Source organism: Cryobacterium sp. 10I5 (genome assembly GCF_035019865.1).
Lineage (GTDB): Bacteria > Actinomycetota > Actinomycetes > Actinomycetales > Microbacteriaceae > Cryobacterium > Cryobacterium breve_A.
In genome coordinates, this window is sequence record NZ_JASJVI010000002.1 from 1 (window position 1) to 115,343 (window position 115,343).

General features: G+C 67.3%; 101 protein-coding genes, 1 tRNA gene and 1 pseudogene (1 of these 103 running past the window's edge). 49 read left to right on the plus strand and 54 right to left on the minus strand.

All coding sequences use genetic code 11. The features are described from left to right. The first annotated feature begins 73 nt into the window (after positions 1-73). Positions 74-262, plus strand: coding sequence for an SPOR domain-containing protein (locus tag QN350_RS00965; protein WP_281534935.1), 189 nt, complete (start codon positions 74-76; stop codon positions 260-262). A 3-nt stretch (positions 263-265) separates the two neighbouring features. On the opposite strand, the gene panB is transcribed toward QN350_RS00965, so the two are convergent. Beyond that, complete coding sequence (panB, locus tag QN350_RS00970) at positions 266-1,138, minus strand: 3-methyl-2-oxobutanoate hydroxymethyltransferase (RefSeq protein WP_322139834.1); 873 nt, start codon at positions 1,136-1,138, stop codon at positions 266-268. A gap of 100 nt (positions 1,139-1,238) precedes the next feature. Here panB and QN350_RS00975 point away from each other — a divergent pair, with 100 nt between their 5' ends. The 5 genes from QN350_RS00975 (at position 1,239) to QN350_RS00995 (ending at position 10,682) form a co-directional block, all read left to right on the plus strand. Continuing rightward, on the plus strand, positions 1,239-2,576 hold the full coding sequence (locus QN350_RS00975) for a glutamine synthetase family protein (protein WP_322139835.1): 1,338 nt from the start codon (positions 1,239-1,241) through the stop codon (positions 2,574-2,576). A gap of 6 nt (positions 2,577-2,582) precedes the next feature. Further along, positions 2,583-5,615: a bifunctional [glutamine synthetase] adenylyltransferase/[glutamine synthetase]-adenylyl-L-tyrosine phosphorylase gene (locus tag QN350_RS00980; protein ID WP_322139836.1), complete on the plus strand. Its 3,033-nt coding sequence runs from the start codon at positions 2,583-2,585 to the stop codon at positions 5,613-5,615. 490 nt (positions 5,616-6,105) lie between these two features. After that, complete coding sequence (locus QN350_RS00985; protein ID WP_322139837.1) at positions 6,106-7,692, plus strand: glycosyltransferase; 1,587 nt, start codon at positions 6,106-6,108, stop codon at positions 7,690-7,692. After that, a complete protein-coding gene (locus QN350_RS00990) occupies positions 7,685-9,163 on the plus strand; it encodes a glycoside hydrolase family 26 protein (RefSeq protein WP_322139838.1) in 1,479 nt (492 codons plus the stop codon). Before QN350_RS00985 ends, QN350_RS00990 begins: the two co-directional genes overlap by 8 nt. Before the next feature lie 52 nt (positions 9,164-9,215). Continuing rightward, positions 9,216-10,682 (plus strand): UDP-glucose/GDP-mannose dehydrogenase family protein, encoded by a 1,467-nt coding sequence (locus QN350_RS00995; RefSeq protein WP_322139839.1) that lies wholly within the window; start codon positions 9,216-9,218, stop codon positions 10,680-10,682. A 91-nt stretch (positions 10,683-10,773) separates the two neighbouring features. On the opposite strand, the gene glnA is transcribed toward QN350_RS00995, so the two are convergent. After that, positions 10,774-12,198 (minus strand): type I glutamate--ammonia ligase, encoded by a 1,425-nt coding sequence (glnA, locus tag QN350_RS01000; protein WP_134531790.1) that lies wholly within the window; start codon positions 12,196-12,198, stop codon positions 10,774-10,776. Between the two features lie 144 nt (positions 12,199-12,342). Here glnA and QN350_RS01005 point away from each other — a divergent pair, with 144 nt between their 5' ends. Next, entirely contained in the window at positions 12,343-12,786 is a 444-nt protein-coding gene (locus QN350_RS01005; RefSeq protein WP_322139840.1) for an RDD family protein, read from the plus strand. Between the two features lie 113 nt (positions 12,787-12,899). On the opposite strand, the gene QN350_RS01010 is transcribed toward QN350_RS01005, so the two are convergent. From QN350_RS01010 to lipB, 3 genes and pseudogenes are all read right to left on the minus strand, one after another. Continuing rightward, positions 12,900-13,610 carry a DUF4191 domain-containing protein gene (locus QN350_RS01010; protein WP_281534943.1) on the minus strand — a complete coding sequence of 237 codons (711 nt, stop codon included), beginning with the start codon at positions 13,608-13,610 and terminating at the stop codon, positions 12,900-12,902. A 79-nt stretch (positions 13,611-13,689) separates the two neighbouring features. Next, positions 13,690-14,673, minus strand: a pseudogene (lipA, locus tag QN350_RS01015) (lipoyl synthase); the annotation flags it as partial. After that, positions 14,670-15,305 (minus strand): lipoyl(octanoyl) transferase LipB, encoded by a 636-nt coding sequence (gene lipB, locus QN350_RS01020; protein WP_322139841.1) that lies wholly within the window; start codon positions 15,303-15,305, stop codon positions 14,670-14,672. The pseudogene lipA and the gene lipB, both read right to left, overlap by 4 nt. A 183-nt stretch (positions 15,306-15,488) precedes the next feature. Between lipB and QN350_RS01025 the strand changes: the two genes are divergently transcribed. Beyond that, on the plus strand, positions 15,489-17,102 hold the full coding sequence (locus QN350_RS01025) for a hypothetical protein (protein ID WP_322139842.1): 1,614 nt from the start codon (positions 15,489-15,491) through the stop codon (positions 17,100-17,102). Between the two features lie 22 nt (positions 17,103-17,124). Here QN350_RS01025 and QN350_RS01030 read toward each other — a convergent pair whose 3' ends face one another. From QN350_RS01030 to QN350_RS01040, 3 genes are all read right to left on the minus strand, one after another. Continuing rightward, positions 17,125-18,525 carry a 2-oxo acid dehydrogenase subunit E2 gene (locus QN350_RS01030; protein ID WP_322139843.1) on the minus strand — a complete coding sequence of 467 codons (1,401 nt, stop codon included), beginning with the start codon at positions 18,523-18,525 and terminating at the stop codon, positions 17,125-17,127. Positions 18,526-18,595: 70 nt separating this feature from the next. Next, positions 18,596-19,969, minus strand: coding sequence for a dihydrolipoyl dehydrogenase (lpdA, locus tag QN350_RS01035; protein WP_322139844.1), 1,374 nt, complete (start codon positions 19,967-19,969; stop codon positions 18,596-18,598). Positions 19,970-20,109: 140 nt separating this feature from the next. Then, positions 20,110-21,597, minus strand: a complete 1,488-nt coding sequence (locus QN350_RS01040) for a leucyl aminopeptidase (protein ID WP_323502697.1) — start codon at positions 21,595-21,597, stop codon at positions 20,110-20,112. 159 nt (positions 21,598-21,756) lie between these two features. Here QN350_RS01040 and QN350_RS01045 point away from each other — a divergent pair, with 159 nt between their 5' ends. The 5 genes from QN350_RS01045 (at position 21,757) to QN350_RS01065 (ending at position 27,663) form a co-directional block, all read left to right on the plus strand. Continuing rightward, on the plus strand, positions 21,757-22,680 hold the full coding sequence (locus QN350_RS01045; RefSeq protein ID WP_322139846.1) for a PAC2 family protein: 924 nt from the start codon (positions 21,757-21,759) through the stop codon (positions 22,678-22,680). Between the two features lie 36 nt (positions 22,681-22,716). Beyond that, positions 22,717-24,048, plus strand: coding sequence for an MFS transporter (locus QN350_RS01050; protein ID WP_322139847.1), 1,332 nt, complete (start codon positions 22,717-22,719; stop codon positions 24,046-24,048). Positions 24,049-24,294: 246 nt separating this feature from the next. Next, on the plus strand, positions 24,295-25,662 hold the full coding sequence (locus tag QN350_RS01055; RefSeq protein WP_281534951.1) for an RNA polymerase sigma factor: 1,368 nt from the start codon (positions 24,295-24,297) through the stop codon (positions 25,660-25,662). Between the two features lie 6 nt (positions 25,663-25,668). Beyond that, positions 25,669-26,931, plus strand: coding sequence for a MurT ligase domain-containing protein (locus QN350_RS01060; protein WP_322139848.1), 1,263 nt, complete (start codon positions 25,669-25,671; stop codon positions 26,929-26,931). 3 nt (positions 26,932-26,934) lie between these two features. Beyond that, the gene (locus tag QN350_RS01065) at positions 26,935-27,663 is read left to right on the plus strand and encodes a hypothetical protein (protein WP_322139849.1); all 729 of its coding nucleotides are present in this window, start codon (positions 26,935-26,937) and stop codon (positions 27,661-27,663) included. Between the two features lie 79 nt (positions 27,664-27,742). Here QN350_RS01065 and QN350_RS01070 read toward each other — a convergent pair whose 3' ends face one another. The 7 genes from QN350_RS01070 to QN350_RS01100 form a co-directional block, all read right to left on the minus strand. Next, positions 27,743-27,976: a hypothetical protein gene (locus QN350_RS01070; protein ID WP_134531803.1), complete on the minus strand. Its 234-nt coding sequence runs from the start codon at positions 27,974-27,976 to the stop codon at positions 27,743-27,745. 120 nt (positions 27,977-28,096) lie between these two features. Continuing rightward, positions 28,097-29,551, minus strand: coding sequence for a cardiolipin synthase (cls, locus tag QN350_RS01075; protein ID WP_322139850.1), 1,455 nt, complete (start codon positions 29,549-29,551; stop codon positions 28,097-28,099). A gap of 10 nt (positions 29,552-29,561) precedes the next feature. After that, positions 29,562-30,617, minus strand: coding sequence for an AI-2E family transporter (locus QN350_RS01080; protein WP_322139851.1), 1,056 nt, complete (start codon positions 30,615-30,617; stop codon positions 29,562-29,564). Beyond that, positions 30,614-32,209, minus strand: a complete 1,596-nt coding sequence (locus tag QN350_RS01085) for a leucyl aminopeptidase (RefSeq protein ID WP_322139852.1) — start codon at positions 32,207-32,209, stop codon at positions 30,614-30,616. Before QN350_RS01085 ends, QN350_RS01080 begins: the two co-directional genes overlap by 4 nt. A 7-nt stretch (positions 32,210-32,216) precedes the next feature. Then, positions 32,217-32,519, minus strand: coding sequence for an SHOCT domain-containing protein (locus QN350_RS01090; protein ID WP_322139853.1), 303 nt, complete (start codon positions 32,517-32,519; stop codon positions 32,217-32,219). A 54-nt stretch (positions 32,520-32,573) separates the two neighbouring features. Continuing rightward, a complete protein-coding gene (locus QN350_RS01095; protein ID WP_322139854.1) occupies positions 32,574-34,136 on the minus strand; it encodes an SLC13 family permease in 1,563 nt (520 codons plus the stop codon). A 51-nt stretch (positions 34,137-34,187) separates the two neighbouring features. Beyond that, positions 34,188-35,861 carry an MFS transporter gene (locus QN350_RS01100; RefSeq protein ID WP_322139855.1) on the minus strand — a complete coding sequence of 558 codons (1,674 nt, stop codon included), beginning with the start codon at positions 35,859-35,861 and terminating at the stop codon, positions 34,188-34,190. Between the two features lie 230 nt (positions 35,862-36,091). Here QN350_RS01100 and QN350_RS01105 point away from each other — a divergent pair, with 230 nt between their 5' ends. The 3 genes from QN350_RS01105 (at position 36,092) to QN350_RS01115 (ending at position 40,024) form a co-directional block, all read left to right on the plus strand. Then, a complete protein-coding gene (locus QN350_RS01105; RefSeq protein ID WP_323502699.1) occupies positions 36,092-37,063 on the plus strand; it encodes a helix-turn-helix transcriptional regulator in 972 nt (323 codons plus the stop codon). Positions 37,064-37,094: 31 nt separating this feature from the next. After that, entirely contained in the window at positions 37,095-39,176 is a 2,082-nt protein-coding gene (locus QN350_RS01110; RefSeq protein ID WP_322140423.1) for a DNA topoisomerase IV subunit B, read from the plus strand. A gap of 71 nt (positions 39,177-39,247) precedes the next feature. Beyond that, positions 39,248-40,024 carry an SDR family oxidoreductase gene (locus QN350_RS01115; protein WP_322139857.1) on the plus strand — a complete coding sequence of 259 codons (777 nt, stop codon included), beginning with the start codon at positions 39,248-39,250 and terminating at the stop codon, positions 40,022-40,024. A gap of 20 nt (positions 40,025-40,044) precedes the next feature. Here QN350_RS01115 and QN350_RS01120 read toward each other — a convergent pair whose 3' ends face one another. Then, a complete protein-coding gene (locus tag QN350_RS01120) occupies positions 40,045-40,749 on the minus strand; it encodes an SDR family NAD(P)-dependent oxidoreductase (RefSeq protein ID WP_281534961.1) in 705 nt (234 codons plus the stop codon). A 75-nt stretch (positions 40,750-40,824) separates the two neighbouring features. Beyond that, complete coding sequence (locus QN350_RS01125; RefSeq protein WP_322139858.1) at positions 40,825-43,374, minus strand: DNA topoisomerase IV subunit A; 2,550 nt, start codon at positions 43,372-43,374, stop codon at positions 40,825-40,827. 107 nt (positions 43,375-43,481) lie between these two features. Between QN350_RS01125 and QN350_RS01130 the strand changes: the two genes are divergently transcribed. Beyond that, positions 43,482-44,645 carry an alkaline phosphatase family protein gene (locus QN350_RS01130; protein ID WP_322139859.1) on the plus strand — a complete coding sequence of 388 codons (1,164 nt, stop codon included), beginning with the start codon at positions 43,482-43,484 and terminating at the stop codon, positions 44,643-44,645. Positions 44,646-44,719: 74 nt separating this feature from the next. Here QN350_RS01130 and QN350_RS01135 read toward each other — a convergent pair whose 3' ends face one another. Beyond that, complete coding sequence (locus tag QN350_RS01135) at positions 44,720-45,328, minus strand: DUF3043 domain-containing protein (RefSeq protein WP_322139860.1); 609 nt, start codon at positions 45,326-45,328, stop codon at positions 44,720-44,722. A gap of 37 nt (positions 45,329-45,365) precedes the next feature. Between QN350_RS01135 and QN350_RS01140 the strand changes: the two genes are divergently transcribed. From QN350_RS01140 to QN350_RS01160, 5 genes are all read left to right on the plus strand, one after another. Then, on the plus strand, positions 45,366-46,796 hold the full coding sequence (locus QN350_RS01140) for a dipeptidase (protein ID WP_322139861.1): 1,431 nt from the start codon (positions 45,366-45,368) through the stop codon (positions 46,794-46,796). 112 nt (positions 46,797-46,908) lie between these two features. Beyond that, complete coding sequence (erpA, locus tag QN350_RS01145) at positions 46,909-47,265, plus strand: iron-sulfur cluster insertion protein ErpA (protein WP_134446531.1); 357 nt, start codon at positions 46,909-46,911, stop codon at positions 47,263-47,265. 162 nt (positions 47,266-47,427) lie between these two features. Continuing rightward, positions 47,428-48,315 carry a cytochrome c oxidase subunit II gene (coxB, locus tag QN350_RS01150; protein ID WP_322139862.1) on the plus strand — a complete coding sequence of 296 codons (888 nt, stop codon included), beginning with the start codon at positions 47,428-47,430 and terminating at the stop codon, positions 48,313-48,315. Between the two features lie 3 nt (positions 48,316-48,318). Next, complete coding sequence (gene ctaD / locus QN350_RS01155) at positions 48,319-50,061, plus strand: cytochrome c oxidase subunit I (RefSeq protein WP_281534965.1); 1,743 nt, start codon at positions 48,319-48,321, stop codon at positions 50,059-50,061. Continuing rightward, positions 50,062-50,484, plus strand: coding sequence for a cytochrome c oxidase subunit 4 (locus tag QN350_RS01160; protein WP_281534966.1), 423 nt, complete (start codon positions 50,062-50,064; stop codon positions 50,482-50,484). 72 nt (positions 50,485-50,556) lie between these two features. Here QN350_RS01160 and QN350_RS01165 read toward each other — a convergent pair whose 3' ends face one another. From QN350_RS01165 to QN350_RS01185, 5 genes are all read right to left on the minus strand, one after another. Further along, positions 50,557-51,459, minus strand: a complete 903-nt coding sequence (locus QN350_RS01165; protein WP_416173038.1) for a putative RNA methyltransferase — start codon at positions 51,457-51,459, stop codon at positions 50,557-50,559. Between the two features lie 49 nt (positions 51,460-51,508). Further along, positions 51,509-53,131, minus strand: coding sequence for a cytochrome b (locus QN350_RS01170; RefSeq protein ID WP_416173039.1), 1,623 nt, complete (start codon positions 53,129-53,131; stop codon positions 51,509-51,511). Further along, entirely contained in the window at positions 53,128-54,198 is a 1,071-nt protein-coding gene (locus QN350_RS01175) for a ubiquinol-cytochrome c reductase iron-sulfur subunit (protein ID WP_322139864.1), read from the minus strand. Before QN350_RS01175 ends, QN350_RS01170 begins: the two co-directional genes overlap by 4 nt. Before the next feature lie 93 nt (positions 54,199-54,291). Then, positions 54,292-55,104 (minus strand): cytochrome c, encoded by an 813-nt coding sequence (locus tag QN350_RS01180; protein WP_322139865.1) that lies wholly within the window; start codon positions 55,102-55,104, stop codon positions 54,292-54,294. A gap of 23 nt (positions 55,105-55,127) precedes the next feature. Beyond that, positions 55,128-55,817, minus strand: coding sequence for a heme-copper oxidase subunit III (locus tag QN350_RS01185; protein ID WP_322139866.1), 690 nt, complete (start codon positions 55,815-55,817; stop codon positions 55,128-55,130). 85 nt (positions 55,818-55,902) lie between these two features. On the opposite strand from QN350_RS01185, the gene trpD reads away from it, so the two are divergent. Continuing rightward, complete coding sequence (trpD, locus tag QN350_RS01190; RefSeq protein WP_322139867.1) at positions 55,903-56,955, plus strand: anthranilate phosphoribosyltransferase; 1,053 nt, start codon at positions 55,903-55,905, stop codon at positions 56,953-56,955. Positions 56,956-57,043: 88 nt separating this feature from the next. Here the strand turns inward: trpD and glpK are convergent, their stop codons facing one another. Both glpK and QN350_RS01200 read right to left on the minus strand, forming a co-directional pair. Then, positions 57,044-58,558, minus strand: a complete 1,515-nt coding sequence (gene glpK, locus QN350_RS01195; RefSeq protein ID WP_323515628.1) for a glycerol kinase GlpK — start codon at positions 58,556-58,558, stop codon at positions 57,044-57,046. 135 nt (positions 58,559-58,693) lie between these two features. Beyond that, positions 58,694-59,458 carry an MIP/aquaporin family protein gene (locus QN350_RS01200; RefSeq protein WP_322139869.1) on the minus strand — a complete coding sequence of 255 codons (765 nt, stop codon included), beginning with the start codon at positions 59,456-59,458 and terminating at the stop codon, positions 58,694-58,696. 218 nt (positions 59,459-59,676) lie between these two features. On the opposite strand from QN350_RS01200, the gene dhaK reads away from it, so the two are divergent. From dhaK to QN350_RS01240, 8 genes are all read left to right on the plus strand, one after another. Then, positions 59,677-60,678 (plus strand): dihydroxyacetone kinase subunit DhaK, encoded by a 1,002-nt coding sequence (gene dhaK, locus QN350_RS01205; protein ID WP_322139870.1) that lies wholly within the window; start codon positions 59,677-59,679, stop codon positions 60,676-60,678. A gap of 11 nt (positions 60,679-60,689) precedes the next feature. Further along, positions 60,690-61,337 (plus strand): dihydroxyacetone kinase subunit DhaL, encoded by a 648-nt coding sequence (gene dhaL / locus QN350_RS01210; protein ID WP_322139871.1) that lies wholly within the window; start codon positions 60,690-60,692, stop codon positions 61,335-61,337. Then, the gene (gene dhaM, locus QN350_RS01215) at positions 61,330-62,070 is read left to right on the plus strand and encodes a dihydroxyacetone kinase phosphoryl donor subunit DhaM (RefSeq protein ID WP_323515630.1); all 741 of its coding nucleotides are present in this window, start codon (positions 61,330-61,332) and stop codon (positions 62,068-62,070) included. Before dhaL ends, dhaM begins: the two co-directional genes overlap by 8 nt. 154 nt (positions 62,071-62,224) lie before the next feature. Next, positions 62,225-62,383, plus strand: coding sequence for a hypothetical protein (locus tag QN350_RS01220; RefSeq protein ID WP_322139873.1), 159 nt, complete (start codon positions 62,225-62,227; stop codon positions 62,381-62,383). A 147-nt stretch (positions 62,384-62,530) separates the two neighbouring features. Beyond that, complete coding sequence (locus QN350_RS01225; protein WP_322139874.1) at positions 62,531-63,691, plus strand: hypothetical protein; 1,161 nt, start codon at positions 62,531-62,533, stop codon at positions 63,689-63,691. 61 nt (positions 63,692-63,752) lie between these two features. Next, the gene (locus QN350_RS01230; RefSeq protein WP_322139875.1) at positions 63,753-64,994 is read left to right on the plus strand and encodes a toxic anion resistance protein; all 1,242 of its coding nucleotides are present in this window, start codon (positions 63,753-63,755) and stop codon (positions 64,992-64,994) included. A gap of 2 nt (positions 64,995-64,996) precedes the next feature. Then, positions 64,997-66,598, plus strand: coding sequence for a VWA domain-containing protein (locus tag QN350_RS01235; RefSeq protein WP_322139876.1), 1,602 nt, complete (start codon positions 64,997-64,999; stop codon positions 66,596-66,598). Beyond that, the gene (locus tag QN350_RS01240) at positions 66,585-67,223 is read left to right on the plus strand and encodes a hypothetical protein (RefSeq protein WP_322139877.1); all 639 of its coding nucleotides are present in this window, start codon (positions 66,585-66,587) and stop codon (positions 67,221-67,223) included. Before QN350_RS01235 ends, QN350_RS01240 begins: the two co-directional genes overlap by 14 nt. Position 67,224: 1 nt before the next feature. Here QN350_RS01240 and QN350_RS01245 read toward each other — a convergent pair whose 3' ends face one another. Beyond that, positions 67,225-67,854 (minus strand): dihydrofolate reductase family protein, encoded by a 630-nt coding sequence (locus tag QN350_RS01245; RefSeq protein ID WP_281534980.1) that lies wholly within the window; start codon positions 67,852-67,854, stop codon positions 67,225-67,227. Positions 67,855-68,082: 228 nt separating this feature from the next. Here QN350_RS01245 and QN350_RS01250 point away from each other — a divergent pair, with 228 nt between their 5' ends. Next, complete coding sequence (locus QN350_RS01250; protein WP_322139878.1) at positions 68,083-68,433, plus strand: hypothetical protein; 351 nt, start codon at positions 68,083-68,085, stop codon at positions 68,431-68,433. Between the two features lie 10 nt (positions 68,434-68,443). Continuing rightward, a complete protein-coding gene (locus QN350_RS01255; protein WP_322139879.1) occupies positions 68,444-68,797 on the plus strand; it encodes a VOC family protein in 354 nt (117 codons plus the stop codon). 201 nt (positions 68,798-68,998) lie between these two features. Here QN350_RS01255 and QN350_RS01260 read toward each other — a convergent pair whose 3' ends face one another. Then, complete coding sequence (locus QN350_RS01260) at positions 68,999-71,365, minus strand: excinuclease ABC subunit UvrA (RefSeq protein WP_322139880.1); 2,367 nt, start codon at positions 71,363-71,365, stop codon at positions 68,999-69,001. Positions 71,366-71,491: 126 nt separating this feature from the next. On the opposite strand from QN350_RS01260, the gene QN350_RS01265 reads away from it, so the two are divergent. Beyond that, the gene (locus tag QN350_RS01265) at positions 71,492-72,085 is read left to right on the plus strand and encodes an HdeD family acid-resistance protein (RefSeq protein ID WP_281534983.1); all 594 of its coding nucleotides are present in this window, start codon (positions 71,492-71,494) and stop codon (positions 72,083-72,085) included. 30 nt (positions 72,086-72,115) lie between these two features. On the opposite strand, the gene QN350_RS01270 is transcribed toward QN350_RS01265, so the two are convergent. Beyond that, the gene (locus tag QN350_RS01270; protein WP_281534984.1) at positions 72,116-72,880 is read right to left on the minus strand and encodes an SDR family oxidoreductase; all 765 of its coding nucleotides are present in this window, start codon (positions 72,878-72,880) and stop codon (positions 72,116-72,118) included. 116 nt (positions 72,881-72,996) lie between these two features. Here QN350_RS01270 and QN350_RS01275 point away from each other — a divergent pair, with 116 nt between their 5' ends. The 4 genes from QN350_RS01275 (at position 72,997) to QN350_RS01290 (ending at position 75,783) form a co-directional block, all read left to right on the plus strand. Then, the gene (locus tag QN350_RS01275; RefSeq protein ID WP_322139881.1) at positions 72,997-73,467 is read left to right on the plus strand and encodes an NfeD family protein; all 471 of its coding nucleotides are present in this window, start codon (positions 72,997-72,999) and stop codon (positions 73,465-73,467) included. Then, positions 73,464-74,492 carry an SPFH domain-containing protein gene (locus QN350_RS01280; RefSeq protein ID WP_322139882.1) on the plus strand — a complete coding sequence of 343 codons (1,029 nt, stop codon included), beginning with the start codon at positions 73,464-73,466 and terminating at the stop codon, positions 74,490-74,492. Before QN350_RS01275 ends, QN350_RS01280 begins: the two co-directional genes overlap by 4 nt. 4 nt (positions 74,493-74,496) lie before the next feature. Further along, complete coding sequence (locus QN350_RS01285) at positions 74,497-75,267, plus strand: glycerophosphodiester phosphodiesterase family protein (protein ID WP_322139883.1); 771 nt, start codon at positions 74,497-74,499, stop codon at positions 75,265-75,267. Between the two features lie 150 nt (positions 75,268-75,417). After that, positions 75,418-75,783, plus strand: a complete 366-nt coding sequence (locus QN350_RS01290) for an RNA polymerase-binding protein RbpA (protein ID WP_134531837.1) — start codon at positions 75,418-75,420, stop codon at positions 75,781-75,783. Between the two features lie 13 nt (positions 75,784-75,796). On the opposite strand, the gene lnt is transcribed toward QN350_RS01290, so the two are convergent. The 11 genes from lnt to QN350_RS01345 form a co-directional block, all read right to left on the minus strand. Next, positions 75,797-77,413, minus strand: coding sequence for an apolipoprotein N-acyltransferase (gene lnt / locus QN350_RS01295; RefSeq protein ID WP_322139884.1), 1,617 nt, complete (start codon positions 77,411-77,413; stop codon positions 75,797-75,799). Between the two features lie 24 nt (positions 77,414-77,437). Continuing rightward, complete coding sequence (locus QN350_RS01300) at positions 77,438-79,897, minus strand: DEAD/DEAH box helicase (protein WP_322139885.1); 2,460 nt, start codon at positions 79,895-79,897, stop codon at positions 77,438-77,440. A gap of 9 nt (positions 79,898-79,906) precedes the next feature. Then, positions 79,907-80,659 carry a twin-arginine translocase subunit TatC gene (gene tatC / locus QN350_RS01305; RefSeq protein WP_322139886.1) on the minus strand — a complete coding sequence of 251 codons (753 nt, stop codon included), beginning with the start codon at positions 80,657-80,659 and terminating at the stop codon, positions 79,907-79,909. Positions 80,660-80,718: 59 nt separating this feature from the next. Continuing rightward, positions 80,719-80,940 carry a twin-arginine translocase TatA/TatE family subunit gene (tatA, locus tag QN350_RS01310; RefSeq protein WP_134446564.1) on the minus strand — a complete coding sequence of 74 codons (222 nt, stop codon included), beginning with the start codon at positions 80,938-80,940 and terminating at the stop codon, positions 80,719-80,721. Next, positions 80,933-81,292 (minus strand): hypothetical protein, encoded by a 360-nt coding sequence (locus tag QN350_RS01315; RefSeq protein WP_322139887.1) that lies wholly within the window; start codon positions 81,290-81,292, stop codon positions 80,933-80,935. Before QN350_RS01315 ends, tatA begins: the two co-directional genes overlap by 8 nt. Before the next feature lie 3 nt (positions 81,293-81,295). Beyond that, the gene (locus QN350_RS01320) at positions 81,296-82,306 is read right to left on the minus strand and encodes a WYL domain-containing protein (protein WP_322139888.1); all 1,011 of its coding nucleotides are present in this window, start codon (positions 82,304-82,306) and stop codon (positions 81,296-81,298) included. Beyond that, complete coding sequence (locus QN350_RS01325; protein WP_322139889.1) at positions 82,303-83,328, minus strand: helix-turn-helix transcriptional regulator; 1,026 nt, start codon at positions 83,326-83,328, stop codon at positions 82,303-82,305. Before QN350_RS01325 ends, QN350_RS01320 begins: the two co-directional genes overlap by 4 nt. Positions 83,329-83,409: 81 nt before the next feature. Continuing rightward, a complete protein-coding gene (locus QN350_RS01330; RefSeq protein ID WP_322139890.1) occupies positions 83,410-85,134 on the minus strand; it encodes an HNH endonuclease signature motif containing protein in 1,725 nt (574 codons plus the stop codon). Positions 85,135-85,502: 368 nt separating this feature from the next. Beyond that, the gene (locus QN350_RS01335; RefSeq protein ID WP_322139891.1) at positions 85,503-86,471 is read right to left on the minus strand and encodes an FKBP-type peptidyl-prolyl cis-trans isomerase; all 969 of its coding nucleotides are present in this window, start codon (positions 86,469-86,471) and stop codon (positions 85,503-85,505) included. Positions 86,472-86,557: 86 nt separating this feature from the next. Beyond that, positions 86,558-87,688: a tRNA (adenine-N1)-methyltransferase gene (locus QN350_RS01340; RefSeq protein ID WP_322140425.1), complete on the minus strand. Its 1,131-nt coding sequence runs from the start codon at positions 87,686-87,688 to the stop codon at positions 86,558-86,560. Positions 87,689-87,702: 14 nt separating this feature from the next. Further along, positions 87,703-88,452: an HAD family hydrolase gene (locus QN350_RS01345; protein ID WP_416173040.1), complete on the minus strand. Its 750-nt coding sequence runs from the start codon at positions 88,450-88,452 to the stop codon at positions 87,703-87,705. Between the two features lie 81 nt (positions 88,453-88,533). Between QN350_RS01345 and QN350_RS01350 the strand changes: the two genes are divergently transcribed. Beyond that, a complete protein-coding gene (locus QN350_RS01350) occupies positions 88,534-89,484 on the plus strand; it encodes a PAC2 family protein (protein WP_322139892.1) in 951 nt (316 codons plus the stop codon). Between the two features lie 12 nt (positions 89,485-89,496). On the opposite strand, the gene mshC is transcribed toward QN350_RS01350, so the two are convergent. From mshC to QN350_RS01365, 3 genes are read right to left on the minus strand one after another with little or no spacing between them, the layout of a single operon-like run. Continuing rightward, on the minus strand, positions 89,497-90,819 hold the full coding sequence (gene mshC, locus QN350_RS01355; RefSeq protein ID WP_322139893.1) for a cysteine--1-D-myo-inosityl 2-amino-2-deoxy-alpha-D-glucopyranoside ligase: 1,323 nt from the start codon (positions 90,817-90,819) through the stop codon (positions 89,497-89,499). 10 nt (positions 90,820-90,829) lie between these two features. Beyond that, positions 90,830-91,684 carry an undecaprenyl-diphosphate phosphatase gene (locus tag QN350_RS01360; RefSeq protein ID WP_322139894.1) on the minus strand — a complete coding sequence of 285 codons (855 nt, stop codon included), beginning with the start codon at positions 91,682-91,684 and terminating at the stop codon, positions 90,830-90,832. A gap of 15 nt (positions 91,685-91,699) precedes the next feature. Further along, entirely contained in the window at positions 91,700-93,025 is a 1,326-nt protein-coding gene (locus tag QN350_RS01365) for a M20/M25/M40 family metallo-hydrolase (protein WP_322139895.1), read from the minus strand. Between the two features lie 150 nt (positions 93,026-93,175). Here QN350_RS01365 and QN350_RS01370 point away from each other — a divergent pair. Further along, positions 93,176-93,258, plus strand: a tRNA-Leu gene (locus QN350_RS01370). Between the two features lie 259 nt (positions 93,259-93,517). Here QN350_RS01370 and cls (QN350_RS01375) read toward each other — a convergent pair. Further along, positions 93,518-94,927, minus strand: a complete 1,410-nt coding sequence (gene cls / locus QN350_RS01375) for a cardiolipin synthase (protein WP_322140427.1) — start codon at positions 94,925-94,927, stop codon at positions 93,518-93,520. A gap of 211 nt (positions 94,928-95,138) precedes the next feature. Between cls (QN350_RS01375) and QN350_RS01380 the strand changes: the two genes are divergently transcribed. After that, a complete protein-coding gene (locus QN350_RS01380; protein ID WP_322139896.1) occupies positions 95,139-95,876 on the plus strand; it encodes a phosphatase PAP2 family protein in 738 nt (245 codons plus the stop codon). After that, positions 95,873-96,643: a phosphatase PAP2 family protein gene (locus QN350_RS01385; RefSeq protein WP_322139897.1), complete on the plus strand. Its 771-nt coding sequence runs from the start codon at positions 95,873-95,875 to the stop codon at positions 96,641-96,643. Before QN350_RS01380 ends, QN350_RS01385 begins: the two co-directional genes overlap by 4 nt. A gap of 25 nt (positions 96,644-96,668) precedes the next feature. On the opposite strand, the gene QN350_RS01390 is transcribed toward QN350_RS01385, so the two are convergent. The 7 genes from QN350_RS01390 to QN350_RS01420 all read right to left on the minus strand — a co-directional run bounded on the left by QN350_RS01390 (position 96,669) and on the right by QN350_RS01420 (position 105,565). Continuing rightward, positions 96,669-97,418 carry a DUF1206 domain-containing protein gene (locus QN350_RS01390; protein ID WP_323502404.1) on the minus strand — a complete coding sequence of 250 codons (750 nt, stop codon included), beginning with the start codon at positions 97,416-97,418 and terminating at the stop codon, positions 96,669-96,671. A gap of 139 nt (positions 97,419-97,557) precedes the next feature. Next, on the minus strand, positions 97,558-98,895 hold the full coding sequence (locus QN350_RS01395; RefSeq protein ID WP_322139899.1) for a class I SAM-dependent methyltransferase: 1,338 nt from the start codon (positions 98,893-98,895) through the stop codon (positions 97,558-97,560). Further along, positions 98,892-100,271, minus strand: a complete 1,380-nt coding sequence (locus QN350_RS01400) for an FAD-binding oxidoreductase (RefSeq protein ID WP_322139900.1) — start codon at positions 100,269-100,271, stop codon at positions 98,892-98,894. Before QN350_RS01400 ends, QN350_RS01395 begins: the two co-directional genes overlap by 4 nt. A 46-nt stretch (positions 100,272-100,317) precedes the next feature. After that, positions 100,318-101,139 carry a hypothetical protein gene (locus QN350_RS01405; RefSeq protein WP_322139901.1) on the minus strand — a complete coding sequence of 274 codons (822 nt, stop codon included), beginning with the start codon at positions 101,137-101,139 and terminating at the stop codon, positions 100,318-100,320. Beyond that, positions 101,136-101,960 (minus strand): heavy metal-binding domain-containing protein, encoded by an 825-nt coding sequence (locus tag QN350_RS01410; RefSeq protein ID WP_322139902.1) that lies wholly within the window; start codon positions 101,958-101,960, stop codon positions 101,136-101,138. The genes QN350_RS01405 and QN350_RS01410 overlap by 4 nt, the downstream gene beginning before the upstream one ends. Positions 101,961-102,000: 40 nt before the next feature. After that, complete coding sequence (locus QN350_RS01415) at positions 102,001-102,939, minus strand: heavy metal-binding domain-containing protein (RefSeq protein ID WP_322139903.1); 939 nt, start codon at positions 102,937-102,939, stop codon at positions 102,001-102,003. A gap of 154 nt (positions 102,940-103,093) precedes the next feature. Continuing rightward, positions 103,094-105,565, minus strand: a complete 2,472-nt coding sequence (locus QN350_RS01420) for a GH36-type glycosyl hydrolase domain-containing protein (protein WP_323515633.1) — start codon at positions 105,563-105,565, stop codon at positions 103,094-103,096. A gap of 195 nt (positions 105,566-105,760) precedes the next feature. On the opposite strand from QN350_RS01420, the gene arfB reads away from it, so the two are divergent. From arfB to QN350_RS01435, 3 genes are all read left to right on the plus strand, one after another. After that, complete coding sequence (gene arfB / locus QN350_RS01425; protein WP_322139905.1) at positions 105,761-106,183, plus strand: alternative ribosome rescue aminoacyl-tRNA hydrolase ArfB; 423 nt, start codon at positions 105,761-105,763, stop codon at positions 106,181-106,183. A 34-nt stretch (positions 106,184-106,217) separates the two neighbouring features. Beyond that, complete coding sequence (locus tag QN350_RS01430; RefSeq protein ID WP_322139906.1) at positions 106,218-106,694, plus strand: GNAT family N-acetyltransferase; 477 nt, start codon at positions 106,218-106,220, stop codon at positions 106,692-106,694. A gap of 197 nt (positions 106,695-106,891) precedes the next feature. Then, positions 106,892-108,292: an MFS transporter gene (locus tag QN350_RS01435; RefSeq protein ID WP_322139907.1), complete on the plus strand. Its 1,401-nt coding sequence runs from the start codon at positions 106,892-106,894 to the stop codon at positions 108,290-108,292. Between the two features lie 21 nt (positions 108,293-108,313). On the opposite strand, the gene QN350_RS01440 is transcribed toward QN350_RS01435, so the two are convergent. Further along, on the minus strand, positions 108,314-108,676 hold the full coding sequence (locus QN350_RS01440; RefSeq protein ID WP_322139908.1) for a hypothetical protein: 363 nt from the start codon (positions 108,674-108,676) through the stop codon (positions 108,314-108,316). A gap of 170 nt (positions 108,677-108,846) precedes the next feature. Here QN350_RS01440 and QN350_RS01445 point away from each other — a divergent pair, with 170 nt between their 5' ends. Genes QN350_RS01445 through QN350_RS01455 form a run of 3 tightly spaced genes read left to right on the plus strand, consistent with a single transcriptional unit; the run spans position 108,847 to position 112,671 of the window. Next, complete coding sequence (locus QN350_RS01445; protein WP_416173041.1) at positions 108,847-110,817, plus strand: amino acid transporter; 1,971 nt, start codon at positions 108,847-108,849, stop codon at positions 110,815-110,817. A gap of 59 nt (positions 110,818-110,876) precedes the next feature. Then, positions 110,877-111,740 (plus strand): DUF4097 family beta strand repeat-containing protein, encoded by an 864-nt coding sequence (locus tag QN350_RS01450; protein WP_322139909.1) that lies wholly within the window; start codon positions 110,877-110,879, stop codon positions 111,738-111,740. A 49-nt stretch (positions 111,741-111,789) separates the two neighbouring features. Continuing rightward, entirely contained in the window at positions 111,790-112,671 is an 882-nt protein-coding gene (locus QN350_RS01455) for a hypothetical protein (RefSeq protein WP_322139910.1), read from the plus strand. 17 nt (positions 112,672-112,688) lie between these two features. On the opposite strand, the gene QN350_RS01460 is transcribed toward QN350_RS01455, so the two are convergent. Next, positions 112,689-113,636, minus strand: a complete 948-nt coding sequence (locus QN350_RS01460; protein ID WP_322139911.1) for a J domain-containing protein — start codon at positions 113,634-113,636, stop codon at positions 112,689-112,691. Between the two features lie 156 nt (positions 113,637-113,792). Here QN350_RS01460 and QN350_RS01465 point away from each other — a divergent pair, with 156 nt between their 5' ends. Beyond that, positions 113,793-114,443, plus strand: coding sequence for a DUF1345 domain-containing protein (locus QN350_RS01465; RefSeq protein WP_322139912.1), 651 nt, complete (start codon positions 113,793-113,795; stop codon positions 114,441-114,443). Between the two features lie 37 nt (positions 114,444-114,480). Here the strand turns inward: QN350_RS01465 and QN350_RS01470 are convergent, their stop codons facing one another. Both QN350_RS01470 and QN350_RS01475 read right to left on the minus strand, forming a co-directional pair. Further along, the gene (locus QN350_RS01470) at positions 114,481-115,326 is read right to left on the minus strand and encodes an SMP-30/gluconolactonase/LRE family protein (protein WP_322139913.1); all 846 of its coding nucleotides are present in this window, start codon (positions 115,324-115,326) and stop codon (positions 114,481-114,483) included. Between the two features lie 8 nt (positions 115,327-115,334). Continuing rightward, positions 115,335-115,343: the final stretch of a hypothetical protein gene (locus QN350_RS01475; RefSeq protein WP_281535014.1), read on the minus strand. It continues 156 nt past the right edge of the window; only the last 9 of its 165 coding nucleotides appear in the window; its start codon lies off the right edge, out of view; it ends in the stop codon at positions 115,335-115,337.

Consider the following 115,343-nt stretch of genomic DNA (forward strand, 5'->3'; position numbering starts at 1 on the left):
GGACGGGACGGGTGGGGGAGACCGGGCCTGGCAACAGGTGACCGGCGGAATCCTTAGGCATAGAATCTAGCTTATGGCCGAAGATACTGAGCACCAGTTCTGGTACAACCTGCGCACGGGCGCCGTCGAAGAGGGAATGGTCTCTCTCGCCGTCGATCGTGTCGGGCCGTTCGCAACCCGCGACGAGGCCGCCCATGCCCTCGAGAAGCTCCGCGCGAACAGCGCCAAGTGGGCGGCGGAGGACGCTGCGGAGGACCGCTGACCGCTATTCGTAGCTGTGCTCAGGACCGGGGTACACGCCGGTCTCGACGTCCGACTTGAACTGGTGCACCGCATCCGTGAGGACGCTGCGCACGTTGGCATACTGCCGCACGAAACGCGGCACCCGGCCCTCGGTCATGCCGGCGAAGTCCGTCCAGACCAGGAGCTGGCCGTCGACGTCGGGGCCGGCCCCCACGCCGATCGTGGGGATCTCGAGCTTGCGAGTGACCTCGGCCGCAACGGTGGCCGGCACCATCTCCAGGACGACCGCGAACGCGCCGGCGTCCTGGACAGCGAGGGCGTCCTCGAGGAGTTGCTCTGCGGCGTCGCCGCGACCCTGGATGATGTGGCCGCCGAGGCCGTGCTCGCTCTGCGGCGTGAAGCCGATGTGGGCCATCACGGGGATTCCGCTCGTGACGATGCGCTTGATCTGCTTGTGGCTGCGTACTCCGCCCTCGAGCTTGACCGCGTGCGCCTGCGCTTCCTTCATGAACCGCACCGCGGTGTGAAGCGCCTCGGTCTGCCCGGTCTCGTATGAGCCGAAGGGCATGTCGGCGACGACAAGGGCGCGGGTGACGGCCCGCGCGACCGCGCGGGTGAGCGGGATCAGTTCGTCGACGGTGACGGGGAGCGTCGTCTCGTAGCCGAAGACGTTGTTGCCTGCCGAGTCGCCGACCAGGAGGAAATCAATCCCTGCCTGGTCGAAGATCTGGGCCGTGAGCATGTCGTAGCTGGTCAGGCCGGTAATCGGGATGCCATGTTGCTTCGCGTTCGAGAAGTGTCGGGTGCGCACCCGCTTGGGTCCGGCCGGAGCGGGAACGAAGGGATTCAGATCATTGACGGAACGGGGAGCGTCTGACGCGGTCGACTCTGGCATGCCTCCAGTGTAGCCAGCGACCGATTCCGCTCCCGGGGGCCCTTTTCGCACGCGAGGTCACGACAGCCAGTAACCTAGTGATCAACAAGAAAGGGCGTGGATGGACAAGCAGCGCGACTTCGTTCTTCGTACCATCGAGGAACGGGGCATCAAGTTCATTCGTCTCTGGTTCACGGACGTCGTCGGCACCCTGAAATCGGTTGCGATCGCACCGGCCGAGGTCGAGGGCGCATTCGCGGAAGGTCTCGGTTTTGACGGCTCGGCCATCGAGGGCCTGACCCGTTCCTTCGAAGCGGATGTCCTCGCGCATCCGGATCCCACAACGTTCCAGATCCTGCCGTGGCGGGGCGAAGTCGACCCGACCGCGCGCATGTTCTGCGATATCACAACCCCGGACGGGCAGCCCGCGGTTGCCGACCCGCGCAACGTGCTCAAGCGCACTCTCGCCAAAGCGGCGGATCGCGGCTTCACGTTCTACACGCATCCGGAGATCGAGTTCTACCTCCTGAAGTCGTCGAAGTATGGCAAGGACGGGCCCGTTCCCGTCGACTCTGCCGGTTACTTCGACAACGTCCCCGGCGGGACCGCTCACGACTTCCGGCGCCGTTCCGTGCGGATGCTCGAGGAACTCGGCATCTCCGTGGAGTTCAGTCACCATGAAGCCGGCCCCGGCCAGAACGAGATCGACCTCCGCTACGCGGACGCGCTGTCGACGGCCGACAACATCATGACCTTCCGCACGGTCATCAAGGAGGTCGCCATCGAGCAGGGCGTCTACGCGACGTTCATGCCGAAGCCGATGTCCGACCAGCCAGGCTCTGGCATGCACACCCACCTCTCCCTGTTCGAGGGCGAGACGAACGCCTTCTACGAGGCGGGCGCGCAGTACCAGCTGTCCCGCACGGGGCGCCAGTTCATCGCGGGCCTGCTCAAGCACGCGCCGGAGATCACCGCGGTCACGAACCAGTTCGTGAACTCGTACAAGCGGCTCTGGGGTGGCGACGAGGCCCCGAGCTTCGTCTGCTGGGGCCACAACAACCGGTCCGCGCTCATCCGCGTTCCGCTGTACAAGCCGAACAAGGGAAACAGTTCCCGCATCGAATACCGGGCGATCGATTCCGCGGCGAACCCGTATCTCGCATACTCGCTCATGCTCGCTGCCGGACTCAAGGGCATCGAAGAGGGCTACGAACTGCCGCCGGAAGCGGAGGACAACGTCTGGGGTCTCAGCGACACCGAACGTCGCGCCCTCGGCTACCGCCAGTTGCCGGCAAGCCTGGACCACGCCATCCAGTTCATGGAGGAATCCGAACTCGTCGCCGAGACCCTGGGCGAGCACGTGTTCAACTACGTGCTGCTCAACAAGCGACAGGAGTGGAAGGAATACCGCTCCCAGGTGACTCCGTTCGAGCTGCAAAAGAACCTCGAGATGTTGTAGCGCACGATGGCGCGAGAGGCGCTGACCCTCACCGAACTCGCGAGGGTCGGCTTCGCTGATCTCGGTGAGGTCCGGGCGTGCCTCGACGAGGTCCTCAGCCTCGGCGGGCCCGATTCTGCAGAGCTGTTGCCGTTGCTCGCGCGCACGGCGAGCCCGGACGCGGCACTCTCGGGCCTGATCAATCTGCTCCGGCAGGCGCCGACGGAACTCCTGGCGCTCCTGGCGTGCCCGGGTGCGCCCGTTCGCCTCCTCCTCGTGCTCGGCGCGTCTCGCGGCCTGACCGAATTCTTCCTGCGGCATCCGGAGGAGCTCGGCGTGCTCGCCACCCGGTCACAGGTCCTTCCCGGACCAGAGGAGCTCACCCGGGACCTGCTCGCCGCGGTCGGCGCGGTCGACGGCGTCGCGACCCTCGTCGACGACGCCGGCTGGGTGGCACTGCGGGTACGATATCGGCGGAGGCTCGCGGAGGTCGCCGCGTTCGATCTCGAGCAGGCCGACCCGGTCGCCGGCCTCGACGGGGTCGCGCGGGCGCTGTCCGATCTCGCCGCGGCGGCGCTCGAGGGCTCCCTCGCGGTGGCTCGCGCGATGTCGTCGGCGCCCGTTGCCGCGCCTGGCGTCTTCCCCGTCGACCAGGTACGCGCGACCCGGCTCGCCGTGATCGGCATGGGGAAGGCCGGAGCCAGGGAACTCAACTACGTCAGCGACGTCGATGTCATCTTCGTCGCGGAGGCAGACCCCGAATCCGGGCTCGAGTCCGGCCGTGCCGTCGACATCGCGACCAGGCTGGCGATCCTGCTGATGCGCGGGCTCAACCAGCCGACACTCGAACCCGAGCTGTGGGAGGTCGACCCGAACCTGCGCCCCGAGGGAAAGTCGGGGGCACTCGCGCGTTCCCTGGACTCGCACATCGCGTACTACGAGCGGTGGGCGAAGAGCTGGGAGTTCCAGGCCCTCCTCAAGGCGAGGCCGCTCGCCGGCCATGCCGGGCTCGGAGAACGGTACCTCGCGGCCGTGGGGCCGAAGGTGTGGACGAGCGCCAGCCGGGAGAACTTCGTCGAGTCGGTCCAGCGGATGCGGGAACGGGTGACCGACAACATCCCCGACGACGAGGTCGACGTTCAGCTCAAGCTCGGCCCCGGCGGGCTGCGCGACATCGAGTTCACCGTCCAGCTCCTCCAGCTCGTTCACGGGCAGGCCGATGAGGGCGTCCGTCAGGCCGGGACGCTCCCCGCACTCGCAGCCCTCGCCGAATCCGGCTATGTAGGCCGTGCAGAGGCGGCGGAATTCTCCCAGGACTACCGGATGCTGCGATTGATGGAACACCGCCTGCAGCTCTACCGGCTGCGGCGCACCCACCTCGTGCCGCGGGACGAGGCGAGCCTGCGCATCCTCGCCCGTGCGACCGGGCTCGCCGCGGGCGCCGCCCAGCTCAGCACGCGGTGGGCGGACACGAAACACCGGGTGCGCGGACTGCATGAGCGCCTGTTCTACCGGCCGTTGCTCTCCGCCGTCGCTGCGCTCCCCGACGGCGACCTCGTCCTCACGAGCGCGCAGGCGGAGGCCAGGCTCGCGGCGATCGGGTTCCGCGACACCAAGGGTGCCTTCGCCCACATCGCGGCACTCACGGGCGGTGTGTCGCGGCGTGCGACGATCCAGCGCCACCTTCTTCCCGTGCTCCTGCAGTGGTTCTCGGAAGGTGCAGACCCCGACTACGGTCTGCTGGCCTTTCGGCGACTCAGCGACAGTCTCGGATCGACGTACTGGTTCCTCCGGATGCTCCGTGATTCCTCCGGCGCCGCCGAACGGCTCACCCGGGTGCTGTCCTCCTCCCGATTCGTCGGCGAACTCCTCGAAACGATTCCGGAATCGGTCGCGTGGCTCGAGAACGAGAACGACCTGCGCCCACGACCCCTCACCGTGCTGCGTGAGGAGACCCGCGCGGTCCTGGCCCGCCATCAGACACCGGATGCCGCGGCATCCGTCCTGCGGACGGCCAGGCGCCGCGAGATCCTGCGCCTGGCGTTCTCGTCCATCCTCGGGCGGATCAGCATCGACCAGCTCGCGACGGGCCTCAGCGACGTCACCGCGACGGTGATCGAGGGCGTCACGGCTGCGATCCGCGGCACCGGCCTCCGCGGTGAGCCGGACGGGGACGCCGACGGCATCGAATTCGCGGTGATCGGCATGGGTCGCTTCGGGGGAGCGGAGCTGGGCTTCGGCTCGGACGCCGACGTGATGTACGTGTTCCGGGCGGGAGTCGTCACGGGCGAGGCCGCTCACACCCGGGCGATGTTCATCGCCCGCGAACTCAAACGTCTCACGGAGGACAGCCGCCTGCCGCTCGACCTCGACCTCGGGCTGCGTCCGGAGGGGAAGAATGGTGCCGTCGCCCGCTCCCTCGACTCCTACGAGGCCTACTACCGGCGCTGGTCGCTGACCTGGGAAGCGCAAGCGCTCCTCCGGGGCAGGGGCGTCGCCGGGGATGCCCGCCTTCTCGCCGACTTCGAGGCCCTCGCGGACTCGGTTCGCTTCCCCGTTGCGATCGACGACCAGGCGGTCAGGGAGATCAAACGGATGAAGGCGCGCGTCGAGAAGGAACGGCTGCCGCAGGGCGCAGACCCGAACCGTCACCTCAAGCTCGGGCGCGGTTCGCTCAGTGACGTCGAGTGGTTCGTCCAGTTGCTGCAGTTGCAGCACGCAGCGGCGATCCCCGAACTGCGCACGCACTCGACCCTCGGCGCCCTGCACGCCGCCGCCAGGGCCGGGCTCGTGAGCGACGCCGATGCCGAGACCCTCCGGGCGGCGTGGATCTTCGCCTCCCGGTGCCGTTCGGCCATGACCCTGTGGATGAACCGGACCGCGGACACGCTCCCGACCGACCGCATCCAGCTCGAGGGCATCGCACGGATCCTCGAATACCCGCCGGGATCCGCCAACCGGCTCGAGGACGACTACCTCGCCGTCACCCGGCGTGCCCGCGCCGTGTTCGAGCGTCGTTTCTACGGCCCGGTCGAACACGCGGGACCCTTCGCCGGGTAGATATCCAGCCGATTCACGGCGACGATTCAGGCTGTTCCCGGCCAAGACCGGGTGGCGGATTGGGTCGGCCAGGTTAAATCCCGGAGAACTGTCATCGTCGAAAGCTCCGCACTCGTCTGGATTTTGGACGGCGCGAGGCGGGCCAGGACCTCCGGATCCGGCGCACGGCGACGTCGGTAGCTCCGACGATCGTGACGCGCCGACCGCACATGATGGCTGGGCGGAATACGCCGCCCATCTGTGCATTGAGGGGGCGCTCGCGCCTGAGCGCAGCGATGGAGAAGAGCGGCGGCGGGGCTCGATCGTGACTTTCCGGTGACGCGTCCCGGCCGGTTTCCGATGGTCTGGCGGCGCGCGACGCGAGCGTCACGCCGCGCGTGTCGCGCATTTGCGCCCCGGGCGGGGGGCGGTCACTATTCAGGTACCCCGAAACACAAACCGTCCTCACTGCCGCGGACTTCAGCGTGACTAATGAGAATCGGGGTTCGTCATGTTCATCTTCATCCTGCAAATCCGGCACATGCTGGAGGGGCATCCAGAGGTCTACATGTTCGCCGTGTACTCGGCGCTCATCTGGTTTGTCTGGCTCCTGAAAGTCATCCTGTCCTCGAGGTATCGCCCGTACACCGAGTCCTGTGACCTCACCACCAGCGTCGTCGTGCCCGTGCTCGACGAACCTCTCGACCTCTTCCGCGACGTGATCGGTCGAATGGTCGAACAGGGGCCCGGCGAGATCATCGTCGTGATCAACGGCCCGGAGAATCCGGGTCTCGTCACGGTGTGTGAGGAGTTCGCCCCACTCGTCCGCTGGGTACACACGCCCATCCCCGGCAAACGCAACGCCGTGATGATCGGCACCACGTTGTCGACGGGGGACATCACGATCCTCGTCGACTCCGACACGGTGTGGATGCCGAACGCCCTCGAGGAGCTCATCAAGCCGTTCGCCGACGAGAAGGTCGGCGGCGTCACCACCCGTCAGCGGATCCTCGATCCGGACCGCAACTGGATCACGCGGTGGGCGGACTGGCTCGAGAATTCCCGCGCCCTGTACTCGATGCCGGCGCAGAGTGTCGTCGGCCAGGTCGGCTGCCTCCCCGGGCGCACCATCGCGTTCCGGCGGACGATCATGATGCGGGTGATGGACAAGTTCATGACCGAGAAGTTCATGGGCGTCTTCCTCGAAGTCTCCGACGACCGCACCCTGACCAACCTCACCCTCAAAGAGGGATACCGCACGGTCTACCAGCACACGAGCCTCGTCTACACGGACGCACCCCTGAAGGTGAAGAAGCTCTTCAAGCAGCAGCTGCGGTGGGCTCGCGGAAGCCAGTACAACACCCTGCGGATGCTCCCGTGGATGCTGGGTCATGCCCCGCTCCTCGCGTTCTTCATGGTGTTGGACATCGCGCTGCCATTCATTCTCGCCGGGGTCTTCCTCGGCTGGATCTACCGGTCGGTGACCGGCCAGGGCTTCAACTTCTACCAGGGCTTCCTCGACGAATACGGTGTCCAGGGCGGACTCGTCACCGTCGTGCTGCTGATGGTGGCCTCGTCTGTGGTCAGCATGGCGATCCGTCAGGTCCGCCACCTCGCGGAGAAGCCGACGGATTTCTTCCGGCTCCCGGTCTTCATCCTCATTTCGACGTTCTTCCTCATGCCGATCCGGCTGTTCGGCTTCTTCCGGATGGCGCACGCGAGCGGCTGGGGAACCAGGTCAGGCGCGTACGCAGGGGGGACAGGCGGCACCGACACCGACCTGTCGAATCTCAGGTCATCCGAGAACCCCGCATCGTCACCGGTGCGGCTCGGGGCGACCATTCCCACCGACTTCGATCCCGAGTTCGAAACCGAATTCGCCGAGGCCAGCTCCTACCCCGATGACGACCTCGTGGTGCGTCTCGGGTTCGACGACGGCAGAGGGCAGACCCGTGTCCTCGAGCGGCCGGTCGTGAAGGTCGCATCGAGCGAGGTCGTGCGGCGCACCCGTCCGATCCGCCGTCACAACCTCAAGGCCGGCATTCCCTATCTCATCGGCTTTTCGATTCTGTTCCTGGAGGCGTTCTTCATTGTCTAAGCAACCATCCTGGTGGGCCGCCACCTCGGCCCAGTCACGCCGGTCCGGTGTGGGCATCATCGCGCTCGGAGTCGTCCTCGCCACCCTCTCCTGGGTCGTCTGGTCTTCACCGGGAAGCCCCGTCTCCCAGGCACTGTCCGCGGTCATCTCGGGAACAGAACAAGCCGACGGTTCCCTCGTGGCGCAGAACAAGGATTTGAAGGCGCAACTCACCGCCCTCCAGGGCCGGCTCAACACGCGCTCCAGCGAACTGGCCCGTGCCAAGCAGGCCGCGTCCGTCGTCGCGGCGGGCAACACCAAGGGACTCGCCACCGCTCAGGAGCGGGTGCGCGCCGCCGAGAGCGCACTCCTGGGAGCCCAGAACGAGGTCGCCCAACTCGCGGCCCAGGCGGATGCCGCGCACGCCGCGCCCGTCGCGGGTCCCGGCAAGGCGCCAACGGTGAAGACCGGGTCCAGCACCGCAAGCGTGACGCCGATCTCGGCGCCGACTCTGGCTGAGATCCGGAATCCCACGAGCCGCTTCTTCGGCATGTACACGCAGCAGGCTCCGTTCAACTGGGCGACGTTCGATGCGACGAGCGTGAGCGTCGGCGTGCAGCCGACGGTGACGGGTTACTTCAGCGGCTGGGACGAGGCATTCCGGTCCGAAGCCGTCACCCGGGCCTGGGCCCACGGTTCCATGCCGTTGATGACCTGGGAATCACGTCCGATCAACGCCAAGAACGGCGTCACGGACGCGCCGGACTATTCGCTGCCGAACATCATCGACGGCTCGTTCGACGCCTACCTGCACCAGTACGCCAAGGATGTCGTGGCAACGGGCCTTCCGGTCGCCATCCGGTTCGACCACGAGATGAACTCGGTGTGGTACCCGTGGGCGGAGGACAACGGGAGGGGTAAAGCCATCAACGGCAATAACCCGGGCGACTTCGTGAAGATGTGGCACCACGTGCACGACATCTTCGAGACCGAGGGCGCGAACCAGTTCGCCCTGTGGGTGTGGGCACCGAACATCATCAACAACCTGACGGCGACCCACCAGACCCCCGAATACCTGGCCGGCATGTACCCCGGCGACGACTACGTCGACTGGGTCGGCCTGTCCGGGTACCTGCGCCCGCCGACAAGCACGGACACCAGGAACAACTACACCTTCGACTACACCTTCGGTCGGAGCCTGGCCCAGCTGCGCCAGCTCACCGGGAAGCCCATCGTGCTCGCCGAGGTGGGCGCGACCGAGACCGGTGGCCACAAGGTCGCGTGGATCACGAGCCTGTTCGAATCGCTCGCGAAACCGGAGAACGACGACATCATCGGCGTCTCGTGGTTCGACCTCGCGGTCTCGAGCTTCGTCGGCGGGGAGCTCGGCACCAATGACTGGCGCATCGACTCCCGGCCGGAGAGCCTCGCCGCATTCAGTGCGGGACTGAGTAACCCGGCGGCCAACTTCACCCTGGTACCCGCCAAGTGACCCTCGAACCCACCGACCGCACTCCGCACCACCTCGTGACCGGAAGGACATCATGACCGCGACACCAGCATCCACCGAGGCGGCCGACGTCGTCGGAACGACCGGCGCCCCAATCCTGCGTGCGCCGCGGATCAGCGTCATCGGCACCGGCTACCTCGGGGCAACCCACGCGGCGGCCATGGCCGAAATGGGGTTCGAGGTCATCGGGGTCGACACGGACCAGCGCAAGGTCGACGCGCTCAGCAAGGGAATCGTGCCGTTCTACGAACCCGGTCTGCCCGAGCTTCTGCTGACTCATGTGACGAGCGGCCGCCTTCGGTTCACGACCGACATCGCCGAGGCCACCGCGTTTGCGGACGTGCACTTCGTGTGCGTCGGAACCCCGCAGAAATCCACGAGCTTCGCGGCGAACCTCAGCTACGTGGAGGACGCCACCAGGCAGGTTGCCGCCAACCTCGTGCGGGACGGCCTCATCGTCGGCAAGTCGACCGTGCCGGTCGGCACGGCCGCGCGCCTGCGCGAGATCGTGGCCGAGTCGATGCCGGACTTCGTGACCGCGGAACTCGTCTGGAACCCGGAGTTCCTGCGCGAGGGCAAGGCCGTTGAGGATACTCTCGCCCCGGATCGCCTCGTCCTCGGCGGAGCGTCCGCGGCCGCCGAAGCGCTCTTGCGCGAGGTGTACGCCTACCCGATCGGAAACGGCACACCTGTCATCGTCGTCGACCTGCCGACCGCTGAGCTGGTCAAGGTCAGCGCCAACGCGTTCCTCGCGACCAAGATCTCCTTCATCAACGCGATCTCCGAGGTCTGTGAGGCCGCGGGCGCCGATGTCTCCCAGCTGGCGGATGCGCTCGGGTACGACAAGCGGATCGGCCGGCAGTTCCTGAATGCCGGGCTCGGATTCGGCGGCGGCTGCCTGCCGAAGGACATCCGTGGCCTGATGCACCGTTCCAACGAGCTCGGTGCGTTCGCCGCGGCCGGCCTGCTCCAGCAGGTCGACGAGATCAACATGGGCCAGCGGCAGCGCGTCATCGACAGGGCCATCGACGCCTGTGGCGGTTCGGTCCTGAACCGCCGGATCGGCGTGCTCGGGGTAGCCTTCAAACCGCACACCGACGATGTCCGCGACTCGCCCGCACTCAACGTCGCTGCTGCCCTGCAGTTGCGCGGCGCCCAGGTCGTCGTCTACGACCCCCAGGCGCGCGGAACGGCGGAACGGATTTTCCCGACGCTCGGCTATGCGGACTCGGTTGCGGATGCCGTCTCCGGAGCGGATGCCGTTCTCGTGCTGACCGAATGGCCGGAGTTCCTGGCTGCGGATCCGGCAGCACTGGGCGCGCTCGTTCGCACGCGCACGGTGATCGACGGCCGGAACTGCCTGGATTCCGCGGCGTGGGCGGCGGAAGGCTGGAACGTGCTGTCGATCGGGAAGGCGACGGTACACCCTGCCCGCGCCGCCGAGGCCCACGGCATCGCGGACCGCACCATCCAGCGTGAGCCGGCGTTCGTCTTCGGCTGACCAGAACCCGGCCCGGACAAACGGAAGGACCGCACCCATTCCGGGTGCGGTCCTTCTGTCCGTGCTGCGGCCGTCGTCCGGCCTGCGCGACTCAGACCCCGTAGTACAGTTCGTACTCGAACGGGTGCGGGCGCTGGGCGAGCGGCTTGATTTCCTGCTCGCGCTTGAAGCTGACCCAGGTCTCGATCAGTTCAGGCGTGAACACGTTGCCGGCGAGGAGGAAGTCGTGGTCGGCTTCGAGGGCCAGCAGAGCCTCCTCGAGGGAAGCGGGAACCTGCGGGATGTTCTTGGCTTCTTCGGGCGGGAGCTCGTAGAGGTCCTTGTCGACAGGCTCGTGCGGCTCGATCCGGTTCTTGATCCCGTCGAGGCCGGCCATGAGCTGGGCGGCGAAGGCGAGGTACGGGTTTCCGGAGGCGTCGGGCGCACGGAACTCGATGCGCTTGGCCTTCGGGTTGGTGCCCGTGATCGGGATGCGGATCGAGGCCGAGCGGTTGCCGGCCGAGTAGACCAGGTTGACCGGTGCTTCGAAGCCGGGGACGAGGCGGTGGTAGGAGTTCACCGAGGGGTTCGTGAACGCGAGGACCGCCGGGGCGTGCTTGAGCAGGCCGCCGATGTACCAGCGTGCGATGTCGGAGAGTCCGCCGTAGCCGGCCTCGTCATAGAACAGCGGCTTGCCGCCGGCCCACAGGGACTGGTGGGTGTGCATGCCGGAACCGTTGTCGCCGAAGAGCGGCTTGGGCATGAACGTCGCCGTCTTGCCCCATTCGTGCGCCGTGTTCTTGACGATGTACTTGAACTTGAGGAGGTCGTCCGCCGCGTGGACCATGGTGTCGAAGCGGTAGTTGATCTCACCCTGACCGCCGGTGCCGACCTCGTGGTGGCTGCGTTCGAGGATCAGGCCGGCGTCGATGAGCTTGAGGCAGATGTCGTCGCGCATGTCGACGTGCTGGTCGACGGGACTGACGGGGAAGTAGCCGCCCTTGTACGGGGTCTTGTTGGCGAGGTTGCCGCCCTCTTCCTTCTTGCCGGAGTTCCAGGCACCTTCGCTGGAGTCCACGGCGTAGAAGCTCGAGTACTGGTTCACTTCGTAACGCACGTCGTCGAAGATGTAGAACTCGGCTTCGGGGGCGAAGAAGGCGGTGTCGGCGATGCCGGTCGACTCGAGGTACTTCTCGGCCTTCTTCGCGACCTGGCGGGGATCCTTGGAGTAGATCTCGCCGTTGCGCGGGTTGTAAATGTCGAAGAGCATGATGAGCGTGCGCTCGGCGCGGAAGGCGTCGACGTATGCCGTCGTCACGTCCGGGATGAGCTGCATGTCCGACTCGTGGATGGAGGCGAAGCCGCGGATCGACGAACCGTCGAACATCTGGCCGACCGTGAAGAATTCCTCATCGACCGTCGACGCGGGGATGTTGAAGTGCTGCTGCACACCGGGGAGGTCGGTGAAGCGAATGTCAAGAAACTTGACGTCAGTGTCCTTGATGAACTTGAGTACTTCTGACGAATCGCGGAACATGCGGGTTTACTCCAAACGACGAGGGCCTTAATGACAGAAAGTCGCGCACGGCGGCTACCCAGAGAGTATTACGGCAGCATTACTCAGCTGTGACGGCTTTGTTTCTCACATGTTACAGGCGGTGCCCTTGGCTAGGATCATCCCGTGCCTCCCTCAGCCTCGAAACCGACCACCTTCGGACAGCTCCCGCCGAGCAGATGGCCGGGGGAGCGACTCGGGCTTCCCGACCAGGGCCCGCTTTCGGTGGGCCGTGCCGGGCGACGGATGCTCGGACTGCTGATCGACTACGCCCTCGCGATGGCGCTCGCCTTCACGGTGTTCCGCTACACGTTCCTCGACTACAACGGCTTCGTCGTGACGGGGACGTACATCCTGCTCCAGGTCGTGTTCATCCCGACGATCGGCGGCAGCATCGGCCACCGCCTCGTCGGACTCCGCGTGATCCCGCTCGCGGGAGGCTGGGTCGGGCCGTGGCGGCCGATCGTGCGTTCCGTGCTGCTCGGTCTGGCATTCCCCGCGTTGGTCTGGGACTCCGACCAGCGGGGCTTCCACGACAAGGTGGCAGGGACCGTCCTCGTCCGCGGCTGAGTCACGCGCCGCGTGGGCTGCCGCGCCGACCGACCGCCGCGTGGACAGACGCGAAAACCCCTCGTCGCGATGACGAGGGGTTCTTTTCGTGCGGTGTGGACGGGTGGACGAGCCTAGTTGCCGCGCTGGGGGCGGGCCTTGGTCGGATCGACGCCCTTCGGGATCGGAAGCTTCTTCGTGATCGAACTCAGCCGGTTGTTGACGGCGAGTACCTCGGCCTTGGTCAGGCTCGGCTTGATCTTGCGCAGGCGACTCGCGAGCTTGTGCAGCGGCACGGCGTCGGAATCGGGGCCGACGGACAGGACCGTGACGGGCACGTGGCCGCCGAGACGGGTGACCGTGCGGCGTTCCTCTTCCAGCATGCGGGCGGTCCGGGTGCGCGGGCCTTCGCTGATCAGCACGACGCCGCCGCGGCCGACGGCACGGTAGACCGCGTCCTGGGTCTTGCCGTTGACGGCGATGGGCATCTCGCTGCCGACCCACCCGCCCTTGAGGGAACTGCGCAGCACGGCACCGACCGCGCCGGGCTGGCCTTCGATCTGGGAATAGGCGGCCTTCTCAGCACGCCGGCCGAGGATGATCAGCATCGCGAGCACCCCGGCGAGGAGCCCGGCGATGATCCAGAGGACGAGCGTGAGAACGTTTCCGTCGGTCGCAAGGATCGCGACGATGATCGAGGCCACGAGCGGCACGAAGAAGCCCACGAGGAGAAGCGGAACGATTTTGGAATCGTACCGCCGGGTCATCTGGAACACCTGCCACATCTGCTTGATGCGGCCGGGTTCCTTGTGGGGTTTGGGAGTCTTGTCCTTGCTGCGTGCCATGCTGTCGAGTTTACCGAGTCGCCAGAATCTCCGATGACCGATTTTCCGCCGAGTCAGCGCTGATGCCGCCCGGACGGGCGACGGCCTGGGCGAACCCGAGGGAGGCGTCAGCCAGGTGGCGGAGTTCGGCGGGCACCTCGCGGTTCGTCGCGAGCATCGACTGCGCCCAGAGGCGTCCCGCCCGGTAGGAGGATCGCACGAGCGGGCCGGAGAGCACACCGAGGAATCCGATGGCTTCCGCTTCGGCGTTCAGCTCGACGAACTCCTCCGGCCTGACCCACCGGGCGACGGGGAGGTGCCGGGCGCTCGGCCGCAGGTACTGGGTGATGGTGATGATGTCGGTTCCGGCATCGTGGAGGTCCTGGAGCGCCTGGCTGACCTCTGCGCGTTCCTCGCCCATGCCGAGGATCAGGTTCGACTTGGTGATGAGGCCTGCAGCGCGACCCTGGGTGATGACGTCGAGGGAACGGTCGTACCGGAAGGCCGGGCGAATTCGCTTGAAGATGCGCGGAACCGTCTCGACGTTGTGCGCGAAGACCTCTGGCTTCGCGGAGAACACCTCGCCCAGGAGCTCGGGGTTTCCCGAGAAGTCGGGGACGAGGATCTCCACTCCCGTTCCGGGGCTCTGCGCGTGGATCTGCCGGATCGTCTCTGCGTAGAGCCAGGCGCCCTCGTCGGGAAGGTCGTCGCGGGCGACGCCCGTCACCGTCGCGTACCGGAGGTTCATCGCCACGACCGATTCCGCGACCCGTCGCGGCTCGTCGGTGTCGTACTCCGCAGGCTTGCCGGTGTCGATCTGGCAGAAGTCGCAGCGGCGGGTGCACTGCGAGCCACCGATGAGGAAGGTCGCCTCGCGGTCCTCCCAGCACTCGAAGATGTTCGGGCAGCCGGCCTCCTGGCACACGGTGTGCAGGTTCTCACCCTTGACGAGGTCCTGGAGCTTGCGGTATTCCGGTCCCATCTTGGCGACCGTCTTGATCCAGGCCGGTTTGCGTTCGATGGGCGATTCCATATTGCGGATCTCGAGCCGGAGCATCTTGCGGCCCTCTGGCACGGCGCTCACGCGGCGGCCACCAGCTCGGCGGCGAAACGGGCCCGGATCGGTTCCACCAGCTGCTCCGGCGTCACCTCCCGGCCGAGGACGCGGGAAATGGTGGTGACCCCGGCGTCGCGGATGCCGCACGCGATGATGTGCTCGTATGGTTCGAGCGAGTTGTTGCAGTTGAGGGCAAAGCCGTGCATGGTCACACCTTCCGCGACTCGGATTCCGATGGCAGCGATCTTGTCTTCGAAGCCGGGCAGGCCGACCCACACCCCTGACCGGCCCGGGACGCGGCGGCCGTCGACTCCGAGCCCGGCGAGGACGTCGATGAGGATGCCCTCGAGGCGGCGAACGTAGCCGACGACGTCGATGGGTTCGGCGAGGCGGAGGATGGGATAGCCCACGAGCTGGCCGGGACCGTGCCACGTGATCTTGCCGCCCCGGTCCGTGTCGATGACCGGGGTGCCGTCCGTCGGCCGTTCGTCGGCGGACGTGCGTCTCCCCGCGGTGTACACAGCGGGGTGTTCGAGGAGGATGACGGTGTCCGGGCGTTCCCCGGAAACAACGGCACGATGGACGGTGCGCTGGAGCTCAAGGCCCACGAGATACGGCACGGAGTTGGCGCTTAGCCCCGCGACGAGAAAGTCGAGCATTGGGCCAGTCTAGGTCAGCCTGTCCTCACCAGCTACCGGATCGGACGGAGTGTGCACAGCCCGATCGGCGCGGGCGCTCGCGGTGTCCCGGCGGGCGATGATCGGCGCGTGACAAGACGTGCGGGAGGTCGGAGAGGCAGGTCACCTGTCGGGGCATCCCGTGCCGGCCAGCGCTCTGCCGGCGTGAGCGCTTCCGGGGCACAGCCAGCGGATGTCATCGGGAGCGTTGCCGGCTACCGCGTGCTCCGGCGCATCGGTTCGGCTGACAGGGCGGACATCTATCTCGGCGCCTCTGCCGGGGTCGGCACGAACGTCCAGAGGGAGGTTGTCGTGCTCAAGGTGTTCCGCGACGCATCCGCCGGCGACGCGGCCCGCGACGCGGCGATCGACCGGGAGGTCCACGCCCTCGAGAGCATCGCGGACGGCGGGGTGGGCCGGTTGCTGGACGTTGCGACGCTGCCGGACGGCCGCGTCTGCCTCGTCCTGGCCGAGGACCGCGGCGGATCCCTCGGCGTGCTCCTCGCCGGCGAGCGAATGCTCGACCCGGGGGAGGCGGTCTCGATCCTGGCCCCGGTGCTCGCGACCTTGGCGGGCCTCTACGACCGGGGCTGGGTGCATCCGGAGATCGGGCCAGGTCACGTGCGTTTCGACGGCGCCGGTCGCCCCGTCGTCGGGGGCCTGGGCGGCCTGCGCGACCTGCCGCCGCCGGGCCAGGCACGGGACGAGCTGCTCGACGAAGCCCGGTGCGGGTGCGACGAGCTGGTTCAGGCCGTCCTCGACCGGGTTCCGGAACGCGTGCGTCCTGCGGCGGCGGAACTGATCACGTCGCGGCGGTCCGGCGCGTTCCGGGAGGCCCTGGCCGGGCTCGAGCAGGCCCTCTTCGACTGGTCTCCAGCCGCACCGGTCCGGCTCCCTGGCCCCGAGGTCGCCACGGGCGGCGGGGCGACGATCGACACCCGGAGGCTTTTCCCCGACCGGGGTCGCCTTGCTCGGCTCGAGTCCGCTCTGGACACACCCGTCGGGCCGCTCCTGCGCGCGTGGGCGGTTCAGGTCGCGCGAACCATCGGTGGACGCCTGACGGGAGGGCGGCTCGGGCCACCGGCGGTTCGGGCGCACCGCGGCCGGGCGGCGCACGCGTTCGGGCCAGGACCGAAGCCGTTTCGTGACCGACACTCCCGACCAGCGACGCGGCGGGGCACGTGGAGAGCCGCGGACGACCCCGTTCGCCGGCGGCGCCGCGTTCTCATTCTGTCCGGCGCGTCTTTCGTCGTCATCCTGCTCGTCGGAGGCTGGGCCATGCTCACACCGCGGGCGGCCGGCTCCGGACCGGATCCGGCTGCGGTCGGCACTGCTTCTTCATCGCCTCTCGACACGAGCGGGGGAGTGTCCGCCGCGGTGGACCCGCCCGTCGTCGCGGGTCCGCGCGCGACCGACCAGGAGGCCCTCCGGGGTGAGGACCCCGTCGGTGCCACGGTGGTGCTGCTCCGGCTGCGGGCCCGGTGCATCGTCGCCGCGGATCGGGAGTGCCTTGCGGACATCGCCCAGCCGGACTCGCCGGCACTGGCCGAGGACACCGGATTGATCGGGCAGGCGCCGGCAGAGGGGAGGGATGCCAGCGCGCAGACGGTCGCCGACGGTTCCGGCCCGATGCTCGTCGACCGGATCGGGAATCTGGCCCTCGTGGCCCTGTCCAGCGGCGGCCCGGAGGCGGGACCGGGAAACGACGAACCGGCCTCGGTCCTTGTGGTCAAGGGCGAGGCCGGTTGGCGGTTACGCGAGTTCTTCGGCGCCGGCTGACAGAACCTGCCGGCTCGACGACTCAGATGCCGAGATTGGCTTCGAAGTCGCCCGCCTCGAGACGCTGCTTCATCGTGACGAGGAAGCGCGAGGCATCCGCGCCATCGATGATGCGGTGGTCGTAGGACAACGCCAGGTAGACCGACGACCGGATAGCGATGGCGTCGAGGCCACCGCTGGACACGACGAGCGGCTTCTTGTAGACGACGCCCGTTCCGAGGATCGCGCTCTGCGGAAGGAACACGACGGGAGTGTCGAACAGCGCCCCACGCGAACCCGTGTTGGTCAGCGTGAACGTGCCGCCGGAGAGCTCGTCGGGCTTGAGCTTGTTGTCCCTCGTGCGCTGAGCGAGGTCGGCGATCTGGGCAGCGAATCCGGCCAGATCGAGTTCGCCGGCGTTGCGCACGACCGGGGTCAGCAGACCGCGTTCGGTGTCGACGGCAATGCTGATGTTCTCCTGTGCCGGGTACACGATCGTGTCGCCGTCGATCGTGGCGTTGATGATCGGGTTCGCCTGCAGTGCCTCGGCGGCGGCGAGGGCGAAGAACGGCAGGAACGACAGCTTGTTGCCGGTCTTCTCGAAGAACGACGCCTTGACCTTGTCGCGGAAGATCGCGACGCGCGTGACATCGACCTCGACGACGGTCGTCAGCTGCGCCGACGACTGCATCGAGATGACGGCGCGTTCTGCGACGACCTTGCGCAGCCGGGACATCGGCTTGGACGTGCCGCGCAACGGCGAAACCTCGAACGTCGGAGCGGATACCGCGGCGCCGGCGGCCGGGACGGCCGCCTCGATGTCCTGCTTGCGGATACGCCCGCCGACACCGGTTCCGGTGACGCTGGACAGGTCGACGCCGGCCTCGTTCGCAAGCTTGCGGACGATCGGGGTCACGTAGCCGGAGGTGCCTGCGTGGGAGCCACGGGAGACGGCGGGCTCTGCCACGACGGGTGCCGGTGCTGCGACGGGTGCCGGGGCGGCGACCGGAACCGGCGCGAAGACCGGTGCAGGTGCTGCGACGGGGACCGGGGCGTAGACCGGCTGGGCGACGGGCGGCGCGACCGGCGCGGGTGCGTAGACCGGGGCTGCGACAGGGGCGGGGGCTGCAGGAGCCTCGACCACGGGAGCCGCGGCCGGAGCCTCGACCACGGGTGCCGCGGCCGGTGCGGGAGCGGCGGCGGCGGAACCGTCACCGATCAGCACCAGGGCGGTACCCACCTCGACGGTTTCGTCCTCCTGAACCAGGATCGCTTCGATGATGCCGGCAACGGGGGACGGGATCTCCGTGTCCACCTTGTCGGTCGATACTTCCAACAGGGGCTCGTCGACCTCGACGCGGTCGCCCACGTTCTTCAGCCAGCGGGTAACCGTACCCTCTGTGACACTCTCACCGAGTGCCGGAAGGCTAACGGATTCGCTCATGCGTTTGTCTCCTTCAAAACCATTGTGTGCTCTGTTCTTAGCTTATAGACGGTCGGTAGCCGGGAAACGGCTACATCGCGTGGAGGGGCTTCCCGGCAATGGCCAGGAATGCCTCGCCGAGCGCTTCGTTCTGGGTCGGGTGCGCGTGCAGGAACGGGGCGATGTCCTCCGGATACGCCTCCCAGTTCACGACGAGCTGGCCTTCGCCGATGAGCTCGCCGACGCGCGCGCCGATCATGTGGATGCCGACGATGGGTCCGTCGTTGACCCGGACGACCTTGATCGAACCGCTCGTGCCGAGGATGGAGCTCTTGCCGTTGCCGCCGAGGTTGTACTCGTAGGACGAGACCTGGTCGGCGCCGAACTTCTCGGATGCCTTCGCCTCGGAGTACCCGACGGACGCGATCTCAGGGTCGGAGTATGTGACCTTCGGGATGTTCAGGTCTTCGACGATGATCGGGTTGAGGCCGGCGATTTCCTCGGCGACGAAGATGCCCTGCTGGAAGCCGCGGTGCGCGAGCTGGAGGCCGGGAACGATGTCGCCGACGGCGTAGACGCCGGGGATGTTCGTCGCGAGGCGTTCGTCCGTGAGGACGAAACCGCGATCCATTGCCACGCCGACCTCGTCGAAGCCGAGACCGGCCGTGACGGGGCCGCGTCCGACGGCGACGAGCAGGATCTCGGCCTCGACGGTCGAACCGTTCTCGAGGGTGATGACCACGCCGTTCTCGTGCTGGGTCACGCTCTGGAAGCGGATGCCGAGCGAATACTCGATCCCGCGCTTGCGGAATGCGCGCTCGAGCTGCTTGGAGACCGATTCCTCTTCGTTCGGGACGAGGTGCGGCAGCGCCTCGATGATGGTGACGTCGGCGCCGAAGGACTTCCAGACGCTCGCGAATTCGACTCCGATGACGCCGCCGCCGAGGATGGCGACCTTGTTCGGGACGAAGTTCAGATCGAGGGCCTGCTCGCTCGTGATGACGCGGCCGCCGATCTCGAGGCCCGGGAGGGATCGCGAGTACGAGCCCGTGGCGAGAACGACGTTCTTGCCGACGATGCGGTCGTCACCGACCTGGACGGTGTTCGGCGCCACCAGGCGGCCTTCGCCCTCGATGACGGTGATACCGCGTGCCTTGATCAGGCCCTGGAGGCCCTTGTACTTGGACGCGACGATTCCCTCACGGAAGGCCGTGACGGCCGCCATGTCGATGCCCTCGAACTGGGTCTTCACACCGTACTTCGCGGCCTCGCGGCTCACGTCGGCCACCTCGGCCGAGTGCAGCAGGGCCTTCGTCGGGATGCACCCGACGTGCAGGCAGGTGCCGCCGAGTTTGCCCTTCTCGATCAAGCCAACGGTCATGCCGAGCTGGACGGCCCGCAGTGCTGCTGCGTAGCCACCGCTTCCTCCACCGAGAACGACAAGGTCAAAATTCTGTTCCGACACTCAGGGACTCCCTTTTATTCACATACGGGCGCTGGTCACAAGCGCGTAATCACAAGCGGAAATGCACAAAAAGTCTGCGGGACGGGAATCGATGACACCCGTGAGCCGGGCGCTTTCTTCCCCATGCCACCTCGACTGTACTACGGGCGCGAAAAGTCCTCGGCCAGACGCAGCAAAGCGCGCACCGAAATACCGGTGGGACCCGCGTTCGTGAAGCCCCAGCCGCCTCCGGTGTTGTGCGCAGGTCCGGCGATGTCCAGGTGCGCCCAGGGGATCGTCACGGCGTCGTCCCCTGTCCCGCGGGTGCCGATGAATTCGCGCAGGAAGACGGCGGCGAGGAGCATTCCGCCGGCGCTCGAGCCCATCTTGGCGTTCGCGATGTCCGCGACGTCGGAGTTCAGCGTGGCACGGAGCTCGTCGGGGAGTGGCATCGCCCAGAGCTGTTCGCCGACACCGGTGCCTGCTGCCAGCACCCGGGCGACGAGCGCGTCCTCGCCCATGACGCCGTAGTAACGGTTTCCGAGGGCGGTGATGGCCGCGCCCGTGAGGGTGGCGACATCGATGATCGCGTCGGGTTCTTCCTCTCCTGCTGCGACAAGCCCGTCGGCGAGGACGAGCCGTCCCTCGGCATCCGTGTTCAGCACTTCGACCGTGCGACCGCCGCGGATGCGAAGAACGTCATTCGGGCGGATCGCGTTGCCGGAGGGCATGTTCTCCGCGATGCAGAGCCAGGCGGTGATGCGCACGTCGAGGGACAGTCTGGCCGCGGCGAGCACGACCGCGAGAACCGTTGCCGCGCCGGTCATGTCGTACTTCATGCCGACCATGGAGCCGGCCGGCTTGAGGGAGAGTCCGCCGGTGTCGAAGGTGATGCCCTTGCCGACGAGCGCGATATGACGGGTTGCCGTCTCAGGGGCATAGCTGACCTTGACCAGGCGCGGCGGCCGGGTGGAACCCTGCCCGACACCGGCAATGCCGCCGAAACCGTCGGCGGCGAGTTCGGCCTCGTCCCAGACCCTCACCGTGACGGGCAGGTCCGCGGCGGCGGCGACCGCCCGGTTGGCGAGCGCCTCGGGGTACAGATCGGATGCGGGCATGTTCACGAGGTCCTTGACGAGGGCGACGGCCTCCGAGACGATGATGGCGTGGGCGACGGCGTCCGTTCCGTCGAGCGCGCTGTGCACGGTGACGCGGCCGGCGGGAAGCCGAGTCCCCGCGAGGGATGCCTGGCGGTACTCCGTGTACGAATAGGCGCCGAGCGCGGCGCCCTCGACGACGGCGGTGAGTTCCGCGCCGGTCGTCAGCGGGAATGCGAAGGCGACGCTCTCGACGCCGGTGAGCTGGCGGACGGCGGAACCGGCGGCCGCGCGCAACGCGTCGACGTCGGCATCCTTGCCGAGCCCGACGATCGCGATCGTGCGCGCGCCGCCGACGGATGCCGGGATGCGGACCACCTGGTCGCGCGCGCCCGTGACGCCGAGGTCGGCGAGAACGGTCGACAGGGCCGAGAACGCCGGGTCGGCGAAGAGCGCGGCGGAGTCTGCGGATTGGAGCGCGCCCACGATGAGGACGTCGGCGGTTGATTCGATGGCGGGTTGTGCGGACACGGAGAGAACGGGAGCGGTCATCCTTCGATGGTACTGGCCGCCCCTGTGCGGCCTGTGCGGCCTGTGCGGCCTGTGCGGACTGCGCGGCTGCCGCACTGCGTGCGGGCTGTTCGCTCACGGCACTACTCCGGGTGCCGCGGATTCCCACCCGGCCGCGATACGCAGCCTAGAGTTAACGGCATGCGCGATCCTGGTGACATCTACGAGCTGACGGCCGAGGCGGCATCCGTGCCAGAGGGCCTGAACCTCGTCGCGGGCCTGACCGGGTTCGCGGACGCCGGGGGAGCGGTGGCGCAATTCACCGAGTACCTCCTCGGAAACCTGACCCACACGATGATCGCGTCCTTCGATGCGGACGTCCTTCTCGATTACCGGGCCAGGCGCCCGATCATCTACTTCGATCGCGACCACCTCACCGACTACCAGCCGCCGATGCTGCGGCTCTACCTCGCGCACGACGAGATCGGCCAGCCGTTCCTGCTGCTGTCCGGCTTCGAACCTGACTTCCGCTGGGAGCAGTTCACCGCCGCGGTTCTCGAGATCGGCAGGCGATTCCGCGTCGCGGCGACGACGTGGGTGCACGCGATTCCGATGCCCGTTCCGCACACCCGCCCGATCGGTGTGACCGTGAGCGGCACCCGCTCTGACCTGATCGAGAGCATGTCGGTCTGGCGTCCGCACACCCAGGTTCCGTCCAACGTCCTCCACCTCGTGGAGTTGCGCCTGCACGAGAGCGGCGCCGCGGTCGCCGGGTTCGTCCTGCTCGTGCCGCACTACCTCGCGGACACGGAATTCCCGGCTGCGGCACTGTCCGCCCTCGAGAGCACGAGTGCGGCAACCGGCCTGATCTTCCCGACCGACCAGCTGCGCGAGCAGAATCGCGAGTTCATCAATCGGATCGACGAACAGGTGCGGGAGAACCCGGAACTCGCGAAGCTCGTCGGAACCCTCGAGGAACGCTACGACACGTACATGGAAGGCAGCAGCGTTCGGTCACCCCTGACTGATGAGGACGGCGAACTTCCCAGCGCCGACGAGATCGCCGCAGAACTCGAGAATTTCCTCGCGGCCCGCCGCAGCCGCGACGACGGCACCGTCGCCTGAGCGGGCCACCCACCCGGACCGGATAGATTGGGAGCAATGAACTCCCGTCGCTCCTGGCTCATCTTCTCCATCGGGTCTTTCGCGTACCTATCGGCAGTCCTGCAGCGCACGTCGCTCGGCGTCGCCGGTGTCGCGGCGTCTGAGCGCTTCGGCGGCACCGCCGCGCTGCTCTCCAGCCTCGCCGTCGTGCAGCTCGTGGTCTACGCCGCGGCCCAGGTTCCCGTCGGGGTGCTCATCGACCGGTTCGGACCGAGGATCCTCGTGATCGTCGGGACAACGCTCATGATCGGCGGCCAGGTCACCCTCGCGTTCTCGACCGATATCACCGCCGCCGTCGCCGGCCGGATGCTCGTGGGTGCGGGAGACGCCGCCATCTTCATCTCCATGATCCGCCTGATCGGATACTGGTTCGACGGCCCGCTTGTGCCCCAGCTCTCACAGTGGCTCGGCAACATCGGCCAGCTCGGCCAGGTCCTCTCCGCGGTTCCGCTTGCCTGGGTGCTGCACAGCTTCGGCTGGACGCCCGCGTTCCTGTCCGCGGCCTCCGTCGCCGTGGTCGCCCTCGTCGTCGTGATCGCCGTGATCGAGGACCGGCCGACGGGATCGACGGACGAGGCTCGGCCGACGAGCCTGCGAGAGGCGCTCGTTCTGCTCAAGAAGAGCTTCCGCAGGCCGGGAACGCAGCTCGGCTTCTGGTCGCACTACGTGACGCAGTCGCCGGGAACCGTCTTCAGCATGCTCTGGGGCTTCCCCTTCATGGTGTACGGCCTGGGCTACGACCCCGGGCTTGCCGCGTCGATGCTCATGGTGCTCGTCGCGGCCGGGATGGTGTTCGGTCCGGTTCTGGGCATCCTCACCGCCCGGTTCCCGCAGCGCCGCAGCAATATCGTGCTCGCCGTCGTCATCCTGATGGCGGCGGCCTGGACCGTCGTCCTCGCCTGGCCGGGAACCCCGCCGTTCTGGCTCATCGTCGTGCTCCTCGTCACCCTCGGCATCGGCGGGCCCGGCTCCCTGATCGGGTTCGACTTCGCACGCAGCTTCAATCCGAAACGCAGCCACGGCTCGGCCAACGGCGTCGTGAATGTCGGCGGCTTCACGGCGAGTTTCGTGATGGTGTACCTGATCGGAGTCCTGCTCGACCTGCAGAACGGCTGGCGGGTCGCCGGGGGAGCACCGAGCAACCTGTACTCCCTGGAATCCTTCCGGGTGGCCTTCCTCATTCAGTTCCTGGTCGTCGGGATCGGCGTCGTGTTCCTGCTCCGTGCCCGGCGCCGCACCCGGTTCCTGTTGTCCCGCGACGAGGGCGTCGAAGTGGCGCCGCTCTGGATCGCCGCGGCCCGGGCCCTGCGGCGCCCGCGTTCGCGGTAAGCGTGTCCGAGAGGCCGCGCACTGGCTCGGTATATACACAAAGCATGCAATAATTGTCAATAGGGCCCGTTCTGGTCCTGGGTGCACCGTTACCAGTTGATGGTGCGCGGCCCGGGACTTGACATGGGTCCTAGTACTGCCCAAAATCCATATCTGCCCGGCTTGGCGCACGAACCGTTTCCCCCGGTTCACCGCACCGGCGGGCAGCGCCGCCGGTGCACACCCGACGGCATGAGAGGTGTTCGAATGGCAACCCGCACAAAGACCGAGCCAACCGAAGAGACCACCGTTGCCGAGGCGGATGCCGCGACGAAGGTTCCCGCCAAGGCCCCAGCCCGCAAGGCACCGGCCAAGGCCCCCGCCATCAAGCGCGCGCCCACCAAGGCCGCCGTCGCGAAGGCCGCAGCAGCTGCCGCCGCGTCCGATGCCGCAGCCGTCGCCGCCGCCGGCTCAGGCCATGACGACGATGACGATGACGAGGACGAGCACCGTTCGCCGCGCAAGCGGGCCGGCGCGAAGTCCAAGGCCGGCGCAGACGACCACGACGACCTGAACGGTCACGATGAGGTCGAGGATGACCACAACGACGATGACCACGGCAAGAAGACGCCGACGGAGCCCCTTCCGAGCGGTGCACTCGTCCTGTCCCTCGTCGACGACGAGGACGAGGTCCCCGTCTACTCGAGCGCCATCACCGGTGCGACCGCCGACCCGGTCAAGGACTACCTGAAGCAGATCGGCAAGGTCGCCCTGCTGAACGCGGCCGAAGAGGTCGAGCTCGCGATGCGCATCGAGGCCGGGCTGTTCGCCGAGGACAAGATGTCCCAGATGACCGACGCGGAGAAGAAGAGTGCCCTCGGGCGTGAACTGCTCTGGGTCGCCAAGGACGGCGCGCGCGCCAAGAGCCACCTGCTCGGCGCGAACCTGCGCCTCGTCGTCTCCCTCGCCAAGCGCTACACGGGCCGCGGAATGCAGTTCCTCGACCTGATCCAGGAAGGCAACCTGGGGCTGATCCGCGCCGTGGAGAAGTTCGACTACACCAAGGGCTTCAAGTTCTCCACGTACGCCACCTGGTGGATCCGCCAGGCGATCACGCGGGCGATGGCCGACCAGGCCCGCACCATCCGCATTCCCGTGCACATGGTCGAGGTCATCAACAAGCTCGCTCGCGTGCAGCGCCAGATGCTCCAGGACCTCGGTCGCGAACCCACGCCGGAGGAACTCAGCCGCGAGCTCGACATGACCCCTGAGAAGGTCGTCGAGGTGCAGAAGTACGGCCGCGAACCGATCTCCCTGCACACCCCGCTCGGCGAAGACGGCGACAGCGAATTCGGTGACCTCATCGAGGACACCGAGGCCGTCGTCCCCGCGGACGCCGTCGGCTTCACAATGCTGCAGAAGCAGCTCGAGAGCCTGCTCGACTCGCTCTCCGAGCGCGAGGCGGGCGTGATCCGGATGCGCTTCGGCCTCGGCGACGGCATGCCCAAGACGCTCGACCAGATCGGTGACACCTTCGGGGTCACCCGCGAGCGCATCCGTCAGATCGAATCCAAGACGATGGCCAAGTTGCGTCATCCGTCCCGGTCGCAGTCACTACGCGACTACCTCGAATAGAATCCCGTGCGCTATGCACCGGCGATCCTGGTCGGCCGAACTGTGCGGGTCCTCGCGCGCTGGCGAAAGCCGGGCGGGGGATCCGCCGTTCCCGGCCTCGTCGTCAACAAGATCGCTCCGGGGTTCCTCGCGAGCGTTCTGAACAGTTTCCCAGACGGTCTCGTCATCGTGTCCGGATCGAGCGGCAAGTCCACGACCACCAAGATGCTCGTCGCGGCTCTGCGCGCGCACGGCGTCGCAGTGTTCACCAATCAGTCGACCGCGAACATCAGCCAGGGACTCACCTCGGCCCTGCTCGAGGAGGTCAGCCTGTCCGGCCGGATCCACGGCGACATGGCCGTGCTCGAGATGGATGAGGGCCATGGTGCACTCATCTCGGCGACGCTCAACCCCCGGGTCGTCGCGCTCACGAACGTCATGGTCGACCAGATCGACCGTTTCCACGACTCCGACATGGTCGTGGCCATGCTCGCCAGGATCGCGAACCGTGCGAGCGGGACCGTCGTCATCAACGCAGACGACGCATCCCTCACGGGACTTTCCGAACGACTCGACGGGCCGGCCGTCATCGCCCGCTACGGGGTGACTGCCGAGGTCCTCGCGGAGAACCCGCGCGGCCTGGGCTACAGCCTGACCGCGTCAGAGCGGATGCCGGCCGCAGGCGGGGTCCTGCTCACGAGCGTTTCCGGGCGCTCGGCTTCGGTGCTTCTCGAGGGCGCGAGCTTCGATCTCGAACTGCCCGCCCGCGGCGTCCACTACGCCGTGGACGCACTCACGGCCATCGCGGCCGCCCGGGCCGCGCTCGGGGACCGCTTCGACGCGGCAACGGCCTGTTCCGCCGTTTCCACGATCCCTCCCGTCTTCGGCAGGGGGGAGATCGTCACCGTCCGGGGCCACCGGGTCGAGTTCGTGCTCGTGCAGAACCCGGCGAGCTTCCAGCTCAACGTCGACAGCCTTGAGCCCGGCCTCGACCAGGTCCTCGTCGCCATCGGGTCCGATGTTCGCGATCCCTCGTACTTCTGGCCGGTGGATACGTCCGCGCTGGGTCGGGTGTTGATCGCGTCGGGTTCGAAAGCCCACGATATCGCGCTGCAACTCGCTTACGACGGGGTGATCGTGGACCGGATCGAACCTGACCTCGGCCGCGCGCTCGACGACTTCCTCGCCTTGCCCGATCCGGTGCACGGCATCAAGACCATCATCTTTTCGGCGGACTCGATGCGGCGCACCCGCGCACACCTCGGCCTCGCCTCGAACCGGGAGGGTTGATCCATGCGCGCACTCACGATCCTGTCCGTTCTTCCCGAACTTCTCGACACCAACGGGGACGCCGCCAACGCCCGGGTGCTCGCACAACGCGCCCGCTGGGCCGGTTTTGAGGCGACCATCGTGCCGGTCAGGTCCCTCGACGACCTCCCGAGCAAGGTCGACGCGATCGTGATCGGTTCCGGCAATGACTCCGACCTCCTCGAGGCCCGGGATCTGCTCGCACCGCTGGTCAATGCGTTGCGCGCCTGGACCACGGCTGGCGTCCCCGTGCTCGCGGTCGGAACCGGCTGGGAACTACTGAGCTGGGGAATCGAGCTCCCAGACGGTACCGTCGTCGAAGGTCTCGGCCTTGTGGCCGGGCGCGCGGTCCCGCTTGCGGTGCGCGCGACGGACGACCTTGTCGTCGAATCCCCGTTCGGCCGGCTCGTGGGCTTCGAGAACCACGCCCGCAGTTACGTCGGCGCTGAGGCATCCGTTCTCGGCCGGGTGCTCAGCGGGATGGGCAACGGGGCGAAGACGGAGGGCCTCCGGATGGGGAGCTTCCTCGGCACCCACCTGCACGGCCCGGTCCTGGCCCGCAATCCTGGTCTTGCCGACCACATCCTCTCCGCAGCCGTGACGCGGGCGGGGGGCGTGTACGTGCGCGCGGAGCGCGCGGCGGACGTCGATGCGATCGCGGAGGCCGCGACCGACGTCGTGGTCTCCGCCCTGAGCCTCGCCGCCGACTCCTAGCGGGCACGCGGGCACACAAAAACGGCGCCGCCGCGACCACTGTCGCGCCGACGCCGTTTCGGGTCGTACTGCGGTCTCGCTACGAGCGCTGGTCTTCGAGGAGCCTGCTGGACTCGTCGTGCCAGCTGTCTGCGATGGCGGAGAGCTTTTCCTGGTGCTTCCGGCCGTGGTGGGCGCAGAACATCAGTTCGCTGTTGTTGACGCTGACGCGAATGTACGCCTGCGCGCCACACGCGTCACACCTGTCGGCGGCCGTGAGTTGGTGAGTGGCGCTCTGGTTGTCGATGGCACCATGTGCTGCGATCTGGGACATTCTTTTCCTCCTCCAGACTGATACCAAGCGATACCAATTGAACTAGGTCCTATCCAAACACGGCCGCGCCCCGATCGGGAGTCGATTCGGTTACATTTCGCTTACCGCGTAGCGGATTGCTCACTGCAGTGACGAGGTGAGTCTCGCGAGGCTGTCACCGACCTTCTGGGCGACAGGCCGGGCGAGCCAGTCGGCAAGGTCGAGCCTGACGCTGTTCGCCCGGTAGTCGTCCTCGACCAGTCGCATGCTGTCGGTGAAGTCCCGTCCGTGCACGAGCACCGAGATCTCCATGTTGAGACTGAATGAGCGGATGTCCATGTTGCTGGATCCGATCACGGCGATGTCATCGTCGATCGTGAAATGCTTGGCGTGCAGCACCGTCGGGGCTCGGTAGAGGTAGATCGAGACGCCTGCGCGAAGCAGCGCCTCGTAGTATGACCGCTGGGCGTGGTAGACGAGGGCCTGGTCGCCGATGGCGGAGACGAAGAGCTCGACGTCGAGGCCACGGGAGGCCGCGGTGATGATCGCAAGGAGGGTGGACTCCTCCGGCACGAAATACGGGCTCGTGATGCTCACGCGGCGTTCGGCCTTGTGGATCAGGAGGGCATACAGCTTGAGGTTGTTGTCGTTCTCGAAACTCGGCCCGCTCGGGACGACCTGCGCATCCAGGTACTCCGTGCGGGAGTCGACGAGCACCGGGGTCGTGTCGAGGGGAAGAAGGACATCTGTCTCGCTGTACCAGTCGGTGACGAAGACGGCGTCGAGTTCACGGACGACGGGACCGTCGAGTCGAACCATCAGCTCGTGCCAGCGCAGGCCTCGCGCGAGGTTCTTCTTCTTCAGGTAGGTCGGGTCGATCAGGTTCTGCGAACCGGTGAAACCGATCCGACCGTCGACGACGACGAGTTTGCGGTGGTTGCGCAGGTCTGGTCGCTGCCACTGCCCCCGGAACGGCCGGAGCGGGAGCATGGCGTGCCATTCGGCGCCCATGTCCGACAGGGCGGCGAGCGTCTCCGCGCGCCGGGGCAGGAGGAACCCGGACAGATGGTCGGAGAGCACCCGGACGGCGACGCCTCGCGCGGTCGCGCGGCGCAGTGCGTCGAAGAACGGCTCCGTCACGCTGTCGAGCACCAGGATGTAGAACTGGACGTGCACGTACTCCGTCGCCGTGTCGACGGCCGCCGTCATGGCCGCGAGAGAGCCTTCGTAGTCCGGGAGCAGTTCGGCCCGGTTGCCGCCGACCATGGGGAGCGCCCCCAGGTTGAGGTTCAGCGAGACCGCGGACGGGAGCCACTGCGGCCACTGGTCGCGGTGGCTGACCTGATGGAAGCCTTCCGTCCGGGAGAGGATGAGCTCGTTGACCTCGCGTTGCTTCTCCCGACGGCGTGCGGGGAGCCGCCCGAACCCCACGAGCAGGAAGGCGATGGCTCCGAGATAGGGGATGAAGACGATCGTGAGCACCCAGGCGATCGCGCTCGAGGGGGTTCGATTTGCCGACACCAGCACGGTCGCCGTGAAGCCGACGATGACGTGCACGAGGATCAGGACGAGGGTGATGGTTTCGAAATCCTGCATAGCGGGCGCCTCAGCGGGTGTTCTGGGCCGGCACGACGACCTTCTTCATGATCAGGAGGACGGAGGCGCTCGTGGGGCAGGCGATGAGAGCTCCGAGTAGTCCGAGCAGTGTGCCACCGACGAGCGCGCCGATGAACACCAGCGACCCGGGAATGCTGATCGCCTTGCCGACGATCCGCGGCGTCATGACGTAGGACTCGATCTGCACGTAGACCAGCATCACGACCAGCACGACGACCGCCGTAGACGGGGAGCTGAAGAGCGCGACGGCCGTCACGATGACGGTGTTGATCACGGGACCGACAAGCGGGATCAGGGTGATCGGGAAGGCGAGGGCGGCCAGGACGGGTGCGAACGGCACTCCGCAGGCCGTGAGAAGAATGAAGGTGAAGACGGCGTTCATTGCTGCGAGGATCACCATTCCGCCGAGGTACTTGCCGACAGAGGCGGCGATCGTTTCGGAGAGCTCGATGAAACCGGCACGTTTGCTCTTCGGGATCAGGGAGTACACGCCTTCCTTGATCGTCTCGAGGCTCGACACGAAATAGAGCGTCAGCACGACGACGAAGATGGTGCCCGCCGTCCCGTTCAGAATGCCTGCCCCGACCCTGAGGGCGCCTCCTCCGACGAAAAGCCAGACGGTGGGGTCCCCGGTCGCCGCGATGAGCCAGTCGAGAGCCGGGGTGAGCGCCCCGCCGAATGCGGCGTTGACCGAAACGAACCAGTCCTGGTGCTCGACCTGATCGAGTCCCTTCGGCAGGTAGGCGGCGAGCTGGCCGGCCTGGGTGACCAGGATCGGCACGATCAGCCACGCCAGCAACCCGATTACGAGGACGAACGCCCCGAGGACGGTGAGCACGGCCCCGGTGCGGGAGAACCCCCGGCCCTCGAGGCGCTGAACGACGGGGTAGAGGCCGAGGCAGATGAAGAGTGCGAGGAAGATCAACGTGATCGCGGTGCTGAGCGAGATCACCGCCGAACCGAGAAGGAGGGCGAGGAGTACGCCGAGCGTGGCGATGAACCCGGTCTTGAACGGGCCTCCCGAGAGGAGCCTGGTGTCGTTCACCGGCCCTGCTTGCCGTTCGCTGCGGCGTTGCCGTTCGTTGCAGCGTTGCCGTCGACCGCGAAGTTCAGAGCGAGGTCGATGAGCAGCCGGGTGCCGAACCCCGTCGCCCCCTTGGGGTTCCACAGCTCATCTGTTTCCGACTGCATGGTCCCGGCGATGTCGAGGTGCGCCCAGGGCACGTCCTTGACAAACTCGGCGAGGAACAGGGCCGCAGCCGTCGCCCCGGCGTACTTGCCTCCCATGTTCGACAGGTCGGCGACGTCGGACTTCAACTGGGGCCGGTAGCGGTGCTCGAGCGGCAGCTGCCAGATCGACTCCGCGGTCGCGCGCGACGCGGCGATGGCGCGGTCGACGAGGACCTGGTTGTTTCCGAAGACGGCGGCTGTGTGCGTGCCGAGGGCCATCAGCGCCGCCCCGGTGAGGGTGGCGACGTCGACGATGCCGTCAGGGTTCTCCTCGCCGGCCAGGACCAGGGCGTCGGACATGACCAGCCGACCCTCGGCATCCGTGTTCTTGATCTCGACGGTGGTTCCGCCGCGGATGGTGAGGACGTCGCCGAGCTTCATTGCTGAGCCACCGGGCATATTGTCCGTGCACATCAGGAAAGCGGTCACCGACGACGCACAGTCCAGTGCGCGGAGGGCCGTCATCATCGCCAGGACGGCGGCGGCGCCTGCCATGTCCATCTTCATCAACAAGTGCATCGGGTCTGAGGGCTTCAGCGAGATCCCACCGGAGTCGTACATGATTCCCTTGCCGACCAGGGCGAGGTGAGCGGGAGCTGCCGCGGTCTCCGTCGGAGGAGGGGAGTACGTCACCTTGATGATCCGCGGCTCTTCGACGCTGCCGGCATTCACACCGAGGAGACCGCCACAGCCCAGTTCGATGATCTGCTGCTTGTCGAAAACCTCGACGGTCAGCCCATGTTCGACGCCGAGGGCGATCGCGACGGTGCCGAGATCCGTGGCGGTGAGGTGACTCGGTGGAGTGTTGGCGAGGTCGCGGGCGAGATTGGTGGCCCTGGCGGTGATCTCGCCGATGCGAACCCCGGCTCTGACCTGATCCGCGACCCCGGAGCCGGCATTCGCGACGTCGAGGATGATGTCGAGAGTGACGAGCGGGCGATGGTCGGAGGACTGCTGTAGCTCGACGTACCGGTACCGGGCGAGCAGGACCCCTTCTACGACGACCTGGCCGATCGTCGAACCGGCGAGAGGAAAGGTGTCGCCGATCGTGAGTGCGATGCGGGCATAACGAGAAGCCGCTCGCGCGAAGGTGGCCGCGACCTCGCGCAGGAGATCGACGTCACGGCCCTCGGCTGGTCCGGCGCCCACGACGAAGAAGACCGGGCCGGCCGGTTGGGGCAGAAGCAGGGTCTGCCCGGTGCTGCCCGTGAAGCCGGCCGAGTCGAGGGTCGCCCTCTCAACGCCGAGCGCTGCGGGAAGCACCCCGTCCGGGCCGACGAGGAAGCCGACGGCGTCAAGACCGACCGGGATCTCGGAGACGACCAGGATTCCGACGGTGGATCCCGGAGCCTGCGACGGCGTCGGGCTGAACGATTCCGGGATGAGCTTGTACGTGCCGAATGTCATGCGCGGTCTAAGCGATCGCCTGGGCCTTGAGGAGGGCGAATTCCGCATCGGTGAGGGCACCGGATGCGTGCAGTGCCGCGAGGCGCTCGATCTTGCTGATGATGTCCTCCTGGGGCGTCGCGACCGGGACCGCGACGGGTGCCGCCGCAGCAACGGGTGCCGCGACGGCCGGGGCTGCTGCGGTAGCGGCCGCCTGTTTGCGGGCTGCGGAGCCGTGAACGGCATTGCTCGTTGCGCTTGCTGTCCCGACGATGACGGCAGTGCGTGCCGCACTTGCCGCGAGTCCGCGTGAACGTCGTCCGAATGCCATGGTGTTCCTCTCGAGTGATTCAACTGGGTGGTGGTGGTGGTGGAGCGGGTCAGGTCACGGGTGGAACGGCCAGAAAACGGGGACCAGGAAGGTGGCCACGGCGATGAAGAGCAGCAGAAGGGGCAGCCCGAGCTTCCAGTAGTCTCCGAACCGGTACGCGCCCGGTCCCATCACCATGGTGTTGGCCGGGGTCGCGACCGGCGTGAGGAACGACGCCGCGGCGGCGACAGTGACGCCCATCAGCAGGGGGAGCGGCGAGATCCCGGTTTCGGTCGCGATGGCGATGGCGATCGGACCGAGGATCAGGGCGGTAGCCATGTTGCTGATCAGTTGCCCGAGCACGCTCGTGACGACGGCGATGCCGAGGAGGAGCAGGTACGGGCTCGAGGTGCCGACGGCGGCGACGAGGCCGTTCGCGATGGCGTCGGCCGCACCGGATACCTGGATCGCGGTCGACAGCGGAATCATCCCGCCGACGAGGATCAGCGTCGTCCATGAGATCGAGCGGTGCGCCTGGGCCACGGTGAGCACCCGCAACAGGACCATGGCTGCCGCAGCGGTCAGGGCCGCGACGGCCGCAGGCACGATTCCGGTCGCGAGCAGGATGACCATGCCCGCCAGGATGACGAGGGCCGTTTTTGCGCGCGGCCCCATCGGCACGGCCTGGCGGCGGATCAGCTGCGGTGCGTCGACCACGACGACGTTGGGGTCCGCGGTGTTCTGGTCGAGCGCGTCCCAGGTGCCGCGGAGCAGCAGAACGTCCCCTTCGGCGAGGACGGCGTCGGTCAGGTCCTCCCCGCTCCGCTGGATCGCGATCACGACGAGTTCCCCGCTGTCCGTCACCATACCCCTGAAGACGCTGTCGCCGACGAACGACGAACGGGGTGCGATGACGACCTCCGTGACACCGCTCTCCCGGCTGAGCAGGCCTCCGACGTCCGAGAGCGAGTACTGCGCGGCGAGGGTTCGCGCGTGGTCGCTGAGGTCCTTGGGCGCGACCTGGGCCGTTCGGTTGGGCAGAAGCCTCGGGCCGAGGAAGACGGTGATCAGTATGGTCCCGACGAGGAGCGGGACGCCGACGAGGCCGAATTCGAAGAAGCCGAACGGGGCGTGTCCCGTGCTCACCGCGAGTTCGGAGACGAGCACGTTGACCGGGGTTCCGGTCAGGACGAGCAGGGACCCGGCGTGTGCGCCGAAGGCGAGGGGCATCAGCATCTGCGATGGAGGCTGCCGAATCCGGATTGCGAGCACGACGACCATCGGGAGCAGGGATGCGACGGCGCCGTTGACGCTGATCAGGGCGGTCACGACAGCGACGAGGAGCATCACGAATGTCACGATTCTGCGACGGCCCGTTCCGGCGCGTTTCGTGAGCTGCTGGCCCGCCCAGGTGGTCACCCCGGTCGCGTCGAGTGCTTCGCTCACAACGAACAAGGCTGCGATGAACACGATGACCGGGTCGCCGAACCCCGCGAAGGTCTGCTCGAAGGAGAGCACGCCCGTCACGAACAGCGCCAGGGCAACGCCGATGGCGACGATTTCCACCGGAACCGCGTTCCAGACGAAGAGCACGATCGCGGCGAGAAGCACGATCAGGGTGATCGAGATATCGCTCACGGGTGAACCCCGCCATGCCGGTAGGTGACCTCGCCGCGTGGCCTCGTCATCTCAGCGCTCCGAGTGGTCCAGGTCGGCGTCATCGGTTTCTGTGCCGCTCGAGAGGATGGCGGGGATGTCCCCGGGGAGGTAGCCCGGCATCCGCCCGGCGGGGATGATCGCCAGGAGCGCGATGCCGGCGAGGCCGAGGAGGGAGATCTGCAGGGCCCGCAGCCGGGCGTCTTCGTTGATGGCGATGCCCTCTGCAATCTGGTCCGGGGTCGCGGATGTCTGGCCCAGGACGGCCTCGAGGTGATCGTTGGTGACGAAGTTCACGCTGTCGAGGGGCACCTGCGCCGTCAGTTCCGGAGGCAGCGTCGGGGTGCTCGCGACGCTCGACGCGATGATCGACCCGAGGATGCCGACGGCGAAGACGCTCGCAACGGCAATGCCGACACTGCCGGAGATGTTGTGCACGAGGCCGCGCCAGGCGCCCACGTCCCCGGCGAGGCGTTTCGGGGCGGCGGAGAGCAGGGTGTTGAACACGAGGGCGACGATCGCGCCCTGGCCGAGGCCGAGGATGATCAGGCCCACGATCACGAAGAACTGTTCCCAGTCGTTGCGGATCGTGAAGGCGAGCAGGGTGAGCCCCGCCGCGACGACGATGAAACCCACCCGCGCGATCCGGTGCGGCGGGTACCGCTTGTACAGGGTGGCCACGACCGAGCTGGCGATGAAGATCGAGAGGGTATACGGGATGATCGAGATCGAGGTCTGGAAGCTCGACCGTCCCTGCACGATCTGGATGTAGAGCGGAATCAGGAAGTTCGCCGCCGTCCCTACGAACAGCATCGCGGCCATCGCGAACGTCGTCGCCTTCTCGGGTCCCGACTTCAACACGTCGAGGTCGAAGATCTGCGGAAGATGCGCGGCCTTCCTCCTGCGCAACCACACGAAAAACCCCTGCCCGCCGATCGAACCGAGCAGGATCAGGATCGGCGCCGGCGACACCCCGAGGATCGCGAACGGTGCTGCGGGCGTCGCAAGGAGCACGCCCCAGGAGTTCAGGCCGCTGAACCCGAAACTGAGCAGGATGATCGACCCGGCCGCGAGGAACGCGCCGACCCAGTCGATCACGACGGCGGGCTGGGGCGGTACGACCTTCAACCGGAAACTCAGCAGCAGGTTCACCACCGCGAGAACCACGATCAGGGCGAAGGAATACCGCCAGCCGATCGTGGACGCGAACGTCCCCGCGATCAGGAGCGCGAGCACCCCGGCCGCGGGAATCGCCGCCGCGAGGAACCCGATCGAGCGGGCCTGCTGCTCACCGGAGTAGTTGGCGGCGATGAACACCACGAGCGCCGGGGCGATCAACGCGATCACCGCGCCCGACGCGGCCTGCGCGATGAACAGCATCGCCGGGCTCACACTCAACGCCACAGCCGCCATCGCGAGCCCGTGGATCACAACCGCGATCTGAAACACCCGTCGGGACCCGAACTTCGCACCGAGCTTCGCCCCGAGCAGGATGAACGCCGCCATCGCGAACGTGCCCGCCGTGATCGCCGTCCCCACACTCGTCGCCGGAGTATTGAGATCCGTCGTGATGCCCTGCATCGACACCGTCAACGCATTCACCGCGAACGACGCCTGGATCTGCGTGAGCACGACCACGATCAACGGCAACCACGACGCTGTGGCCGTGCCGGCGGTACCCCCTGGTGCGACGGTCTGTGAGGACACTGGTCACGCTCCCAACTGATTTCTGTTCGAGTGGTTGTCAGACTAGGGCCACGGTTTCGGGGGGTGGCGGAGTTGGCGCGAGACTGCGTCTGTGCTGGCGCAAAACCGCTGCGGGGGGTGCGAGGGAGTGACGCGGCAGTCCGGAGTCAACCCGTGAAGCATTGTGTTCCCGTTTGGGGGGCGATAGCCTGCCGTTCTCGAGCAGATCTCAGTCAGGGGTTCGGATGTGGGTGCCAGTGCCAGGCGACGCGGTGCGGCAGCTCACGGTGCAGTCCGGCATACCCGTCCCGCTTCCCGACCACGCTCTCGGCTCCCTCGCTCAGCGCCTCGAGGTTCCGGCTGCGGGCGTGTTCCATTTTTCGGCGACCAGGAAGGCGATCGGCAACACGACCGTGACGCTCGCCACCCAATCGGCCTTCCGGTATTCCGGGGGCACCGATTCCACCGCGAGCGCCCTGCACGTCGGCTTCGTTCTCAACGGCAGCATGACGATCGGACTCGGTACGCACCCGCCTCAGCGGTTCAGCCCGATCAGCGCCTACGTGATGCCCGCGGGGGTCGCGTCGTCCGTCCAGGCCACCGAGGTCACGAGGGGACTCGGCATCCAGCTGCCCCAGGCCCGCCTGACCGCGCGGGGGATCCAGCTCGAGGACGAACGTCTGCGCCTCGAACGGTCGGCGTCTCTCGCGGCGCCCTTGCGGGTCCTGGCCCTCGCGGTCGTCGAAGCTGCCTGGACACCGACGGCCATCGGAGCATCGGTCACGGAGAGGACGATCGAGGACCTCGTGGTCGGCATGTTCCTGGAGGGCGAGGGGTATGCGATGGACAGCGTCGACCTCCGGGCGGGCCTGCGCATGCGCGCCGTCGCCCACATCGCTGCCAGGCACCGGAACCGGGACCTCAGCCCGTCCGTCGTGGCCGCGCAGCTGGGGGTGTCCCTGCGGCACCTGCAGCGGGCTTTCGAAGGCGGCGGCAGCACCGTCGCAGCGGAGATCAGCCGTTGTCGCGCCGAGTCGGCCGCACAGTTGCTGCTGGCACCACGCACGGCGGGGCTCACGATCGCGGACATCGCGACACGTGCCGGCTACACCTCCGCTTTTGAGCTTCGCGCCGGGTTCCGCGCCCGCTATGGCGTCCTGCCGTCCCAGTTCCGGATCGGCGACATCCCGCAGCCGGCGACACGACGATCCGGACGTGCATAGTCCCCGGTCCCCGGCCAGTATTCTTGGGATGGTGAGTTCTTCTGACTATTCCGCCCGCCACCTCTCGGTCCTCGAAGGCCTCGAGGCCGTGCGCAAGCGCCCCGGGATGTACATCGGCTCGACGGACTCCCGGGGGTTGATGCACTGCCTCTGGGAGATCATCGACAACTCCGTCGATGAGGCGCTCGGCGGTTTCGGTGCCGGGATCGACATCGTGCTGCACCCGGACGCGAGCGTCGAGGTCAGCGACACTGCACGCGGTATCCCCGTGGACATCGAACCGAAGACCGGACTGACCGGCGTCGAGGTCGTGTTCACCAAGCTGCACGCCGGCGGCAAGTTCGGCGGCGGTTCCTATGCGGCATCGGGCGGCCTGCACGGAGTCGGCGCGTCCGTCGTCAACGCCCTCTCGGAGCGCCTCGACGTGGAGGTCGACAGGGACGGCAAGACCTGGGCGATGTCGTTCCACCGCGGTGAACCCGGACTGTTCGCCGACACCGGGGAGAAGAGCCCGGACGCACCCTTCACCCCCTTCGAGCACCAGAGCGAACTCCGTGTGATCGGCAAGGTCCGTCGCGGTGTCACGGGAACCCGCATCCGCTATTGGGCCGACCGCCAGATCTTCACCAAGGGCGCGACGTTCCAGACCGAGGAACTGCTCGAACGGGCCAGGCAGACGGCGTTCCTCGTTCCCGGGCTCGCCCTGTCCATTGACGATCGCCGCGGCGATGAGCCCGTTGTCGAGGTGTTCCGGTTCGAGGGCGGCATCTCCGAATTCGTCGAGCACCTCTCAACGGATGCCGCCATCACGGACACCTGGCGCCTCACCGGCCACGGCACATTCACCGAGACCGTTCCGGTGCTGATGCCGACGGGCGCCATGGTCCCGACCGAACTTGTCAGGGACTGCGCCGTCGATATCGCGCTTCGCTGGGGGACCGGCTACGACACGATCGTCCGCAGCTTTGTGAACATCATCGCGACCCCCAAGGGCGGCACCCACCAGGCCGGTTTCGACGCCGGGCTGATCAAATTCCTCCGGGCGCAGGTCGAGCTCAACGCGCGCAGGCTCAAGATGGGCTCAGACAAGCTGGAAAAGGACGATGTGATGGCGGGGCTCACCGCCGTGCTCACCGTGCGCCTGCCCGAGCCGCAGTTCGAAGGACAGACGAAGGAGGTCCTCGGAACGCCGGCTGTGCGCGCGATCGTCGCGAACGTCGTCGCGCAGGCGATGAACGAACGGTTCGTCTCGACCCGGCGCGACGACAAGACCCAGGCGGCCGTGCTGCTCGACAAGATCGTCGCCGAGATGAAGTCGCGTATTTCCGCGCGCGCCCACAAGGAGACGCAGCGGCGCAAGAACGCCCTGGAGAGCTCCTCGCTGCCCGCGAAGCTCGTCGACTGCCGCAGCAACGACGTGCTCAACAGTGAGCTGTTCATCGTCGAGGGCGACTCGGCGCTCGGCACCGCCAAGCTTGCGCGCGACAGCGAGCATCAGGCGCTTCTGCCCATCCGGGGAAAGATCCTGAACGTACAGAAGGCGTCCGTCGCCGACATGCTCTCCAATCTCGAGTGCGCCTCGATCATCCAGGTGATCGGCGCCGGCTCCGGCCGCAGCTTCGACCTCTCGGCGGCGCGCTACGGCAAGGTCATCATCATGAGCGATGCGGATGTCGACGGCGCTCACATCCGCACCCTGCTGCTGACCCTGTTCTTCCGGTACATGCGCCCGATGATCACCGAAGGGCGGGTGTTCGCCGCAGTGCCGCCCCTGCACAGGGTGGTCGTGATGAACCCGGGCTCGAAGCCCAATGAGACCATCTACACCTACTCGGAGCCCGAACTGCACAGCGTGCTCGCGGCCCTGAAGAAGAGCGGCAAGCGGTACCAGGATCCGATCCAGCGGTACAAGGGGCTCGGCGAGATGGACGCGGACCAGCTGGCGACGACGACGATGGAGAGATCGCACCGGATGCTCCGCCGCGTGCGGGTCGCCGATGCCGAGCAGGCCGGCAAGGTCTTCGAACTCCTGATGGGCAACGACGTCGCCCCGCGCAAGGAGTTCATCATCGACAGCTCTGACAAGCTCAGCAGGGACCGCATCGACGTGTAATGCCCGATCTGCGGTGATATGGTCACCGCACACTGCCGGCATTGGCGCCGGCCGGACGGAGGGCGCAGCAGATGAACACTCAGGCGGACCAGGCACCGTTCCAGCCGGCACGATTCAGCGGCCGGACCATCATCGTGACCGGGGCGGGCAGCGGCATCGGAAGGGCGACGGCGCTCCGGCTCCTCAGTGAGGGCGCCCGGGTCATCGCCGCCGACATCTCCGCCGAGCGACTCGCCGTGCTGCAGGAGGATGGCGGAAGCGATCGGCTCGTCGGCGTGACCGGCGACGTGAGCCTGCAGGCCGACGTCGACGCGCTCGTCCTGGCCGCAGGCCCCACGGTCGACGGGCTGGTCAACAATGCCGGGATCATGGACTCGTTCCTGCCGACCGCCGAGATCACCGATGAGGTCTGGGACCGGGTCTTCCGGGTCAACGTGACGTCGCAGATGCGGCTGATGCGCGCCGTGCTTCCCGGCATGGTCTCGGCCGGTTTCGGGCGAATCGTGAACATCGCAAGCGAGGCGGGCATCCGCGCCGGGGCGTCCGGCACGACGTACAGCGCGTCCAAGCATGCCGTGATCGGACTGACCAAGAGCACTGCGCTGTTCTACGGGCCGAAGGGGGTGCGGTGCAACGCGGTCGCTCCCGGCGCGGTCAAGACGAACATCGAGGCTCCGTTCCTCTCCGCGTGGGCCGCTGAGCGCCTGGGACCGATCATGCAGACGACCATTCCGGCCCCCGCGGAGCCGGAGGACCTCGCCGCGTCCATTTGCTGGTTACTGAGCGAGGACTCACCCAACGTCAACGGCGCCGTCCTGATGTCCGACGGCGGCTGGTCGACGATCTAGCGAACGCCGGTCTGCCGCGCTCAGGCGGGTGGGGCGAACGCGGAACTGGGCAGGTCGCGCTCCCCGGCGGCGATGGCGGCGACGATCCGCGCCGCGACGTCCCCTGGGTGCAGACCGGCAGGGAAGGCGGGCGCGACGCCTGAGATCGGGTGGTCGGCGAGACCTGTTTCGGTGTGGCCTGGGCGGGCGTCCATCACGCGGATGCCGCTGCGCCGAAGTTCTCGCCCTGCGGCCTGGCCGAATGCGGCGAGGGCGGCCTTGGACGCCGAGTATGCAGCGAGGCCGGCGGTCGGACTCTCGCTCACGACGCCGCTGAGGGTCACGAAGAAGGGTTCCCTTCCGGCGGCCGCGGATGCCGCGAGGCTGTCCGTCGCGGCGCGGAGAAGCCGGATGGGCGCGAGCGCGTTGACGGTGAAGAGTTCCTCGAGGGTGGCGTCCGTGAGCGTTCGGGCCGGCCCGAACGCGACGACACCCGCCGCGTTGACGACGCCGTCGAGCCCTCCGTTGGCCAGGACCGCGCGCGCGACGAGGGCGTCGACGGCCGGAGCGTCGGTCAGGTCGCCCGTGACGATGGTGCCGGGGATCCCGAGGGCTTCGAGCCTGGCCGCGTCACGCCCGGCCAGGACGAGCGTCGCGCCGGCGGCGGAGAGCTGCCTGGCGATTTCGCGGCCGAGGCCGCCCGTCGCGCCGACGACGAGGACGACAGAGCCGGGAAGTGTAGTCATCCGAACACTGTAGCCGGGAGAGCCGGGCGAGCGGACCGCCCAGACCGCCGGGGCCGCCCGGACCGACGGGCGGGATCAGGCGATCCGGGCACCGATCGTGCCGATCAGGGCTTCGAGCATCGTTCCGGAGGCATCGCGCCGTGCCCCCGTCTCCGGAAGGGTGCGCGGCGATCCATCCGGACCGACCGCACGGGCCGGCATCGGACCGACCCAGGCGACCGCGATGGCGTCTTCTCCCTTGAGGAAGCGATGGGCGCGGACGCCGGACGTCGCGCGCCCCTTCGCGGGGAATTCGGTGAACTCGGAGACCTTGGCGCTGCCCGGGTCCGTGCCGGCGAGGGTGTGGCTGGACGCGGCGACGGTGGCGACGACGGCGGTCTCCGCGTCGTCGGCCGGCAGGCTCGTGAAGAACACGGCCCGCGCATCCGCCGCGAGCTTGATCCCGGCCATGCCGCCGGCGAGCCGACCCTGCGGCCGCACCGACGCCGCCGGGAAGCGCAGGAGCTGGGCGTCGGACGTGACGAAGATGAGTTCGTCGTCCTCCGCGCCCTGCACGGCCCCGATCACGGCGTCCTTCGGCTTGAGCTGGATGATCTCGAAGTCCGGCCGGTTGGCCCAGTCGCCCGCGACGACGCGCTTGACGGTCCCGAACGCCGTTCCGAGTGCGATGGAGCGGTCGGACTCGAGGGACACGAGCGCGAGCACGGTCTCGGACCGGTCGGTCAGGCCCAGGTAGTCGGCCACGCGTACGCCTGCCCCGAGCTGGATGGACGTGGGAGGCATCACCGGAAGGTCGACCGGTGTGAACCGGATGAGCCTGCCGCGGCTCGTGACGGCGCCGACTTCGGCGCGGCTCGTGGTGTCGAGGGTCCCGAGAACGGCGTCGTGCTTGCTGCGGCGCTGGGTCGGCACGGTCCTGGTGCGGGGCGCGGATGCCGCCTCACCGGTCTCGGTCAGGGCGGTTTCAGTGTGGAGCGGATCGAGATCGAAGGGGTTGTCATCGGCGGGCTCGATAGCGGCGAGGTCGACCCTGGCGATGCGGCCGGTCGCACTCAGGTAGACCCGGGTCGGCGTGTCGGTGAGTTCGAGCACCGGGGCGTTGCGTTTGGCGACGGCGCCGGCGATGCTCGGCTTGGCCTCGGTGAGGAGGGTACGGCGCGGAGTACCGAACTTCTCGGCGACGGCGGCGAGCTCGTCGGAAACGAGGGTGCGGATGGCCTGCTTGCTCCCAAGCAGCTTTTCGAGAAGGGCGATCTCGGCGAGGAGCTGGTCGCGTTCGGCCTCGAGTTCGATCTGGGAGAAACGGGTGAGGCGGCGCAGCCGGAGTTCGAGGATGTACTCGGCCTGGATCTGGCTCAGCTCGAAGACGTCGATCAGGCGGGTGCGGGCCTGCTCGGTGTCGTCGCTCGTGCGGATCACCTGGATGACCTCGTCGATGTCGACGATGGCGACGAGAAGGCCCTCGACGAGGTGCAGTCGTTCCTTGCGCCTGGCCAGGCGGTAGGCGCTGCGCCGGGTGACGACCTCGATCCGGTGGTCGACGTAGACGGAGAGGAGCTCGCGCAGGCCAAGGGTCTGCGGTCCGCCGTCCACGAGGGCGACCGCGTTGATGTTGAAGGAGTCTTCGAGGGGGGTGTACCGGTAGAGCTGCTCCAGAACGGCCAGGGGGCTGAAGCCGGTCTTGATGCCGATCACGAGCCGCAAGCCATGGGTGCGGTCGGTGAGGTCCGTGACGTCGGAGATGCCGCTGAGCTTCTTGGACGTAACGCCGTCCTTGATCTTTTCGATGACCCGCTCCGGGCCGACGAGATAGGGGAGTTCGGTGACGACCAGGCCCGATTTCCGGGCCGTGATGGCCTCGACGGACACCTTTGCGCGAGTCTTGAAACTGCCGCGGCCCGTGAGGTAGGCGTCCTTGATCCCGGCGAGGCCGACGATCGTGCCCCCGGTCGGCAGATCGGGACCCGGCACGTATTCCATCAGCTCGTCGAGCGTCGCGTCGGGGTGGGCGAGCAGGTGCCGGGCCGCGCCGACGACTTCGATGAGGTTGTGCGGCGCCATGTTGGTCGCCATACCGACGGCGATGCCCGCTGCCCCGTTGACGAGCAGGTTCGGGTACGCGGCGGGGAGCACGTCCGGCTGGGTCAGCTGGTTGTCATAGTTCGGGACGAAGTCGACGACGTCTTCGTCGAGGTTCTCCGTCATCGCGAGGGCGGGGGCTGCGAGGCGCGCCTCGGTGTACCGCGGTGCGGCGGGGCCGTCGTCGAGGGAACCGAAGTTGCCGTGGCCGTCGATGAGGGGCACGCGGAGGGTGAAGGCCTGGGCCATTCGCACGAGCGCGTCGTAGATGGCGGTGTCGCCGTGCGGGTGCAGCTTCCCCATCACCTCGCCGACGACGCGCGCCGACTTCACGTGGCCCTTGTCCGGACGCAAGCCCATCTCGGCCATCTGGTAGAGGATCCGGCGTTGCACGGGCTTGAGGCCGTCCCTCGCGTCCGGGAGGGCACGGGAGTAGATCACCGAGTACGCGTACTCCAGGAACGATCCCTGCATCTCCGTCGAGACGTCGACGTCCTCGATGCGTTCGGTGAAAGCTGCGGGCGGGGTAGCGGGTGTGCGGCTCATTCGTGAATTCTGCTCGGGGTGCTCCGGTGGCAGGACCAGCGGCACGATCGGGTGGGCGCGCAGGCTGCGCGCCAGTGCAGGGCCCGGTCCGTGACAGACTTGACCCAATGCCCCCCATGCTACCGGCCCGCCAATTCAGTGCGCTGCGCCTTGCCGACGTCCTGTCAAGTTGCCTCTCGGCGGTCCTCGGCCGGGAGAATGCACTCCACCTCGCTGCCGTCGACAAGGCCGTCGTCGTGCTCGTCGACGGCCTCGGTGTCAGCTCGCTGCGTGCCAGGGCCGGCCATGCCCGCTACCTCACCTCGAAACTGACCAGGGCCGGGGTCGTCGACACCGTCTTCCCCGCCACGACCGCAGCCGCGATCACCAGCCTGACCACCGGGGTCGAACCCGGCCGGCACGGGCTCGTCGGCTACCGGGCCCTCGACGCCGCCAACGACAGGGTCGTCAACCAGCTGAGCGGCTGGGACGACCGGATGCCGCCGGACACCTGGCAGCGGACCCGTACCATCTTCGAGCGCGCCACCGACGACGGTGTGCCGAGCTTCACCATCGGCCCGAAGCGGTACGCCCACTCCGGCTTCACCCTGGCGTCCCTCCGCGGCGCCCGCTACGTGCCGGCGGAGGGCATCGCCGATCGGTTCGCGGCGGCCCGCGCCCTGCTCGATGCCGAGCCGCGCGCCCTCGTCTACCTGTACGTGCCCGAACTCGACGTTGCAGCGCACGCGCACGGCTGGGAGTCCGCGAAATGGCTCGCGGCCCTCGAAGCCCTCGACTCCGCGGCGGGACGCTTCGCTGCCGGACTACGCCGGGACGAGGGGCTCATCGTCACCGCCGACCACGGTGTCCTCGACGTTCCCGCCACGAAACACGTGCTCTTCGACAGCGTTCCCGAACTCGTCGCCCCGGTGCGGCACATCGGGGGAGACCCGCGCTGCCTCTACCTGTACCTCGACGAGACCGCCGGGGAGGCCGCAGGGTCCGGATCGGAGGCAGCGACCGCGCTGGCGGAGACCTGGCGCGAGGTCGAGGGCGAGCGGGCCTGGATCTTCACGCGTGCGGAGGCCGTCACGGCCGGACTGTTCGGCAGCGTCGACGACGAGGTCCTGCCCAGGATCGGCGACGTGATCGTCGCAGCACGGAAGGCCGTCGCATACTACGACTCCCGCGAGCCGAACCAGTCGGCCAGGTCGATGATCGGCCAGCACGGTTCGCTCACGGATGAGGAACTGCGCGTCCCCGTGATCCGCGACGGTGCGTTCGGAGCGTAGCCGCGGCATCCGCCGGGGAACGCCTCAGGCCCGCCCCCCGAGGGGAACGGGCCTGAGGAAGGGCAGAAGGAGGCTCAGGCGGGGTACTGGCCGCGCTTGACCTGGGGCTTCGGAAGCCGCATCGCTCGCAGCTGGAGGGCGCGCATCGCCGCGTACCAGCGCACGCGTTCCGCCTTGGCGTCGCCGAACTTCGCCTTGACCTTGCGGGTCAGGGTGAAGCCGAGCAGGACGCAGTCCACGACGGCGATCAGGAAGAAGGCCCAGAGGGCGAGGATCCCGTAGGTCTGCACGTTGCGGTCGGGGAAGAAGGTGAGCAAGATGACGAGGAACATGACCGGGATCATGAACTCGCCGATGTTCACGCGGGCGTCCACGTAGTCGCGCACGAAGCGCTTCTGCGGGCCGCGCTCGCGGACGGGGAGGAACTTGTCCTCACCGGCGGCCATGCCGATCCTGGCCCTGTCGCGGGTCTCCGCGGACTTGGCACGTGCCTGGCGTGCGGCGAGCTTGCGGTCGTCCGGCACGAGGGGGCGCCGGTTGGCGGCCTCCTGCTCCTTACGGCTCGGCGTCGGCTGGCCTTTTCCTTCCGGGTGGCCGGCGGGGCGGGCGGCGGCGAGGCGCGCCCTCGTCTCGTCGATCGATTCAATCGGCGATTGTGCGTCTGGGTTCACTGGCTTGGCCACATCAGTTCCTTGCAATTAGTTGGATTAAGATTACCTGATGACCGTTACTCCAGATACTGCACCCGAAGCCGGGATCGCGGATGCGCCCGTGCGCGCCGCCGTCGAGGCCGCCCTTCCCGCCACGATCGCCGACCTGTGTGCCCTCGTCCGCATCCCGTCCGTGTCCTGGGACGCGTTCGATCCGGCCAGGGTGGCGGAAAGCGCGGAGGCCGTAGCCGACCTGGTCCGCGGGCTCAACGTTTTCGACGAGGTCGTCGTGACCCGTTCCGGAATTCCCGGCACCGCCGAACTGGGCCAGCCTGCCGTGCTCGCGCACCGGCCGGCCCGCAACGGCCGTCCCACCGTCCTGCTTTACGCCCACCACGACGTGCAGCCCCCCGGCCACGACATCGACTGGGAATCCACTCCGTTCGAGCCGACCGTCCGCGGAGATCGGCTCTACGGCCGGGGAGCCGCGGATGACAAGGCAGGCGTGATGGCACACGTCGCGTCGATCCGGGCACTGGCCGAGACCGCCGGTCCCGACTTCGACCTCGGAATCGCCGTGTTCATCGAGGGCGAGGAGGAATTCGGCAGTCGCTCATTCGCGGCATTCCTCGTGGACAACCGGGAGTCGCTCCGCGCTGACGTCATCGTCGTCGCCGACTCGAACAACTGGGATGTGGACACCCCCGCCCTCACGGTCGCCCTGCGCGGCAACGTCACCTTCCGCCTGACCGTGCGCACCCTCGACCATGCGTCCCACTCCGGCATGTACGGGGGAGCGGTACCGGACGCCATGATGGCCACCGTGCGCCTCCTCGCGAGCCTCTACGCGGAAGACGGCTCCGTGGCCGTCGACGGGCTCACAAGCCGGGACGTCCCGACTCCCGAATACACCGAGGAACAACTGCGTCTGGAGACCGGGCTCCTCGACGGTGCCACGCCCATCGGCCACGGACCGCTGCTCAGCAGACTCTGGTCGCAGCCGGCCATCACGATCACGGGCATCGACGCGCCGAGCGTCGCGAACGCCTCGAACACCCTGTCCCCGGTCGTGAGCGTGCGGCTGAGCACCCGGATCGCTCCCGGCCAGCCCGCTGCCGAGGCCTACCGGGCCCTCGAGGCACACCTGCGCGCCCACGTTCCGTACGGGGCGAGCATCACGATCGACGACGTCGACACCGGCGAGGCGTTCCTCGTCGACGACAGCGGCTGGGCCGTGCCCCTCGCCCTCGGGGCGATGACGGATGCCTGGGGCAAGCCCCCGGTCAACGTCGGCATCGGCGGCTCCATTCCGTTCATCTCGGACCTCGTCCGGGTGTTCCCGGGGGCCCAGATCCTCGTCACGGGCGTCGAAGACCCCGATTCCCGGGCGCACAGCCCCAACGAGTCCCTGCACCTGGGCGTGTTCAAACGGGCGGTCCTCGCCGAGGCCTTCCTGCTCGACCGGCTCAACCGCCGCACGGGGACTCCGGCCGACCGGTGAGCGCATCCGCCCGGGTCAGCGGCCGAAGGCCGCCAAGCGGGAATTACTGCGGCGGTCTCACCGTTGCTGCAGGTAGAATCTGTCAGAATTCGAGCACAGCGCAAGGAGCGTCATGACCGACACCATCACAACCAGCACCGCCGCCCACGGAGTGGGCCTGAGCGAGGCCGCAGCACTGAAGGTACGAAGCCTGCTCGCCCAGGAAGGCCGCGAGGACCTGCGCCTCCGCGTCGCCGTCCAGCCCGGCGGCTGTTCCGGCCTTATCTACCAGCTCTACTTCGACGAGCGTGTGCTCGACGGTGACGCACTCGTCGATTTCGACGGCGTCGAGGTCGTTGTCGACAAGATGAGCGTCCCGTACCTGGACGGCGCCTCCATCGACTTCGAGGACACCATCCAGAAGCAGGGTTTCACCATCGACAACCCCAACGCGGGCGGCAGCTGCGCCTGTGGCGACTCGTTCAGCTAGGGAATACGTAGGATGCCGGGCGGGCCGCCCGGCATCTTGGCGTGGATTCGTTACCGGATCAGCGCCTGCGCTGCACCCCGGAGCTCATCCCGCGCAGTAGGCTGTCATTCACACAGAGGCACTTCCGATGAAGTGATGTCGAGACTCCCCGAAAGGTTACTGGTGCGCAAAAACCACCGTCTCCGATGGGCTGCAATTCCGATCGCAGCGTCGTTGGTCATTGTTCTAGCGGGGTGCACCCAAGCCCAGCTCCACGGCTTCCTGCCCGGCTTCGTCGAGGGCGAACCGGCGGTGACGAACCAGACCGACCGCGTAGCCGGTCTCTGGACGACATCCTGGATCGTGCTGCTGGTCGTCGGCCTGATCACCTGGGGCCTGACGATCTGGGCCGTGGTCGTCTACCGGCGCCGCAAGGGCCAGACCGGACTCCCGGTGCAGCTGCGGTACAACATGCCGATCGAGATCTTCTACACGATCGTCCCCCTCATCCTCGTCATCGGCTTCTTCGCATTCACCGCGAGGGACCAGGCCGCGATCGAGGCACGGTTCGACTCTCCGGACGTGAAGATCGAAGTCATCGGCAAGCAGTGGGCCTGGGACTTCAACTACGTCAACGAGGACGTCTACTCCGCGGGCATCCAGGGCCAGCCGAACCTCGACGGTCCCAAGGGTTCGCTCGTCGAATCCGAATTGCCGACCCTCGTCCTCCCGGTGGGCAAGAAGATCGAACTGGCGCTCGAGTCCCGTGACGTCATCCACTCCTTCTGGGTCATCGACTTCCTCTACAAGAAGGACATGATCCCCGGCAAGACCAACTACATGTCGGTCATCCCCGAGCGGATCGGCACCTACTCCGGCAAGTGCGCAGAGCTCTGCGGTGAGTACCACTCGCTCATGCTCTTCAACGTCAAGGTCGTGTCTGAGGCCGACTACGAGGCATACACCGCCTCGCTCAAGGCAGCCGGCAACACCGGACAGCTCGACAACGGGTACAACCGCAACCAGAATCTTCCGGGCACGTCCGCCCCGGCGGCAGAGGAAGGCAAGTAGGCCATGACCACAACCGCACCCGCAGCAGCCGCGACGCCGGCCGCCCCGACCGCCCCGCGTCGTCCGACGGGCGTCGAGCGCAAGGGCAACGTCCTCGTTCGCTGGATCACCTCCACCGACCACAAGGTGATCGGGTACATGTACCTCATCACCTCGTTCGTCTACTTCTGCCTCGCCGGTGTGATGGCGCTCGTCATCCGCGCACAGCTTTTCGAGCCAGGCCTCGAAGTCGTGCAGACCAAGGAGCAGTACAACCAGCTGTTCACGATGCACGGCACGATCATGCTGCTGATGTTCGCGACACCGTTGTTCTTCGGTTTCGCGAACTCGCTGATGCCGCTGCAGATCGGCGCCCCCGACGTCGCCTTCCCCCGCCTCAACGCCTTCTCGTTTTGGGCCTTCTTCTTCGGCAGCCTCATCGCCGTCGGCGGGTTCCTCACCCCGCAGGGAGCGGCATCCTTCGGCTGGTTCGCCTACCAACCGCTTGCCAGTACGACGTTCTCACCCGGCGTCGGAGGAAACCTGTGGATGGTCGGCCTGGGACTGTCCGGGTTCGGAACCATCCTCGGCGCGGTCAACTTCATCACCACCATCATCACGATGCGCGCCCCCGGCATGACCATGTTCCGCATGCCGATCTTCACCTGGAACACGCTCGTCACGTCGTTGCTGGTCCTGATGGCGTTCCCGGTGCTCGCCGCAGCGCTGCTCGCCGCCGCCTCTGACCGCATCTTCCTCTCGCACATCTACGATCCGGCCAACGGCGGTGCCATCCTCTGGCAGCACCTGTTCTGGTTCTTCGGCCACCCCGAGGTGTACATCATCGCGCTGCCGTTCTTCGGCATCGTCTCCGAGGTGTTCCCGGTCTTCAGCCGCAAGCCGATCTTCGGGTACAAGACGCTGATCTACGCGACCATTTCGATCGCCGCCCTGTCGGTCGCGGTCTGGGCCCACCACATGTACGTGACCGGTTCGGTGCTGCTGCCGTTCTTCTCGCTCATGACGATGCTCATCGCCGTTCCGACGGGTGTGAAGATCTTCAACTGGATCGGCACGATGTGGCGGGGGTCGCTGACCTTCGAGACGCCGATGCTGTGGGCGCTCGGCTTCCTGGTCACCTTCACTTTCGGCGGGCTGACCGGCGTCATCCTCGCCTCGCCGCCACTCGACTTCCACGTCTCGGACACCTACTTCGTCGTGGCGCACTTCCACTACGTCATCTTCGGCACCGTCGTGTTCGCCATGTTCAGCGGCTTCTACTTCTGGTGGCCGAAGTGGACAGGCAAGATGCTCAACGAGAGCCTCGGCAAGTGGCACTTCTGGTTCCTGTTCATCGGGTTCCACACCACCTTCCTTGTGCAGCACTGGCTCGGCGTCGTCGGCATGCCGCGTCGTTACGCCTCGTACTCTCCGGAGGACGGCTTCACCTGGATGAACCAGCTCTCCACCATCGGCTCGATGATCCTCGCGGTCTCGATGATCCCGTTCTTCCTGAACGTGTACATCACGGCCCGCAAGGCGCCGAAGGTCACGGTGAACGACCCGTGGGGCTTCGGAGCCTCCCTCGAGTGGGCCACGTCGTGCCCGCCGCCGCGGCACAACTTCACGTCGATTCCGCGCATCCGTTCGGAGCGCCCTGCTTTCGACCTCAACCACCCCGAGGTCGCCATGCCGGTCGGAATCGGACCGGGCAAGGATGGTCCCGATGCACCTGTCTACGACGCCGGAACGAACGAGGTCAAATAAATGAGGGCAAACACCAACCTGCTCTGGCTGCTCGCGGGCTTCTTCGCCCTCGTCACGGTCGCGTATATCATCTGGGGCCTCGTCGACCCGCACCAGCACAGCATCGAATGGGCGGGAACCTTCGCCCTCGCGCTGAGCTCGGTGTTCGTGAGTTTCGTCGCGTTCTACCTCTCCCGGGTGCACGGCGCCCAGGGCGGGGAGCTCCCGGAGGACCGCCTCGACGCGAACGTCGATGACGGCGACCCCGAGGTCGGCTTCTTCAGCCCGTGGAGCTGGTGGCCGATCCTTCTTGCCGCGAGTGCGGCGTTGCTGTTCCTCGGCCTGGCGATCGGCTTCTGGATCTCGATCATCGCGCTCGGCGTCGGCGTGATCTGCCTCATCGGCTGGGTGTACGAGTACTACCGCGGAAACTTCGCGCGCTAAGCATCCTGGTTCGCGAAAGCGGGTGAATCGTCGGTCTCAACTTCTGAGACCGGCGATTCACCCGCTTTCGCGTTAACGGGGGAGAGCGGGCACGGCGCGGCGACGGAAGCCGAGCACGTCGAAGGAGAACGTCACCGGGTTCCTGGCCGGCCAGCGGTCCGCGACCGTCTCCGTCCCCGTGTGGTGCGCTGAGGGACCCATCCCGATCAGCGCGGCAACTTCGTCCGCGCCGAGGTCGTGACGGCCGGAGACCCCGATCCGGGCCTCGAGCGCGAACCAGGGCCCCAGGGCGACGCCGAGGTCTTCCGCCTTGTTCGGCGGGATGTCGAGGGCCAGTCCCGCGTCACGAAGCTCACGGAGATGGTCGTCGTGGGGCACGACGACCGCGAGGAGACCGTCGTCCCGGAGCACGCGATGGAACTCCGCGGGATTGCGGGGGGCGAAGACGTTCAGGAGTACGTCGGCGATGCCCGTCCGGACCGGAAGGTCGGTCCACACGTCGGCGACGAGCCCGTCCACGAGGGGCGGGTCCGGGAGCCTCTCGTCTGCGACGACAGCCTGTCCGGGGCGTGAGGCAGCGCGGGTGGTGGCCACGGTTCGGGCGACGGCGACGGGGGAGAGGTCCATTCCGAGGAATCCGGCGGCCGGGCAGGCTTCGGTCACTCCGCGGAGGTAATACCCGGTGCCACAGCCGATGTCGAGGACCCGATCGGGACTCTCCGGAGCGACGAGCGTCGTGACGGCACTCCGCAGGTCTGCGTACCAGCCCGCCTCGAGGAAGGCCGTACGCGCATCGAGCATCGCGGCGCTGTCACCCACCACATGGCTGCGACCGCCCAGAAGCGACACATAGCCGCGCCGGTTGGCGTCGAACGAGTGCCCCGCGGAGCATCGCAGCACGAGGTCGCCCGCGGGTGTGAGAGGCGAGAAACAGTTCGGGCACCGAAGCCACTCCGACAAGGTCTGGAGGGACATCGATGCCCGATCTGTTCATGTTGTGTTGTGGTGAAGGTGGGACCGCTTGTTAGTGGTGATCCCCATGGCTCTGCTCGAGTTCCGTCGTGGTGACCGGAACGATCCGATCCTCGAAGAACCAGCGGGAGAGTCCGCCGCGCACGCGCTGGCCGGCCGTGATCCTGCCCTGGTCGTTCGGGCGGATCATCAGGGGCTTGTAGTCGGAATAGCTCACGAGCTTCCAGCGCTCGTACTCGTCGACGGGCTGGTGCACCTCGATGTACTCGCCGCCGGGCAGACGCACGATCCGGCCGGATTCGTAGCCGTGCAGGACGATCTCGCGATCCTTCTTCTGAAGTGCGAGGCAGACCCGCTTGGCGACGAAGAACGCGATGAACGGGCCCACGATGGTGAGGAACTGCATCGTATGGATGACGCCCTCCATGGTCACGTGGAAGTGCGTCGCAATGATGTCCGAAGACGCCGTCGCCCAGAGAGCCGCGTAGAACGTGACGCCCGCCGCACCGATGGCGGTGCGGGTCGGGGCGTTGCGCGGACGGTCGAGGATGTGGTGCTCGCGCTTGTCTCCGGTCACCCAGGCCTCGATGAACGGGTAGATCAGCACCACGAGGATGAAGAGTCCCAGGGTCGTCAGCGGGATCAGGATATTGAACGACCAGGTGCGGTCGAGCCAGACGAACTCGAGCCCCGGCGGAATCAGGCGCAGCGCCCCATCGGCAAAGCCGATGTACCAGTCGGGCTGGGTGCCGGCCGAGACCGGGGAGGGGTCATAGGGGCCGTAGTTCCAGATCGGGTTGATCGTGAACAGCGACGCCATCAACATCACGACACCGAAGACGATGAAGAAGAATCCACCGGCCTTGGCGGCGTACACCGGGAGAACCGGATAGCCCACGACGTTCTTGTTCGTACGCCCGGCACCGGGGTACTGGGTGTGCTTGTGCACGACGACGAAGAGCAGGTGCATTGCGATGAGGGCGATGATGATCGCCGGCAGCAGCAGGATATGCAGCGAGTACAGCCGTCCTACGATCGCCTCGCCGGGGAACTCTCCGCCGAAGAGGAGGAAGGAGATCCAGGTTCCGACCAGCGGGATGCCCTTGACCATTCCGTCGATGATGCGCAGGCCGTTGCCGGACAGCAGGTCGTCGGGGAGGGAGTAACCGGTGAAACCCTCGGCCATCGCGAGGATGAAGAGGATGAAGCCGATGACCCAGTTGAGTTCACGGGGCTTGCGGAACGCGCCCGTGAAGTAGATCCGGAGCATGTGCAGGCCGATCGACGCCACGAACAGCAGCGCCGCCCAGTGGTGTACCTGGCGCATCAGGAGGCCGCCGCGGACGTCGAAGGAAATGTTGAGCGACGAGGACATCGCCGCAGACATTTCGACGCCCTTGAGCGGAACGTAGGAGCCCTCGTAGTGGACGGGGGCCATCGAAGCGCTGAAGAAGAACGTCAGGAACGTCCCGGACAGCAGGATGATGACGAAACTGTAGAGGGCGACCTCACCGAGGAGGAATGACCAGTGGTCGGGGAAGATCTTCCGGCCGAGTTCCTTCACCGCGGTGGAGATGCTCGTGCGCTCGTCGATGTAATTCGCCGCCGCGCCCGTGAAGCCGCCGTTGCTCTTCGTCGTCTCGACCACGCCTGTGGTCGTTTTCGTGATACTCAATGCCGCTCCCAGAAACTCGGTCCGACGGGTTCAGTGAAATCGCTCTGCGCAATGAGGTAGCCCTCAGAGTCTACCGCGATGGGCAGCTGGGGGAGCGGCCGCTTGGCCGGCCCGAAGATGACCTCGCAGTGGTTCGATACGTCGAACTGTGACTGGTGGCACGGGCAGAGCAGGTGGTGGGTCTGCTGTTCGTAGAGGGCCACGGGGCAGCCGACATGGGTGCAGATCTTGGAGTACGCGACGATGCCGTCGTACGACCAGCCTGCACGCTCGGGGAGCTCGTTGAGGTCCTCGGGCTTGAGCCGCATCAGCAGCACGGCGGCCTTGGCCTTCTCTTCCAGACGACCGCTCGGGAGGTCCTGCAGACCCTCCGGAATGACGTGGAATGCGGAGCCGAGGGTGACATCGGACGCCTTGATCGGCGTGCCGGTCGGGTCGATCGCCAGCCGGGTCCCCTTCGTCCACATCGTGTGGCTGAGCAACTCAGAGGGGTTCTCGTTCATCGGACCGAGGCCACGGAAGAGAACGACCGCGGGAAGGGGGAAGGCGATGAGCGCACCGATCAGGCTGTTGCGGATGAGGCTTCGGCGTCCGATCCCGGACTCCTCGTTGGCCTCGGCGAAGATCTCGACGGCCCGCGCCCTGGTCTCCTCCGAGCCGCGGACAGGGTGCCTGACGTCGATGCCTTCGTGGTCGCTCATCAGGGCCTTGCCCCAGTGGACGGCGCCGATGCCGATCGCCAGCAACGCGAGGGCCAGGCCGAGGCCGATGAAGAGGTTGTTCAGCCGCACGGAACCCGGGTCGGTGTCCACGATCGGGAACGCCATGTACGCGGCGATCGCAAAGACGCTGCCGACGATCGACAGGTAGAAGAGCGTGTAGACCGTGCGCTCGGCACGGCGTTCGGCGCTCGGGTTCAGGTCTGTGACGCGGGGGCGGTGCGGCGGGAATCCGGGGTTGTCCACGGCGTCGCGCACGACAACGGCCGTGCCGGCGTTTGCGGGGTTGTGCCCGGCGCCGGAGTCAGCAGCGGTGAGGTCCTTCCCGCTGTTATCGTCCGTGGCCATTGTGCTCCTTTGTCTGCTGTGTGTCGTGCAGTTGTGTGCCGAGCAGGTGTGTCTGCTGCATGCTTCTGATTCCGCGCCCTGTTCGGATGCGGGTCAGTTCGATTTCGCGGTGATCCACACCGTCAACCCGACGATCGCGCCGAGTCCGAAGATCCAGAGGAACAGTCCTTCGGAAACGGGGCCGAGCGAGCCGAGGGCGTAGCCGCCCGGGGACGGGTTGTTCTCGAGGTACTTGAGGTAGGTGATGATGTCGCGCTTGCTCTCCGGGGAGATGTTCATGTCGTTGAAGACCGGCATGCTCTGCGGTCCCGTGATCATGGCCTCGTAGATGTGCTGGGCGGAGACACCGTCGAGTGCGGGGGCGAACTTACCCTGGGTGAGGGCACCTCCGGCGCCCGCGACGTTGTGGCACATGGCGCAGTTGATGCGGAAGAGCTCTGCGCCCTTCGAGGAGTCGCCCTGTGCGTCGAGGTAGCGCGCATCGGGGACGGCCGGTCCGGGGGCGAGGGAGGCGACGTAGGCGGCGAGGGCTGCGATCTGTTCTTCCGTGAACGAGACGGCCTTCTTCTCTGCCTGAGGACCGTCCATCTGCATGGGCATCCGGCCGGTGCCGACTTGGAAGTCGACGGAGGCCGCACCGACACCGATGAGGCTGGGCCCCGATCCGGTTCCGGCGGCGCCGAGGCCGTGGCAGGTGGCGCAGTTGCTCGCGAACAGCTTCTGGCCTTCTCCGATGGTCTGCTGAGACGAGGCATCGGTCTGGGCGCTCGCGGTGCTCGTGCTGAACAGCGCATAGGCGCCGCCGGTGAAGAGCAGTCCGATGGCGATCAGGGCGACACTGGCAAGTGGGCTGCGGCGGCCGGATTTGCGCACGCGGGCCGGCTTGGGGGTGTTGGTCGTGGTCATTCTGAGGTGTCCGCTCCGGATCTCTATTTGAGGACGTAAATGACGAGGAAGAGGCCGATCCAGACGACATCGACGAAGTGCCAGTAGTACGAGACGACGATGGCGCTCGTCGCCTCCTTGTGACCGAAGTTCTTGACCGCGAACCCGCGGCCGATCACGAGGAGGAAGGCGATCAGGCCGGCGGTGACGTGGATGCCGTGGAAGCCGGTGGTGAGATAGAACGCCGAACCGTATGCGTTGCTCTGCAGCGAAACACCCTCGGAGACGAGGGTGGCGTACTCCCAGATCTGCCCGGATACGAAGACGGCGCCGAGGGCGTAGGTCAGGAAGAACCACTCGACCATGCCCCACTGGCTGGGCTTCCAGCCCGTTGAGCGGGCCTGGAGACGCTCAGCGGCGAACACGCCGAACTGGCATGTGATCGACGAGGAGACGAGGATCAGGGTGTTCACGAGCGCGTAGGGGAAATTGTGCTTCTCGGCCTCGAACTGCCACAGTTCCGGCGAGGTCGACCGCAGCGTGAAGTAGATGGCGAACAGGCCGGCGAAGAACATGACTTCGCTGCCCAGCCACACGATGGTGCCGACAGCAACGCTGTTGGGCCGATTTACCACGGGCGCTGTGGCTGAATAAGTTATCGAAGGGCTCGTCACTCGTCCATTATGGCCGATTTCGCAGCGGCGGTGCGCACCATGCGGATGCGGGTAGGTCATTTGCCCAAAAGGTGACCAGATTGGAACGAAAGCGCCGCTGGGGCAGATTCGGAACCCGGCAGCGGATTCGCTTAAGATCGGGTTCATGCTCGATATCCAGTCCTGGCCCAATGTCCTCAGCGCCCTGCTCAATGGGGAGGACCTGAGCGTGTCCGACGCGGCGTGGAGCATGGAACAGGTGATGCAGGGCAACGCGACGCCGGCCCAGATCGCCGGGTTCCTCGTCGCCCTGCGCGCCAAGGGCGAGACCGTCGATGAGATCGTCGGCTTCCGGGACGCCATCCTCGACCACGCCGTCGCCCTCCCGGTCAACCCGATGGCCCTCGACATCGTCGGCACCGGCGGCGACCGTTTCGGCACTGTCAACATTTCGACGATGGCGTCGATCGTCTGTGCCGGCGCGGGCGTTCCGGTCATCAAGCATGGGAACAGGGCGGCGAGTTCGGCATCGGGGGCATCTGACGTCCTGTCGGCCCTCGGGATCGACCTCACCCTGTCAGCGGCGAAGGTCGCGGCGATCCTCGAGGCGACGGGAATCACTTTCGCATACGCCGCCGCGTTCCATCCCGGTTTCCGGCACGCCGGAGCGGTCAGGTCCGAACTGGGGATCCCGACCGTCTTCAACTACCTCGGGCCGCTCTGCAACCCGGCTCGCCCGGAGGCCTCCGCCGTCGGCGTGGCGGGCCTCGACCGGGTTCCGCTCATCGTCGGCGTCTTCCAGACCCGGGGAGCGGCGGCGCTGGTGTTTCGCGGCGACGACGGACTCGACGAGCTCACGACGACCGGCCACAGTCATGTCTGGGAGGTGTCGAGGGGTCTCGTGACCGAACACGACATCGACCCGCGCGATCTCGGCATCCGCCGCGCCTCGATGAGCGAACTCGTCGGCGGAGACCCGGCACATAACGCGGAAGTGGTGCACCAGACCCTCGCCGGGCAGGCGGGCGCCGTGCGGGACATCGTGCTCCTCAATGCGGCGGCCGGACTCGTCGCCTTCGATCTCGCGAAGAATCCGGTGTCCGCGCAGTCGAGCATTCTCGACCGTTTCCGCGACAAGCTGGCCGTGGCAGCGGAATCCATCGACTCCGGGGCGGCCGCGGCGAAACTGGCCGAATGGGTCACCGCCAGTCGCGCGTAGCCGCCAGGCCCGAACAGCGAGCCTCCAACCGGTTCGACGGAGATTTCGACAGCGCCAAAATCTCCGTCGAAACGGTGAGGTGTTCTTCTTAGAGCACGTCCTCGTCGACCCAGCCGAAGGTCTTCGTGACGGCCTTCTTCCAGTTACGCAGCTGCCGGTCGCGCTCTGCGACGGTCATCTGCGGGGTCCAGCGGCTGTCTTCCTGCCAGTTGGCGCGGAGTTCGTCGAGGTCGCTCCAGAAGCCCACTGCGAGCCCCGCGGCGTATGCCGCACCGAGCGCCGTGGTCTCCGCGACGACGGGCCGGACGACGGGCACGCCGAGGATATCGGCCTGGAACTGCATGAGCGTGTTATTGGCAATCATGCCGCCGTCGACCTTGATCTCGGTGAGCGGAACCCCGGAGTCGGCGTTGACCGCGTCGATCACCTCCCTGGTCTGGAACGCGGTCGCCTCGAGTGCTGCACGGGCGATGTGGCCCTTGTTCACGAACCGGGTCAGCCCGACGAGGGCGCCGCGGGCGTCCGAGCGCCAGTACGGCGCGAACAGCCCCGAGAACGCCGGCACGAAGTAGGCGCCGCCGTTGTCGTCGACGGACTTTGCGAGAGTCTCGACCTCTTCGGATGAACTGATCATGCCGAGGTTGTCGCGCAGCCACTGCACGAGCGCTCCGGTGACGGCGATCGATCCCTCGAGTGCGTAGTGCGGTTCCGCGTCGCCGAGCTTGTAGCCGAGGGTCGTGAGGAGGCCGTTCTTCGAGTGCACGATCTCGGTGCCGGTGTTGAAGATCAGGAAGTTACCGGTGCCGTAGGTGTTCTTCGCCTCACCCGCGTCGAAAGCGGCCTGACCGAACGTCGCGGCCTGCTGGTCGCCGAGGATGCCCGAGATCGGGGTCTCTCGCAGCAGGCTGTGGCCGCTCGCGATGCCGTAGACCTCGGAGGAGGAACGGATCTCGGGGAGCATCGACCGCGGCACGTCGAACGCGGCGAGGATGTCGTCGTCCCACTGCAGGGTCTCGAGGTCCATGAACATCGTGCGGCTCGCGTTGGTGACGTCGGTCGCGTGCACGCCGCCCTCGAGGCCGCCGGTGAGGTTCCAGAGCACCCAGGAGTCCGTCGTGCCGAACATCAGCTCGCCGGCATCCGCCTTGGCCCTGGCGCCCTCGACGTTCTCGAGGATCCAGACGATCTTCGTGCCCGAGAAGTACGTGGCGAGCGGCAGTCCGACCTGCTTCTTGAAGCGCTCGACGCCGCCGTCGGCAGCGAGGCGGTCGACGATGGGCTGGGTACGGGTGTCCTGCCAGACGATCGCGTTGTAGACGGGGAGCCCGGTGGTGCGGTCCCAGACCACGGCGGTCTCGCGCTGGTTGGTGATGCCGACGGCGACGATGTCGTGCCGGGTCAGGTTCGCTTTGGACAGCGCCTGGCCGATGACCTCGCGGGTGTTGTTCCAGATCTCCATCGGGTCGTGCTCGACCCAGCCTGCCTGGGGGAAGATCTGTTCGTGCTCGAGCTGGCCGGTCGAGACGATCGACCCGGCCTTGTCGAAGATGATCGCCCGGGAGCTCGTGGTGCCCTGGTCGATGGCGATGACGTATTGGGCCATGGAATACCTCCTTGTATTTTTCTGACTCGTGCTGATACTGACTGACTAGCTCACTAGCTGACGGGCTGAGGAGCGATTCACATGCAGAAGCCGACCGGCCGGTCCCGGTGGGGGACCGGCCGGTCGGCCGATGCACTAGGCGAGAATGGGCAGAAGAGCGTACGAGGCCCATCCTGCGAGGACGCCGCCGATGATGGGGCCGACGACCGGCACCCAGGAGTACGACCAGTCCGAGGAACCCTTGCCCTTGATCGGCAGGATGAAGTGCGCGATGCGCGGCCCCAGGTCACGGGCCGGGTTGATCGCGTACCCGGTCGGCCCACCGAGCGAAGTGCCGATCACGATCACGAGCAGGGCCACCGGAAGGGCGCCGAGGGCCGCGAGACCACCGGACGTGCCCTGGCGACCGCCGCCGAAGGCGATCACGACGAAGACCAGCACGAAGGTGCCGATGATCTCCGTGACCAGGTTCCAGCCGTAGGAGCGGATGGCCGGACCGGTCGAGAAGACGCCGAGCTTGTTGGCCGGGTTCGGTTCCTGGTCGAAGTGCTGCTTGTACGCCAGCCAGCAGAACACGGCGCCGATGATGGCGCCGAGGAGCTGTGCGGCGATGTAGACGAGCACGGACAGGAAGTTCACCGGAACCCCGGAGCCGAATTCGGTCGCACCGGATGCGACGAGGCCGAGGGTGACGGCGGGGTTGAGGTGCGCACCTGAGTTGTATGCCACGATAACGCCGGAGAAGACGGCGAAACCCCATCCGATGGTGACCATCAGGAAGCCGCCGCCGAGACCTTTGTTCTTGGCCAGGGCGACGTTGGCTACGACACCGGTACCGAGGAGGACGAGCATCGCGGTGCCCACGACCTCCGACAAGAATACGACTCCAATATTGTCCACGTTGACCTTCCTTGGTAGGGCTCGAGCGCTGAACAGCCTGGTCGCGGTGAGCGACTGGCAACACCATAGCGCGCTGGTATCCCGAGCGAAATAGGCAGGTAGAGGCGTGGTTCGTCCCTTACCTCGCCGCCTTCGTGCGCGTAGGTTAAGGACAGCTCCGTATCGTCCGGGAGCTGCGACGCCGACCGATCATCACCATCCGACCCGAAGGAAGAGTCATGAAAAAGCTCGTCAATGATCCCAAGAACGTTGTCGATGAGGCAGTGGCCGGGTTCGCGGCCGCGCACGGAGACATCGTGCGCGTATCCAGTGACCCCACGTTCATCGTCCGCGCCGACGCCCCGGTGTCCGGCAAGGTGGGCCTGGTCAGCGGAGGCGGAAGCGGCCACGAGCCGCTGCACGGCGGATTCGTCGGCGTCGGCATGCTCGACGCCGCCGTGCCCGGTGCGGTCTTCACCTCGCCGACCCCTGATCCCATCTTCGCGGCGACGCAGGCGGTCAACGGCGGTGCCGGCGTGCTGCACATCGTGAAGAACTACACCGGTGACGTGCTCAATTTCGAGACGGCTGCCGACCTTGCCCTCGCCGAGGGCATCGAGGTCCGCACGGTCATCGTCAACGACGACGTCGCCGTGAAGGACTCGCTGTACACGGCTGGACGTCGCGGAGTCGCCGGGACGGTCCTCGTCGAGAAGATCGCCGGGGCGGCGGCCGAACGCGGCGACGACCTCGCCGCCGTCGCCGCCGTCGCGGAGAAGGTCATCGGACAGGTGCGCACGATGGGCGTTGCGCTGACGCCGTGTGTCGTCCCCCACGCCGGAGAGCCGAGCTTCACCCTGGCGGAGGACGAGATCGAGATCGGCATCGGCATCCACGGCGAGCCCGGCAGGGAACGGATCAAGCTCGAGCCCGCTGACGCCATCGTCGATCGCCTTCTCGGTCCGATTCTGGAGGACATTCCGTTTGTGAGCGGGGACTCAGTGCTCCTGCTCGTCAACGGCATGGGCGGAACCCCCCAGATCGAGCTCTATATCGTCTTCCGAAGGGCCGCCGAGGTCCTGGCAGCCAAGGGGATCACCGTCACGCGCACGCTGGTCGGGAATTTCACCACCTCCCTGGAAATGCAGGGCATGTCCATCAGCGTTCTCAAGCTCGACGACGAGCTCACCGAGCTCTGGGATGCGCCGGTGCAGACTGCGGCGCTACGGTGGGGACGGTAGAAGGAGATTCCATGAATCTGAGTGTCACCTGGGCTGAAGCCTGGATCCGGCAGTGTGTAGACGTCATCGCCGACCATCGCGTGGAGCTGATCACCCTTGACAGGGACATCGGCGACGGCGACCACGGCGAGAACATGGACAGGGGCTTCCAGGCCGTGCTGGGCAAACTCGATACGCTCCCGGCAGACTCCGTCCCCGGCGACGTCTTCAAACTGGTGGCGACGACACTCATTTCCACGGTGGGCGGCGCGGCAGGCCCCCTCTACGGCACGGCGTTCCTGAAGGCCGCCGTCGCCGTAGCGGGAAAGCCCGACCTGGACGGTGCCGCCGTCGTTGCACTGCTGACGGCGGCTCGCGACGGAATCGTGCTCCGGGGCAAGGCGGCCAGCGGCGACAAGACCATGGTCGACGCCTGGACGCCGGCCGTGGACGCCGCAGCGGCCGCGGAGCGCGCCGGAGCGAGCCCCGTGGCCATCCTCGTCGAGGCCGCGGATGCCGCGGAGGCCGGCGCCGTCGCAACCGAGCCGCTCGTCGCCCACAAGGGACGCGCGAGCTATCTCGGGGAACGTGCGATCGGACATCGTGATCCGGGCGCCCAGTCCAGCGCCCTGCTCCTCCGTGCGGCAGCCGAGACCGCCGAGCGGGTCGCCGATGAATGATTCGACGCCCACCGCCCCCGGCGCACTCGTCGGCCTCGTCTTCGTGTCGCACAGCTCGCTGATCGCGAAGGGCCTCGTCGATCTCGCCCGCCAGATGGCGCCGACCGTGCGCATGCTCCCGGCAGGCGGAACGGACGACGACCGGATCGGGACGAGTTTCGCCAAAGTGGCGGCGGGCATCGAGGCGGCGGAGGCCGGCAGGGGAGTCGTGGTGCTCTGCGACCTCGGCTCGGCAATCCTGACCGCGGAATCAGCGCTCGATTTCCTCGACGATGAGACCAGATCCCGGGTCGTCATCGTCGACGCACCTCTGGTCGAGGGCGCCGTCGCCGCCGCCGTCGCCGCGCAGATCGGCGGCGACCTGCCCGCCGTGGAGTCTGCGGCCCGGTCGGCCGGGGCACCGCACTCCGGCGGGGCTTCGGTACAAGCACCGGTGCCGGCCACCGATACCCAGTCCGGCCCGGCCGGGGACGACTCGACGGTGACGCGGACGGTGACCCTGATCAACGCGGACGGTCTGCACGCCCGTCCCGCCGCGGAGTTCGTGACTCTCGCCGCCACGCTCGGCGTCCCGGTCACGGTCAACGGCAGGGATGCCGCGAGCTTGCTGGCCATCATGGGCCTCGGATTGACGCGTGGCGCACGGGTCGAACTCTCGGCAACCGGTGACGGCGCGGCTGCGGCGGTCGACGCTCTCGCCGCTCTCCTGGAATCCGGGTTCGGCGAGGCCTGAGGATCCCGGGGGCCAGCGACGCCGGCCCCATTCATGCTCAGAATTCATGCTCAGAATTCGAGCTCCGAAATTCGGCTCACATCAACCGGATTGGATCTATGCTGGCCGCATGATGCAGGACAACACAGCGCCGTGTCCCGTGTGCGGCCATGCCATGAGTGAACACACGATCGTGCACGGCGCACACGACACGATCCTGAACTGTCCGGTGCCCCATCCGGGGGCATGGGACAGGGACGCATTCGAACCGGTCAACGAATTCGGCATGGTCACCCACCAGCACCCCGCGGATGACCCGCCCGTTCCCGGCTGAATTCTCGGATCCCACACCAGCAACGGCCGGTCAGCGCCTAAGTTCACCAAGCCTGCGTTCACCAAGATTTACCCCTGATGACCTATTGTCTGCAGTGCAGATGTCCTGCACAACGTCGTACCACCGAATCCAGACGGTAGCCATCGAATGAGCGCCACAGTCAAGCGTGTGATCGGGCTCGTCCTCGCGGGCGTGCTCATCGTCGGCGTGGTCGTCGTCGTCGTCGGTGGTCGCCTGTTCGGAGGAACGACAGGCACCGCTCCTGGGGCCACGGACCTCACGGTCGTCCATGGGGTCATCGGCTCGGAGAAGAAGCCGTTCTTCGACGATCCGGCCGTGCGGGCGGTCTTCGCCGAGAAGGGCATCGACGTCGAGGTCGTCACGGCGGGATCACGCCAGATCGCCACCTCCGTCGACCTCACCGGCGTCGATTTCGTTTTCCCGTCCTCCGCGCCCGCCGCCGAGAAGATCCGGCGCGAAGCCGGGGCGCGAAGCGTGTTCTCCCCGTTCTACTCGCCGCTCGCGATCGCGACCTTCACGCCGATCGTGACCCTCCTGCAGTCCGCGGGGATCGCGAACCAGGACGCCGCAGGCACCTGGCATCTGAACGTCGCTGAATACCTCAAGGCCGTCGCAGCGGGAACCCGGTGGAATCAGCTCCCCGGTGCCGCGGCGAACTACAACAGCTCCCGCTCGATCCTGATCTCGAGCACGGACATCCGCCAGTCGAACTCCGCGGCGATGTACCTCGCCATCGCATCCTACGTCGCGAACGGGGACAGCGTCATCAGCTCAGCAGCCGCTGAGACAGCCGTGATCGACCCGATGGCTGCGCTCTTCCTCGAGCAGGGCTTCTCGGCCTCCTCGTCTGAGGCTCCGTTCGAGGACTATCTGTCCCAGGGAATCGGGTCCAAACCCCTCGTGATGATCTATGAGGCGCAATTCCTCGGCCGACAGATGAGCGCCACGGGCCGCAGCGCCATTACCCCCGACATGGTCCTGATGTATCCGGATCCGACCGTGCTCTCGAAGCACACCGTTGTGCCTCTTTCCGATCAGGGAAACCGGGTCGGCGAGCTCCTCCAGTCCGACCCCCGCCTTGCCCGGCTCGCGGCGCAATACGGGTTCCGGCCGGCCGACCCGGCCGTGTTCACGGCAGCACTCGCCGACAATGGCCTCACGGCGCCGGCAAGCCCCGTCAACGTCATCGACCCGCCCAGCTACGAGACGCTCGAGTCGATGATCACGACCATCAGCGGACGCTACGACACGCCCCTGGCGTCGCCGGACGCGAACGTGGACAAATGACCCGACAACACTCATTGAACGCACCACCTGCTGAACGATCCACCGGAGACCAAGGAGCACCATGGCAGACGCATCCCTCGATCTGAGCACTCCCACACCGGGCGAAAGGCCGGCCACTGCCGCGACGAAGGCACCGCGCGTCGACACCGGGCTGGTGCTCGTGCCCCCGAACCCGGTCCCGGACATCGGCGGCACCCAGGCCAGCGCGATGATGCCGGTCAACGATGCCCGCACCGAGGAACTCGCCGGACGCGCACGAGCCTTCGTCGCCGACCTCATCGACCTCGACCCTTCGGCCCCGGAATTCCAGAAGAAGATCTCAGACGTCGCCCAGATGGGCAGGGACGAGATCCGGGCCGCGTCCGAGGTCAGCAACCGGATGCTCCAGCGCCCGGTCGCGGCGCTGGCCGCCGCGCGCGGGAAAGGCGACGAGGCCGACGCGCAACGGCGCGTTGCCAGCACCCTTGTCGAACTGCGCGGCACGATCGAGGACCTCGACCCGTCCAGGGCCGATGGCGGGGTCGCCCAGTTGCTCCTGAACCTGATCCCCTTCCGGGACAAGCTCCGCAGCTATTTCGCCAGGTACGCCTCCGCACAGAGCCAGCTCAACAAGATCATCCACTCGCTCCAGAACGGCCAGGACGCCCTCCTCAAGGACAACGCCGCCGTAGAGGGGGAGAAAGTGCGGCTCTGGGAGACGATGAATCGCCTGCAGGAGTACGCCCTGCTCACGAGCGCACTCGACGCCCAGCTCGTGGAACAGATCGACACGGTCAGGACGACCGACCCGGCCAGGGCGGACGCGCTCACGAGCGATCTCCTCTTCACGATCCGCCAGAAACACCAGGACCTGCTGACCCAGCTCGCCGTGAGCGCCCAGGGGTACCTCGCCCTCGACGTCGTGCGAAAGAACAACGCGGAACTCATCAAGGGCGTTGAGCGGGCAACGACGACGACCATCTCCGCCCTGCGCACGGCAGTGATCGTCGCACAGGCACTGGCCAACCAGAAGCTCGTCCTCGACCAGATCACCGCCTTGAACACGACGACCTCGAACCTGATCGTATCGACCTCGCAGATGCTCAAGACCCAGTCGGTCGCCATCAGCGAGCAGTCGGCATCCGCCACCATCAGCCTCGACTCATTGGAAACGGCCTTCCAGAACATCTACGAGACCATGGACGCCCTGGACAGCTACAAGCTCAAGGCCGTCGCGACGATGGCCCAGACGGTCGACACCCTGCAGGCCAGACTGACCGAGGCAACCGCATACCTCGAGCGAGCCCGGCCGGAAGCCCACTGAGCATGCGCCGCCTCCTGAAGACCCTCGGCCTGGCCACGGTCACGGCGCTGGTGCTGGCCGGCTGCACGGTTACGCAGCCGAACGAGCAGGACGGCCTGCCCAACGACGCCACGACTCTTCGGGTCCTTGCGGGCAGCGAGGTCAAGGACATGGCTCCCATCCTGGAGTCTGCGGCAGCCGACCTGGGAATCCGGGTCGTCTTCGACTACACCGGCACCCTCGCCGGAACGGAACTCGTGGCATCCGGTCGTGCCACCGGTCGTTATGACGCGACGTGGTTCCCGAACAACCGCTACCTGTCGCTGCTTCCCGGTGCGGCCCGGGCCGTGTCCTCGAGTGTCAAGATCATGAGCTCACCGGTCGTCCTCGGACTCCGGCCGGCGGTGGCGGCCCGGCTGGGCTGGGACACCGCCCCGCCGACCTGGGCTGACCTCGCCGCCGCAGCCGCCGACGGCAAGTTCACCTACGGCATGACCAATCCCGCGGCTTCGAATTCCGGGTTCAGTGCCCTGGTCGCCGTCGCAACGGCCCTGTCCGGCACCGGGACCGCGCTCACGGATGCGGACGTCACGGCGGTGAGTCCTGTGCTGACCCGGTTCTTCGCCGGGCAGAAACTGACTGCCGGGTCCTCCGGCTTCCTCGCCGACAAGTTCGTCGCGGACCCCACCCTCGTCGACGGCGTCATCAACTACGAGTCCGTGCTCCTCGGCCTCGACACCAAGGGCGCACCGCTCACTATCATCCGGCCGACCGACGGAGTCGTCACGAGCGACTATCCGCTCACCCTGCTGGCTTCGGCCGACGCCGGCAAGCGCCCGCTCTTCGACAGCCTCACTGCCTGGTTGACCACGGACGCCGTCCAGAAGAGGATCGTGGCGGAGACCCATCGTCGCCCGGGCGTTCCCGGGATCGACACCGGGTCGGCCTTCCCTGCCGGAATCCTTTTCGAGACGCCATTCCCGAACACCCTCGACGTCGCAAACACCCTGATCCAGACGTACCTCGACACGGTGCGTGCGCCCGCACAGACGCTCTTCGTGCTCGATACCTCCGGGTCGATGGCGGGGGAGCGGCTCACGGCGCTCCAACAGGCGCTCAAGAACCTCGCCGGGGCGGATTCCTCGACGACGGGCGGTTTCGCAGCGTTCCGCAACCGAGAACGCGTGACCCTGATCCCGTTCAGCACCGCCCCGGACACCCCGACCATCGTCGACGTGCCTGCGGCGGACAAGACCGAGGCCTTGCAACGGATCCGTGATGTCGCGGACGGGCTCTCCGCGGACGGTGGCACGGCCATCTACGCCTCGCTGGAGCGCGCTTATGCGCTGGCTCGGCAGCAGAAGGCGGAGCGACCGGACACCTTTGTCTCGATCGTGCTGATGACCGACGGCGAGAACACCGACGGGGCCACGGCGAGGGACTTCGCGGAGTACTACGCGGCCCAGGACGCGGACACCCGCTCGATTGCGACCTACGTCGTGCTCTTCGGCAACGGCAACGTGGAGGAGCTCACCGGTGTGGCGAAGCTCACGGGAGGCCAGGCCTTCGACGCGTTGAACGGCGACCTGTCGAGCGCATTCCAGGACATCCGTGGGTACCAGTAGCGTGTCGCGGTGGCTCGCCTCCACCAAGAACATCGTCGGTTCGGCATTGGGCCTCGCGGCACTCGGCGCGCAGGTCGTCGTCGGCCTCGGCCCGCTGTGGCCCGGTGTCGTCGTCGCGATGTACCTCGTCGGTGCGCTCGTCGCACCGCGCGACAGGATCGACCTGCGGCCCGGACCGTTGCACGGGAACGGGGGAGTGGCGTCAGCGGCGGACCTCGCCGCCCAGCTGGCCGTGTTGAGGCGATCGATGACGGCGGAGAACCGCCGCCTGCCTGACGAAGCGACCGCGCGGCTCGCCCGGATCCTGGACGCCCTCGATCAGGTCGTCGCCCGCTGGACGGATCTCTCCGAAGCGGCTGACCAGGCCCACACGGTCGAGCAGATGATCCTCGACTATCTGCCCACGTCGATCCAGCGCTTCCTGAACCTGCCACGCAGCTTTGCCATCGGGAGCCGGATCGAAGGGAAGAAGACGGCCCAGGACGAACTGATCGATCAGCTCGACCTGCTCGAGACCGAGAGTGATCGCATCCGTACCGCGCTCTACGCGAAAGATCTCGCTGCGCTCGAAGACCAGAGTCGCTTCCTGCGCGAGAAGTTCGGCCGATCTGAACTGGACCTGTAGGTCAGGCGAGTCCGGGAAGAGGCACCGGCGGCGCCGGTGGGACGGGGGCGGCGGGGCGATAGGTCGCGATGATGACGCCCGTGCTCGTCGTCCGGCTGTCGACGAGGTCGAGGGACGCGGAGGGACCGCCATCGGGGAAGAGGCGTCGACCCGTGCCGAGCACGAGCGGGTGGATGAGGAGGGTGTACTGGTCGATCAGGCCCCAGCGCATCAGGGCGCGGACGAGTTCGCCGCTCCCGAGGATGACGATGTCCTTGCCGGGCCGCTCACGCAGTTCCGCGACGGTGGTCGTGGCCTCGCCGTTCAACAGGATCGAGTTGTTCCAGGCCAGGGGGCCGGGAAGGGTCTTCGACGTCACGTACTTCGGGATGTTGTTGATGACCTCGGTGTACGGGTTGTCCAGGGTCATCGCCGGCCAGATCGAGGCGAAGTCCGCGTACGTCTTGCGTCCGAAGAGCAGGGCGTCTGCGTCGCCGATTCCCGCTGCCATGACGCTGCCCATCACCGAGTCGGCATAGGGCTGGGCCCAGCCGCCGAGGTCGAAGCCGTCCCTGCGATCCTCGTTCGCCCGGCCGGGCGCCTGCATCACGCCGTCGAGGGTCACGCTGTTGGTGACCACGATTCTGCTCATCGAAACTCCTTTCCTCCGTCTGCAAACTTACTGCCCGCCGACGAATCTCCTAATTCGGGGACAACGGATCTCCCGTCGCTTCCTGTAGTCCTCCGATTGCACCAGGACCGAGCGGGTGATGCGTGCCACGGATCTAACGCCTGTACGGCTGACGAGGGGGATCGGGAACCCGGGGAATCGGGAGACGGACCTCTGGAAACCGGGGGACGTGCGCGCTACCGTTGCAGCATGAGCGCAATGGATCTGGCGACTCTCCGGCGCCTGGCCGGGGAGGGCAACGAAGAGGCCTCGAACCGGCTCGTCGAACTGGCGGCCGAGCGCGGCGACCTGGTCGAACTGCGCGCGTTGGTGGATTCCGGCAACGAACTCGCGGGAGAACAGCTCGCGCGGCTCGCGGGGGAGCGCGGTGACATCGACGAGTTGCGCCGTCTGGTCGACGAGGGCAACGAGCTCGCGGCGGACAAGCTGGCCCAGTTCGCCGCTGCGCGAGAAGACATCGACGAACTGAGTCGTCTTGCCGATGACGGCAACGAGGTGGCCGCGACCCTCTTGACGCGGCTCATCCGTGGAACAGGGTAGGGGGCGAACCGTGGCTGTGACGGGAATCGGCGGGCTCTTCTTCCGCAGCTCTGATCCGGACACCCGGGCCGCCTGGTACCGGGAGCATCTCGGTATCGAAGCGGGCCAGGCCGGAGTCTGGCAGCAGCAGGCCGGCCCGACCGTGTTCGCGCCGTTTCCCTCCGAAAGTGACTATTTCTCGGAAAAGCAATCGTTCATGCTCAACCTTCGGGTCACGGGACTCGATGCACTCGCTGCGGAGCTCACGGCGGCGGGCATCCCGGTCGAGCGTCGGCCGGAGTGGGACACGACGGACTACGGCTGCTTCGCGCGTATCCATGACCCCGAGGGGCTTCCGATCGAGCTGTGGGAGCCACCGGCCTGAACTGACATAGGCTCCATTCAAACTGACATAAGCTCCGCTCAAACTGACATAAACTCCGTACAAACTGACATAAGCGCCGTACAAACTGACATAAGCTCCGTACAAACTGACATAAGCTCCGTACAAACTGACATAAGCTCCGTACAAACTGACATAATGTGCATTATCGGTCATTACCGGATAGCTGGTTTTGAGGTTTGTTCAGGCTCCGACGTACGTGGCGAGGAAGGTGCCGGTGAGGGTCGACCGGGCGGCGACGAGATCGGCGGGTGTGCCTTCGAACACGATCCGGCCGCCGTCGTGGCCGGCACCGGGACCCAGGTCGATGATCCAGTCGGCGTGTGCCATCACCGCCTGGTGATGTTCGACGACGATGACGGACTTGCCGGAGTCGACCAGCCGGTCGAGCAGGCTCAGGAGCTGTTCGACGTCGGCGAGGTGGAGGCCCGTGGTCGGCTCGTCCAGGACATAGACGTCGCCTTTCTCGGCCATCTGGCTCGCGAGCTTGAGCCGCTGCCGTTCGCCCCCGGACAGGGTCGTCAGCGGCTGGCCCAGGCTGAGGTAGCCGAGTCCGACATCCGCCAGCCGCACGAGGATGGCGTGAGCGGCGGGGGTGCGCGACTCCCCCGAACCGAAGAATTTCTCCGCCTCGGTGACCGACATCGCGAGAACTTCGCTGATGTCGCGGCCGCCGAGGTGGTAGTCGAGCACGGATGCCTCGAATCGCTTCCCCTCGCAGACCTCGCAGGTCGTCGCGACGGTGGCCATCACGCCGAGGTCCGTGTAGATGACGCCGGCCCCGTTGCAATTGGCGCAGGCGCCCTCTGAGTTGGAACTGAACAGGGCCGGCTTCACGCCGTTGGCCTTGGCGAAGGCCTTGCGGATCGGCTCGAGCATTCCGGTGTATGTCGCCGGGTTGCTGCGCCGGGACCCCCGGATACCGCCCTGGTCGATCGACACCACGTCCGCGCCGGCCGGGATCGACCCGTGGACGAGGGAACTCTTTCCCGACCCGGCTACCCCGGTCAGCACGACGAGCACGCCAAGCGGGATGTCGACGTCGACGTTCTGCAGGTTGTTCTTCGTCGCGCCGCGGATCTCCAGCACGCCCGTCGGCGTGCGCACGGTGTCCTTGAGGGTGGACCTGTCGTCGAAGTGGCGACCCGTGAGGGTGCCGCTGGTGCGGAGTTCCTCGACGGTTCCCTCGAAGCAGACGGTGCCCCCTGCCGTCCCTGCGCCGGGACCGAGATCGACGACGTGGTCCGCGACGACGATCGTCTCCGGCTTGTGCTCGACGACAAGCACCGTGTTCCCCTTGTCGCGCAGCTGCAGCAACAGCGTGTTCATGCGTTCGATGTCGTGGGGGTGCAGTCCGATCGTCGGCTCGTCGAAAACGTAGGTCACGTCGGTCAGCGAGGATCCCAGGTGCCGGATCATCTTGGTGCGTTGCGCCTCGCCACCGGACAGGGTTCCGGCGGGCCTGTCGAGAGACAGGTACCCGAGTCCGATCTCCACGAAGGAGTCCAGGAGCTGGCGCAGCGCGGTCAGGAGCGGCGACACGGACGGTTCATCGAGGCCGCGCACCCAGTCGGCCAGGTCGCTGATCTGCAGGGAGCAGGCATCCGCGATGCTGATCCCCGAGACCTTCGAGGACCGCGCGGCCGCACTGAGGCGGGTCCCCCGGCACTCCGGACAGGTCGTGAAGGTGACGGCACGATCGACGAACACGCGGATGTGCGGCTGCATCGCCTCGCGGTCCTTGGAGAGGAACGCCTTCTGGACCTTGGGGACCAGGCCCTCGTAGGTCATGTTGATGTCCCCCACCTTGACCTTGACCGGTTCCCGGTACAGGAAGTCCTCGAGTTCCTGCGCGCTGTAGTCACGAATCGGCTTGTCCGCGTCGAGGAAGCCCGATCCCGTGAAGATCCGCACGCCCCAGCCGTCCGGCGTGTAGCCGGGAATCGTGAGCGCCCCCTGGTTGAGCGACTTGGCCGCGTCATAGAGCTGCGTGAGATCGATGTCGTTGATCGTTCCCATGCCCTCGCAGCGCGGGCACATGCCTCCGGTGACCGTGAAGCTCCGCCGTTCCTTCACGGTCTTCCCCGCCCGTTCGAGCGTCACCGCTCCTGCCCCGCTGATCGAGGCCACGTTGAAGGAATAGGCCTGGGGCGAGCCGATGTGCGGCTGTCCCAGCCTGCTGAACAGGATGCGCAGCAGCGCGTTCGCATCGGTCGCGGTGCCCACGGTCGACCGGGAGTTGGCGCCCATGCGTTCCTGGTCGACGATGATCGCCGTCGTGAGGCCCTCGAGCACGTCCACATCCGGCCGCGCGAGGGTCGGCATGAAGCCCTGCAGGAAGGCGCTGTACGTCTCGTTGATCATCCGCTGCGACTCCGCGGCGATCGTGCCGAAGACAAGTGAGCTCTTTCCCGAACCGGATACACCGGTGAACACCGTCAGGCGACGTTTCGGGATGTCGATGCTGACGTCCTTGAGATTGTTCTCCCGTGCTCCCCGCACCCGGATCAGGTCATGGACATCGGCGGCGTGCGGAGGAAGGCTCGTCATGGCTCCATTCAAGCAGCATCAAGCACTTCGGCGGGCTTGTGCCATTGCGCCCGAGGTGCCGTCTTCGCTACAGTCTCGGTGACCGAACCCCTCCTTCGGGGGTTCCCAAGTCCGAGGAGCGCAGCCATGTCGAACCCCGTCGCGGTATTCGATCTCACGATCGATCCACGGAAACTGAGCAAGTCGGAAGTGACCACCATCCGAACGGCCATGGCCATCGGCGGTGTGGTCGCCGTGATCCTCGGAGTGATGATCCTGGTCTGGCCCGGCGCGACCCTCAACGTCATCGCCGTGCTCTTCGGCCTCTACTTCCTCGTCGGCGGGATCGCTCGCATCGTCCGCGGCATCGCGATGGCCGGGGGCAGTGCCGGCGTCCGCGTGCTGAACATCCTGCTGGGAGTGCTGCTGCTGGTCGCGGGCATCGTGGCGATCCGGAATCCGATCGGGTCCCTCGCCGTGCTCGGTATGGTCATCGGGATCTCGTGGCTGATCGAAGGCGTCGCGGCGCTCGTTGAGACGGCTTCGGATTCCAGCCGATGGTTCGGGATCCTCTTCGCGGTGATCAGCATCGTCGCCGGCATCGTGGTGCTGCTGTCCCCCGTCAACTCGCTGGGGGTGCTCGTCGTCGTCGGCGGCGTCTTCCTGATCGTCTCCGGCCTTGTCCAGCTGGTGATGTCCTTCACCCTCGGCCGTGGAGCGCAGACGACCGTCACCGACTGACGTGCCGTCCTGCTTGCGAGTCGTCGCTTGCTAGTCGGTGACCATGTCCGTGGTGTCACCGACGTACCGGGTGTTACCCGCGGGAATCGGTTCGACGGCGGCCAGGGCGACCTCCGCGGCGAATTCGCTCACGTTGTAGAGGCGACCGGCGGCGACCTTGCGGGCGCTCATCGTTCCAGGGCTGGAGCGTTCGAGGAGAGTCGCGGTGACGGTGCCCTCGATGATGTCGCCGGAGACCACGACAAAGCCGATGCCCTCGGATTCGAGCTCGGGGATGAGCGCACGCAGGGCGTCCTCCCCCGCTCGCTTGCTCCGTGCGACCGGCACGTACTCCGGCATGGTCGGGGCGGTCTCGAAGAAGTGCGCCTGGTGGCTCGTGACGAACACGACCCGGGCGCCGGCGCCCAGCAGCGGCCGAACGGCAGCGAGCAGGTTGAGCTGGGCATCCCGGTTGAGCTTCATCGCGTAATCGGGGGCCATGCCGGTTTCCATGCCGCCTGAGGCATTCATCACCAGGATGTCGAGTCCGCCGTATTCCGCCCGGATCGTGTCGATCATGGCCGTGACGGAGGCCTCATCGGTGAGGTCGGCGCCCGCGGTGATGGCCGTTCCGCCGGCTGCGCGGATGGCGTCGGCGACTTTGATGGCCCGCGCCTCTTTGTTGCGGAAGTTGATGACAACGCTCGCTCCGGCCTCCGCGAAGATTCCGACGGTCGCGGCTCCCACGCCCCGGGAAGAACCGGTGACGAGGACGCGCTGTCCGTTCAGTGAACCTGCGGCAAGTGGGTTGGTCACACGAACTCCTCAAATAACGAACTGGGTCTAGCAGAAGACCTTACCAAGAACCCCGCCCCCGCCCTTGTCGGCACACCTGCTAGTTTGAGAAGGGGAACACAACGGGGAGGGTCACGATGGACGTATTCGCCGCGAATTACGCGTGGGTTGTCTGGCTGGTGCTCATACTGATCTTCATCACGATCGAGATGGTCACTCTTGACCTCACGTTCCTGATGATCTCGCTCGGCAGTCTCGGCGGCCTGGTTTCCGGCCTGTTCGGTGTGCCGTGGTGGGGCCAGCTCGTGATCGCAGCGCTCCTGTCCATGGTGCTGCTGCTCGGCATCCGCCCGCCCCTGCTCCGCGTGCTCAAACGCGGCAGCGACCCGACGCTCAGCAACGTCGACGCCCTCCTCGGCCAGGACGGCCACATCGTGAGCTCGACCGGCCCCCTCGCCCAGGTGCGCCTCGCGAACGGTGAGACCTGGACCGCGCGCTTCTCCCCCCTCGTCGAGCCGGCCGTTTTCGAGACGGGCGAACGTGTCATCGTCATCGCCATCGACGGGGCGACCGCAGTAGTCATCCCGGCAGAAAGGAACATTTCATGAATGATCCGACCCAGGTTGTCGTGCAGGTGATCGTTGTGGCCTTTGTCGCCGCGCTCGTCATCTTCGTGATCGTGACCCTCGCGAAGTCCATCCGCATCATCCCCCAGGCCAGGGCCGGGGTCGTCGAGCGGCTCGGCCGGTATCACAAGACACTCATGCCGGGCCTGAACATCCTGATCCCGTTCGTCGATCGGCTGCGTCCCCTCATCGACCTGCGCGAGCAGGTCGTGTCCTTCCCGCCCCAGCCTGTCATCACCGAGGACAACCTCGTCGTGTCCATCGACACGGTCGTGTACTTCCAGGTGACGGATGCCCGCGCCGCGACCTATGAAATCGCCAACTACCTGGGCGCGGTCGAACTGCTCACGACGACGACCCTCCGTAACGTCGTCGGCGGGCTGAATCTCGAGGAAGCGCTCACGAGCCGCGACAACATCAACGGCCAGCTCCGCATCGTGCTCGACGAAGCAACGGGCAAGTGGGGCATCCGGGTCGGCAGGGTCGAGCTCAAGGCCATCGATCCGCCGCACTCCATTCAGGACTCGATGGAGAAGCAAATGCGCGCCGAGCGTGACCGTCGAGCCCTGATCCTGACCGCGGAGGGCACAAAGCAGTCCGCGATCCTCACCGCCGAGGGCGCCCGCCAGGCGGCCATCCTTTCCGCGGAGGGCGACGCGAAGGCGGCCGTGCTCCGGGCCCAGGGTGAGGCCGAGGCCATCACGACCGTCTTCCGGGCGATCCACGAGGGCGACCCCGACCCGAAACTCCTCGCATACCAATACCTGATGACCCTGCCGAAGCTCGCAGAGGGCAGCGCGAACAAGCTGTGGATCGTGCCGAGCGAACTCACTGAGGCGATGAAGGGCATCGGCCGCGCGTTCGGCGAGCGGCCCGTCGACGGGTCCGCCACTCCTCCGGCTGCCACTCCCCCCATCGCTCCCCAGGCCGCCGCACCGACGTCGCCCCCACCTGTCGCGGAGACTCCCGCCGGCACCACCGCCGGCTCGCACGCCGCCGAGGGGTAGCCGCGTGATCTCGGGCGGCCCCTCTACTTTCCTGGCCGGGTCGCCCCCGCGCATCTTCGCGCACCGCGGGCTGGCACTGAATGCCCCCGAGAACACGGTCCTCGCTTTCAGTCATGCCCTCGCGAGCGGTGCGACCCACCTGGAAACGGACGTCCACGTGTCCAGGGACGGGGTCGCCGTGCTCAGTCATGACGCCCGCCTGGCCCTCCCCGAACTGGACATCCAGCTCGAGGCGCTGCGCATCGCCGAACTGCAACGAATCGACCTCGGCTTCGGCCAGTCCTTCGCCTCCCTCGCCGAAGCGCTCGACGCCTTCCCGGAGGCCCGGTTCAACCTCGACGTGAAATCAGAGGACGCCATTGCCGCAACGGCGACGGCCGTCCGAGCCGCGGGCGCAACCGACCGGGTGCTGGTGACCTCGTTCTCTGAGGATCGCCGGAGAAGGACGGTCCGGCTCCTGCCCGGCGTCGCCTCGAGCGCATCCGCATCCGTGGTCGCTCAGGCCGTCGTCGCCGCCCGGGTCGGGAACAGGGCGCTGATCCGGCGCGTTCTCAGCGGATGCGTCGCGGTCCAGGTGCCGGAGACGGCGTCGGTGCTGCACGTGGTGACACCCCACTTCGTGAGGGCCGTGCACTCAGTCGGCGTCGAGGTGCATGTCTGGACGGTCAACGAGCCCGCAGCCATGGACCGACTCCTGGACACCGGCGTGGAAGGCCTGATCACGGACCGATCGGACGTCGCGGCCGCACTCATCAGCGACCGATCCCAACGCTGACCCATCGCGGAACCGACCACGACACGCGCGGAACGCCATGAAACTCGGTTCCGAAACTGAGAGTTATCACCGAGTAAGGGCATAACGGAAAGATAACGCCCAGCTTGACGGTTTATAACTGAGAGTTGCATCGCGAGAGGAGACCACACAATGGCGGATCGCAGTTTGCGTGGCATGAGGTTGGGCGCACAAAGCCTTCAAAGCGAAGAGGGCGTAACCTTTTCACCACGAGTTAGTCACACATACCTGTGTGCAACGTGCTCACGAGAGACGGTGATGATCTTCTCGGCGGAGGCGGAAGCCCCCGACGAGTGGGAATGCCGGTTCTGTTCCCAGACGGCCACCCGGCTCGTCGATTCCAAGCCCGTCATCGTCGATCACTCGGCCGAGAAGGTACCGCGCACGCACTGGGACATGCTCCTGGAACGTCGCACCCGTCCCGAGCTCGAGGAACTGCTCGAGGAGCGCCTCGCGTTCCTGCGCGCACGTCGCGGACAGCAGAAGATCGGCGCCTAGGCCCGAGCAGAAACTACGCACGCACCCGATTCGTTCGGGTGCGTTCTGCGTTAACCGGTCGCGCCGCTGCCTCGGCCGCTCGCCGGCGCGCCTCACGCGGTGCCGAGGGCGCGAAGACCAGGCAGAAGACGAGCCCCGCGAGGCCGAGCCCGGAGACGAGCCACTCGATGCCTCGCCCCGCCGCCATCGCGGGCGTCTCGGTCGTGCTGAGCGGAACGGTCTGCACCATGGAGCCGGGGACCCAGGTGGGGAGGCTGTCCATCGTGTGGCCGTCCGGCGCGATGATGGCGCTCGTTCCGACAGTCGAGATGTTGACGACCGTGCGTCCGGCCTCGATCGCGCGCAACCGGGCGATCGCGAGCTGCTGGACGCTCTCGTCCGTGTGTCCGAAGTCCGCGTTGTTGGTCTGCGCGAGGATCACCGTCGCCCCGGAGTCGATCATCTGGTGGACCAGCTGATCGTCGGCGATATCGAAGCAGATCGCGATTCCGGCCAGGATCCCGTTGACGTCGAAGACGTTCGGCTGGGTTCCGAGCTGGTAGTCCCGAGAGATCAGGTCGATCAGCTCCGGGGCAAAGGGACGCCAGAAGGCCCGATCAGGCATGTATTCAGCGAACGGTACCGGGTGCACCTTGTCGTAGAGGGCCGTGGCGCCTTCCCCCGCCTTCCAGAGCAGGCTCGTGTTGTAGTACTTGCCGTCCCGGTAGGTGATCGTGCCGGTGATGAGCGGCGCCATCATCGCGCGGCTGACATAGTCGAGGACGTTCGCAGCGTCCTGAGACCGGGTCGGGTCGATGTCACTGCCGTTCTCCGGCCACACGACGAAGTCGACCGGCTGCCCGACCAGCGGCAGGGTAGCCGAGGTGTGGTCGGCGAGGATCTGCCCCGGCGAATACTGCGCAAAAAGACCGGCATCGGACGCGCCCTGGACGGCGGCGATCCTGGCCTCCCCCGACTGGGCGATAGAGACGGCGGGCACGACGAGGAGCAGGGCGACGGATGCCGTGAGCACGGTCCACCTGGCCAGCGCGCCCCAGCGGACCTCCCGCAACAACTGCAGCGCGAGCGCGCTGAGCCAGACGATCAGGAAGCTGAGCCCGGACATCCCGACCCAGGCCACGAGGCCGGCAAACGGGCTCTCCGACTGTGAGATGGCCACCCGGCCCCAGGCGAAGCCGCCATACGGCCAGACCGCGGAAATCGCCTCACGTGCCGTCCAGAGGCCGGCCACGACCAGCGGAACGAGGCCGAGGCGTCCCCATCGGGTCGGCCATGCTCGCGGGCCACGGTTCAGAACCACGGCGATGAGCCAGAGTCCGACGCCGAAGAAGATCGCCTCGAGTCCTCCGAGGGCGAGCCAGGGCACCGGGCCGAGGTAGAGGGTGATCCAGCTGATGTGGATCAGCCAGAACGACAGTCCGGCGACCATGCCGACGAGAAGCGCCGGCGCCGGCCGGCGACCGAGCAACGCGACGAACATCAGCAGCACCCCGAGCGGCGCGAGGACCCACCAGGAGCGGTCGGGGAACCCGCCGTCGAGGATTGCTCCCGCGCCGGCGGCCAGCAGGACGGCCGCAGGGAGGGGCAGCCGGAAGGCCCCCCGCTCCGCGTTCACCTCTCTCGGGTTCATCTCTCTCGGGTTCACCGGCACGGCCTAGGCGAACGAGGAGTAGGCGACGATGCCGCGCCGAATGGCGTCGAGCGCGATCCGGGCGGTCACGCCGACCGGGGCGTCGGCGACGACGGACAGCTGGTCGAGAAGGTCGATGGTCTGCTTGGTCCAGCGCACGAAGTCCCCTGCGGCCATCTCCGCCTCGTCGAGAACGTCGATGAGCGAGCCGTCGCGAGCCCATTTCCACATTGCGAGGCTGAGCCCGACCGCGAGCGGGTTGCTTCCCGGCAGCTGGTGCTCCCGCTCGAGGTCGTCCAGGCGGCTCCAGAGCTCCTGGGTGTCGTGCAGGGCGGCCCGGAACGGTCCCCGGGGCAGATACCGCTCGTCGATGAGCCCCTCCTCGCGCCGCGGCTCGAAGACGAGGGCGCAGGCCATCGCTGCGAGTCCGGCCGGGTCGAGGTCGTTCCACAGTCCGCGGCGCAGCGACTCGGCGACGAGCAGGTCCCTGTCGGCATAGATCCGCCGGAGGATGAGGCCGCTCTCGCTCAGCGTCACCGCGCCGGCGTGGTCTTCGAGCAGGTAGCCGTAGCCGAGCAGGACCTCGGTGACACGGTCGAAGACGCGGGCGACGGCGCCGGTACGCGTCGTGATCTGCTTGGTGAGGGCATCCGTCTCTCGACGCAGTTTCCACCAGCGCTGCGCCCAGCGGGCGTGCGACTCGCGTTCGGGGCAGTTGTGGCACGGATGCGCGCGCAGCCGCTTCCGCAGGCTCGCGAGCTCGCGCTGGCGGCGCTCCTTCGCCGCGCGGGCGCCGGTCTCCCCCGTGAGCGTCTCCCGTTCGACCTCGGTGAGCCGGCGGCGGATCGCCGAGTACTCGGTGAAGTCGCCGAGGTGGCAGACCATCGAGGCGGCGAAGCCCGTGAGGGATGCCTCCTGCTGGCGAACGGCCCTGGCCATGTCGACGACGGCCCTGTCGGCCTGGAACTGGGCGAACGAGGATTCCAGGACCGTGCGGGTGCGGTCACGCCCGAACTGGTCGATGAGGTTCACGGCCATGTTGTAAGTCGGCTTGAAGCTCGAATTGAGCGGGTAGGTGCGGCGGGAGGCGAGCGACGCGACGGTCTGCGGGTCGAGCCCGGAGGCCCACTGGATGACCGAGTGGCCTTCGACATCGATGCCGCGCCGGCCGGCGCGGCCGGTGAGCTGGGTGTACTCCCCCGGCGTGATCGGTACCCGGGCCTCGCCGTTGAACTTCTCGAGCTTGTCGAGGACGACGGTTCGCGCGGGCATGTTGATCCCCAGGGCGAGCGTCTCCGTCGCGAAGACCGCCTTGACGAGCTTCTTCTGGAAGAGCTCCTCGACGACCTCCTTGAAGGCGGGCAGCATGCCGGCGTGGTGGGCGGCGACACCGCGTTCGAGACCGTCGAGCCACTCGAAGTAGCCGAGCACGCCGAGGTCCTCGTCGAGCAGGGTGCGGCAGCGTTCGTCGACGATCGCGCGGATCTCGGCGCGTTCGGCGGCATCGGTCAGGCGCACGCCCGCCCGCAGGACCTGGTTGACCGCCTGGTCGCAACCGACTCGGCTGAAGATGAAGAAGATCGCGGGGAGCAGGTGCTTGCCGCCGAGGAGCCGGACGATCTCGGCGCGGTCCATCCTGCCCGGTTCGAAGGTCGACCGCGGGGGCTGCGCGCGGCCGCGGTTGCCCCCGTGCCTGCCATCCTGGCGGACGGAGACCCCGCGGCCGGCGCCCTGGGCGAGGCGGACCAGTTCCGGGTTGACCCGGTGGGTTCCCGCAGCCCCCGCGGAGTCGAACAGGTCGAGCATCTTGCTCTTGACGAGCACGTGCTGCTCGAGCGGCACGGGCCGTTCCTCGGAGACGATGACGTCGGTCTCGCCGCGAACGGCCTGCAGCCAGTCGCCGAACTCCTCGGCGTTCGACACGGTTGCGCTCAGGGACACCATCCGCACGTTCTGCGGCAGGTGGATGATGACCTCTTCCCAGACGGCGCCGCGGAACCGGTCGGCGAGGAAGTGCACTTCGTCGAGCACCACGAAGGCGAGGTTGGTGAGCAGGTCGGAGTCCGCGTAGAGCATGTTGCGCAGCACCTCGGTCGTCATGACGACGATGCGGGCCTGCGGGTTCACGTTGGTGTCGCCGGTGAGGAGGCCGACTTCGTCTGCCCCGTACTCCGCGACGAGTTCCTGGAACTTCTGGTTGCTCAGCGCCTTCATCGGGGCGGTGTAGAAGACCTTCTTGGTCGACTGCTTCATCGCGAGGTAGATCGCGAACTCCGCGATCAGGGTCTTGCCCGCTCCGGTCGGAGCCGCGACGAGCACGCTGTTGCCGTCCTCGAGGGAGGCGCAGGCGGCGATCTGGAACGGGTCGAGATCGAACCGGAGGCCGGCTCGGAAGGCGGAGAGCCTGGGACGGCTCGCCCGGTCCCGAGCCGCTGCGAAGCGCTCGGCCGGGGTCGGCTCGGCCGGAGTCTGGAGAGAGGTCATGGGGGACGCCTAGAGCGCCAGCTCCTGTTCGAATGCGAGGGCGCGCCGGGCGGCACGCCGGTCATGCAGCACCGCAACCCCGTAAGCGGCGAAGTACAGCACCACCATCGGGACGGCGAGGAGGAACATCGACACGACGTCGGCGGCCGGGGTCGCAATGGCGGTGAAGAGGATGATCACGAGGATGGCGACCCGCCAGGACTTGATGATCGACGTCGCACTGATCACTCCCGCGAAATTGAGCAGAACGATGAACACGGGCAGCACGAATGCGATCCCGATCGCGACGACGAGCTTGAGCACGAAATCGAAATAGCTCTGAGCGGTGATGAGCGCGGCGTCCTGCGACGGTGCGAAGCCCGTCATGAGCTCGACGACGTGCGGCAGGACGTAGAAGCCGGCGGCACAGCCCGCCAGGAACAGCGGCACCGCGGTGAAGAAGAAGCCGAAGGTGTAGCGCTTCTCGGTTCGGGTCAGTCCGGGCATCAGGAACGCGAAGACCTGGTACAGCCACATCGGGCTCGAGATCACGATTCCGACGTAGACGGAGATCTTGAGCTTGAGGTCGAAGGCACTCGTGATGTCCGGGTAGTTCAGCTGCGCGCTGCGCCCCTGTGCCGACGCGATCGTGTAGATCGGCTCCCTGAGGGCGTTCCAGACGAAATCGGACAGGAAATAGCCGATCACCGCTCCGACGAGAATTCCGGCTGCCGCGAGGAAGAGGCGTTTCCGCAGCTCAAGCAGGTGCTGCCCGAGGGACATCTTCCCGTCAGGGGCCGTGCGCCGAGTCGTGCGCCGAGGAGTGCGCCCAGGCACGGAGGTTACGGCTTTGTCGTCGGATCGGGCGCGTCGGCTCCCGGGGCGGAGTCCGTCCCCGGTGCGCTCTTCGTCTCGGCGGGCTCGTCGCTGCGGATCTCACTCTTGAAGATCTTCATCGACTGGCCGAGGCTGCGCGCGAGTGCGGGAAGCTTGGGCGCACCGAAGAGCAGCAGAACGATGACAAGGATGATCAGGAAGTGCCATCCGGTCAGGTTGTTAAGCATGAGGTTGCGTCCTCTTCATCGGTGGGTCAGGTCTAACGATCGGGCCGTGTTGCAATAGCTTACCTCTGGCGATCCGGCGATCCCGCCGTTCCTGCCTGTGGCGTTCACGCATGGTTCGTTGCAGGTCGACGGCCAGGGCGAGTTCGCTCCAGTCCGCGAAGATCGCCGGACGTCGTGGTGGCGTCTCCTCGGCCGGGTCGGCGTCGAGTCCGCCGACGAGGTCGCCGAGCGCGCCGACCGCATCCGCAAGAGCCATCAGCTTCCGGAACAGCGTCACGGCGAACCAGGCCAGCATCCCGAGGAGGACCAGGACGAGGCCGGTCCAGATCAGGACCCAACTCCACCACGGCATCGGCTACTCCCCCGGCCCTGCCGCTGCAGTGGATGCCGCAGCCTCCGCATACCTCGCCGCACCGGCATCCGCCCACGCCCGCACGATCTCGCGAGCTGCGGCGGGTTCGACGACGGTGACGACCCCGGAGAGACCCGCGACGAGGCGTTTGAGCGCGTGATAGTGCGAGACACGCAGGGTCGCCCTGACCCGGTCGCCCTCGAGGGGCTGGACCGGGCGGCCGGAGAGGTAGTCGCCCAGGAGGGGCAGCGCACCGGCGGCGAGCTCGACGACCACGTTCAGATCGGATTCGGAGCCCTGGAACAGGGTCTCGGGCAGGATGAGTTCCTCGGTGCGGCTTGTCACGGGGCGATCGGTCGCGGTGAGCGCGCTCATCCGGTCGAGCCGGAAAGTCCGGACGGCGCCGCGCAGGTGGCACCAGCCGCGCAGGTACCAGTCCCGGTCGACGGATTCGACCCGGAGCGGGTCGACATAGCGTTCCTCCTGCCCGCCGCGGGCGTTCAGGTAGTCGAACCGCACCTGGACGCCGGTCCGCAGGGCGGACTGAATGACGGAGATCGCTGCTCCCGAGGTGCTCGCGGACACGGCGAGCTGGCTCGGCGCGGCGGTGGCGCTCCGGGTCAGCTTGGCCATGAGGGATGCGATCGCATCGCGGTCGGCATTCTCGGGAAGGGACGAGAGGTACTGCAGCCCGGCGATGAGCGCGGCTGCCTCGCGGGCGGAGAACCGGGGGGAATCCTCGATCGCCACGAGATGGGTCAGCACGATCGTGTCGTCGGCCTCGAACTGGCCCCACTCGATGTCGAAGAGGTCCCCCGGCAGGTACTGGCTCGTGTCGCCGGGCACCCCGGACACGGCGATCAGGGTGACGGCGTCGCGCACGCGCTCGGGGGCGACGCCGAAGTGGGCCGCGACATCCGTGACGCTGATGCCGTCGTGGTCGATGAGATACGGGACGAGCGAGAGCAGGAACGTGAGCTTGTCGGGTGCGCCGAGCGGCACACGGGGGCTCATGAGCGCGCCTCGAGCGGCTCGTGGGCGTCGCGGACGCAGAGAAGCCGGTCGAGCACGGCGTCCCTGAGCGCCTGCGGGGCGTGCACAAACACCTCCGGCCCGAATCCGGCGAGCTCGTCGGCGAGGATGTTCAGGTCGGTGTAGTGCAGAACGAGCGCCGCGGTCGGCTGGGCGCCGGAGGCATCGGCTGCCCGCTTGCCGAGGCGGACGGCGGCATCGCTGCCCGGGAGGACCTCGATCTCTGCGACGTTGGCCGTGAAGAGGGCGTCGAGTTCGGTGAGGGCGGTCTGGCCCGCGTCCGGCCCGGATTCGGGGGCGACGAGGTCGGGGACGACCGTGACCGGTCCGACGATGCGGGACAGCAGGAACGTGCGGGTGGCCCCGGCGTCGAGGTCGGTCCCGAACAGATGCCAGCGGCTTTCGTGCTGGACGACCGCGCGAGGCGCCACCTTCCGGCGTCGCGGGGCGGCCTCGCCGGGCTTGAGGTAGAGGAAGGAGACGACGTGCCCACGGTCCATGGCCTTGCTGAGCGGTTCGAATGAGGCCTCTCGGACCCGGAGGGTCGGGGCGTATCCGAGGACGGGGTCGCCGTCCGCTCCGCCGAGCGCGTTGAGCTTGGTCAGGGCGCGCCGGGACTCGGCAGACAGCGAGCCCTCTTTCCAGACCGTCGCGGCGAGTTTGAGCAGCACCAGTTCGTCGCCGGAGAACGATACGTCCGTCGGAAGTTCGTAGAGGCCCTTGGGGATCCGGTAGCGCAGGTTGCGGTTGTTGCCGGGATCCTCGGGCTGCTCGACGGTCTCGAGCGGGATCCCGAGTTCGCGGATGTCGTCCTTGTCCCGCTCGAACTGCCGCTCCAGGCTCGCATTGTCGCCACTGTGCACGTAACGCTGGCGGTAGCCCTGGACGGTCGAGAGAATGTCGGCCTTCGTCAGGCCGTTTTCCGTCGCTATCAGTGCCAGCACGAGGCTGAACAGGCGTTCTTCAACCGTGACGCGGTTGATCGGTTCGGGGGTGGTCGACACGCTGTGAGTCTAACCGAGCCCCGGTAGGCCGCCCGTGTCGAGCAGTGAGAAGCGGATGCGACACGGTGCCCGGGTCCCTGTTCAGTCGCGGTTGGGTGGTCCGGTGAGGACCTGGTGGGCGCGGTGCCGGTTCGGTGGTCGCCAGAGCCGTTGCGGGTCGAGCAGCCCCGGCGCCCGGACCTGCGGTGAGCCTTTCACCATCCGGATCTCCCACCCCGAGGTGTCGATGGTGTGGTGGTGGAACCAACACAGCAGGACCCCGTTGTCCACGGTCGTCGGCCCGTCCTTGGCCCAGGGCTTCACGTGGTGCACTTCGGCCCAGTGTGCGGGTGCTGTGCAGCCGGGGATGATGCAGCCGCCGTCGCGGGCGGTGATCGCCCGACGTTGCGCCCGGTTGAAGTACCTTCGTTCCGGACCCAGCTTGAGCACCTGGTTGTTTTCCCCGAACAGGACCCCCTGGAAACCGCCGTCACAGATGCGCTGGTGCACGGTCTTGAGCGATACCGGGGCTTCGACGCCGTCGATCCACCCGACGCCGACCCCGGAGGCGAGGTCGGCGGCGTTCACGTGCACCATCACCGTCGGCGCCGACCCGCCCATGCTGGGCGTGTCCTCGTCCCGGGCGGCATGCTCGAACAGGGCCCGCAGGATGTCCGCACGTTTCTCCCCGCCGGTACGGGTGTCCGCGCGCCGTTCTCGCAGCTCCGCTTCGATCACGTCGAGCTCCGGGCCCGTGCCCGCGTTGACGTCGTCACCGGTGTCCGCTGACTCGGCCCCGGGAATCATTTGCCCCGACTCCATCCGGGCCTGTTCCTCCTCGGTTGGAAAGGCGGGCCGGGCGTGGAAGCTGAGGAAGGCGTCGAAGAGGGTGTTCATCATCCCGTAGAGTTCCGGTGTCACCCCGCCCTTGACCGGGTAGAGGCCGTTCTTCAACTGGCCGAAGCCGATGTTCGATTTCGCCTCGAACAGGTCTTCCTGCGGCAGGACCCCGTCGGGGTCGAGGATGGCCTGCCATTGCAGCACCATGCCGCGGATCAGGTCCGCGGCCGCGGGCACCCCGGCGCCGGCGAGGATCTCGGTTTCCGGGGTGATCCACCCGGCCGCCGTGGCCACCAGGGCACGCTCGGCGACCTCGACCTCCGCCGGGACCGCCCGGCGACTGACCGACCCCAGCCCGGTGGTGATCAGCTCGGCCGCTTCCACCCCGATGTCCCCCGCGGTCAGGGCGGCCCCCACGACCGGGAACAACGGCGGCAACACCGCAAGGCCCGCCCGGCGGGGCAACACCGCATCACCCAGCTTGATCCGGCGCTTCACTTCCCGGGCCGACACACGGGTCACCCGCGTAAGCACGTCCCAGGGTCCCCGGCACCCCATCCGCCAGGCCAGACCCTCCCGGCCCAAAACCCGGGCCCGCCGATCCACATCCGTCGCCGTGTTCACCCGGGCAGCATCCACCGTCCGCCCGATGGCCTCGACTTCTTTCAGCGTCGTGACGGCTTCCGCATCGCTGAGCAACCCAACCGGGATCGCGGCCAGGGCTTCGGCCAAGGCCACCTGGATCTCGGCGAGCCGGGCGACAGCATCCGCATGCACCGACGGCACCGACCCGGCCAGCCCTTCAGCGCCTTCGAAACCTTCGGCAACCGCAACGGGATGCGCCGACTCGACTTGCCCATCCGAGGACTGGACCGGTGATTCACCCGACGATTCGGTGGAGGCGAGGCCCATCGGTGTGGGCTGATCCCCCGCGGCCAGATCGTCTGCCTGCGGGGTATGTGACTGGGGATCCGTAGCTCCTGCCATGCCCCGATTCTACCCCGAATCGAACACGAATGCGAGACTTACTCACATAATTTTAGGAGTCTGATCCTGACTTTCAGACGTTTGAGCGCACGCACGCCAGCACTGTGTGGCGAACTCAGGAGATCCGCCCGGGAGAGCACTACCGGCCCGCGGACCAGTGCGGCCGATCCCACCCGGCAGCACGGATCTCCTGAATTCGACACACTCACTAGCTCAGACGCGCCCGCATGGTCCTGGCCCGAGGTTCGTGGGGCATGCGTGCAGACCCGGGCGATCCGGCGAAAGTACGGGACAGTCCCCGGAAAACACGCGTCGCCGCCCGTTCTCGTGAACGGAGGGCGACGCGTGCGGCAGTGCAGTGGTGGGGGCTAGCCGATGCCGAGGATGTCGATGACGAAGACGAGGGTGGAGCCGGCGGGGATGGTTCCCTGCACTGCGTCCCCGTAGCCCTTGGCGGGCGGGACGACGGTGAGGACCTGCGAACCGACGGTCTGGCCGATGATCGCCGTCGCGAAACCGGGGACGACGCCGCCCTGGGTCTTCGAGCCGTCGACGGCGAGCAGCTGTGCCGGTGCGCCCTTGGTCCAGCTGGAGTCGAAGACCTTCTTCTCGGCCCAGAGGACGCCGGTGTAGTGCACGGTGACCGTGTCGCCCTCCTTGACGGTGTCGCCGGTGCCCTTCTTCAGGACGGCGACCTGAAGGTCAGCCGGCGGTGTGCCGCCCGGGATGGTGATGCCCGGGGTGCCGTTGCCGTCGAGCACGACGGCGGGAAGACCGTTGACCGGGGTCTGGTCGGCACCGTTCGCCCGGAGCAGGTAGGTCTTCACGACGTCGATCACGAAGACCAGCGAGTCGGTCGCGGCGATCCCGAGGGTGGGGTTGCCGCCCTGCGGTCCGAACGCGTCATCCGGGGAGACGACGACGGCGATGCGCGAGCCGGCCTGCGCGCACGCGAGCCCGTCGGTGATGCCCTTGATGGTCTGGTCGTTGAGGGTGAGCACGTTCGCGCTCGTACTGTCGTACTTGCTGACCTGGATCGGCGAGCCCGTCGTCCCGTTGTAGACGTTGAGTTCGATCTTCGCCTGCTGGCCGGTGACAAGCCTGTCGCCGGAGCCGGGGACGATGACCCGGCCCTGGGTTGCCCCGGTCATGAGGGGGGTGGGGAAGTCGACCTTCGGGACTGCGCCGAGGTTGTCGCTGACCGTGACGAGCTTCGAGGCGGCGCCATCGCTGATGGGTGCGACGCAGCTCGACGCGGCATCCGCACTGCTGCTGCACCCGGTGAGGGCGGCAAGCAGAAGGCTGGCAGTCGCAATGAGGGCAGAAGCTCTACGCACAGGATCTCATTTCAGTGTGGGACGTTCAGCGTGCGGCGCCCTCGGGGCACCCACAGTCGGGAGGCCGAACACGGCCGGAGCCTATCCTAACCGGCGTCGGCTGCGGTATCGGTCGTGGGGTCGGTCTCGGTGTCGGTGGGCGTCTCGGTGGTTCCGGGCTCGTCCAATGGCGTGGCGAGGACGGCCGGCCCCCGCCCGTCGAGGCCCCGGGCCTTGGAGGTGGCCGCGCCGGCCTCCGCGATCCGGACCCGCTTGCGCATGACCTTCCCGCTCACGCTGCGTTCCCCGAGTGCGCCCGGGGTCCAGGCCTCGACATCCGCATCCGAGAAGTCGGTCTTCGAGGGCCTGCGCTTGAGCTCGGGCAGGATCGTGTCGGGTGCGAGACGCCGGGCCGTGATGAGGAACCCGGTGTGCCCGATCATGCGGTGGTCAGGGCGGACCGCAAGCCCTTCGACGTGCCAGCCGCGCACCATGGTCTCGTTCGAATCCGGGTTCGTGTAGAAGCCGGTTCCGCGGATGGCCTCGGCCACCCGGGAGAGCTGGGTCACGGTCGCGACGTAGCAGAGCAGGACGCCGCCGGGCTTGAGTGCGGCGGAGACGGCCTCGAGGCATTCCCAGGGGGCGAGCATGTCGAGCACGACCCGGTCGGCCGTCTGGTCCGGGACCGCCGACGGCAGGGCGTCCGCAAGGTCACCGAGGGTGATCGTCCAGTTCGACGGGTCGGCGCCGAGGAACGTCGCGACGTTGTCCCTCGCGACGTCGGCGAACTCGGCGCGGCGTTCGAAGGAGGCCAGGTGCCCGGCCGGCCCGATCGCGCGAAGCAGCCAGAGCGACAGGGCTCCGGAGCCCACCCCGGCCTCGACGACCGTCGCGCCGGGGAAGATGTCGGCCTGGGCCAGGATCTGGGCTGCGTCCTTGGGGTAGATGATCGCAGCGCCCCGCGGCATCGACATCACGAAGTCGTTGAGCAGCGGGCGCAGCGCGAGGTGCTCGACCCCGACGTTGTTCACGACGACGGATGCATCGGGCAGGCCGATGATGTCGTCGTGCGCGAGGATTCCCCTGTGGGTGTGGAAGACCTTGCCCGGCTCGAGCGTGATCGTGTTGAGCTTGTTCTTGGGGCCGGTCAGCTGCACACGGTCACCGACCCGGAAGGGCCCGCTGCTCTGGATGACCTGGGTGTACTCGCCGTTCGGGGTGGTGCCGGTGTCGCTCATGTTGTCGGTGTCGCTCATGCGTGGGTGTCGTCCTCGATCGGATGCGGGCCGGAACCGGGCCGCGCGGGTACCTCGGCGGCATCCGCGCGCCGCTCGGCAAAGACAGTGTGGACGCCGGCCAGCGTGCGTCCGTGCAGGGTCGGCCACAGTTCGTACCGGGCGCTGGCCTCGATCTCGACCATGTGCGGAACCGCGATGACGACGGCGCCGGAGGCGACGGCCGCCGCAATGCCGGGAAGGGAGTCTTCGACGGCGACGCAGTCTGCGGGGGCGACACCGAGCAACAGGGCGGCGGACAGGTAGGCCTCGGGGTGCGGCTTGCTCTGGACGACCATGTCCCCGGCGACGATCGCGTCGAACGCGGCGAATCCGACCTGGTCGGACACCTGCTGCGCCATCCGGTGTTCTGACATGGTCACAAGGGCCATCGGGATGCCCGCGGCCTTGACCTCCGTCATCAGTTCGAGCGCTCCAGGACGCCATGGCGCCCCGAATTCGCCGAGAAGACCCTGCACCCGGGTGGTCAGTCGGTCGACGATCGCTTCGGCGTCGAGGCGGACCCCGCGGTCCTGCAGGATGGACGCGGAGTTCAGCAGGCCACTGCCGACCAGGAGCATGCAATCGCTGTGCGTCCAGACCCCGCCGAAGCTTTCGACGAGCTCGGTTTCGGCGCGCATCCAGTACGGCTCCGAGTCGACGATCGTGCCGTCCATATCCCACAGCACGGCCGCGGGCAAGGGCGAATTCAGACGGAACGGGTTCACAGGGTCCAAGTGTAAGGGGCACCGCTTATCCTTGACTGACGGTGCTTTTCCGGGCGCCCCGGCAGATCGAGGTTTCACGCAGTGACAGATGGCAATGGATTCCTGGGCGGACGCCTCCTCGTGGTGGCGTTCGCGGGCTGGAACGACGCGGGTGAGGCTGCGACCGGTGCCGTGGGCATCCTCAGGGACCTCCTCGACGTGTCCTCCCTCTTCGAGGTGGACCCCGAGGTCTACTTCGACTACCAGTTCAACCGGCCGACGATCTCCACGGATGACGAGGGTCACCGCCAGCTCGAATGGCCCGGCGCGACCCTGTTCGGTCCAGCCGAACCCGGAGTAGTCGGCGAGCCTCTCGCCGATGACGCGCAGTTGCGCGTGAGCGGCAGCAACGCGGGCAACATCTACCTGCTGCTGGGCACCGAGCCGAGCCGCAGCTGGAAGGGATTCACCGCTGAGGTGCTCGACGCCGCCCTCGCGGCGGACATCGGCGGAATCGTCTTCCTCGGCGCCATGCTCGCCGACGTTCCGCACACGCGCCCGATCTCCATCTTCGTCTCGAGCGAGAATCCCGAGGTGCGCAGCGAGCTGCAGATCGAGCGCAGCAGCTACGAGGGTCCCGTCGGCATTCTGAGCGTGCTCTCGCACGCGGCCGAGCTCGTCGGCATCCCGACCCTCTCGATCTGGGCGTCGGTCCCCCACTACGTGCACAACGCGCCGTCTCCCAAGGCGATGCTCGCCCTGATCGACAAGCTCGAGGAGATCATCGACGTGGTGATCCCGCGCGGCGACCTCGTCACCGAAGCCGAGGAATGGCAGACCGGTATCGACACCCTCGCTGCGGACGACGAGGAGATGGCCGCGTACATCAACCAGCTCGAACAGGCCAGGGACACGGTCGACTCGCCGGAGGCGAGCGGCGAGGCGATCGCCCAGGAGTTCGAGAAGTACCTCCGCAAGCGCGGAGACGGCCGCGACGGCCAGGCCGGCCGCGCAGACGGTCGTCCGGGACCAGACGGGCCGCGTCAGCCGTAGCCCTTCGCCTGGCTAGAGCGCGATGCCCAGCAGGGCGTCGATGGCCAGGGCGATGAGCTCCGGCTCGGCCGCGCCGGAAACGGCTGCGGCGTCGAGGGTCCGCAGCACTGCCGGGGTGTCGAGGTCGTTGACGAGCGCCGCCCGCAGCGTGACGATGACCTCGTCAGCGCTTGCGACGGCATCCGTGTCGACATCAGCGAGAGTGCCATCGGCGTTCGCGGTCGTGTCTGCGGTGGCCCGACCGAAGGCGTTCGTCCACGCCTCGAGGCGCGCCTCGGCTGCGGTGAGCGAGTCAACCGTCCACTCCCAGTCGCTGCGATAGTGCTGAGCGAGCAAAGCCAGGCGGATGGCCCGGGGATCGGTGCCCCCGGCACGCAGCGCCGACACGAGCACGAGGTTGCCGAGCGACTTGCTCATCTTCTCGCCCTGGTAGGCGACCATGCCGGTATGGCTGTACACGCCGGCGAGCGGATGCCCGGAGAGGGCGGCAGCGTGGCCGCCGCTCATGTCGTGGTGCGGGAAGATCAGGTCTGATCCGCCGCCCTGCACGGTGAAGTCCGTGCCGAGTTCCTTGAGCGCGATCACGGAACATTCGATGTGCCAGCCGGGTCGGCCGGCGCCGACGCGGGAGTCCCAGGCCGGTTCCCCCACCCGGGCGGCACGCCAGAGCAGCGGGTCGAGGGCGTCGCGCTTTCCCTCGCGGTCAGGATCGCCGCCACGCTCGGCGAAGAGGGTCAGCATCTGCTCGCGGTCGAGGTTGCTCTCGTCGCCGAGTCGCCACGGTGCGACCCGTTCTGCGGCGGCGATGTCGAAGTAGATGTCGGAACCTGCCGACTCTGCCGGGCCGTCGGTGTCGGAGAGCTCGGCGGCGTCGACGGCGACCGCGTAGGCGAGGCCGTCGTCCCAGAGCTGGGCGACCGCGTCGGCGACCTCCTCGATGACCTCGGTCACGGCGACGTAGCTGTCCGGAGGGATGATGCCCAGGGCTTCCATATCGGTGCGGAACAGGTCGACCTGGGACGCTGCGAGGTCCCGCCAGTCGACACCGGTCGCCGTCGCCCGCTCCAGGAGCGGGTCGTCGACATCCGTCACGTTCTGCGCGTAGTGCACGCGGTATCCGGCGTCGAGCCAAACCCGCTGGAGGGTGTCGAAGGCGAGGTAGGTGTTCGCATGCCCGATGTGCGTCGCGTCGTAGGGCGTGATCCCACAGACGTAGAGCCGGGCGACGTCGACCGGTTCCGCGAGCACGAGGGCTTCCGTCGCCGTGTCGTACAGGCGCGGAGCTTCGGAGTTTCCGGGAAGGACGGGGATGTCGGGGTGTCGCCAGGCGCGCATTCAGGGACCCCTATGCCGCGATGGTGTTGGTCGCGAGCAAGGCCATCAGTGCGAAGCCGAGCACGATGCGGTAGATGACGAACGGCAGGAAGCTGCGCTTGGAGATGTAGTTCATGAAGAATCCGATCACGAACAGGGCGACGATGAAGGCGACGACGGTGGCGACCGCGGTTTCGGCCGGACCGAAGATTTCCGGGGTGCAGTTGGTGGCGCCTTCGAGGCACGGGTGCGCGATGGCCTTGTACATCTCGTAGAAGCCGCTGCCGAGCACGGCCGGGATGGCGAGCAGGAACGCGTAGCGGGCGGCGGCGCGGCGCTCGTAGCCCATGAACAGGCCGGCCGTGATCGTTCCGCCGGAGCGGGAGACGCCGGGGATCAGCGCGAGCGCCTGGGCGAAGCCGTAGATGACGCCGTGCGTGACCGTGATGTCCTTCAGGCGGCGCCGGTGGGCCCCGACCGCATCGGCGACGCCGAGCAGCACGCCGAAGACGATGAGCACGGTCGCCGTGATCCACAGGTTGCGAAGGGTGGACTCGATCTGGTTCTGGAAGACCAGGCCGAGCACGACGATCGGGAGCGAGCCGAAGATGATGAGCCAGCCCATCCGCGCGTCGGGATCGCTGCGCGGGATCTTGCCGAACAGGGCCTTGACCCAGTGCGTCACGATGCGCGAGATGTCCCGCCAGAAGAACAGCACGACGGCCGCCTCCGTGCCGATCTGGATGATCGCGGTGAACCGGGCGCCCGGGTCACCGCCCATGCCGAGCAGTTCGCCGACGATGCGGATGTGGGCACTCGAGGACACCGGGAGGAACTCGGTGAGACCCTGCACGAGTCCCAGAATGATGGCGTTGAGGAAGTTCACCGGTGGCTCGCTTTGCTAGTAGGTCGACAACAGGTCGGTAAGGACCCGCCTGCCAAAGACTAGCGCGTCGAGCGGAACCCGCTCATCGACCCCGTGGAACATGCCCGGGAAATCCAGCTCGGCGGGGAGCCGGAGCGGGGCGAACCCGTACCCGCGGATACCGAGCTTGGACAGGGCTTTGTTGTCGGTTCCCGCGGACAGAAGGTAGGGCAGCACGGGGGCGCCCGGGTCGTGCCGGTGCAGGCTGCCGACGACGGCGTCGACGAGCGGGCCGCCGAAGTCGGTCTCGAGGCCGATGTCCCTGTGCATGACGACGATCTCGATATCCGGGCCGATGAGGCTCGCGACCTCGGCGAGCACCGCGTCCTCCTCGCCGGGAAGGGTGCGGATGTCGATGAGCGCCTCGGCGAGGTCGGGGATCACATTGTGCTTGTACCCGGCCTTGAGCAGCGTGGGGTTGGTCGTGGTGCGGAGGCTGGCCTGGATGAATCCGGAGGCGGTGCCGGTCGCGAGGGCGAGTTCGTCCGGGCCGACGAGCTGCGGGTCAACGTCGAGGATCCGGGCGATCTCGGCGAGCAGCTGGGTCGTCGTGCCGGTCAGCCGGATCGGCCAATCCTGGCTTCCGATCGCAGCGACAGCGTTCGCGAGTTTCGTGACGGCGTTGTTCCTGATCAGCCGGGAACCGTGGGCGGCGTCGCCCCGGGCTACGAGCTTGATCCAGATGAGGGCCTTCTCCCCCGTCTGCAGCAGGTAGGCGCGCTGGCCGCCGAGGGTGATCGAGTAGCCGCCGACCTCGCTGATCGCCTCGGTGGCGCCGGCGAAGAGCTCCGGGCGGGTGTCGACGAGGTGGTGCGAGCCGAGCACTCCCCCGGCCTCCTCGTCGGCGAAGAACGCGACGACGAGGTCGCGTGCCGGCGCGTCCCCTGCCCCGAGGATGTCGCCCAGGGCGGCGAGGATCATCGCATCCATGTTCTTCATGTCGACGGCTCCGCGGCCCCAGAGCAGGCCGTCCTTGATGACGCCGGCGAAGGGGTCGACCGACCAGGCCTCCGGGTCGGCGGGGACGACGTCGAGGTGGCCGTGGACCACGAGCGCGCCCGCCTCGCGGTTCCGGCCGGGCACGCGCACGACGACGCTCGTTCGGCCCGGCTCCGAGTCGAAGAGTTCCGGGGTGAGTCCCAGGCCCCTGAGGTGCTCGGCGACGTACTCCGCGGCATCCGTTTCGCCGTTGGATCGGCCCTCGCCGTAGTTCGTGGTGTCGAACCGGATCAGGTCGCGGGCGAGTTCCGCGGTCAGATCGAGGGGTGTTGCCGGATCGGTGTCGTCTGCCCAGGAAGCCATGACTTCACGCTATCGGTAGTCGTCGTCGAGAGGGCTCGTGGGCGGTCAATGACCGTCATCTGACAGGCGCGTGGCAGGGGTGTGCCGGAGGGCCTCGAAATCCGTGCTAGATTATTGACTTGTCAGCCGGTCAACGGCTGGCCAGCACCAGCCCGGGTGGCGGAATGGCAGACGCGCTAGCTTGAGGTGCTAGTGCCCTTATGGGCGTGGGGGTTCAAGTCCCCCCTCGGGCACAGAATGAAGATCCGGTAGGTCAGGTTCTTCGCTGTGAAATGAAATAGGTCGAGACATCCAACGGATGTCCGGCCTATTTTTTTTGCCCGGATCGGATGCTCAGCGATTCTTGCGATATATGCAGCCTGCAGTTTGCTGACAGTGGCCCAAGGACTCGTTCTGATGCGTTCCCGATCGTGCCGCCCGAGTCCTGAAGAACGACTGACGTACCTGCCCTCGTTGTGCGACGGGCGCGGGAGTGATCGCGCTATGCGGCGGTCATTGGACCGTTGCCGTGAGCCGGCTGAGGTTGTCCAGGACTTGTGTGCGCAGCGGCCGCTCGAGCCACTCGTCGAGGAGCACCTCCCGAGAATGGGTCCGGTAGTCGTCCTGAATGCTGCGCAGCGCGTCGACGAAACGTCTCCCCCGGACGAGCAGCGAGACTTCGAAGTTGAGGCTGAACGAGCGCATGTCCATATTGCTCGACCCGATCACCGCGACTTCATCGTCGACGGTGAAATGCTTGGCATGCAGGACGACCGGTTTCTCGTACAGGAAGATGCGCACGCCCGCCCGCAACAGGGTCTCGTAGTACGAGCGTTGTGCGTGGTAGACGAGGGCCTGGTCGGCGACTTCGCAGGCGTACAGGTGCACCGTTACTCCCCGTTCCGCGGCCGTCGTGATCGCGTAGAGCATGGAGTCGTCGGGGACGAAGTAGGGGCTGGCGATGACGAGTCGTTCCTGGGCCGAGTAGAGCAGGGCGTTGAAGACCCGCAGGTTGTTCTCGCCTTCGAATCCGGGCCCACTCGGGACGACCTGGCAGTCGAGGGTGTCCTCGGTGGTCACGGAATAGATCGGGTCTGCCTCACGGGTGAGGAGGTCTTCCGTCTCGGAGTACCAGTCGGTGATGAAGATCGCGTTGACGCCCGCCACGACGGGGCCTTCCAGCCGCACCATGAGATCCTTCCACCGGAGGTTCCGTCTGATGTTTCCCCTGGTGTTGTAGCTGGGGTCGACCATGTTCTGCGAGCCCATGAATCCGACGATTCCGTCGATCACGAGCACCTTGCGGTGGTTTCGCAGGTCCGGGCGCCGCCATTGGGTTCTGAAGGGATGGAAGGGCAGCATTTCGTGGGAATCGATGCCGACGTTCCTCAGCCAACGGCGGGTCGCCCGGCCCTGCGGGCTCCGGATCGTCGAGATGTGGTCGTAGAGAACCCTGACGATCACACCCCGTTCATGGGCTGCGAGGAGAGCGTCGAAGAACGGCATCGTCGTCCGGTCCCGGCTGAGAATGTAGAACTCCACGTGCACGTACCGTTCGGCCCGCATCACTTCCTCGGTCATCGCGGCGATCGATTCCTCGTAGTCAGGCAGAAGCACAGCGTCGTTGCCGCCGACGAGCGGCATGGCGCCCAAGGTGTGGTTCAGTTCGACGACGGATTCGAACCATTGGGGCCAGGTCTCCGTCTTGGAGACCTGATCGAGGCCGGCGGTCGTGCCGAGGATGTAGTCGTTGATGTCCTGTTGCTTTTCGCGCCGTGCCTTCGGGAGCCTGGTGCTGCCGAACAGGCTGAAGAGGACCGCTCCGGGAATCGGCGCAATGAAGATCGCCATCAGCCAGGCCATCGCCGCCGTGGGACGGCGGTTCGGCGGAATTCTGATGACCGCCCCGACGCGGATGGCCATCTCGATGACGAGGAGCGCGATCGGCAGGGCCTTGGGCAGCTTTCGCAGGTTCACTCTGGAAGTCCGATCTGACGGGCGGCCGCGCGGATTCACGTGTCCCCACCTTAGTTGGGTCGACGGTACCCCGGGAGGTAAGCTCGCCTTCACCTTCGATCACCGCACCATCATGCTGACCGGTCGGTGCCCATCAAACGATCCTTTGGCTGGAGTCATGGCCGGTAGTTCAACAGAACGCTCGGATGCAGCGCCCGGTGTGCGTCCTGAACGTGCGGCAACGTCGGGTGCACGACGCGTCTCCCGGCGGTGGCCGCTGATCAGTGGCCTCGCAGCCGTCGCCCTGGCGTGTGCGCTGGGCGCTCTGATCGCAACCCGCGACCATGGGCTGCCGCTGTCCATCGACGTGGAATGGATGAGGGAACTGGTTGAGAATCGCGAACCCCTCTGGCAGGTCCTGGCACTGTCGATGGACTTCCTCGGAGGAGGCGTGGTGGCGACCCTCGTCGTGCCGGTGCTCGTCGCCGCCGCACTCTTCCTGGCCCGACGTCCCTGGGCGGCGGCTTACTACCTGGTCGCGACCATCGTCACCGGAGCGGGCGTCCAACTCCTGAAACAATTCTTCGGACGCGCACGCCCAGAAAATTTCCTGACGAACCTCGATTTCGGGTCTTTCCCATCGGGCCACGTTGCCAATGCCGCGACGATGGCGGCCGTCCTGGCGATTCTCGCACCGCGGATCTGGGTCGTCGCCGCGGGGACCGTCTACACGGCCCTCATGATGATCAGTCGCACCTATCTGGGTGCCCACTGGCTGACCGATACCGTGGGAGCCCTGCTGCTCGGAATCGGCGTCGCAATTGTCGTCTGGGCGCCGCTCGCGGCCAAGCTCGACGGTGAACGCGCACTTGCCAGGGATCGCCGGTCACGTTCGACACACGGTGGTGCCTCGTGACTTCTCCCCACACCGACGACGAGCGGCCTACCGTGCGCGGCATCCGCTCGAGATTCATCGCGGAGGAGCGCGTGCTGGGACCCGACTCACGCCGGCGACTTTATCTGACGTCGATGATCCTCGCCGGTTCCGGTGCCGCCTGTTTCCTGGCGATCCTCGCCTCCGTTCTGCTGAACGCTGGACTGACCGGCGTGGACGCGCCTGTGCAGGACTGGCTCTTCGGACTGCGGTCGCCGATCATGACGGCGGTCATGATCGGACTGGCGATCCTTTTCGGGCCCGTCGCCCTTCCCGGCCTCCTGCTCGTCGTGTGTGTGGTCTGGGGCATCGTCGGCAAGCACGCCCGACGTCCACTGATCCTGGCATCGGCCATGTTGGTCGGAGTCGTGCTGGCGCAGCTGATCGGCCATGCGGTGGACCGCCATCGGCCGCCGACCGATCTCATGCTGTTCGGCCCCGATCCATCCTTCTCCTTTCCGTCCGGACACGTCCTGGGCGCGTCAGACTTCGTCCTGTTGACCGCATATCTCGTGTTCTCCCGTCGTGGAAGCATCCGCGGAGCAGTGGCAGGCTTCGGCTTCGCACTCCTGTGCATCGTCGCCGCGGCGGTCAGTCGGGTCTATCTGGGCTATCACTGGGCAACGGATGCCCTGGCATCCGTCTCGCTGTCCCTGATGATTGTGGGCGGCGTGATCGCCTACGACACGTGGCGAAGCCTTCGGGCTTCCGAGGAGTCCCAGATCACGATCCCGCCTGCTGCGGACTGACCTGGACCCGCGTGAATCTCAGATGTCAGAGCCGGGCGCGCCAGGCCCTGACGAAGCAGTACAGCCCATAGGCAATCAGACCCGCCCCCAGAGCAGACAGGATAAGCCCGCCGAACGGGAGCGCGACGAGGGACCTCAGCGCCCCATCCAGACCGGTCGACTGGCTCGGGTCCAGGGTTATGGCCGCAACCACGATGAGGACCGCCACGACACCCAACACAATTCCCTTGGCGACGTAGCCGACGATTCCCAAGCCGAGGACAACCTTTCCAGCAGACCCGCTCGGCACCGAGATATCTGCCGTGAACTTCTGCAACGCACCCTTGCGCACGAAGTAGACCCCGATGGCCAGCACGAGGAGACCCCCGGCCAGGAGGACGATCACGCCCCCTGGCGCCGCAAGAAGCGATGCGCTGGCATCACGGGCACTGCCGGAGGAACTCGTCGCTCCCCCCTGCGCAAAGGTGTACGCGGTCACCGCAAGGAGGAAATAGACAACCGCCTTGCCGACTTCAGTGACGCGCCGGGACCACTTACGTTTGGGGTCTGCTCCGCGCATCAGGAACGCTCCCAGAAGCAGCCAGAGCCCGAGGGCGGCCATTCCCGCGACCACAACCCACAGAACGAATACTCCGCCCGGGCTCGTCGCGAGCTGCCCGAGAGCACCGGACTGATCTGCACTACCGCTTCCGGCGCCAACTGCGATAGCGATGGCTATCGCGGCGATGAGGATGTGCAACAAGCCGTTGACGGCGAAGCCCAGGCGGGCAAGCATCTGCAAAGCGCGGCTGTTCTTTGCTGTGCTGGCAACGCCGGCCGCTGAGTTACTGATCACGCCTCAGCTTAGGACGACATCGGTTCTCCGGACCATCATTCTTCCGCAATGAACGTCCCCAACGAACTTCCCCAACGAATCAGGGCGTCCACCACGGTCGTAGGGGCAGGTCAGTGAGGCCCTCAGCGCCCGACGGCTTCACCGCAAGTACCTGGTGCAGCTGGATGCCCCCGGTCTCGAAGGCGAGCCGTGAGCCGGCCATGTACAGTCCCCACACCTTCGCGGTCTGCAGCCCAACCTCGGTCACGGCCTCATCCCAGTGCTCGACGAGGTTGGCGCACCAGTCCCGCAGGGTCAGGGCGTAGTGCTGGCGCAGGTTCTCCTCGTGCACGACCTCCAGGCCGGTGTCCTGTGCGGCGCTGATGATGCGGCCCGAGCCGGTGAGCTCGCCGTCGGGGAAGACGTACCGGTCGATGAACCCGCGGGTGGACGCCTCGGAGCGGTTGTCCGGGCGGGTGATGCAGTGGTTGAGCAGGAGCCCGCCCTGGCGCAGGCGGGACTGCAGGAATTCGAAATACGCGGGATAGTTGCGCACGCCGATGTGCTCGAGCAGCCCGATCGACGACACGGCGTCGAAGCCGGTGTCGGCGATGTCGCGGTAGTCGCCGAACCGGACCTCGGCGAGGTCGACCAGGCCCTCCTCGGCGATCGCACGCTGCGCCCAGCCGGCCTGCTGTTCCGACAGGGTCACTCCTGTGGCCCTCACGCCGCGGCGGGCGGCGTAACGCACCATGCCGCCCCAGCCGCAGCCGACGTCGAGCAGCCGGTCGCCCGGCTTCAGCCGAAGCTTCTCGAACACCAGCCGGTACTTGTTCTCCTGGGCCTCGTCGAGGGACGCATCCGGACCCGGGTAGCACGCGCACGTGTAGGTCATCGACGGCCCGAGCACCCACTCGTAGAAGGTGTTCGAGACGTCGTAGTGGTGGTGGATCGCCTCGGCGTCCCTGCCCTTGCTGTGCCGGAGTCCCCCGGCGATCCGGCGCCAGCGCGGCGGTGCCTCCAGTTCCGGCGGTTTGATCGGGCGCAGGTGCCCGACTCCGATCGAGCGGATGATGGTGGCCATCACCCGGGGCGACGGCAGCGTGAAGATCAGGTCGCCGGTGAGCGCTCTGAGAAGTTCGTACGGGTCGCCGGGGTGCACCCCGTGGATCTCGAGGTCACCGGCGATGTAGGCGCGGGCCAGGCCCAGGTCGCCGCGGCCGGTCGCCAGGTAGGTCGTGCCCCGCGGCGTTCTCAGCTCCAGCCCGAACGGTGCCTCCGGCGGGCCGGCCGAACTCCCGTCGTAGGCGGTGAAACGGAGTGGGAGCCGTCCGCCGGCCAGGATTTCAAGGATCCCGGCGAGGGCGAGCCTCCCCTCCGGCTCCGACGTGCGAGCCCCTTCCGTGGCTTCCGAGGATCGCTGCTGGAACGTGGTCATCGTCGTTGCACCGCCTTTGCGTAGAGGTCGAGGAGACGTGAGTCGGGGTCGTAGCGGTTCTTGACGCTCCGGTAGGCGTCTCCGCCATAGAGTTCATCGAATCTCTCCGGAGAGTAGTACGAGTCCGAGTACAGCGACTTGTGCCCGTCGAACTCGCTGACCGCGGCCTCGATCAGACGGTTCGTCGCCCCTTCGATGGACCCCACCGGTACCGTCGACCAGAATCCGACGTTGACATAGGTCTGCCGGGGCCGCAGCGGGTAGAGCGGCCAGTCGCCGTCGTCACGCAGCCTCAGCGGGCAGAGCCAGATCGGTTCGATCGGCACCGTGTCCAGGAACCAGTCGAGGAACTCCGCACAGCGCTCGATCGGTATCTCGACGTCCTGCACGACCCGTTCCCGGGGCGGACGATTCCGGAGTCGCTCGAGGCGATCGCCGATGTGGAATCGCTGTTCGTAGCGCATGAGCCTTCCGTAGAAGCTGCTGCGCCGAAGCGTTTTGGGCCACAGCCTGCGCACGAGCGGACGCTGGGCACCGAATGCCTCCGAGCACCAGAACCAGTCCGTGTCCCATCGCCAGAGGTAGTCATGGATCGTCAGCCGGTCGACCGTTGTTCCCTCGTCGTGCTGGATGGAGCGGTAGTAGATCTTCTGGCCGGTGTAGTCGCTCACGGGGCCGGGCGCCGCGGTCTGCGTGCCCAGGCAGAGGTAGCCCTCTGTGGCGCTGAACACCACGCCGTCGAGGTAATCGACGCGGTGACCGTCGAATTCCCCGGTCGTGACGATTCGGCCCATCGCCGCGACGAGGTCGGGAAGCGAGTGGAACCGAACGTGCCGGATCTCGACGAAGGGTTCCACCGGCTCCAGCTCGATGCGCAGGCGCACCGCGTAACCGAGGGTGCCGTAGGAGTTGGGGAAGGCACGGTAGAGGTCATCGTGCTCGGTGGGCGAAGCGGTGACGACCTCGCCCGTTCCCGCGAGGATGTCCAGCTCCAGCACCGACTCGTGCGGGAGTCCATTGCGGAACGACGTCGACTCGATGCCCAGGCCCGTGACCGCACCGCCGAGGGTGATCGTCTTCAGCTGCGGCACCACGAGGGGCGCCAACCCGTGCGGCAGCGTCGCGGCGACGAGGTCGGCGTACGTGCACATGCCGGCCACGTCGGCCGTCCGCGCCTCCGGGTCGACCGCGATGACGCCGGTCAATCCCGACGTGTCCAGGCCCGGTGTGTCCGGTTTCGTGCGTGACCGGAACAGGTTCGACGTGGGCTTGGCCAGCCGCACGGATGCCGCCGGCGGGACCGCCCGGTAGCTCGCGAGGAGTCGCTCGACGCCGGCGGCGTGAGCGGTGCGTGCGTCGATCGCAGGAGTGGTCACGCCGCCAAGCTAGTCCTCGTCAGCGCAGCCCGCACGTGCATCGCCGTTACGAGAGATCGAGACTGGACCTGGCGAAACGCGCCGTGAGGAACCTGCCGTTGACCAGCAGGGCTTCGGCATCATGTCCGACGGCCGCTTCGTGCATCCTTCTGACGGCGGTCTCCAGGACCGCCAACTGCGCAATCAGGGCATCGTCGGGGGTGGTGCCGTCGGCGAAAACGTGGTCGTGCGCCCACTCGGCCGGGAGGGCAAGATATGTGCGCAGAGTCTCGGGGAGATACGAGGTCGCCGTTCGACTGGCCGTCATCTCGGCTTCCACCTTGCCTGCCAACCTCGGCAGGGTCTCCAGAAGCAGGGCGGTGATCCGACGGACGGCCGTGACGGCTTCCGGCGGGAGACGGGACTCCACTCGTGCCGGAAGGCCTCGCAGATCGCCGTCGAGGGACGCCTCGGCTACCCGCACGTCCGACCCTGTCGACTCGATGCCGAGGGTCTGGAGTGCTCGCGCCGATGCGGAAGCCTCGCCCGCGGCATCCCCCGCCACGGCGGCGACACGGCCGGCGAAGACGCTGAGCCATTCGCCGAGGGTCAGGGTACGCCGTGAGATCACGACGCCGCCGGAAACCCGCTGGGTCTGGGCGAGGAATCGGGGCCCCGCGAGGTGCGTGAGGGTCATGGTCTCACCGTTCGAGGCGAGTCGAATCTCGCTGATGTTCCCGGGCCGGCGAGCGACGCGGTCTGCGAGCGAGCGGTCCCGCAGTACCGTCAGGACGCTCGCGGCCACCGGCGCGGACAGCGCACGAGTGGCCCCGTCGACAAGGCTCGCCAGGAACGACTCCGGGTCGGCCGCGGCGTCCGCCAGGGTCACCAGCGACCACCATCGGTCAGGGGAAGCACCAGGCTCGGAGTGGCGATGACGTGATCCTCGCGCAACTCGCGGACCGCGCTTCCGATCGCAAAGAATTCCGTGGTGTGCCCGCCCCACCGGTGCGGCAGCGACAGGAGTTGCACTCCGACGATGCCGTCGGCCGCAAGGGCTTCGGCCTCCGTCTGCATTCTCCCCATGGCCAGTTCCCGCGCGTCGTACAGTGCCTCCGTGAACTGGGTGATCTCGATGTTCGCCCCGAGGTTGCTGAGGGCGGATATCGCTCCCCGGTGGGCGATGTGATAGACGCAGGTTCCCATCACGAGGCCGAGCGGGGCGTAGCCGGACTGGATCAGGGTCCAGAAGTCCTGACCCGAGAGGTCCGAAGTGAACGGAAGACCCTTGTTGTTGCGCCAGGTACCGCTCGCCGGGGCGTGGTCGGCCACGACGGCTGTTCCGATGGCCACGAATTCGGCCAGGTTGTTGCCGTAGTCCTTGAACTCGATTTCGAGCCGAACGCCCACGATTCCGTCGGCACCCAGGGCGTCGGCCTCCGCCTCCATACGCGTCATCGCGAGTTCGCGAGCGTGGTACATCGCCGCGCTGAGCTTGTCGAGCTCCATGTTCTGGCCCCAGCGTCGCGTCTGGATCCCGACGTGGTACACGCTCGAACCGAGCACCAGCCCGACCGGGCGGAATCCGGCCTGCCGGACCAGGAGGAACTCGTTGACGGACAGGTCGGAGGTGAACAGGTGCTTCTTGCCGTCGGCCAGGCGCGCCCGGGCGCTCGCCGAAAGGGAGACGCCGGTGAGTGGGTCCGTCATGGGGTCGTGGTCCGTTCGCTCGTCATGGGTGAAGCCGGGATCAATGTTCAGGCGTTCGGGGGCGGTGTTTTGGATCGCGCAAGGGCATCACGGTCAGTGGCGGGGGTGCGGCGGGCCGTCTGTTCGCCCGGGGCAGTGCCACGAGAGTCGTGCCGACGATGACGAACTCGGCGTGCAGGTCTCGTGCGTCCGAGCCGCCGCACGCTGTGTCGAACTCGGACAGGGTCGTACCGGTCACGACGAGATCTGCCGCACCGGTGTGCGTGACCCGTCGTGCGAGCCGCTCCCTGGCCTCGCGCCGCGCCGCCTGGACCAGTCGGGTCATCCCGGTCACTTCCCCGTTGATCCAGCTCGTGCGCTGCTGCTGGAGTTGCCAGTCCTCATGCTTCGTCGACACGGACATTCCGAGCACGACACTGTGCGGGAGGTAGCCGGCCAGGAGAGCCGCGGCGCAGTCTTCACCGCTCAGGTTGGTGTACCAGGGATCGGCGTCAGCTGCGGGAAAAGGCAGGTGAGAGGAATCCGTCGAGCGCACGGCCGTGCCGAGGGCGCTGAACTCCCATGCCGTGCCCTCGACGCGGGTGCGATGGATGCGGATATCCACCACGCCGTGCGCCCCGAGTGCCTGCGCCTCGACGCGCATCCGCTTGAGTGCGCCATACCAGCCGCGTTCGTACGCGCCGACGTAGGGGGCGAAGCTGCCCCACGTGGACCCGCCGCCTGAGGTCGTCACGGGCGAAACCTGGCCGATCGATGATGTCCGCATGTTCGTCCCCGACGTCCACCAGGCACAACCGCTGCCCCTCCACCCGAGGTTCATGACCGCGCAGCCGAAGACTTCGCCGACGGCGGTCAGCCCGACGCTCTGGAGGCTCGCCGCCGCCGCGACGGAGAGCAGCGACCCGGAGGTTCGGCTCGCGCGTTGTGCCGCGATGCGCGCATGCGCAGCGGGCGGCAGTCCCCCGGTCCATTCGTCCACGTGCTCATATAAGCACCCCCGGCACGGATAGCGGGGCAATTCCTCCGGTCGGACACGGTTTATTTACCGGTGGCGCGCAAAGCCCTGTGACGCGCAATGCCCGGTGCGCCGGAGACTGTCTCGGGCGCACCGGGCGAATGCCGTGCTGGTGTGACTACAGGGTGGCGCGCACCTGCACGACGCTGCCGGCCGGGGCGTACGGCACCGTGCGGCCGTCGATCGCCACTCCGTCGACCTCGAGGCTCGCGCGGGACCCCTCACGGCCCGAGTTCGCCACCGTGATGACGTAGGTCGCACCGCGGGCGCGCCGGGTGACGGCGAATTCCGCGACGTCCGGCCCGAGCTGCGGGTCGACGACCAGTCCGTCGTAGTCGGTGCGCACGCCCAGGAGGTACTGGGACACCGTCACGAAGTTCCACGCCGCCGTTCCGGTGAGCCAGGAGTTCTTGGCCTCGCCGTGCCGGGAGGCCTCCTTGCCCGCGATCATCTGCGCGTACACGTACGGCTCGAGGCGGTGCACCTCGGAGATGTCCTCACGGTACGCGGGCGTGATCTTGCGGTAGTGGTCGAAGGCCTTGGCGCCGCGGCCGAGGACCGTCTCGCCGATGATGACCCACGGGTTGTTGTGGCAGAAGATTCCGCCGTTCTCCTTGTAGCCCGGCGGGTACGTCGAGACCTCGCCGAGCTCGATGCGGTAGCTCTTGTACGCCGGGTACTGCAGCACGAGCCCGTGTTCGGAGCCGAGCAGGCGGTCCACGGAGTCGAGGGCGCGGAATGCGGGGCTCGTGGCGGACGGGGTTCCGTCCGCGTTGTGCTCGACGCCGACGCCGGCGAGGACCGCGAAGCCCTGGGGCTCGATCCAGATCCGGCCCTCGGTGTCTTCGTGGGTGCCGACCTTGTTGCCGTAGAAGTCGTAGGCGCGCAGGAACCATTCGCCGTCCCAGCCGTCCGTGAGCAGAACCCGGCTCATGGTCGCAGCGGCCTTGCGGGCGCGGTCGGCCTGCTGGGTGTCGCCGCCGCGTTCAGCGATGGTCGCGTACTGTCCGGCCGCGAGGACGAACTGCGCCGCGATGAAGGTCGATTCCGCAACGCCGCCTGCCTGGTTCTCCGTGGTCTGGAAGGACTCGCCCGGCGTCGTCGAGAAGCAGTTCAGGTTGAGGCAGTCGTTCCAGTCGGCGCGCCCGATCAGGGGCAGGCCGTGGGGGCCGAGGTTGTTGAGGGTGAACTCGAAGGACCGCGTGAGGTGGGTGTACAGGGTCTGCGCGAGCGCGTCGTTGTTGTCGAACGGCACGACCTCGTCGAGGATGCTGAAGTCCCCGGTCTCCTTGAGGTAGGCATCCACCCCGATGATCAGCCAGGCCGGGTCGTCGTTGAAGCCGCTCCCGAGCTCGTTGTTTCCGCGTTTCGTGAGCGGCTGGTACTGGTGGTATGCCGACCCGTCCGGAAGCTGGGTGGCGGCGATGTCGAGGATGCGTTCGCGTGCGCGGTCCGGGATCAGGTGCACAAAGCCGAGCAGGTCCTGGGTCGAGTCTCGGAAGCCCATCCCGCGCCCGATTCCGGTCTCGAAGTAGGAGGCCGAGCGGGACATGTTGAACGTGACCATGCACTGGTACTGGTTCCAGATGTTGACCATCCGATTGAGCTTGTCGTCCGGCGAGGTCACGGTGTACGCGGAGAGCAGGGTGGTCCAGTACTCCCCCAGGGCCGCGAACGCGGCATCCGCCTTCTCGGTGGTGTCGAGGCGGGCGAGCAGTTCGTGTGCCCGGGTCTTGTTGACGACCTGCTTGGCGTCGTCGGCCCACTTGCCCTGGCCGTTCTCCTCGGTGTTCTCGACGTAGCCGACCACGAACACGAGCTCGCGGGTCTCGCCGGGCTGCAGGGTGGAGTCGACCTGGTGCGAACCGATCGGGTACCAGCCGGACGCCATCGAGTTCTGTGCCGTGCCGGCGTTCGGGACCTTCGCCTCGGCCAGGGTCTCGTAGAGCCCGACAAAGGTCTCCCTGTCGGTGTCGAAGCCGGCGATCTCGGCGTTCACCGAGTAGACGGCGTAGTGGTCACGCCGTTCCCGGTATTCCGTCTTGTGGTAGATCGTGCTGCCCTCGACCTCGACCTCGGCGAGGGAGAGGTTGCGCTGGTAGTTGGTCTGGTCGTCCTGGGCGTTCCAGAGGCAGAACTCGAGGTAGGAGAAGAGGGAGAACGTCTTGACGTGGTCCGAGGCGTTGGTGATCGTCACCTTCTGCACCTCGGCCGTCTCGCCGAGGGGCACGAAGTAGAGCGTGGAGACGCGCAGGCCGCCGCGCTCGCCGGTGATGCGGGTGTAGCCCATGCCGTGCCGGGTCTCGAAGAAGTCGAGGTCCTTCTTCATCGGCAGCCAGCTGGGCGTCCAGACGTCGCCGCCGTCGTTGATGAAGAAATATCGTCCGCCGGAGTCGGTGGGAATGTCGTTGTAGCGATACCGGGTGAGGCGACGCATCTTCGCGTCCTTGTAGAACGTGTACCCGCCGGCCGTATGAGAAATCAGGGAAAAGAAATCTTCGCTGCCCAGGTAGTTGATCCACGGGTATGGCGTGAGCGGGGTCTCGATCACGTATTCCCTGGCCTCGTCGTCGAAATGACCGAACCTCATGTGTGCACCTTTGCGATATGCGGAGAACCGGATGGCGATGGGTTCCAAAATAGTGGACTCCAACGACGAACCAGACCCAAACCTTGTGAGAGCGCTCTCATTGGCGCCCGCGGCTACTCTACCAAAGGAAGTCACCGGGGTGCCACACCGCACGCACTGCGCATGCACTTCGCCCGGGTGTGACACGCTGAGACCATGGATCTGGAGGTGTCGCCCGCGCTCACGATTCCCGCAGCGGAACTGGGCTGGCGGTTCTCGCGGTCACCGGGACCGGGCGGGCAGCACGTGAACACCTCGGACAGCCGGGTCGAAGTGTCCTGGAACGTCGCCCTGTCCCCGACACTGTCCGACGACCAGCGGGCACGGCTCCTGGTGCGACTCGACAGACGACTTGTCGGCGGAGTGGTCACCATGGCCGCATCGGAGCAACGATCCCAGCTCAGGAACCGCGAGATCGCCCTGACCAAACTCGCCGAACTCGTGGCCACGGCCCTCGCTCCGGATGCTGCTCCCCGCCGGGCCACCAAGCCGACCAGGGGCTCGACCCGTCGTCGACTCGCGAACAAGGAACAGCGTTCGGCGACGAAACAACAGCGCCGGAAGCCGTCGGAGGAGTAGCGCCGGTCAGCGGGAGGTCCCGTACGCTGATCGGATGAAACCGATCCGTCCCGCCGTGCCCGCTGATGTTCCCGAGATCCTCAGGCTGGTCATCGAGCTCGCCGAATACGAACGCGAACCCGACGCCGTTGCCGCGACAGAGGAGGGGTTCCTCACCGCCCTCTTCGGCGACGACCCCGCGGTCCATGCATTCGTCATCGACGGCGACGAGGCCGGGACCCTTGCCGGGATGGCCGTGTGGTTCCTCACCTTTTCGACCTGGGAGGGCGTGCACGGCATCCATCTCGAGGACCTCTACGTGCGCCCGGCCTATCGCTTCAGCGGTCTCGGTACCGCGCTGTTGACCGGCCTCGCGGCACTCTGCGTCGAGCGCGGGTATGCGCGCCTGGAATGGGACGTCCTCGACTGGAACGCGCCCGCCATCGGCTTCTATGAGTCCCTCGGCGCCCGGCCCCTCGACGGGTGGACGACGTACCGCCTCGACGGCGAGGCGTTGCTACACTCGACCTAGACTTCCGTTCGCAGATAACCAAAGCGACCGGACGAGCGCTGGTTGAGACAGTGCAGGAAGGCCCCCGGATTCGTCCGGGGGCCTTCTCTTTTGCCTCAGGTCGAATGTGCCCCTGCCCGAGTTCTTATTCCGGAATGGGAATGCCGGACCGCCCGTAAGGATTACACCCCTCGTAGCGAATTGACGACGGAGGCCGAATGAGCACCACTGAAGTAGGTTTCCGGTCAGCGCGCGGCCCGATCCTGATCGCCCTGATGCTCACGACGGGACTCGTGGCGATCGACGCGACAATTCTCGCGACCGCGGTGCCGACGATCGTCGGCGACCTCGGCGGCTTCGCCCAGTTCCCGTGGCTGTTCTCGATCTACTTGCTCGCCCAGGCCGTCTCCGTGCCCGTGTACGCAAAACTGTCCGACACGCTCGGCCGCAAACCGATCGTGATGATCGGCATCGGGCTGTTCCTGCTCGGCTCCGTGCTCTGCGGCCTGGCCTGGAGCATGCCCGCCCTGATCGCCTTCCGGGCGATCCAGGGCCTGGGAGCCGGCGCCGTGCAGCCCATGGCGATCACGATCGCCGGTGACATCTACACCGTCGTCGAACGTGCGAAAGTGCAGGGCTACCTCGCGAGCGTGTGGGCGATCTCCTCGGTGGTCGGCCCGAGCCTCGGCGGGATCTTCTCGCAGTTCCTGTCCTGGCGCTGGATCTTCTTCGTGAACATCCCGTTGTGCCTCATCGCGGCGTGGATGCTGCAGCGCACCTTCCACGAGACCATCACGGTCCGCCGCCACCGGGTCGACTACCTCGGCGCCGTCCTCCTGACCGCGGCGCTCACCCTCCTGATCCTCGCGGTGCTCGAGGGCGGCCAGGCCTGGGCCTGGGACTCCGTGCCGAGCATCGCGGCCTTCTCGACCGGGGCGGTGCTCCTCGTGCTGTTCGGCTTTGCGGAGCGTCGGGCCGCAGAGCCGGTGCTCCCGCTTTGGGCGTTCAGCCGGCGCCTGCTCCTCAGCACAGCGCTGATCTCGGTCGGCGTCGGTGCGATCCTGATCGGGCTGACCTCCTTCGTGCCGACCTACCTCGAGGGCGTACTCGGCACGCCGCCGCTCGTCGCCGGCCTCGCCCTCGCCGCCCTCACCATCGGCTGGCCCATCTCGGCGGCACTCTCAGGCCGGCTGTACCTCAGGATCGGATTCCGGAACACGGCGCTGATCGGTGTCTCGATCGTGCTGACCGGTGCCCTGATCCTCGCGGGGACGGCCCGCACGCCGCTTCTCGGCGTCACCGCGCTCAGCTGTTTCGTGGTGGGACTCGGCCTCGGCCTCGTCGCAACTCCCACGCTCATCGCCGCGCAGTCGAGCGTCGAATGGAACGAACGCGGCGTCGTGACGGGTGCGAACCTGTTTTCCCGGTCCATCGGCAGCGCCGTCGGAGTCGCGATCTTCGGGGCGGTGGCGAACGCGATCATCGGCGCCTCGGCATCGGGCGTGCGGGATGCCGCAAGCGTCCAGGCGGCATCCGCTGCGGTCTTCGTCGCGGTCGCGATCACCGCTGCGCTGACGGTGGTAGCCGCGGTGTCGATGCCCCGGCTCACCCGGGCCTGAGGCAGACCCGGTCAGGAAGTGTCAGGGAGTCTCGTCGACGATCCCGATGAAGCGGGTGCCGACACCGTCGACCTCTGTCCGGCTGAGCCCGGCCGCGGGCTCCGGCAGTTCGTCCGCGCCATGGTCGTCACAGGTCAGGTAGGTGAAGGCAGGCCACCACTTCTTCGGCCGGGCCGCCTCCGAGAAACCGCAGACGTCGCAGCGGAGTTCGACCCAGACGGGTTTCTTGCCCGTTCGGTTGGCCCGCGACTGCACGAGCCAGTCAGGCGGGTTGCTTTCGATCTGGGCCATTTCCGCCTCGGTCAGGCGCGCGGGGAGGTCGTGTCGTTGCGCCATCTCGAGCGGAATATCCAGGCGCAAGGCGGCCATTCGTCTCGTAATCATCGTGTTCAAGGATAATCGGTGTTCAAGGTTAGGCGCCGCCGGTCGGCACTCCAGGTCGCCACCCCGGCCCCCGCCGGTGATTCGGGGCTTCCGACCGTGTCCGCGGGCCGTGCAGGCGCGTAGGATAATCCCTGCACTGCGCGACCTCCACACCAGTAAGGGCCCCTCGTATGCCTCACTCCTCGACGGAGGCCGGCTCCACCGCGGCTCCCCGCACCGTTCCCACCCGGCGGGACCGTTTGTCGCACTGGCTCCTGCAGGACAGTGAGCGTCCGCACCAGGGCCCGCACGCTCGCACAGCGGAGAAGACGCACAGCTGGTGGCGCGTCATGTGCCTGACCGGCGTCGACTATTTCTCCACGCTCGGCTACCAGCCGGCCATCGCCGCGCTCGCGGCCGGCCTGCTATCCCCGTTCGCGACGATCGTTCTCGTCCTGCTGACGCTGCTCGGTGCGCTCCCCGTCTATCGGAGGGTCGCCCGCGAGAGCTTCAACGGCTCCGGTTCGATCCACATGCTCGAACATCTCCTGCCCTGGTGGGCCGGCAAGCTCTTCGTCCTGGCCCTGCTCGGCTTCGCGGCAACCGACTTCATGATCACGATCACCCTCTCGGCGGCGGATGCCACGGCCCACGCCATCGAGAACCCGTTCGCCCCCGAGTGGTTCCACGGCAACGAGATCGGCATCACCCTCGCCCTGATCTCGCTCCTCGCGATCGTCTTCCTCAAGGGGTTCAAGGAGGCGATCGGCATCGCCGTCGTGCTCGTGGGCGTCTACCTCGCGCTCAACCTCGTGGTGGTGTTCGTCTCCCTGGCACAGATTGCGAGCCAGCCGGTGATGATCACCGACTGGTGGAGCGCCCTCAACGCCCAGCACGGTGACCCGCTGATCATGGTCGGGATCGCCCTGATCGTCTTCCCGAAGCTCGCCCTCGGACTCTCCGGCTTCGAAACCGGCGTCGCCGTGATGCCCCAGATCACCGGGGACCCCAGCGACACCCCCGAGCGCCCCGCCGGGCGCATCCGAGGCGCCGGCCGTCTGCTGACGACGGCCGCCGTGATCATGAGCGGCTTCCTGATCCTGACGAGCTTCATGACGACGTTCCTGATCCCGCAGGCCGAATTCCAGCCCGGCGGGCAGGCCAACGGTCGCGCGCTCGCGTACCTCGCGCACGAGTTCCTCGGCCCGGTGTTCGGAACCGTGTACGACATCAGCACGATCTGCATCCTCTGGTTCGCCGGGGCGTCCGCCATGGCCGGACTGCTCAACCTTGTTCCCCGCTACCTGCCGCGTTACGGCATGGCGCCGCAGTGGGCCCGCGCCGTGCGGCCGCTCGTGCTCGTGTTCACCGCGATCGCATTCATCATCACGGTCGTCTTCCAGGCCAGCGTCGACGCCCAGGGCGGCGCATACGCGACGGGCGTGCTCGTGCTGATCACCTCGGCGTCCGCCGCGGTGACCCTGTCGGCCCGCCGGCAGGGGCAGCGCAAGCGCACGATCGGTTTCGGCGCCATTTCCCTCGTCTTCGCGTACACGACCGTGCTCAACATCATCGAACGCCCGGACGGCCTGCGCATCGCGGCGCTGTTCATCGCCGGGATCCTGCTGATCTCCCTGATCTCCCGGGTGCGCCGCTCCTTCCAGCTTCGGGCGACATCCGTGGTCCTCGACGAGACGGCCCTCGCGTTCGTCAAGGCGGATGCCACTGACGGTGCCGTCCGGGTCATCGCGAACGAACCCGACGACGGCAGCGAGCACGAGTACCGGCACAAGGACCGCGACGAACGTCGCTACTCGCACATTCCCCGAGACTCCCAGACGATCTTTCTCGAGGTGCACGGCACGGACTCCTCCGAGTTCGAGGAAGACCTCCTCGTTCGCGGCGTGGTCAAGCACGGCTACCGGGTCCTCGAGGTCTACAGCGGGAACATCCCCAACACCCTGGCTTCCGTGCTCCTCGAGATCCGCGATGTGACCGGAGTCGTCCCCACGATCTACTTCGAGTGGACAGAGGGCAGCCCGATCTCCAACATGGCCAGGTTCCTGTTCTTCGGAAACGGCGAGGTCGCCCCGGTGACCCGCGAGGTGCTCCGCGTCGCCGAGCGCGACGTCAAACGCCGTCCGGCGGTGCACGTCAGCTGACCTGCTGCGCCAGGCCTCCGGCCGCGCCGGGTGAGCGCGACCCGGGTAGGGTCTGCTGCATGAGCGCGAGTGCGACACCGCCGGCACGTCCACCGATACCGTCCCCGAGCGACCGGACCCAGGCCGCCGCATCCTCGCAGCCGGCCCGGCGCCGCGGAGGACGGGCCGGCCTCATCGTTGCCGTGATCGTGCTGGCGCTCGTCATCCTCGCCGGGGCCGGGCTGCTCGTCCTCCTGGTCACCGGCGGCGCGGTCGGCACGCCCGTCCATCTCGCAGCGGATGCCGAAGCCGGGTCGAGCGTTGACGTCCGGGTTCCGAACTCCGCCCTCCGTTTCGAGTCCAGCCCCGACGCCCAGGTGCACGTGCGTGCCGACGGCAGCTCCCTCGGTGCCACCCCCACGCTGGAGATCACCACGGCGAACGGCGTGACCGAGGTCACCGGAGGATGCCCGAACCAGTGGCTCGGCTTCTGCTCCCTGACCATGACCGTGGCCCTGCCCGCGGCCCTCTCCCTCACGACAGACGGGGTGAACGGGCAGATCGAAGTGTCGGGGCTCACCGGCGCCCTCAGGCTGACGACCACGAACGGAGCCGTCGAGACGACCGGCACGCTCGGCCGGGTGGAGGTCCACACCACCAATGGCGCCGTCAGGGTGCGCGATGCCGGTTCCCGCCGCGTGGTGGCCACGACCACGAACGGAGCCGTCGAGGTCGATTTCCGGGATGCCCCCGAGGCCGTCGAGGCCCGCAGCACCAACGGTTCGATCACGGTGCGGATGCCCGAAGCCGGACTCTCCTACCGCGTCGACGCGCGCACGACGAACGGGAACGTCGACACCGGCTCCATCCCGAGCGATCCCTCGGCTCGGCGCACCATCATCGCGCAGACCACCAACGGAGACGTGAGGGTCACGACCCGCTGACGCAGCGCCGGCGGGTCGTGGAACAGTTGGGCCGTGAAACAATGGGGGCATGCCAGACAGCCTTCCTCCCCTCGGCCTCCTCCTCGACGTCGACGGGCCGATCGCCAGTCCGGTCACCCGGACGATCCGGCGCGACAGCATCATCGCCGACCTGATCACGCTCGCCGCCGCGAACGTTCCGATCGCCTTCATCACCGGCCGCTCGTCGCTTTTCATTCGGGAGCAGGTCATCTCGCCTCTCCTCGCGACCGGCCTGCCCGAGACCATGCGCATGTACGGTGTGTGCGAAAAGGGCGCCGTCTGGTTCCCGATCACCGCGGCCGGAATGGGCACGGTCGTCGTCGATCCGAGCGTCGCACTGCCGACGGCGGCCGTCGACGCGATCCGTTCGCTCGTGCACGACCGCTTCGCCGACACGATGTTCTTCGATGAGACCAAGCAGGCCATGGTGTCCGTCGAGCAACGCACGGATGCCGCAGACGCGGACTACGCCGCGGCAGCGGCCGACTTCAACGACGCCTCCTTCGCGATCCTCACGGGCCTCGGGCTCGGGGTCCGCTTCGGCGACCGGGTCTCACCGGACGCGTCCGGCGCCGTACCGTTCCGCATCGATCCCACGATCATCTCGACGGACATCGAGTCCGTCACCCTCGACAAGGACCACGGTGCAGAACGCGCCCTCGCCTTTTTCGCCGAGTCCGGCCCGCTCCCCCGGGTGTGGCGCTCCGTCGGCGACTCCCGCAGCGACTACCTGATGGCCGACCACCTGCACACCGCCGGGTACGACGTCGCCCACGTCGACGTGCGCCCATCCGACGGGGTCCTCGACCGGCCGTACCCGGTGATCGTCGAGGGTGACCTGATTCACGACGCCGCCGGTGCGAGCTTCCTGTCCTACTGGGTCGACAAACTGGGTCTTCGCCAGCGCTGAATGACCAGGCCGAATGACTAGTCGGTGACGAAGCGGATGCCGTCCTGAAGGCGGCTGCGCAGCTCGAACACCTTCTCGAAGCTGCCGCGATCCATGCCGGGCAGCCCGTCGCGTAACAGGCCGACGAGCCGCGACCGCGGAATGATGACGACCGAGGGACGCCGTCCGCGACCGGGTATTCCCAGCGGCTCGGAGAGTGCGTCGTCGGGGAGCACGACGACGAGGGCGGTGAAGCGCACGCCGAGGGCGCGGGAGAGCGCCCGCGCGGCGTCCTCGAATTCGTGCACGGGACGGTCTTCCGGCCGCAGGGTCTCCGCCAGGAGCTCCCCGCGGCGGAGTTCGACCGGGGCGCCCCAGTCCTCGGAGAGGATCGCGAACAGGCCGGCCGGGCCGAGGACGACATGGTCGACCGGGTCGGGGTGCGAGCCGGCGAGCACGTCGTGCCAGGCCGTGTAGCCGATGCCGAGCAGGGAGACGAGATGGGCCGTCGATTCCTGGGCGAGGGCGCGGGCCAGGCAATGCCGGATCTCGCGGGGCGCGGAGCGGACGAGCTGGGGCGCGTATGGATCCTCGATGACGGTGCCGCGGCCGACCCATTCGCGGAGGAGTTCGAGGTACCGTTGCCGGGCGTGGCCACCCGGGTGGCCGTACATCCGGGCGCGTGGACCCGTCGCCGCAGACGACGCACGCGGCGAGCCGGAGCCGGAACCGGTGGCGGAGCCGGTGTGCACGGTCCCCGGATCGTTGTCCGGGTACCGGCGCCGGTCGTAGTCCGCCCGGCTCTCGGGATTGCCGATCCGTTCCCACGCCACCTGCACGGCCTGGAAGTCGGCGGCGCGACCCCCGACATCCGGGTGGGTGAGACGCAGCCGCTTGCGATACGCGCGCCGCAATTCCTCGCTGGTCGCCTCCGGGCTCACGCCGAGCACCTCGTATGGCGATGCCGCGGCCGGGCTCTCTGACATCCTCGCGGTCTCTTTCGTTCGATCGTTGCGGTAAGCCGCAGTTGTCCTGGGCCAGACCTGCGTCTGACGTTCTCTTCACCCTATCGATCGATTCTGGCATCTCGCCCCACCCGTGCCGCTCACGGACTCCGGGCGGATCTGTGGGACGATCGGGCCATGAAGACCTGGGATACCCTGCGGGTGCGTCGCTCGAGCACTCGCCTGATCGTTATGGCCGTGATCGGCGTGGCCGCCGCATTCGTGACGTCGATCTGGGGCGACTGGGTGCTCACCCCGATCGTGGGCTGGGCGGCAGCGTGCGTCACGTTCATCGGCTGGGTCTGGATCGTGATCGCGCCGATGGACGCCGCGACGACCGCGACCCACGCGACCAGGGAGGACCCGTCCCGGGGCGTGTCAGACCTGCTCGTGCTCCTGGTCAGTCTCGCGAGCCTCGGCGCCCTCGGCCTCCTCCTCATCGAGACGCATTCCACGACGGGGGCGGCTCAGGTCGTGCTCGCCCTGGTGTCCGTGCTGAGCGTCGTCCTGTCCTGGACGCTGCTGCACACCTTGTTCACGCTCCGCTACGCCCGGCTCTACTACGAGGGAGCGGATGGCGGGATCGAGTTCAACCAGACCGAACCGCCGAGCTACGGGGATTTCGCCTACCTGGCATTCACCCTCGGCATGACCTTCCAGGTGTCTGACACGAACCTGAAGACGCACATCATCCGGATGACGGCGCTCCGCCACGGACTGCTGTCCTACCTTTTCGGATCGGTCATCCTCGCGACGATGATCAATCTCGTCGCCGGGCTGCTGCACTGATCTGATTCGGGCCAGGTGCGAGCACCGGGCCGGCTGCTCAGCCGGCGAACTCGCGCACGGGCTGGCCGGTGACCCCGGCATCCACCCGGAAGAGAGACCCGGCGAGGGCCTCCTCGCCCTCGTCGAGGCCCTCCCGGGAGGTCGTGATGAAGAGCTCGTCGAGGTTCGGGCCGCCGAAGGTGCACGCCGTGACCCGGCTCGCGGCGACCTCGACGACGCCGTCGAGTCGGCCATCCGGCGTGTAGCGGTGCACGGCGCTTCCGCCGTACAGGGCCACCCAGACCCCGCCCTGGCTGTCCACGGTGAGGCCGTCCGGGAAGCCCGATTCCGCGGGGATCTCGGCAAAACTGCGCTGGCCGGTCAGGCCCGTCTCTGCGCTGTAGTCGAACACGGCGACCCGGCCGGTCGCGGTGTCGTTGTAGTAGGCCAGGGAGCCGTCGGGGCTCCAGTCCAGACCGTTGGAGATGGTCAGGCCGGTCAGGACGACGTCGACCGACCCGTCCGGATCGAGGCGGCGGAGCGAACCGGCGCCGTGCTTCTGGTCGAAAGCCATCGACCCGCAATAGAACCGGCCGTCCGGGTCGCACCCGCCCTCGTTCAGCCGGAGGAGCGGATCGCTCCAGAGGTCACCGAGCTCCGTGATCGTGCCGTCTGCGTCCTCGAGGGCGAAACCGCGCTGCAGGGCCAGGACGGCGCCGCCCACGCGGCGCGGACGCACGGTCACGACCATGCTGCCGACGTGCCTGCGGTGCACGGTGTCGCCGTCCAGGGAGAGGATGTCTCCCGCGAACATGTCGAGCCAGCGCAGGCCGCCCCAGGACGGGGACCATACCGGACCTTCGCCGTGGAAGGCGAGAGGATCTGTGCGCTGTTCGGCCTGCACGGGGCGGCTCAGTCGCG

Bases quoted from the DNA above. Each gene is read 5' to 3' on its own strand.
- QN350_RS01225 (WP_322139874.1), top strand. From the start codon at position 62,531: ATGAGCGCCACAGTCAAGCGTGTGATCGGGCTCGTCCTCGCGGGCGTG.
- QN350_RS01030 (WP_322139843.1), bottom strand. From the start codon at position 18,525: ATGAGCGAATCCGTTAGCCTTCCGGCACTCGGTGAGAGTGTCACAGAG.
- QN350_RS00985 (WP_322139837.1), top strand. From the start codon at position 6,106: ATGTTCATCTTCATCCTGCAAATCCGGCACATGCTGGAGGGGCATCCA.
- QN350_RS01330 (WP_322139890.1), bottom strand. From the start codon at position 85,134: ATGGCAGGAGCTACGGATCCCCAGTCACATACCCCGCAGGCAGACGAT.
- QN350_RS01300 (WP_322139885.1), bottom strand. From the start codon at position 79,897: ATGACCTCTCTCCAGACTCCGGCCGAGCCGACCCCGGCCGAGCGCTTC.
- QN350_RS01280 (WP_322139882.1), top strand. From the start codon at position 73,464: ATGAATGATCCGACCCAGGTTGTCGTGCAGGTGATCGTTGTGGCCTTT.
- QN350_RS01410 (WP_322139902.1), bottom strand. From the start codon at position 101,960: ATGACGGACCCACTCACCGGCGTCTCCCTTTCGGCGAGCGCCCGGGCG.
- QN350_RS01265 (WP_281534983.1), top strand. From the start codon at position 71,492: ATGTCGAACCCCGTCGCGGTATTCGATCTCACGATCGATCCACGGAAA.
- QN350_RS01065 (WP_322139849.1), top strand. From the start codon at position 26,935: ATGCGCGCACTCACGATCCTGTCCGTTCTTCCCGAACTTCTCGACACC.
- QN350_RS01055 (WP_281534951.1), top strand. From the start codon at position 24,295: ATGGCAACCCGCACAAAGACCGAGCCAACCGAAGAGACCACCGTTGCC.
- QN350_RS01245 (WP_281534980.1), bottom strand. From the start codon at position 67,854: ATGAGCAGAATCGTGGTCACCAACAGCGTGACCCTCGACGGCGTGATG.
- QN350_RS01165 (WP_416173038.1), bottom strand. From the start codon at position 51,459: ATGTCCCTCCAGACCTTGTCGGAGTGGCTTCGGTGCCCGAACTGTTTC.
- cls (WP_322140427.1), bottom strand. From the start codon at position 94,927: ATGGCCATCCGCGTCGGGGCGGTCATCAGAATTCCGCCGAACCGCCGT.
- QN350_RS01090 (WP_322139853.1), bottom strand. From the start codon at position 32,519: ATGGCATTCGGACGACGTTCACGCGGACTCGCGGCAAGTGCGGCACGC.
- QN350_RS01160 (WP_281534966.1), top strand. From the start codon at position 50,062: ATGAGGGCAAACACCAACCTGCTCTGGCTGCTCGCGGGCTTCTTCGCC.
- QN350_RS01420 (WP_323515633.1), bottom strand. From the start codon at position 105,565: ATGAGGTTCGGTCATTTCGACGACGAGGCCAGGGAATACGTGATCGAG.
- QN350_RS01140 (WP_322139861.1), top strand. From the start codon at position 45,366: ATGACCGTTACTCCAGATACTGCACCCGAAGCCGGGATCGCGGATGCG.
- lnt (WP_322139884.1), bottom strand. From the start codon at position 77,413: ATGAACCCGAGAGAGGTGAACGCGGAGCGGGGGGCCTTCCGGCTGCCC.
- QN350_RS01175 (WP_322139864.1), bottom strand. From the start codon at position 54,198: ATGGCCACGGACGATAACAGCGGGAAGGACCTCACCGCTGCTGACTCC.
- QN350_RS01085 (WP_322139852.1), bottom strand. From the start codon at position 32,209: ATGACATTCGGCACGTACAAGCTCATCCCGGAATCGTTCAGCCCGACG.
- QN350_RS01365 (WP_322139895.1), bottom strand. From the start codon at position 93,025: ATGGCTTCCTGGGCAGACGACACCGATCCGGCAACACCCCTCGATCTG.
- QN350_RS01440 (WP_322139908.1), bottom strand. From the start codon at position 108,676: ATGATTACGAGACGAATGGCCGCCTTGCGCCTGGATATTCCGCTCGAG.
- QN350_RS01235 (WP_322139876.1), top strand. From the start codon at position 64,997: ATGCGCCGCCTCCTGAAGACCCTCGGCCTGGCCACGGTCACGGCGCTG.
- dhaM (WP_323515630.1), top strand. From the start codon at position 61,330: ATGAATGATTCGACGCCCACCGCCCCCGGCGCACTCGTCGGCCTCGTC.
- trpD (WP_322139867.1), top strand. From the start codon at position 55,903: ATGCTCGATATCCAGTCCTGGCCCAATGTCCTCAGCGCCCTGCTCAAT.
- QN350_RS01445 (WP_416173041.1), top strand. From the start codon at position 108,847: ATGCCTCACTCCTCGACGGAGGCCGGCTCCACCGCGGCTCCCCGCACC.
- QN350_RS01115 (WP_322139857.1), top strand. From the start codon at position 39,248: ATGAACACTCAGGCGGACCAGGCACCGTTCCAGCCGGCACGATTCAGC.
- cls (WP_322139850.1), bottom strand. From the start codon at position 29,551: ATGCAGGATTTCGAAACCATCACCCTCGTCCTGATCCTCGTGCACGTC.
- QN350_RS01130 (WP_322139859.1), top strand. From the start codon at position 43,482: ATGCCCCCCATGCTACCGGCCCGCCAATTCAGTGCGCTGCGCCTTGCC.
- QN350_RS01460 (WP_322139911.1), bottom strand. From the start codon at position 113,636: ATGTCAGAGAGCCCGGCCGCGGCATCGCCATACGAGGTGCTCGGCGTG.
- QN350_RS01040 (WP_323502697.1), bottom strand. From the start codon at position 21,597: ATGACCGCTCCCGTTCTCTCCGTGTCCGCACAACCCGCCATCGAATCA.
- QN350_RS01430 (WP_322139906.1), top strand. From the start codon at position 106,218: ATGAAACCGATCCGTCCCGCCGTGCCCGCTGATGTTCCCGAGATCCTC.
- QN350_RS01435 (WP_322139907.1), top strand. From the start codon at position 106,892: ATGAGCACCACTGAAGTAGGTTTCCGGTCAGCGCGCGGCCCGATCCTG.
- QN350_RS01180 (WP_322139865.1), bottom strand. From the start codon at position 55,104: ATGACCACGACCAACACCCCCAAGCCGGCCCGCGTGCGCAAATCCGGC.
- dhaK (WP_322139870.1), top strand. From the start codon at position 59,677: ATGAAAAAGCTCGTCAATGATCCCAAGAACGTTGTCGATGAGGCAGTG.
- QN350_RS01275 (WP_322139881.1), top strand. From the start codon at position 72,997: ATGGACGTATTCGCCGCGAATTACGCGTGGGTTGTCTGGCTGGTGCTC.
- panB (WP_322139834.1), bottom strand. From the start codon at position 1,138: ATGCCAGAGTCGACCGCGTCAGACGCTCCCCGTTCCGTCAATGATCTG.
- QN350_RS01250 (WP_322139878.1), top strand. From the start codon at position 68,083: ATGAGCGCAATGGATCTGGCGACTCTCCGGCGCCTGGCCGGGGAGGGC.
- QN350_RS01125 (WP_322139858.1), bottom strand. From the start codon at position 43,374: ATGAGCCGCACACCCGCTACCCCGCCCGCAGCTTTCACCGAACGCATC.
- QN350_RS01465 (WP_322139912.1), top strand. From the start codon at position 113,793: ATGAAGACCTGGGATACCCTGCGGGTGCGTCGCTCGAGCACTCGCCTG.
- glnA (WP_134531790.1), bottom strand. From the start codon at position 12,198: ATGTTCCGCGATTCGTCAGAAGTACTCAAGTTCATCAAGGACACTGAC.
- QN350_RS01380 (WP_322139896.1), top strand. From the start codon at position 95,139: ATGGCCGGTAGTTCAACAGAACGCTCGGATGCAGCGCCCGGTGTGCGT.
- QN350_RS01220 (WP_322139873.1), top strand. From the start codon at position 62,225: ATGAGTGAACACACGATCGTGCACGGCGCACACGACACGATCCTGAAC.
- QN350_RS00995 (WP_322139839.1), top strand. From the start codon at position 9,216: ATGACCGCGACACCAGCATCCACCGAGGCGGCCGACGTCGTCGGAACG.
- QN350_RS01320 (WP_322139888.1), bottom strand. From the start codon at position 82,306: ATGAGCCCCCGTGTGCCGCTCGGCGCACCCGACAAGCTCACGTTCCTG.
- QN350_RS01230 (WP_322139875.1), top strand. From the start codon at position 63,753: ATGGCAGACGCATCCCTCGATCTGAGCACTCCCACACCGGGCGAAAGG.
- QN350_RS01050 (WP_322139847.1), top strand. From the start codon at position 22,717: ATGAACTCCCGTCGCTCCTGGCTCATCTTCTCCATCGGGTCTTTCGCG.
- glpK (WP_323515628.1), bottom strand. From the start codon at position 58,558: ATGGCCCAATACGTCATCGCCATCGACCAGGGCACCACGAGCTCCCGG.
- QN350_RS01315 (WP_322139887.1), bottom strand. From the start codon at position 81,292: ATGCCGTGGTGGAGTTGGGTCCTGATCTGGACCGGCCTCGTCCTGGTC.
- QN350_RS00965 (WP_281534935.1), top strand. From the start codon at position 74: ATGGCCGAAGATACTGAGCACCAGTTCTGGTACAACCTGCGCACGGGC.
- tatC (WP_322139886.1), bottom strand. From the start codon at position 80,659: ATGTCCCTCGGGCAGCACCTGCTTGAGCTGCGGAAACGCCTCTTCCTC.
- mshC (WP_322139893.1), bottom strand. From the start codon at position 90,819: ATGCGCGCCTGGCGACACCCCGACATCCCCGTCCTTCCCGGAAACTCC.
- dhaL (WP_322139871.1), top strand. From the start codon at position 60,690: ATGAATCTGAGTGTCACCTGGGCTGAAGCCTGGATCCGGCAGTGTGTA.
- QN350_RS01340 (WP_322140425.1), bottom strand. From the start codon at position 87,688: ATGAGCGACACCGGCACCACCCCGAACGGCGAGTACACCCAGGTCATC.
- QN350_RS00975 (WP_322139835.1), top strand. From the start codon at position 1,239: ATGGACAAGCAGCGCGACTTCGTTCTTCGTACCATCGAGGAACGGGGC.
- ctaD (WP_281534965.1), top strand. From the start codon at position 48,319: ATGACCACAACCGCACCCGCAGCAGCCGCGACGCCGGCCGCCCCGACC.
- lipB (WP_322139841.1), bottom strand. From the start codon at position 15,305: ATGCTCGACTTTCTCGTCGCGGGGCTAAGCGCCAACTCCGTGCCGTAT.
- QN350_RS00980 (WP_322139836.1), top strand. From the start codon at position 2,583: ATGGCGCGAGAGGCGCTGACCCTCACCGAACTCGCGAGGGTCGGCTTC.
- QN350_RS01070 (WP_134531803.1), bottom strand. From the start codon at position 27,976: ATGTCCCAGATCGCAGCACATGGTGCCATCGACAACCAGAGCGCCACT.
- QN350_RS01120 (WP_281534961.1), bottom strand. From the start codon at position 40,749: ATGACTACACTTCCCGGCTCTGTCGTCCTCGTCGTCGGCGCGACGGGC.
- QN350_RS01010 (WP_281534943.1), bottom strand. From the start codon at position 13,610: ATGGCACGCAGCAAGGACAAGACTCCCAAACCCCACAAGGAACCCGGC.
- QN350_RS01260 (WP_322139880.1), bottom strand. From the start codon at position 71,365: ATGACGAGCCTTCCTCCGCACGCCGCCGATGTCCATGACCTGATCCGG.
- QN350_RS01045 (WP_322139846.1), top strand. From the start codon at position 21,757: ATGCGCGATCCTGGTGACATCTACGAGCTGACGGCCGAGGCGGCATCC.
- arfB (WP_322139905.1), top strand. From the start codon at position 105,761: ATGGATCTGGAGGTGTCGCCCGCGCTCACGATTCCCGCAGCGGAACTG.
- QN350_RS01185 (WP_322139866.1), bottom strand. From the start codon at position 55,817: ATGACCTACCCGCATCCGCATGGTGCGCACCGCCGCTGCGAAATCGGC.
- QN350_RS01290 (WP_134531837.1), top strand. From the start codon at position 75,418: ATGGCGGATCGCAGTTTGCGTGGCATGAGGTTGGGCGCACAAAGCCTT.
- erpA (WP_134446531.1), top strand. From the start codon at position 46,909: ATGACCGACACCATCACAACCAGCACCGCCGCCCACGGAGTGGGCCTG.
- tatA (WP_134446564.1), bottom strand. From the start codon at position 80,940: ATGCTTAACAACCTGACCGGATGGCACTTCCTGATCATCCTTGTCATC.
- QN350_RS01450 (WP_322139909.1), top strand. From the start codon at position 110,877: ATGAGCGCGAGTGCGACACCGCCGGCACGTCCACCGATACCGTCCCCG.
- QN350_RS01395 (WP_322139899.1), bottom strand. From the start codon at position 98,895: ATGACCACGTTCCAGCAGCGATCCTCGGAAGCCACGGAAGGGGCTCGC.
- QN350_RS01390 (WP_323502404.1), bottom strand. From the start codon at position 97,418: ATGCTTGCCCGCCTGGGCTTCGCCGTCAACGGCTTGTTGCACATCCTC.
- QN350_RS01455 (WP_322139910.1), top strand. From the start codon at position 111,790: ATGCCAGACAGCCTTCCTCCCCTCGGCCTCCTCCTCGACGTCGACGGG.